This is a genomic window from Novosphingobium chloroacetimidivorans, from assembly GCF_014204535.1.
In the GTDB taxonomy this organism is placed as follows: Bacteria; Pseudomonadota; Alphaproteobacteria; order Sphingomonadales; family Sphingomonadaceae; genus Novosphingobium; species Novosphingobium chloroacetimidivorans.
Genome location: NZ_JACHLR010000004.1, coordinates 166,373 through 279,143, shown reverse-complemented (window position 1 = coordinate 279,143; position 112,771 = coordinate 166,373). Strand labels below are relative to the sequence as shown.

General features: G+C 67.3%; 111 protein-coding genes, 2 tRNA genes and 1 pseudogene (2 of these 114 cut by a window edge). 64 read left to right on the top strand and 50 right to left on the bottom strand.

The annotated features are described in order from the left end of the window. The 12 genes from HNO88_RS06905 to HNO88_RS06850 all read left to right on the top strand — a co-directional run. Positions 1-189 carry the final stretch of a flagellar basal body-associated FliL family protein gene (locus HNO88_RS06905; protein WP_184243425.1) on the top strand. It extends 393 nt beyond the left edge of the window, so only the last 189 of its 582 coding nucleotides appear in the window; its start codon lies off the left edge, out of view; the stop codon is at positions 187-189. Between the two features lie 8 nt (positions 190-197). Then, positions 198-1,091, top strand: a complete 894-nt coding sequence (locus HNO88_RS06900; RefSeq protein WP_312857009.1) for a FliM/FliN family flagellar motor switch protein — start codon at positions 198-200, stop codon at positions 1,089-1,091. A gap of 58 nt (positions 1,092-1,149) precedes the next feature. Next, on the top strand, positions 1,150-1,485 hold the full coding sequence (fliN, locus tag HNO88_RS06895; protein WP_184243423.1) for a flagellar motor switch protein FliN: 336 nt from the start codon (positions 1,150-1,152) through the stop codon (positions 1,483-1,485). Then, entirely contained in the window at positions 1,485-1,772 is a 288-nt protein-coding gene (locus tag HNO88_RS06890) for a flagellar biosynthetic protein FliO (protein ID WP_184243421.1), read from the top strand. Before fliN ends, HNO88_RS06890 begins: the two co-directional genes overlap by 1 nt. A 146-nt stretch (positions 1,773-1,918) precedes the next feature. Next, a complete protein-coding gene (gene fliP, locus HNO88_RS06885; protein ID WP_221419878.1) occupies positions 1,919-2,683 on the top strand; it encodes a flagellar type III secretion system pore protein FliP in 765 nt (254 codons plus the stop codon). Between the two features lie 22 nt (positions 2,684-2,705). Next, entirely contained in the window at positions 2,706-2,978 is a 273-nt protein-coding gene (locus HNO88_RS06880) for a flagellar biosynthetic protein FliQ (protein ID WP_159873446.1), read from the top strand. A gap of 14 nt (positions 2,979-2,992) precedes the next feature. Beyond that, positions 2,993-3,775 carry a flagellar biosynthetic protein FliR gene (gene fliR, locus HNO88_RS06875; RefSeq protein ID WP_184243419.1) on the top strand — a complete coding sequence of 261 codons (783 nt, stop codon included), beginning with the start codon at positions 2,993-2,995 and terminating at the stop codon, positions 3,773-3,775. A 157-nt stretch (positions 3,776-3,932) separates the two neighbouring features. Next, complete coding sequence (locus HNO88_RS06870; protein WP_184243417.1) at positions 3,933-5,075, top strand: EscU/YscU/HrcU family type III secretion system export apparatus switch protein; 1,143 nt, start codon at positions 3,933-3,935, stop codon at positions 5,073-5,075. Between the two features lie 30 nt (positions 5,076-5,105). Then, positions 5,106-6,563, top strand: coding sequence for a flagellar filament capping protein FliD (fliD, locus tag HNO88_RS06865; RefSeq protein ID WP_184243415.1), 1,458 nt, complete (start codon positions 5,106-5,108; stop codon positions 6,561-6,563). A gap of 1 nt (position 6,564) precedes the next feature. Beyond that, the gene (locus HNO88_RS06860; protein ID WP_184243413.1) at positions 6,565-6,936 is read left to right on the top strand and encodes a flagellar protein FliS; all 372 of its coding nucleotides are present in this window, start codon (positions 6,565-6,567) and stop codon (positions 6,934-6,936) included. Positions 6,937-7,094: 158 nt separating this feature from the next. After that, positions 7,095-7,697, top strand: a complete 603-nt coding sequence (locus HNO88_RS06855; protein WP_184243411.1) for a response regulator transcription factor — start codon at positions 7,095-7,097, stop codon at positions 7,695-7,697. Positions 7,698-8,142: 445 nt separating this feature from the next. After that, entirely contained in the window at positions 8,143-8,433 is a 291-nt protein-coding gene (locus HNO88_RS06850; protein ID WP_184243409.1) for a hypothetical protein, read from the top strand. Positions 8,434-8,955: 522 nt separating this feature from the next. Here the strand turns inward: HNO88_RS06850 and HNO88_RS06845 are convergent. The 5 genes from HNO88_RS06845 to HNO88_RS06825 all read right to left on the bottom strand — a co-directional run bounded on the left by HNO88_RS06845 (position 8,956) and on the right by HNO88_RS06825 (position 14,584). Then, positions 8,956-9,031: transfer RNA gene (locus tag HNO88_RS06845), tRNA-Val, on the bottom strand. Between the two features lie 123 nt (positions 9,032-9,154). Beyond that, positions 9,155-10,141: a helix-turn-helix domain-containing protein gene (locus HNO88_RS06840; protein ID WP_184243407.1), complete on the bottom strand. Its 987-nt coding sequence runs from the start codon at positions 10,139-10,141 to the stop codon at positions 9,155-9,157. A gap of 161 nt (positions 10,142-10,302) precedes the next feature. Next, positions 10,303-11,268 (bottom strand): ferrochelatase, encoded by a 966-nt coding sequence (gene hemH, locus HNO88_RS06835; RefSeq protein WP_312857008.1) that lies wholly within the window; start codon positions 11,266-11,268, stop codon positions 10,303-10,305. A gap of 44 nt (positions 11,269-11,312) precedes the next feature. Continuing rightward, complete coding sequence (locus tag HNO88_RS06830) at positions 11,313-13,505, bottom strand: molybdopterin cofactor-binding domain-containing protein (RefSeq protein WP_184243567.1); 2,193 nt, start codon at positions 13,503-13,505, stop codon at positions 11,313-11,315. Between the two features lie 95 nt (positions 13,506-13,600). Beyond that, positions 13,601-14,584, bottom strand: coding sequence for an Mrp/NBP35 family ATP-binding protein (locus HNO88_RS06825; RefSeq protein WP_184243403.1), 984 nt, complete (start codon positions 14,582-14,584; stop codon positions 13,601-13,603). Between the two features lie 92 nt (positions 14,585-14,676). On the opposite strand from HNO88_RS06825, the gene hflK reads away from it, so the two are divergent. The 3 genes from hflK to HNO88_RS06810 all read left to right on the top strand — a co-directional run bounded on the left by hflK (position 14,677) and on the right by HNO88_RS06810 (position 18,475). Continuing rightward, a complete protein-coding gene (gene hflK, locus HNO88_RS06820; protein ID WP_376768757.1) occupies positions 14,677-15,921 on the top strand; it encodes a protease modulator HflK in 1,245 nt (414 codons plus the stop codon). Further along, positions 15,918-16,757: a protease modulator HflC gene (gene hflC, locus HNO88_RS06815; RefSeq protein ID WP_184243401.1), complete on the top strand. Its 840-nt coding sequence runs from the start codon at positions 15,918-15,920 to the stop codon at positions 16,755-16,757. The genes hflK and hflC overlap by 4 nt, the downstream gene beginning before the upstream one ends. A gap of 182 nt (positions 16,758-16,939) precedes the next feature. Next, positions 16,940-18,475, top strand: a complete 1,536-nt coding sequence (locus tag HNO88_RS06810; RefSeq protein WP_184243563.1) for a Do family serine endopeptidase — start codon at positions 16,940-16,942, stop codon at positions 18,473-18,475. Positions 18,476-18,528: 53 nt separating this feature from the next. Here HNO88_RS06810 and HNO88_RS06805 read toward each other — a convergent pair whose 3' ends face one another. From HNO88_RS06805 to msrB, 3 genes are all read right to left on the bottom strand, one after another. Continuing rightward, the gene (locus HNO88_RS06805; protein WP_312857007.1) at positions 18,529-19,662 is read right to left on the bottom strand and encodes a sensor histidine kinase; all 1,134 of its coding nucleotides are present in this window, start codon (positions 19,660-19,662) and stop codon (positions 18,529-18,531) included. Between the two features lie 211 nt (positions 19,663-19,873). Then, positions 19,874-22,105: a transglycosylase domain-containing protein gene (locus tag HNO88_RS06800; RefSeq protein WP_184243397.1), complete on the bottom strand. Its 2,232-nt coding sequence runs from the start codon at positions 22,103-22,105 to the stop codon at positions 19,874-19,876. A gap of 96 nt (positions 22,106-22,201) precedes the next feature. Further along, positions 22,202-22,621, bottom strand: a complete 420-nt coding sequence (gene msrB, locus HNO88_RS06795; protein WP_184243395.1) for a peptide-methionine (R)-S-oxide reductase MsrB — start codon at positions 22,619-22,621, stop codon at positions 22,202-22,204. Positions 22,622-22,937: 316 nt separating this feature from the next. On the opposite strand from msrB, the gene HNO88_RS06790 reads away from it, so the two are divergent. Beyond that, entirely contained in the window at positions 22,938-23,615 is a 678-nt protein-coding gene (locus HNO88_RS06790; protein ID WP_246381244.1) for a Crp/Fnr family transcriptional regulator, read from the top strand. A 61-nt stretch (positions 23,616-23,676) separates the two neighbouring features. On the opposite strand, the gene ligD is transcribed toward HNO88_RS06790, so the two are convergent. The 5 genes from ligD to lptB form a co-directional block, all read right to left on the bottom strand. Further along, positions 23,677-26,235 (bottom strand): DNA ligase D, encoded by a 2,559-nt coding sequence (gene ligD, locus HNO88_RS06785; RefSeq protein WP_184243391.1) that lies wholly within the window; start codon positions 26,233-26,235, stop codon positions 23,677-23,679. A 209-nt stretch (positions 26,236-26,444) separates the two neighbouring features. Further along, entirely contained in the window at positions 26,445-27,398 is a 954-nt protein-coding gene (ku, locus tag HNO88_RS06780) for a non-homologous end joining protein Ku (protein WP_184243389.1), read from the bottom strand. A 225-nt stretch (positions 27,399-27,623) separates the two neighbouring features. Continuing rightward, complete coding sequence (locus HNO88_RS06775; RefSeq protein ID WP_184243387.1) at positions 27,624-28,283, bottom strand: energy transducer TonB; 660 nt, start codon at positions 28,281-28,283, stop codon at positions 27,624-27,626. Positions 28,284-28,459: 176 nt separating this feature from the next. Next, a complete protein-coding gene (gene rpoN, locus HNO88_RS06770; RefSeq protein ID WP_184243385.1) occupies positions 28,460-29,956 on the bottom strand; it encodes an RNA polymerase factor sigma-54 in 1,497 nt (498 codons plus the stop codon). A 25-nt stretch (positions 29,957-29,981) separates the two neighbouring features. Next, entirely contained in the window at positions 29,982-30,773 is a 792-nt protein-coding gene (gene lptB, locus HNO88_RS06765; RefSeq protein WP_184243383.1) for an LPS export ABC transporter ATP-binding protein, read from the bottom strand. Positions 30,774-30,968: 195 nt separating this feature from the next. On the opposite strand from lptB, the gene HNO88_RS06760 reads away from it, so the two are divergent. The 3 genes from HNO88_RS06760 to HNO88_RS06750 all read left to right on the top strand — a co-directional run bounded on the left by HNO88_RS06760 (position 30,969) and on the right by HNO88_RS06750 (position 34,234). Continuing rightward, a complete protein-coding gene (locus tag HNO88_RS06760; protein WP_184243381.1) occupies positions 30,969-31,355 on the top strand; it encodes a hypothetical protein in 387 nt (128 codons plus the stop codon). A gap of 97 nt (positions 31,356-31,452) precedes the next feature. Next, positions 31,453-32,799 carry a TldD/PmbA family protein gene (locus HNO88_RS06755; protein WP_184243380.1) on the top strand — a complete coding sequence of 449 codons (1,347 nt, stop codon included), beginning with the start codon at positions 31,453-31,455 and terminating at the stop codon, positions 32,797-32,799. A 40-nt stretch (positions 32,800-32,839) separates the two neighbouring features. Then, a complete protein-coding gene (locus HNO88_RS06750) occupies positions 32,840-34,234 on the top strand; it encodes an oligosaccharide flippase family protein (RefSeq protein WP_184243378.1) in 1,395 nt (464 codons plus the stop codon). A gap of 2 nt (positions 34,235-34,236) precedes the next feature. Here HNO88_RS06750 and HNO88_RS22830 read toward each other — a convergent pair whose 3' ends face one another. Next, positions 34,237-35,445, bottom strand: a complete 1,209-nt coding sequence (locus HNO88_RS22830) for a glycosyltransferase (RefSeq protein ID WP_184243376.1) — start codon at positions 35,443-35,445, stop codon at positions 34,237-34,239. 272 nt (positions 35,446-35,717) lie between these two features. Here HNO88_RS22830 and HNO88_RS06740 point away from each other — a divergent pair, with 272 nt between their 5' ends. Both HNO88_RS06740 and HNO88_RS06735 read left to right on the top strand, forming a co-directional pair. Next, on the top strand, positions 35,718-36,077 hold the full coding sequence (locus tag HNO88_RS06740; protein WP_184243374.1) for a hypothetical protein: 360 nt from the start codon (positions 35,718-35,720) through the stop codon (positions 36,075-36,077). A 290-nt stretch (positions 36,078-36,367) separates the two neighbouring features. Next, on the top strand, positions 36,368-36,799 hold the full coding sequence (locus tag HNO88_RS06735; RefSeq protein ID WP_184243372.1) for an MAPEG family protein: 432 nt from the start codon (positions 36,368-36,370) through the stop codon (positions 36,797-36,799). 48 nt (positions 36,800-36,847) lie between these two features. Here the strand turns inward: HNO88_RS06735 and spt are convergent, their stop codons facing one another. The 3 genes from spt to HNO88_RS06720 form a co-directional block, all read right to left on the bottom strand. Then, positions 36,848-38,098: a serine palmitoyltransferase gene (spt, locus tag HNO88_RS06730; RefSeq protein ID WP_184243370.1), complete on the bottom strand. Its 1,251-nt coding sequence runs from the start codon at positions 38,096-38,098 to the stop codon at positions 36,848-36,850. A 7-nt stretch (positions 38,099-38,105) separates the two neighbouring features. Next, on the bottom strand, positions 38,106-38,345 hold the full coding sequence (locus HNO88_RS06725) for an acyl carrier protein (RefSeq protein ID WP_184243368.1): 240 nt from the start codon (positions 38,343-38,345) through the stop codon (positions 38,106-38,108). A 281-nt stretch (positions 38,346-38,626) separates the two neighbouring features. Further along, positions 38,627-38,989: a response regulator gene (locus tag HNO88_RS06720; protein ID WP_184243366.1), complete on the bottom strand. Its 363-nt coding sequence runs from the start codon at positions 38,987-38,989 to the stop codon at positions 38,627-38,629. On the opposite strand from HNO88_RS06720, the gene HNO88_RS22655 reads away from it, so the two are divergent. From HNO88_RS22655 to HNO88_RS06695, 5 genes are read left to right on the top strand one after another with little or no spacing between them, the layout of a single operon-like run. After that, positions 38,976-39,323 carry a DUF3572 domain-containing protein gene (locus HNO88_RS22655; RefSeq protein WP_184243364.1) on the top strand — a complete coding sequence of 116 codons (348 nt, stop codon included), beginning with the start codon at positions 38,976-38,978 and terminating at the stop codon, positions 39,321-39,323. The genes HNO88_RS06720 and HNO88_RS22655 overlap by 14 nt on opposite strands. After that, complete coding sequence (locus tag HNO88_RS06710) at positions 39,320-39,973, top strand: HAD family hydrolase (RefSeq protein ID WP_184243362.1); 654 nt, start codon at positions 39,320-39,322, stop codon at positions 39,971-39,973. The genes HNO88_RS22655 and HNO88_RS06710 overlap by 4 nt, the downstream gene beginning before the upstream one ends. Continuing rightward, positions 39,970-40,434: a RidA family protein gene (locus tag HNO88_RS06705; RefSeq protein WP_184243360.1), complete on the top strand. Its 465-nt coding sequence runs from the start codon at positions 39,970-39,972 to the stop codon at positions 40,432-40,434. Before HNO88_RS06710 ends, HNO88_RS06705 begins: the two co-directional genes overlap by 4 nt. Then, positions 40,412-41,200 (top strand): glycerophosphodiester phosphodiesterase family protein, encoded by a 789-nt coding sequence (locus HNO88_RS06700; protein WP_246381242.1) that lies wholly within the window; start codon positions 40,412-40,414, stop codon positions 41,198-41,200. The genes HNO88_RS06705 and HNO88_RS06700 overlap by 23 nt, the downstream gene beginning before the upstream one ends. After that, positions 41,197-42,333: a GNAT family N-acetyltransferase gene (locus HNO88_RS06695; protein ID WP_184243356.1), complete on the top strand. Its 1,137-nt coding sequence runs from the start codon at positions 41,197-41,199 to the stop codon at positions 42,331-42,333. Before HNO88_RS06700 ends, HNO88_RS06695 begins: the two co-directional genes overlap by 4 nt. 176 nt (positions 42,334-42,509) lie before the next feature. Here HNO88_RS06695 and HNO88_RS06690 read toward each other — a convergent pair whose 3' ends face one another. Beyond that, complete coding sequence (locus HNO88_RS06690) at positions 42,510-42,851, bottom strand: SEL1-like repeat protein (protein WP_184243354.1); 342 nt, start codon at positions 42,849-42,851, stop codon at positions 42,510-42,512. Between the two features lie 308 nt (positions 42,852-43,159). Between HNO88_RS06690 and dksA the strand changes: the two genes are divergently transcribed. The 11 genes and pseudogenes from dksA (at position 43,160) to HNO88_RS06640 (ending at position 50,748) form a co-directional block, all read left to right on the top strand. Then, entirely contained in the window at positions 43,160-43,618 is a 459-nt protein-coding gene (dksA, locus tag HNO88_RS06685) for an RNA polymerase-binding protein DksA (protein ID WP_184243352.1), read from the top strand. Between the two features lie 128 nt (positions 43,619-43,746). Continuing rightward, positions 43,747-44,103: a PilZ domain-containing protein gene (locus HNO88_RS06680; RefSeq protein WP_184243350.1), complete on the top strand. Its 357-nt coding sequence runs from the start codon at positions 43,747-43,749 to the stop codon at positions 44,101-44,103. A 60-nt stretch (positions 44,104-44,163) separates the two neighbouring features. Beyond that, positions 44,164-45,684, top strand: coding sequence for an ABC transporter substrate-binding protein (locus HNO88_RS06675; RefSeq protein ID WP_184243348.1), 1,521 nt, complete (start codon positions 44,164-44,166; stop codon positions 45,682-45,684). Between the two features lie 60 nt (positions 45,685-45,744). Then, positions 45,745-46,128 (top strand): DUF4112 domain-containing protein, encoded by a 384-nt coding sequence (locus tag HNO88_RS06670; protein ID WP_184243561.1) that lies wholly within the window; start codon positions 45,745-45,747, stop codon positions 46,126-46,128. 41 nt (positions 46,129-46,169) lie between these two features. Then, positions 46,170-46,376, top strand: coding sequence for a hypothetical protein (locus tag HNO88_RS06665; RefSeq protein ID WP_184243346.1), 207 nt, complete (start codon positions 46,170-46,172; stop codon positions 46,374-46,376). Between the two features lie 37 nt (positions 46,377-46,413). Continuing rightward, on the top strand, positions 46,414-47,433 hold the full coding sequence (locus tag HNO88_RS06660; RefSeq protein WP_184243345.1) for an adenosine deaminase: 1,020 nt from the start codon (positions 46,414-46,416) through the stop codon (positions 47,431-47,433). 20 nt (positions 47,434-47,453) lie between these two features. Continuing rightward, positions 47,454-47,615 (top strand): annotated as a pseudogene (locus tag HNO88_RS22960) (hypothetical protein); the annotation flags it as partial. Positions 47,616-47,671: 56 nt separating this feature from the next. Then, entirely contained in the window at positions 47,672-47,848 is a 177-nt protein-coding gene (locus HNO88_RS22955) for a VOC family protein (protein WP_221419871.1), read from the top strand. A 133-nt stretch (positions 47,849-47,981) separates the two neighbouring features. Beyond that, entirely contained in the window at positions 47,982-48,731 is a 750-nt protein-coding gene (locus HNO88_RS06650; protein WP_184243344.1) for an electron transfer flavoprotein subunit beta/FixA family protein, read from the top strand. 106 nt (positions 48,732-48,837) lie between these two features. Further along, positions 48,838-49,767: an electron transfer flavoprotein subunit alpha/FixB family protein gene (locus tag HNO88_RS06645; RefSeq protein WP_184243343.1), complete on the top strand. Its 930-nt coding sequence runs from the start codon at positions 48,838-48,840 to the stop codon at positions 49,765-49,767. A 39-nt stretch (positions 49,768-49,806) separates the two neighbouring features. Then, positions 49,807-50,748, top strand: a complete 942-nt coding sequence (locus HNO88_RS06640; protein WP_184243342.1) for an energy transducer TonB — start codon at positions 49,807-49,809, stop codon at positions 50,746-50,748. A 10-nt stretch (positions 50,749-50,758) separates the two neighbouring features. On the opposite strand, the gene HNO88_RS06635 is transcribed toward HNO88_RS06640, so the two are convergent. Next, the gene (locus HNO88_RS06635; RefSeq protein WP_184243341.1) at positions 50,759-52,480 is read right to left on the bottom strand and encodes a M28 family metallopeptidase; all 1,722 of its coding nucleotides are present in this window, start codon (positions 52,478-52,480) and stop codon (positions 50,759-50,761) included. 161 nt (positions 52,481-52,641) lie between these two features. On the opposite strand from HNO88_RS06635, the gene glnE reads away from it, so the two are divergent. The 4 genes from glnE to HNO88_RS06615 all read left to right on the top strand — a co-directional run bounded on the left by glnE (position 52,642) and on the right by HNO88_RS06615 (position 57,668). Beyond that, complete coding sequence (glnE, locus tag HNO88_RS06630) at positions 52,642-55,383, top strand: bifunctional [glutamate--ammonia ligase]-adenylyl-L-tyrosine phosphorylase/[glutamate--ammonia-ligase] adenylyltransferase (protein ID WP_184243340.1); 2,742 nt, start codon at positions 52,642-52,644, stop codon at positions 55,381-55,383. Next, positions 55,380-55,850, top strand: a complete 471-nt coding sequence (locus tag HNO88_RS06625) for a peroxiredoxin (protein WP_184243339.1) — start codon at positions 55,380-55,382, stop codon at positions 55,848-55,850. Before glnE ends, HNO88_RS06625 begins: the two co-directional genes overlap by 4 nt. 139 nt (positions 55,851-55,989) lie before the next feature. Beyond that, positions 55,990-56,862, top strand: coding sequence for a ferritin-like domain-containing protein (locus HNO88_RS06620; protein ID WP_184243337.1), 873 nt, complete (start codon positions 55,990-55,992; stop codon positions 56,860-56,862). Between the two features lie 74 nt (positions 56,863-56,936). Beyond that, positions 56,937-57,668, top strand: coding sequence for a M23 family metallopeptidase (locus HNO88_RS06615; RefSeq protein ID WP_184243335.1), 732 nt, complete (start codon positions 56,937-56,939; stop codon positions 57,666-57,668). Between the two features lie 293 nt (positions 57,669-57,961). Here the strand turns inward: HNO88_RS06615 and HNO88_RS06610 are convergent, their stop codons facing one another. The 11 genes from HNO88_RS06610 to HNO88_RS06560 all read right to left on the bottom strand — a co-directional run bounded on the left by HNO88_RS06610 (position 57,962) and on the right by HNO88_RS06560 (position 74,032). Further along, a complete protein-coding gene (locus HNO88_RS06610; RefSeq protein ID WP_184243333.1) occupies positions 57,962-58,963 on the bottom strand; it encodes a family 8 glycosyl hydrolase in 1,002 nt (333 codons plus the stop codon). After that, the gene (gene bcsD / locus HNO88_RS06605) at positions 58,953-59,423 is read right to left on the bottom strand and encodes a cellulose biosynthesis protein BcsD (RefSeq protein ID WP_184243331.1); all 471 of its coding nucleotides are present in this window, start codon (positions 59,421-59,423) and stop codon (positions 58,953-58,955) included. The genes HNO88_RS06610 and bcsD overlap by 11 nt, the downstream gene beginning before the upstream one ends. Next, the gene (locus HNO88_RS06600) at positions 59,420-63,091 is read right to left on the bottom strand and encodes a cellulose biosynthesis protein BcsC (protein WP_184243329.1); all 3,672 of its coding nucleotides are present in this window, start codon (positions 63,089-63,091) and stop codon (positions 59,420-59,422) included. Before HNO88_RS06600 ends, bcsD begins: the two co-directional genes overlap by 4 nt. Continuing rightward, the gene (gene bcsA / locus HNO88_RS06595) at positions 63,091-67,479 is read right to left on the bottom strand and encodes a UDP-forming cellulose synthase catalytic subunit (protein ID WP_184243327.1); all 4,389 of its coding nucleotides are present in this window, start codon (positions 67,477-67,479) and stop codon (positions 63,091-63,093) included. The genes HNO88_RS06600 and bcsA overlap by 1 nt, the downstream gene beginning before the upstream one ends. Further along, positions 67,476-68,291, bottom strand: coding sequence for a cellulose synthase operon protein YhjQ/BcsQ (locus HNO88_RS06590; protein ID WP_184243325.1), 816 nt, complete (start codon positions 68,289-68,291; stop codon positions 67,476-67,478). The genes bcsA and HNO88_RS06590 overlap by 4 nt, the downstream gene beginning before the upstream one ends. Further along, on the bottom strand, positions 68,291-68,674 hold the full coding sequence (locus HNO88_RS06585; RefSeq protein WP_184243323.1) for a hypothetical protein: 384 nt from the start codon (positions 68,672-68,674) through the stop codon (positions 68,291-68,293). The genes HNO88_RS06590 and HNO88_RS06585 overlap by 1 nt, the downstream gene beginning before the upstream one ends. A 283-nt stretch (positions 68,675-68,957) precedes the next feature. After that, on the bottom strand, positions 68,958-70,736 hold the full coding sequence (locus HNO88_RS06580; RefSeq protein ID WP_184243321.1) for a sensor domain-containing diguanylate cyclase: 1,779 nt from the start codon (positions 70,734-70,736) through the stop codon (positions 68,958-68,960). A gap of 151 nt (positions 70,737-70,887) precedes the next feature. Beyond that, the gene (gene rpsI, locus HNO88_RS06575; protein WP_184243319.1) at positions 70,888-71,415 is read right to left on the bottom strand and encodes a 30S ribosomal protein S9; all 528 of its coding nucleotides are present in this window, start codon (positions 71,413-71,415) and stop codon (positions 70,888-70,890) included. Continuing rightward, positions 71,415-71,894 (bottom strand): 50S ribosomal protein L13, encoded by a 480-nt coding sequence (gene rplM / locus HNO88_RS06570; RefSeq protein ID WP_184243317.1) that lies wholly within the window; start codon positions 71,892-71,894, stop codon positions 71,415-71,417. Before rplM ends, rpsI begins: the two co-directional genes overlap by 1 nt. 151 nt (positions 71,895-72,045) lie before the next feature. Then, complete coding sequence (locus tag HNO88_RS06565) at positions 72,046-72,834, bottom strand: aspartyl/asparaginyl beta-hydroxylase domain-containing protein (protein WP_184243315.1); 789 nt, start codon at positions 72,832-72,834, stop codon at positions 72,046-72,048. 133 nt (positions 72,835-72,967) lie between these two features. Continuing rightward, positions 72,968-74,032: a COX15/CtaA family protein gene (locus tag HNO88_RS06560; protein WP_184243313.1), complete on the bottom strand. Its 1,065-nt coding sequence runs from the start codon at positions 74,030-74,032 to the stop codon at positions 72,968-72,970. 154 nt (positions 74,033-74,186) lie between these two features. Between HNO88_RS06560 and HNO88_RS06555 the strand changes: the two genes are divergently transcribed. Continuing rightward, entirely contained in the window at positions 74,187-74,558 is a 372-nt protein-coding gene (locus tag HNO88_RS06555; protein ID WP_184243311.1) for a MerC domain-containing protein, read from the top strand. A gap of 16 nt (positions 74,559-74,574) precedes the next feature. Continuing rightward, the gene (thiS, locus tag HNO88_RS06550) at positions 74,575-75,585 is read left to right on the top strand and encodes a sulfur carrier protein ThiS (protein ID WP_184243309.1); all 1,011 of its coding nucleotides are present in this window, start codon (positions 74,575-74,577) and stop codon (positions 75,583-75,585) included. Between the two features lie 28 nt (positions 75,586-75,613). Here thiS and HNO88_RS06545 read toward each other — a convergent pair whose 3' ends face one another. Next, positions 75,614-75,793, bottom strand: coding sequence for a hypothetical protein (locus HNO88_RS06545; RefSeq protein WP_184243307.1), 180 nt, complete (start codon positions 75,791-75,793; stop codon positions 75,614-75,616). A 191-nt stretch (positions 75,794-75,984) separates the two neighbouring features. Here HNO88_RS06545 and HNO88_RS06540 point away from each other — a divergent pair, with 191 nt between their 5' ends. Next, positions 75,985-76,512, top strand: coding sequence for a hypothetical protein (locus HNO88_RS06540; protein WP_184243305.1), 528 nt, complete (start codon positions 75,985-75,987; stop codon positions 76,510-76,512). A 39-nt stretch (positions 76,513-76,551) separates the two neighbouring features. Here the strand turns inward: HNO88_RS06540 and HNO88_RS06535 are convergent, their stop codons facing one another. The 3 genes from HNO88_RS06535 to HNO88_RS06525 are packed head-to-tail and all read right to left on the bottom strand — an operon-like array spanning position 76,552 to position 81,206. Continuing rightward, positions 76,552-78,345 carry an AMP-dependent synthetase/ligase gene (locus HNO88_RS06535; RefSeq protein ID WP_184243559.1) on the bottom strand — a complete coding sequence of 598 codons (1,794 nt, stop codon included), beginning with the start codon at positions 78,343-78,345 and terminating at the stop codon, positions 76,552-76,554. A 30-nt stretch (positions 78,346-78,375) separates the two neighbouring features. Further along, positions 78,376-80,157, bottom strand: coding sequence for a gamma-glutamyltransferase (gene ggt / locus HNO88_RS06530; RefSeq protein WP_184243303.1), 1,782 nt, complete (start codon positions 80,155-80,157; stop codon positions 78,376-78,378). 11 nt (positions 80,158-80,168) lie between these two features. Further along, the gene (locus HNO88_RS06525; RefSeq protein WP_184243301.1) at positions 80,169-81,206 is read right to left on the bottom strand and encodes a quinone-dependent dihydroorotate dehydrogenase; all 1,038 of its coding nucleotides are present in this window, start codon (positions 81,204-81,206) and stop codon (positions 80,169-80,171) included. Between the two features lie 388 nt (positions 81,207-81,594). On the opposite strand from HNO88_RS06525, the gene HNO88_RS06520 reads away from it, so the two are divergent. From HNO88_RS06520 to HNO88_RS06475, 10 genes are all read left to right on the top strand, one after another. Then, positions 81,595-82,038, top strand: a complete 444-nt coding sequence (locus HNO88_RS06520; protein ID WP_184243299.1) for an SUF system Fe-S cluster assembly regulator — start codon at positions 81,595-81,597, stop codon at positions 82,036-82,038. Then, positions 82,035-83,546 (top strand): Fe-S cluster assembly protein SufB, encoded by a 1,512-nt coding sequence (gene sufB, locus HNO88_RS06515; RefSeq protein ID WP_221419858.1) that lies wholly within the window; start codon positions 82,035-82,037, stop codon positions 83,544-83,546. Before HNO88_RS06520 ends, sufB begins: the two co-directional genes overlap by 4 nt. A 214-nt stretch (positions 83,547-83,760) precedes the next feature. After that, positions 83,761-84,246 (top strand): endonuclease domain-containing protein, encoded by a 486-nt coding sequence (locus HNO88_RS06510; RefSeq protein ID WP_184243297.1) that lies wholly within the window; start codon positions 83,761-83,763, stop codon positions 84,244-84,246. Continuing rightward, complete coding sequence (locus HNO88_RS06505; RefSeq protein ID WP_184243295.1) at positions 84,243-84,692, top strand: hypothetical protein; 450 nt, start codon at positions 84,243-84,245, stop codon at positions 84,690-84,692. Before HNO88_RS06510 ends, HNO88_RS06505 begins: the two co-directional genes overlap by 4 nt. Before the next feature lie 5 nt (positions 84,693-84,697). Then, complete coding sequence (gene sufC / locus HNO88_RS06500) at positions 84,698-85,441, top strand: Fe-S cluster assembly ATPase SufC (protein WP_184243293.1); 744 nt, start codon at positions 84,698-84,700, stop codon at positions 85,439-85,441. A gap of 151 nt (positions 85,442-85,592) precedes the next feature. After that, positions 85,593-86,324, top strand: a complete 732-nt coding sequence (locus HNO88_RS06495) for a SufD family Fe-S cluster assembly protein (protein WP_184243292.1) — start codon at positions 85,593-85,595, stop codon at positions 86,322-86,324. 95 nt (positions 86,325-86,419) lie between these two features. Further along, positions 86,420-87,589, top strand: coding sequence for an aminotransferase class V-fold PLP-dependent enzyme (locus HNO88_RS06490; RefSeq protein WP_246381275.1), 1,170 nt, complete (start codon positions 86,420-86,422; stop codon positions 87,587-87,589). Then, positions 87,586-88,089, top strand: a complete 504-nt coding sequence (locus tag HNO88_RS06485; RefSeq protein ID WP_184243290.1) for an SUF system Fe-S cluster assembly protein — start codon at positions 87,586-87,588, stop codon at positions 88,087-88,089. The genes HNO88_RS06490 and HNO88_RS06485 overlap by 4 nt, the downstream gene beginning before the upstream one ends. Beyond that, positions 88,086-88,595, top strand: coding sequence for a GNAT family N-acetyltransferase (locus HNO88_RS06480; RefSeq protein WP_312857006.1), 510 nt, complete (start codon positions 88,086-88,088; stop codon positions 88,593-88,595). The genes HNO88_RS06485 and HNO88_RS06480 overlap by 4 nt, the downstream gene beginning before the upstream one ends. Continuing rightward, positions 88,592-88,960, top strand: a complete 369-nt coding sequence (locus HNO88_RS06475) for a HesB/IscA family protein (protein ID WP_184243286.1) — start codon at positions 88,592-88,594, stop codon at positions 88,958-88,960. The genes HNO88_RS06480 and HNO88_RS06475 overlap by 4 nt, the downstream gene beginning before the upstream one ends. A gap of 25 nt (positions 88,961-88,985) precedes the next feature. Here the strand turns inward: HNO88_RS06475 and HNO88_RS06470 are convergent, their stop codons facing one another. Beyond that, the gene (locus HNO88_RS06470; RefSeq protein ID WP_184243285.1) at positions 88,986-89,435 is read right to left on the bottom strand and encodes a hypothetical protein; all 450 of its coding nucleotides are present in this window, start codon (positions 89,433-89,435) and stop codon (positions 88,986-88,988) included. A gap of 122 nt (positions 89,436-89,557) precedes the next feature. On the opposite strand from HNO88_RS06470, the gene HNO88_RS06465 reads away from it, so the two are divergent. After that, on the top strand, positions 89,558-90,565 hold the full coding sequence (locus HNO88_RS06465; RefSeq protein WP_184243284.1) for an adenosine kinase: 1,008 nt from the start codon (positions 89,558-89,560) through the stop codon (positions 90,563-90,565). Between the two features lie 27 nt (positions 90,566-90,592). Then, the gene (locus HNO88_RS06460) at positions 90,593-91,099 is read left to right on the top strand and encodes a 3'-5' exonuclease (protein ID WP_184243283.1); all 507 of its coding nucleotides are present in this window, start codon (positions 90,593-90,595) and stop codon (positions 91,097-91,099) included. A 145-nt stretch (positions 91,100-91,244) separates the two neighbouring features. Here HNO88_RS06460 and HNO88_RS06455 read toward each other — a convergent pair whose 3' ends face one another. Together HNO88_RS06455 and purD are read right to left on the bottom strand one after the other, a co-directional pair. After that, complete coding sequence (locus HNO88_RS06455; RefSeq protein ID WP_184243282.1) at positions 91,245-91,760, bottom strand: hypothetical protein; 516 nt, start codon at positions 91,758-91,760, stop codon at positions 91,245-91,247. A gap of 4 nt (positions 91,761-91,764) precedes the next feature. Next, positions 91,765-93,045: a phosphoribosylamine--glycine ligase gene (gene purD, locus HNO88_RS06450; RefSeq protein WP_184243281.1), complete on the bottom strand. Its 1,281-nt coding sequence runs from the start codon at positions 93,043-93,045 to the stop codon at positions 91,765-91,767. Here purD and xseA point away from each other — a divergent pair. The 4 genes from xseA (at position 93,044) to HNO88_RS06430 (ending at position 96,789) form a co-directional block, all read left to right on the top strand. Next, a complete protein-coding gene (xseA, locus tag HNO88_RS06445) occupies positions 93,044-94,504 on the top strand; it encodes an exodeoxyribonuclease VII large subunit (RefSeq protein WP_376768756.1) in 1,461 nt (486 codons plus the stop codon). The two genes, purD and xseA, sit on opposite strands and share 2 nt — an antisense overlap. 27 nt (positions 94,505-94,531) lie before the next feature. Beyond that, a complete protein-coding gene (locus HNO88_RS06440) occupies positions 94,532-94,735 on the top strand; it encodes a DUF2093 domain-containing protein (protein WP_184243278.1) in 204 nt (67 codons plus the stop codon). Positions 94,736-94,767: 32 nt separating this feature from the next. Beyond that, positions 94,768-95,673, top strand: a complete 906-nt coding sequence (locus HNO88_RS06435; protein ID WP_184243276.1) for a M23 family metallopeptidase — start codon at positions 94,768-94,770, stop codon at positions 95,671-95,673. A 144-nt stretch (positions 95,674-95,817) separates the two neighbouring features. Continuing rightward, complete coding sequence (locus HNO88_RS06430) at positions 95,818-96,789, top strand: esterase-like activity of phytase family protein (protein WP_246381236.1); 972 nt, start codon at positions 95,818-95,820, stop codon at positions 96,787-96,789. Positions 96,790-96,971: 182 nt separating this feature from the next. On the opposite strand, the gene rpmB is transcribed toward HNO88_RS06430, so the two are convergent. Beyond that, on the bottom strand, positions 96,972-97,256 hold the full coding sequence (gene rpmB / locus HNO88_RS06425) for a 50S ribosomal protein L28 (RefSeq protein ID WP_184243272.1): 285 nt from the start codon (positions 97,254-97,256) through the stop codon (positions 96,972-96,974). 113 nt (positions 97,257-97,369) lie between these two features. On the opposite strand from rpmB, the gene HNO88_RS06420 reads away from it, so the two are divergent. Then, positions 97,370-97,825 carry a nucleoside deaminase gene (locus HNO88_RS06420; protein ID WP_184243270.1) on the top strand — a complete coding sequence of 152 codons (456 nt, stop codon included), beginning with the start codon at positions 97,370-97,372 and terminating at the stop codon, positions 97,823-97,825. Between the two features lie 160 nt (positions 97,826-97,985). Here the strand turns inward: HNO88_RS06420 and HNO88_RS06415 are convergent, their stop codons facing one another. Further along, positions 97,986-98,696 (bottom strand): ribonuclease T2 family protein, encoded by a 711-nt coding sequence (locus HNO88_RS06415; RefSeq protein ID WP_312857005.1) that lies wholly within the window; start codon positions 98,694-98,696, stop codon positions 97,986-97,988. Further along, positions 98,693-99,550, bottom strand: coding sequence for a carboxylating nicotinate-nucleotide diphosphorylase (nadC, locus tag HNO88_RS06410; protein ID WP_184243268.1), 858 nt, complete (start codon positions 99,548-99,550; stop codon positions 98,693-98,695). The genes HNO88_RS06415 and nadC overlap by 4 nt, the downstream gene beginning before the upstream one ends. A 63-nt stretch (positions 99,551-99,613) precedes the next feature. Between nadC and dctA the strand changes: the two genes are divergently transcribed. Next, positions 99,614-100,909, top strand: coding sequence for a C4-dicarboxylate transporter DctA (gene dctA / locus HNO88_RS06405; RefSeq protein WP_184243266.1), 1,296 nt, complete (start codon positions 99,614-99,616; stop codon positions 100,907-100,909). A gap of 87 nt (positions 100,910-100,996) precedes the next feature. Here dctA and HNO88_RS06400 read toward each other — a convergent pair whose 3' ends face one another. From HNO88_RS06400 to HNO88_RS06355, 10 genes are all read right to left on the bottom strand, one after another. Beyond that, positions 100,997-101,794: a LytR/AlgR family response regulator transcription factor gene (locus tag HNO88_RS06400; protein ID WP_184243264.1), complete on the bottom strand. Its 798-nt coding sequence runs from the start codon at positions 101,792-101,794 to the stop codon at positions 100,997-100,999. A 96-nt stretch (positions 101,795-101,890) separates the two neighbouring features. Further along, positions 101,891-103,054, bottom strand: coding sequence for a sensor histidine kinase (locus HNO88_RS06395; protein ID WP_184243262.1), 1,164 nt, complete (start codon positions 103,052-103,054; stop codon positions 101,891-101,893). A 143-nt stretch (positions 103,055-103,197) separates the two neighbouring features. Then, positions 103,198-103,944, bottom strand: coding sequence for a DsbA family protein (locus HNO88_RS06390; protein WP_184243260.1), 747 nt, complete (start codon positions 103,942-103,944; stop codon positions 103,198-103,200). 9 nt (positions 103,945-103,953) lie between these two features. Continuing rightward, on the bottom strand, positions 103,954-105,270 hold the full coding sequence (locus HNO88_RS06385) for a M48 family metalloprotease (protein WP_376768755.1): 1,317 nt from the start codon (positions 105,268-105,270) through the stop codon (positions 103,954-103,956). Positions 105,271-105,407: 137 nt separating this feature from the next. Beyond that, on the bottom strand, positions 105,408-106,337 hold the full coding sequence (locus tag HNO88_RS06380) for a PAS domain-containing protein (RefSeq protein ID WP_184243255.1): 930 nt from the start codon (positions 106,335-106,337) through the stop codon (positions 105,408-105,410). Positions 106,338-106,417: 80 nt separating this feature from the next. After that, positions 106,418-107,674, bottom strand: coding sequence for an MFS transporter (locus HNO88_RS06375; RefSeq protein ID WP_221419869.1), 1,257 nt, complete (start codon positions 107,672-107,674; stop codon positions 106,418-106,420). Between the two features lie 73 nt (positions 107,675-107,747). Then, a complete protein-coding gene (locus tag HNO88_RS06370) occupies positions 107,748-108,194 on the bottom strand; it encodes a DUF2141 domain-containing protein (protein ID WP_246381235.1) in 447 nt (148 codons plus the stop codon). Further along, positions 108,161-108,883 (bottom strand): sterol desaturase family protein, encoded by a 723-nt coding sequence (locus tag HNO88_RS06365; protein WP_184243251.1) that lies wholly within the window; start codon positions 108,881-108,883, stop codon positions 108,161-108,163. The genes HNO88_RS06370 and HNO88_RS06365 overlap by 34 nt, the downstream gene beginning before the upstream one ends. A 222-nt stretch (positions 108,884-109,105) precedes the next feature. Next, entirely contained in the window at positions 109,106-110,551 is a 1,446-nt protein-coding gene (locus tag HNO88_RS06360) for a DEAD/DEAH box helicase (RefSeq protein WP_184243250.1), read from the bottom strand. Positions 110,552-110,967: 416 nt separating this feature from the next. After that, entirely contained in the window at positions 110,968-112,326 is a 1,359-nt protein-coding gene (locus HNO88_RS06355) for a malonyl-CoA decarboxylase (protein WP_184243249.1), read from the bottom strand. Between the two features lie 268 nt (positions 112,327-112,594). Between HNO88_RS06355 and HNO88_RS06350 the strand changes: the two genes are divergently transcribed. Both HNO88_RS06350 and HNO88_RS22950 read left to right on the top strand, forming a co-directional pair. Further along, positions 112,595-112,668, top strand: a tRNA-Gly gene (locus tag HNO88_RS06350). An 81-nt stretch (positions 112,669-112,749) separates the two neighbouring features. Then, on the top strand, positions 112,750-112,771 hold the 5' portion of the coding sequence (locus tag HNO88_RS22950) for a rhodanese-like domain-containing protein (protein WP_376768754.1). It continues 281 nt past the right edge of the window; 22 of the gene's 303 nt are visible here — the first part of the coding sequence; its start codon is at positions 112,750-112,752; the stop codon falls past the right edge of the window.

The window sequence follows — 112,771 nt, the reverse complement described above, 5'->3', positions numbered from 1 at the left end:
CATGAGCTGGCGATCCGCTCGGCCATCCTCAACGTGCTCGCCGATACCTCGGAAGAGCAGGTCACTTCGATCGAGGGCAAGGAACTGCTGCAAAAGCGGCTAACGGCTGCGATCAACCACGTCCTCACCGAGGAAGAGGGGTTCGGCGGCATCGACGACGTCTTCTTCCGCAGCTTCATCATCCAGTAAGGCAACCCGTGCGGCCCGAACGCTCCTTCATCGCCGACCGCATGGCGGCGCAGCATTGCCCCGAGCTGCTCGGGCCGACGGCGCCCGCCGATGCCGACCTGCTGCCCTCGCTGGCGCTGCTGGCCGGCCGCCTGGCGCTGACGCTGGCGAACGGGCTCGCGCGGCTGTCCGGCAGCGAGGCTCCCACCGTCCGCCTCGATGCTCCACGCGCACTGTCCGCCGGCCAGCTCGGCGAAGAGGCGACCAGCCTTGCCAGCTACGCCGTGCTCGGCATCGGGCCGGAGCGTCACCAGGTTCTGCTGACGTGCGCCGCCGACCCGGTGTTCCGCCTGGTCGACCGCGCGTTCGGTGGCCGCGGCACCGTGCCCAACCCTCTTCCGACCGCCTTCCCGCTTTCGGCAGAGTTGCTGATCGGCCGGCTGGAGCAGACGCTCGCCGCCGCGCTGCAGGAAGCCCTGGGCGGCGCATTGCCGGCCGTGCCGCTGCAACGCGACACACGCCTGTCGCAGATCGCGCCGTTCACGCCCGATCAGACCGTGTTCGAACTGGCGATGGCGATCGAGGAGCCGGGCTGCGAGCCGTGGATGCTGTCGCTGACGTTCCCGCAGGCGACGCTCGCCGCGCTGTTCGCCGGCCGCGAGCGCAAGCTGCCCAAGCCCTCGACGCCGCACGCGCCCGATCCGATGAGCGAGCCTTTCGCCTCGCTGCCGATCACGCTGACGGCGGTGCTGGTCGACATGATGGTGCCGTTCACCCGCCTCGCCGCGCTGCGCCCGGGCGACGTGATCCCGGTCGCGGTCGCGCGCAACGTGCCCCTCAAGGCTGGCGAGCGGACCGTCGCAACCGGGATGATCGGTGAGTTCGAGGATCGCGTCGCGGTACAGATCACCACCGCGTTCTGATTCACCAATTCTTTACCGTCCCGATTTACCAGACGTTCATCGAACTGGGGAGTTCACTATGTCCATCCATCCGCGCGGCTTCGACTTCCTCAAGGATGTCGACGTCCGCCTCTCGGTCGAACTCGGCCGCACCGACATGAAGCTCAAGGACGTGCTCTCGCTGGGCCAGGAAAGCGTCGTCATCCTCGACCGCCTGACCGATGAGCTGCTCGACGTCATGGTCAACGGCAAGCCGATCGCCAAGGGCGAGATCGTGGCGCAGAACGGCCGCTTCGGCCTGCGCATCGTCGAACTCGCCGGCGAGCAGCAAAGCGCCCCCGTGCCCGAGATCGCCCCTGTCGACTTCGCAGCATTGGGTGCCGGGAGCTCCTATCCTGGCGGGGCCGGGGGCTGATGCTTTGGTACATTCTCAAGCTGCTGATCATGCTGCCGCTGATCGGCCTGGCGATCTGGGGCTGCCTGAAGCTGGCCCAGAAGGTCCAGGCCAAGGCCGGCATCGGCGGCGGTGCCGGCAAGTCGGTGCGGGTGATCGAGACCACCATGCTCTCGCCCACGCTGAAGCTGGCGGTAATCGAATTTCATGGGCGTGAGATCCTGGTCTCTGCCGGCCGCAATGGCCTGACGCGCCTGGCCGAGGCGCCGGCGCGTGCGCGGCCGGTGACGACGGAGATCGTGGAGTGAAGCCCCCGTTCTCGCATCTGACTGCAACCCGCCACACCGACGACCGTCGTCCCCGCGCAGGCGGGGACCCCGCTTCTTCTTTCGACATCGGTGCGATTGCGCAAGGCAGCGGGGCCCCCGCCTTCGCGGGGGCGACGAAGAAAGGGTTGCTAGCGGGGCTCGCAGTCACCACCCTCCTCCTGCTCCCCACCCAAGCCTTCGCCCAGGCGCAAGCCGCAGCCCCCTCCGCCATCCCCGGCGCGCTCGACCGCGCATTCGGGTCGATGGGCGGCACCGGTGGCCAAGGCATGACCCTGTCGCTGCAGCTCCTCATGATCATGGGGCTGCTGACGATCCTGCCCAGCCTGATCCTGATGATGACCAGCTTCACGCGCGTGCTGATCGTGCTGTCGATCCTGCGCCAGGCGCTCGGCCTGCAACAGTCTCCGCCCAACCAGGTGCTGATCGGGCTTTCGCTGTTCCTCTCGCTGTTCGTCATGGCCCCGACGCTGGAGCAAGTGAGCAACCGCGCGATCCAGCCCTACTCGGCCGGCACCATCAACGCCGAGCAGGCGATCCAGAACGCGGGGCAGGAGTTCCACCACTTCATGATCCGCCAGACTCGCCAGCGCGACCTGGCGATGTTCGCGGAGATGGCCAAGGCGCCCAAGTTCCAGACGTCCAACGACGTGCCGTTCTCGATCCTGCTGCCCGCCTTCGTCACCAGCGAGCTCAAGACCGCGTTCCAGATCGGCTTCATGCTGTTCCTGCCGTTCCTGGTGATCGACCTCGTCGTCTCCTCGGTGCTCATGAGTCTCGGCATGATGATGATGAGCCCGATGGTGGTTTCACTACCCTTCAAGCTGCTGCTGTTCGTCCTTGTGGACGGGTGGGCGCTGCTGATGGGATCGCTCGCCTCAAGCTTCGGTTAACCATTTTCGGCGAGAGAGCCTTATGGACGATATCACCGCTCCGCTCGCATTGGCGGACCAGATGCTCTGGACCACTGCGCTCGTCGCCGCGCCGATCCTGCTCGCCTCGCTGGCGGTCGGCCTGGTGGTCGGCGTGATCCAGGCGGCGACCTCGGTGAACGAGCAGACGCTCACCTTCGTGCCCAAGCTTGCCGTCACCGCGCTGGTGCTGGTGATCATGGGCGGATCGATGATGGCGCTGGTGGGCGACTTCACCCAGGACGTGTTCACCCAGATCGCGACCATCTCGAAGTAGAGGCGAGGCCCCGCGTGCTCCAGCTCGACTTCGGCTTCGGCCCGCTGGAAGCGGAGTTCTGGCGCCTGGTCTTCGTGATGACGCGCGTCGGCGCCGCCCTCGTCGCCGCGCCGCTGTTCGGCATGGCCGGAGTGCCCGCACAGGCGCGCGTAATGATGGCCGGAGCGGTCGCGGTGCTGATCTGCGCCTGGTCGCCGGCCGCGGCACCGGCGAACCTGCTGTCGGTCGCCGGCATGGTCAGCGTGGCCGGCGAGGTCCTGGTGGGAGTGGCGCTGGGCTTCGTGCTGCAGTTCGCCTTTGCCGCGCCGGTGATCGCGGCCGAGATGATCGGCGGCGCCATGGGCATGAGCATGGCGACGGCAGTGGACCCGAATTCGGGAAGCCAGTCGCCCGCGCTCGGTCAATACTTCACCGTCGTCGTCACCCTGATCTTCCTGGCGCTGGGCGGACACCTGCAGTGGATCGCGCTGGTGATCGACAGCTACCGAGTGTTCCCGCCTGGCGAGACCTGGCTAGGTGCAGAGCGCTTCGCCGAGATCGCCGGGTTTGCCGGCACGATGTTCATCACTGCGGTTGCGATCGCCCTGCCCGTCTCTCTGATCATGCTGGTTGTGCAAGTGGTGACCGGCATGCTCAGCCGCTCTGCCCCTGCGCTGAACCTGTTCTCGCTGGGCCTGCCTGCCGGTGTTCTCGCGGGCATCGCCGGACTGATCGTCGCGGCGCCGGTGCTGACCGACCAGGCCAGCCTGCTCACCCAGGAAGCGCTTGCGGCCACGGCCGAGGTGCTGAGCAAGTGAGCACCGCGTGCGCCCACCCCCTCCCTGTCGCCCCCGCGCAGGCGGGGGCCCCGCTTCTAGCACTCCAACGCGGCGATAGAAGAACAAGCGGGGTCCCCGCCTGCGCGGGGACGACGGATGAGGTTGCACTCCTCGCAGTGTCGCGGGCTACAACCCCATGAGCGAGGACAGCGGCGAAAAGACCTTCGCGCCATCCGCCAAGCGCCTGCGCGATGCCGCCAAGAAGGGCGACGTCCTGCGCTCGCGCGAGCTGGCGACCGCCGGCGCGACTCTGGTCGCCGCCGCCTGGCTGCTGATAGCCGGGCCCTGGGTCCTGGGCCTGCTGGCCGAAACCTTGCGCACCAGCTTCACCTGGGACCGCACCTCTCTGGAGAACTTCGCGCCGGGCGCGATGCTGCTCCAGACGACATTGGCAGTACTACCCCCGATCGCGGTGCTGGGCGTGGCCGTGATCATCGTCAGCCTGGCCTCGCAACTGGGTTTCGGCGGCGAGGGGCGCTGGCTCGGCAGCAATCTGGCGCCCAAGGGCTCGCGGCTGAACCCGATGTCGGGCCTGAAGCGCATGTTTGGCGCGAACGGCTGGATCGAGATGGTCAAGGGTCTCGCCAAGGTCGCATTGCTGGGCACCATGGCCTGGACCTGGGGCCGCAACAACGTGCCCCAGCTCAGCCGTCTGGGACGCGGCGACGTGTTCGAGCAGCTCGCCTATGGCTGGCACCAGATCGTCATGCTGCTCTTCGTGCTCGCCGGCGGGTTGGTGCTGATCGCCTTCATCGACTTTCCGGTACAGTGGTTCCGGCGCCACCAGCGGCTCAAGATGTCGATGCAGGAGATGCGCGACGAGCACAAGGAAGCCGAAGGCGCGCCCGAGAAGAAGCAGGCGCAGCGCGAACGCCAGCGCAAGATCGCCATGGGCGGCCTGATCCCGGCGGTGAAGGATGCGCAGTTCATCCTCACCAACCCGACGCACTTCTCCGTGGCGCTCGCCTACGATCCGGAGAAGGCCGGCGCGCCGATCGTGCTGGCCAAGGGCCGCGGCGACAAGGCGCTGGCGATGCGGGAGCTCGCCGCCGAATACCAGGTGCCGGTACTGGAGTACCCCGCCCTCGCCCGCTCGGTCTACTACACCACGCGCGAGCGGCAGGTGATCCGCGAGGAGCTGTACGTCGCCATCGCCGCGATCCTCGCCTTCGTTTTCGCGTTGAAGCGCGGCGAGCATCCGCCCCGCCCCGACGTGAACGTGCCGCTGACGCTGCGCTTCGATACCGAAGGCCGCCTCGATCCCTCGATCGTAGCTTAACGCCCGTGCCCCGCGGCCGTTCTTAACGTCATGACGACGACCACCTCGACGACATCGACGAGCGCCACGCAATCGCTCGTCAGCCAGCTCGGCGCCGGCAGCGGCATCGACATGGCGGCACTGGCGACCAACCTCGCCAACGCGCAGTTCGCCAGCAAGGTCGATCGGCTCACCGCCAAGTCGGAGACGCTGACCGCGCAGATCTCGGCCGCATCGAACATGAAGGCGATGCTGCTCAACTTCTCGACCTCGGTCGGCGATCTGGTCCGCACCGGCGGCCTGTCGCCCCAGCCGCAGTTCAGCGGCGCGAGTGTCGCCAGCGGCGCCCTCTCGGGCACGCGCACGCCGTCCGGCTCCTACTCGCTCGAAGTGACCACGCTGGCCAAGAGCCAGACGCTCGCAAGCGCAGCCTACACCAGCCCGACCGCGACGACCGACGTCGTCGGCCCCGGAACCCTGAAGCTCAGCTTTGGAACGATCAGCGGGACGAACTTCGCCCCCGATGCCGATCCCAAGCGCGTCGGTATCGCGATCCCGATTGCCGCGAACGCCACGCTCAACGATGTCGCCAACGCCGTCAACGCGCAGAAGACCGGCGTCACTGCCTATGTCGCGCAGACCAGCGCCGGCGCGCAGCTGGTGTTCAAGGGCGCGGAAGGAGCTGCCAACGGCTTCAAGATCGAAGCCGACACCAGTGGCTTGGGCAAATTGGCCTGGGACCCGGCGACCTCGCCAACCACTGACCGACTGATCGCCAACGCCGGCGACGCGAGCTTCAAGGTCGATGGGCTTGTCCGCACGTCCACCTCCAACACCGTGTCCGAAGCCATCCCCGGCGTCACGCTGAAGCTGACGGCGGTGAGCACCGGCACACCGCCTGTGCCGACCACCGTGACCTTCACCGACACCTCTGCCGCGCTCAGCACGACCATGAACGACCTCACCGGCGCGCTGAACGAGATCGCATCCGCCCTCAATGCCGCCACCGACCCGACCTCCGGCGATCTGCGCGCGGACAGCGGCGCACGCGCGCTGAAGAAGGCGTTCGGCCAGCTGGCGGGCTCGACCGTGATGCCCAACGCCACGGGTGCGGCGAAGACCCTGGCCGATCTCGGCCTTTCGACCCAGCGCGACGGTACGTTCGTGCTCGACACCAATCGCCTCAAGGCAACGCTGGCGAAGGACCCGGACGGGGTCGCGTCGATGTTCACGACCGGGCTCTATGGCGTCTACGCGACGGTCGACAAGCTCTACCGCAATGCCACGGCCGCCAGCGATCCCGGCTCGCTCGGCGGCTCGATCACGCGCTTCACCAAGCAGCTGAGCCAGGTGAAGGAAGACCAGACCACGGTCGCCGAAAAGCAGGAAACGCTGCGCGCGAACCTGACTGCGCGCTTCGCCGTATCCGACAGCCGCATCTCCGCTTCCCAGTCGACGCTCTCGTTCATCCAGAACCAGATCGCGGCGTGGAACAAGTCGGATAGCTGACATGCTGGCGATGCGTTCCCCCCAAGAGGCCTATCGCCGCGTCGACTTCGACGCCCGCGTCGCCGCGTCGCGGCCCGCCGACCTCGTGCACTTGTGCATCGAGCATCTGATCGGCGCGCTCGGCACCGCGATCCACGCGGCCGAGGCCGGCGACAACCACCTCAAGAGCCGTTCGCTGACGCGCGCGCTCACCGCGGTCACGGCCTTGCAGCTGGGCGTTAGCGGCGAGGACGGCGTCGCCGCGGCCCTGCGCCACATGTATGAAGCGGCACGGCGCACGATCCTGGATTGCGCGACCGACTTCGACTCGGCTCGGATCGCCACATTGCGGGCCGATTTCGTCGATATCGGGCGTGCGCTGCGGGGCGGCTGAGCCGTTAATCTCCCGTTTCGGTTTCTACGCAGCCCCCCGATTTCAACGGCGTTCGCCGCGCCGTGCCCAGCCTACCTCGGAAACGGATCGGATCATCCACCCACTGCCGGCAAAAGTCCGGAATAATCCCCTAGGACAATCCTTTAGGGGCACTGCTGGTGGAACACGTTTCCAATCTCATCCTGATCGACCGCGACACGCGCCGCCGCGCCTCGATCAGTCACGCATTGGCGGCCAGCAGTATCCACGTCGAGCCTTTCGAGAACATCGACGAATTGGCCATGGCCTGGCCCCGCTCGGGCGTGATCATGATCCATGACGAAGCCGGCACCATCCCCGACCTGATCGAGAAGATGGCCATCGATGGCGAATGGTATCCGATCATCGCCTTCTGCGAAGAGCCCTCGCCGCGCCAGATCGTCCAGGCCGTGCTGGACGGAGCGGTGGACTATGTGGCCTGGCCGATCGGCGCCGAGGACCTGAACGACGCGCTCGCCCGGGCGATCGAAAAATCGGAGGGCGCCGGCAACACCAAGGTGCGCGAGGTCATGGCCCGCTCGCGCCTCGACCGTCTCACCAAGCGCGAGCGCGAGGTGCTGGACGGCGTCGCCAGCGGCCTCTCCAACCGCCTGATCGGAGAAAAGCTCTCCATCAGCCCGCGCACGGTGGAGATTCACCGGGCCAACATGCTCAACAAGCTGGGCGCCAACCACACCTCCGAGGCAATCCGCATCGCGATCGAAGCCGCGCTGGTGAATTGAGCCGACCCGGCATGCTTCGGCGCGCGATAGGGCGGGGTGCGGTCGCCGCTTGGTCGGGAGCAGAGATGCCGGCGCCGGATTGAACGCTCGCTCCCAGTTCGGCCGATCCGGGCCAGTCTGTTCCAAGCGGTGCTCGCCTCCTTGAGGTGGTGGCCGCATTCGAAATCCGGTCTGCGAGCCGCTGAGGTCTGGATGCAGCTCGCCACGTCGAATGCCTCACCGCAAGGCAGATGGCCTCAAGATACCGCCCCCGGCTTTGGCTACCGGCGATGGACAACGGGCTCAATTATCCTTCGGTCTGCAGGCCGAGCGGTGAGCCGGTGGATGGCTCGATCCTCCTGGCTCGATCCCCCGGCTCGAAGGCCTCCCGCAAGCATCCTTCTCGACAGCGCGCTTGCTGCGGCTCATGCCGGCAGTCGCACATCGACATGCGAAAGGATCTCGGATGACACCACTCGAACGGGCAGCGCGGGCACTCTGGGACATTTCAGACCAAGCGATGAGAACCAAAGATATCATGTCGAGCAGCGACGCTTCGCGGGAGGAAGCGGATTGGGAGCGATTTCTCCCCCATGTGCGTGCCGTTCTTCAGGCGGTTCGCGAGCCGAGTAGCGAGATGAAGGAGGCCGGCGCCGAAATCGTCAGGAACGTGCACGTCGAAGAGTCGGAAGCCGCATTCGCCAGTGACGCGGCAGATACATGGCGCTTCATGATCGACACCGCCTTGTCGGGCTAATCGACGGTCTCCAGCGCTGCTCCAGCTGAACCAAGGTCTTTGCCGAAGCCACGAACGGTGTTGCAGCCTGCCAAGGCGAGACTTCCCGCGACAAGTGCGAGGGCGAAAAGATGACGGGCCATGATGCTTGTTCCAGTAAGAATGCGGCGCCAACCGTAATGCAGTGCACGGCACTGGCCAAGCTGATCGCCATATCAGCCGCCAGACCGCGCCGGAATTGCCTGGCAGCGTCTCCGGATCACGCGAGATAAAGCCAGATCCCGAACCGAGTGACGATCAGGAACAAGAGGTGCGATCGGGCGTGGCTATGCCGCCTCTCAATCCATGGACGCGAACCGAACTTTCAACGAACAGATATGCATCATGTCTCGCCTGGGCGTCTTCGACCGGCGTATGTCGATGTTTCGTCCGACCCGCCTTGACGCGGGTTGACTGCACCAGATGTCAACCAACGGCCATGGCTATACATGCGCGGATTGCCAAGATGCACCTCGGCCAAGCCAGTTGCCAGCAAAGGTAGAATGGTGGGCGGTGAGGGGCTCGAACCCCCGACCCTCTCGGTGTAAACGAGATGCTCTACCAACTGAGCTAACCGCCCGCGCCGCCACCGCAGTGTTGCGCCTGTGAAAGGCGCTATGGCGATGGAGCAACTTGGGGTCAACCGTCCGCTCGCGCCGGCATCAAGCTTGTCGACCGGATCGGTCGAGACCGATGGACTGGATCAGACCAAGGCCGTGGTGGTGCCGATCTCCGCGAAATAGCGGGCCATGGCGTCGGCACAGCGGTCGCTCAGCTCGATGAAGGCACGGCGGCGGTCCGTCTGATCGCCGACACGGGCGAACAGACCCTGCTCCACCATCTGACCGATCCAGCGCAGCGCCGTCGTCGGCGGCACGCCCGAAGCGATACACAGCGACGTGACCGACACGCGGCGGTGCTCGGCCCGGGCGGCGGTGAGATCGAGCAGCATGTCCCAGGCCGGATCGGCGAACAGCTGCGCATCGAAGTGCCGCGCGCGCAGCTGGCGGTGGCGGATGATCCGGCGCACAAGCCGCGGATCGGGTAGCGGCGGGCGCAGCGCGCGCGTGGCGCGGCCCTCCTCCGCCTCGACCGAGCGGGCCGCCGATCCGGGCACGGCCGCAAGCGCCTGGGCGGCAGCCTGGTCGGTGGGCGCCAGGCGCTCGATCCGGCCGGCGATCTGGCCGACCTGCTCGGTCAGGCGCATCAGGAGGTGGCGCTCGTCCTCGGACAGTTCGCGCAGGCGCGAAGAGGGGAACTGCGCCAGGACATGGCCCAGCGCGATCACCCGATCGGCACGGTCGGGATCGACCAGAATCTGCGCCCCGCTCTGATCCAGGCAGCCGAAAACATCTTCCAGCGCGTCGACCACGGTGGAGACGATCAGCCGGGTGCCGGTCCGGCCGGCGCGCACGTCCAGCCGGCTGAGCGCAGCAAGGGTCTGGCCATCGGCCACAGGGCAATCGACCATCACCACATCGCCGAGCGGTCGGGCCTCGCCCGTGATCAGCGCCGCCAGATCGCCCACGACGCTGACCCGCAGGCCGGCCGCGGCGGCGTCTTCGCTCAGCATGCCGCGAATGCGAGAGCGATCGGCATAGATCGACAGTGTCGGAGCCAGCCCGCTGACTTCGTCCTCAGTGGCTCCGTAGGTCCAATCCTGGGCTAGCGAACAATCGGCTCTGGTCATCGCGTGTTCTCATCCTAGTGGGATTACGTAAGAACAATTACGGAACGAACAGAGTATATGTCAAGAATGGATGTGAACCAAAGCGAGACATACGTCCGCATGGATCAAGTGCTTGCACGCAAAGCCAATGTTCTATCGCTTGGCGGCCACGCACCGTGCCGTCACGCCCAGCCGGAAAGCTCCCGGCGAATCAGCTGCTCGATCATCGCCATGCCGTGCTCGCCGTCGTTGAGGCAGGTGAGCGTCGCATACTCGCTGCCACCGGCGCCCAGAAAGCTGTCCCGCCCACGGATCGCCAGTTCCTCCAGCGTCTCGAGGCAATCGGCCGAGAACCCGGGCGCGGCCACGACGAGGCGGCGGGTTCCGCCCCGCGCCTCGCTCTCCAAGACCGTGTCGGTCGCCGGCTCCAGCCACTTGGCACGGCCGAAGCGCGACTGGAAGGTGGTGACGATGCGCAAATCTGGAAACCGGCCGCCAAGCGACGCGGCCAGCAACCGAGCCGTCTTCTGGCAATGGCAGTAGTACGGGTCGCCCAAATGCAGAGTACGCTCGGGCATGCCGTGGAAGGACAGCAGCAGCGTCTCGGGCTGGAAGGCCAGCGCCTCGATCTGGGCGCCGAGATCGTCCGACAGTGCCGCGATGTAGCCCGGATCGTCGTAGTAGGGCGGCAGCGTCCGCAACGCGGGTTGCCAGCGCATCTTGCCCAGCGCCTTGCACAAGGCATCCATCACCGACGCATTGGTGGCGGCCGAATACTGCGGGTAGAGCGGCGCCACCAGGATGCGGTCGCAACCTTGCGCCTGAAGCGCGGCGAAGCGATCGCCGAAAGCCGGCTTGCCGTAGCGCATGGCCCAGTCGACGATCACCCCATCGCCGATGCGCTCGCGCAGGGCACGCGCCTGGCGCGCGGTGATCGCGGCCAGTGGCGATCCGTCCTCGCCCCAGACCTGGGAGTAGGCATGGGCGGACTTGCGCGGACGGGTGCGCAGAATCACGCCATGCAGGATCGGTCGCCACAAGGCTCGCGGGATCTCGACGACGCGCGGGTCGCTGAGGAACTCGGCGAGGTAGCGGCGAACGGCAGCAGGGCTCGCATCGTCAGGCGTGCCCAAGTTCACGAGCAGCACGCCGACGCGTCCATAAGCGACGCGAGGGTGATCAGGGGGCCTTGTCACACATCCTCCGAAAGAAGGGGTAACTGCCTCAGCCGCAACCCGGTTGCCGAGAACAGCGCATTGGCCACCGCCGGCGCGACTGCGGCCACTCCAAGCTCGCCAGGATCGGCCGGTTCGGCAGCACTCTTGACGAAGGCGACCTCGATAGTGGGACAGTCCGCCAGCACCGGCAGGCTCATGGATGCCAGCCGTCCGGTCACCGGCAAGCCGTCTTCATAGGCCGTGCTGCAGCCCAGCGCGAGGCCGAGGCCGAACACCAGCCCGCCCTCGATCTGCTGGCGCGCGATGTCGACATTGACGATGCGGCCGATGTCGGCGACCGCGCTCAGCTTGTCGACGCGCACGCCATCGGCATCGCGCCGGGCGCTTGCGACGACGGCGATGCGGCCAGCGCCGATCACATGGCAGGCGATGCCCTGGCCGCTGTTGTCTCCCCCGCCGCCCCAACCTGAGAGCGCAGCCACGCGCTGGAGGCATTCGGCAAGGCGTGGATCGTTGCCCAGCATGGCCATGCGGTATCCGAGCGGCTCTCGCCCGGCACGATGCGCCAGTTCGTCCACGAACGATTCGGTGAAGAAGGCGGTGTAGCCATCGGCATTGCCACGCATGCGTCCGCTGGGGAGCGGCACTTGCGCGGGCACGTGATCGATCGCGACGTGCTCGATCGCATAAGGCGGCACGGCGCCGGCGAGGACCATGGCGTCGGTTTCCCCCGCCACTGCCGCGATGGCGGCAAACGGCGCATCGCCGTGGAGCAGACGGCGGCCGAACTCCCTGGCTGCAGGTGGCGCGGCGATCCGGGCGCGCAAGCCCCCTATGCGCCCGGCGGGATCCACGTTGGCGCCGAGCACCGCCACCACCGGCGGGCGCGGGCGTGCGGCCATATGCTCCTGCTTGCGCGACCACATCAGCTGGACCGGGCGCCCGCAGGCCCTGGCGATCAGCGCTGCCTCGACCGCGTGGTCGTTCTCGAGACGCCGGTCGAAGCTGCCGCCGAGCGGCATGGGGTAGAGCGTCACCGCCAGCGGATCGATGCCCAACGCGCGCGCCGCGGCCTCGCGCGCGGCTTGCGGCGCCTGGGTGCCGACCCAAAGCTCGAGCCGTCCGTCGTGGAAGTGGGCCGTGGCGCTTGCGGTCTCGACCGTCGCGTGGAGCGCAGGCGCGACTTCGTAGCGCAGTTGCAGCGGCAGGCGGCCGGACAAGTAGCTGTCGGGATCGCCAAGGCTGTGGATGCGGGTGGCCGTACCGCTCTGCATGGCCTTGTCCATCGCCGCGTCGATCGCGCTGCTGTCGGCGCGGTTCGTGGCAGCGAAGCGCGCGTCCATGCGGGTCAATGCGGTGTCGGCGGCCCACCAGTTGGTGGCGACGGCAGCAATCCAGCCGGGGTTGCGCACCAAGGTGACGAGGCCGCGCACGCTGTTCGCGGCGTCCTTGTCGTAGCCGGCCAGGGTGGACGCGCCGATCGGACCGTGGCGGATCGAGGCATAGACCATGCCGGGCAGGCGCACGTCGCCGGCGAAGACGAAGCTGCCGTCGACTTTGGCGGGCAGGTCCAGGCGGGGGAAGTTCAGCGGCGAGCCGGCAGGCAAGTCGTCCGGGTTCTCACCCGGCGGTTCGGCACGCAACGGCGGCGTGCCCGGCGGGTCGAACCGAGCGGCCAGGCTGGCGAGCGGACCGAAGGGCAGGCGCTTGGCTTCATGCACCACGAAGCCCTTGGCAGTGCCGCATTCCTGCCAGGCGACGCCCCACCGGCTCGCGGCGGCCATGCACAGCAGCGCCCGCAACGAGGCCGCGGCGTTGCGCACCTGCGCCTCGTACGCGGCGAGTGCGGTGCCATCGGCGGTGATCGTGAAAGCATGATCCTGCGCCCAGCGACGGACCCACGCTCCATCCTCGCCGATGAGCCAGTCGGGGGTGGCGGGCATGGTCAGCTCCGCCCACTGCGCGGCAAGCGGGACGTTGGCGTAAAGCGGGCTGATCGGCGCCGGCTCCACCGCGACCTGGCGCCAGTCGGCACCCAACTCCTGCGCCGCGACTTGCGGGATCAGAGTGGTGACGCCCTGCCCCATCTCGACCTGTGGCACCGCGACGGTGACCACGCCATCGGCCGCAAGCTTGATCCAGGCATCAAAGGCGACTTCGTCCTTGCCCGGCGTCAGCGGCAGCGCGTAGCGACGAGGGCGCAGCATGTAGCCGACCGCGAGCGCACCGCCCGCAAGTCCGCCGATCAGGACGCCGCGGCGCGACGCCACGGCTCAGCAGCGCTCCACGAAGCCGTGCATCGTCACCGCTTCTCAAGCCATGCAGCAACGCGTTGCGCGATCCGCACAAACGCCTCCGCCTGCGGGCCATCGCCGGCTGCGGGAGGCGTGCCCGCGTCGCTCTCTTGCCGGATCACGATGTCGAGTGGAATGCGGCCGAGGAACGGGTGATCGCCGCTCAGTGCCGTTGCCTCGGCGCCGCCGTGGCCAAATGGATCGCTCACCTCGCCGCAGTGCGGACAGGCATAGCCGGCCATGTTCTCGATCAGACCGATCACCGGCACGCCGCCCTTGTCGAACAGGCCGATCGCGCGGGTTGCGTCGATCAGCGCCAGGTCCTGCGGCGTGGAGACGATCACTGCACCATCGGGCTTGAAGCGTTGCAGCATGGTCAGCTGGATGTCGCCGGTGCCGGGTGGCAAGTCGACGATCAACACGTCGACATCGGTCCAGTCGCCCTCCAGCATCTGCACCAGCGCATTGCCTGCCATCGGCCCGCGCCAGGCGATCGCCTGCCCGGGTTCGGCGAGGTGCGCCATGGAGAGCACCGGCACGCCCCAGCGGCTCTGCACCGGGATCAACTGCTTGTCGCGCGCGATCGGGCGCTGCCCCTCGGTGCCGAGCAGGCGCGATTGCGAGGGGCCGTAGATGTCCGCATCGACCACGCCGACCCGGTGCCCGGCCCGCTGCAGCGCGACCGCCAGGTTGGTCGAGACGGTGGACTTGCCCACGCCGCCCTTGCCCGACCCCACCGCGATGATGCGCGGCTTGCGGGGCGCGTCGCTCCCACGCTCCGCCGTCATGGCCACGTGCAGCTCGGTCACGCCGGGCGTGTCCTGGAGGGCAGCGCGCGCCTGCTCTTCCAACTTAGAGCGAGCGGCTGCATCCAGTCCGGAGGCATCCAGAACCAGGATCGCGCGCGCCTCGTTCAGCCGCAGCGAGGCAACCCGCTCAAGCACTTGCGCAGGCAAGCGCGCCTTCAGCGCTTCGACGGGATCGCTCGACATGTCCTCTCCGGATGGTTCGCGCGATCCCTAGCAAGGAAAAAGCGCGAGAAGGACACTGTTTTTAGCGGCCAGCCGTTCCTATAACGACAGCCATGAAAAGGATCGGTGGTGCACTGGCACGCGGGGCGCTCGCCATGTCGGGACGTCGCAGCCCCTGGGGCGGTGGCGACGGCAAGGACGGAGAGCCGGGGGATGAGCCTGGCAAGGGCGTGGACGGCGAGAAGGGCGATGGCCCTTCCGAGCCGGCGTCTCCCCCTGAGCGTGGCGGGCCTGAGCGTGGCCCGCGCAATCCCTGGCTGCCGCCCAGCAGCGGGGCACCGACCGAGCGTCCACGCCGCTCAGCCAGCATCGAGGATATCTTCAAGTCGCCGCGCAAGCCCGGTGGCGGGGGCGGCGGGGGCGGCGGTCGCCCCGGCGGCATGCCGCGCATGCCGGTGCGCCCCGACGGCAAGAGCTGGCTGCCGCTGATCGTGGCCGGTGTCGCGTTGGTCTGGCTCGGCGTCACCAGCGTGCACATGGTCGGGCCGAAGGAAGAAGGCATCGTCATGACCTTCGGCAAGTACGCGCGCACGATCGGTCCCGGCGTCTCGGTGACGCTGCCCTGGCCGATCCAGCAGGTCGAAGTGGCGGACGTCACCTCGATCCAGCGCTACACCATTCCGGAGGGCGAGGGTGAGAAGCTGATGCTCACCAGCGACCAGAACCTGGTCGATATCTCCTACCTGGTCCGCTGGAACATCAAGAACCTGATGGACTACCGCTTCCGCCTCTCCGATCCGGAGGACACCGTGCGCGAAGTGGCCGAGGCCGCCATGCGCTCGGCCATCGCGGAAGTGACGCTGGATGGCGCGCTTTCGGGTGCCGGCCGCGCGCAAGTGGAGCAGGCCGTGCGCGAACGCATGCAGCGCGTACTGGACTTCTATCGCGCCGGCGTGATCGTGCAGGGCGTCGAGGTGAAGAAGGCCGATCCGCCGGCCAAGGTCATCGGCGCGTTCCAGCAAGTCACCGCCGCGCAGCAGGACGCTGAGCGCGATCGCTCGAATGCGCGTGCCTGGGCGCAACAGCTGCTCGCCCGCGCACAGGGCGATGCCGCCGCCTTCGACAAGGTGTACGAGCAGTACAGGCTCTCGCCCGAGGTCACCAAGCGGCGCATGTACTACGAGACGATGGAGCGCGTGCTGAGCAACAACGACAAGGTGATCGTCGAGGCCAATGGCGTGACGCCTTACCTGCCGCTGCCTGAAGTCCGCCGGCGTGCCCAGGCGGCCAGCCCCTCGCCATCGGCGACGCCCGCGGCGCCTTCGCCTGGCGCGACCACGGGGGGTGCCGCACAGTGAACACCCTCTGGCAGAACTACAAGGCGCCCATCGTCGCCGCCGTCGCGCTGCTGATCGTGCTGCTCTCCAGCGTGATCATGGTCCCCGAGGAAGAGCAGGCCGTGGTGCTGCGCTTCGGCGAGCCGGTGCGCGTCATCAACCGCTATCGGCCCAACGTCGCCTATGGCAGCACCGGCGCGGGCCTGTCCTTGCGCATTCCGTTCGCCGAGCGGGTGATGCGCATCGACAAGCGGCTGCTCTCGCTCGACATGCAGCCCCAGCAGGTCCTCTCCACCGACCAGTTGCGGCTGAACGTCGATGCCTATGCGCGCTTCCGGGTGATCGATCCGGTCAAGATGGTTCGCACCGCCGGCTCGCCCGAGCGCGTGCAGGAACAGCTGGAACCGATCCTCACCTCGGTGCTGCGACAGGAACTGGGCAAGCGCACCTTCCGCTCGCTGCTCACCGCCGAGCGCGGGCAGGCCATGGAGAACATCCGCCGCGGGCTCGACAACGAAGCGCGTGAATACGGCGCGCAGATCGTCGACGTGCGGATCAAGCGTGCCGACTTGCCCGAAGGTGCGTTGGAAAGCGCGTTCTCGCGCATGCAGGCCGCGCGTGAGCAGGAATCGACCACGATCCGCGCGCAAGGACAAAAGCAGGCGCAGATCACGCGCGCCGACGCCGAGGCGCAGGCCGCGAAGACCTATGCCGACAGCTTCGGCAAGGACCCGCAATTCTACGACTTCTACCGCGCGATGCAGAGCTACGACTATGCGTTCGCGGAGGGTGAAGCGGGCACGACGATCGTGCTCTCCCCCGACAACTCCTACCTGAAGGAGTTCAAGGGCCCCTGAGGCTAGCCTTGCGACGCGTTTATTCCCGTACTTGCCGGAAGGCGCGGGAACGCTGGCCATTCAATACCGGTTAAGCCGCCAACGCCTGAATCTCGACAGGCAACTCGGCGGCGAGCCGGATACGACGGAGGCCCTTGGATGTGGGGGCCACCGCATTGGAGGAAACAAAGGACGTGAAGCCCGTGCGCTATGCTTATGGATTGACCACCGCCCTGCTGGTCGGCGGCGCGACCGCCACGCTCGTCACCGGCCTGCCTGCCGGCGCGCAAGTCGCGCAGAACGAAGCCAGCCAGATGACCAACGTCGTGCCCCGGGCCGGCGCCCCGGGCAGCTTCGCCGACCTTACCGCGCAACTGGCGCCTGCCGTCGTCAACATCTCCACTCGCCAGCGCGTGCAGGTGCAGACGCAGAACCCGTTCGCCGGCACCCCGTTCGAGGGCCTGTTCGGTGGCCAGGGCGGCGGCGGTGGCCAGACGCGCGAGGCGCAGTCTCTGGGCTCGGGCTTCATCATCTCGGCCGATGGCTACATCGTCACCAACAACCACGTGATTTCGCCCGATGCCCGAGGCGCGCAGGTCGAATCGATCACCGTCACCATGCCCGACGGGACCGATTACCCCGCCAAGCTGGTCGGCAAGGACCCGGATTCGGATCTTGCGGTCCTAAAGATCAGCGCGTCCAAGTCGCTGCCCTTCGTCAAGTTCGGCGATTCCAGCAAGGCGCGCGTAGGCGATTGGGTTGTCGCGATCGGCAACCCCTTCGCGCTGGGCGGCACGGTCACCGCCGGCATCATCTCGGCCGTGTATCGCAACACCGGCGGCGGCGCTTACGATCGCTACATCCAGACCGACGCCTCGATCAACCGGGGCAACTCGGGCGGTCCGCTGTTCGACATGAACGGGCAGGTCGTGGGCATCAACAACGCGATCTTCTCGCCCACCGGCGGCAGCGTCGGCATCGGCTTTGCCATCCCCGCCGAAACCGCCGCGCCGATCGTGCAGAAGCTGATCAAGGGCGTCGCGATCGAGCGCGGCTACCTCGGCATCCAGATCCAGCCGGTTACCGAGGATCTCGCCGCCTCGCTGGGCATCGCGCGCAACCGTGGCGAGTTCGTCCAGGCCGTCACCCCGGGCGGCGCCGCGGCGGCGGCCGGGCTGCAGGCGGGCGACGTGGTGGTGCGGATCGACGGCAAGGAAGTCACCCGCGAGCAGACGCTCAGCTTCATCGTCGCCAACGAGCGGCCGGGCACGCGCATTCCGATCGAAGTGATCCGCAACGGCAAGCGCGTGACGCTCAACGCTACCGTCGGCAAGCGACCCACGCAGGAGCAGCTGGCGCAAGAGGACTTCGGCGCGCCTCCGGGACAGGGCCAGGACGATGACCTGACCCAGCCGCAGCAGGATCCCAACCCGGCGCTGAGCAACCAGTCGCTCGGCTTCGCGTCCATCCCGCTGACCGCCACGATCGCGCGCCAGCTCGGCGCTGCCGATGGCACCCGCGGCGCGGTCGTCACCGCTGTCGATCCCAGCTCCGATGCCGGCCAGAAGGGCCTGCGCCGCGGCGACATCATCCTCTCGGTCAACTACCAGGATGTGACCGGCCCGCAGGACCTGGATGCGGCGGCACGCACGGCCAAGAGCACCAACCGCGATGCCGTGCTCTTGCGCGTCCAGCGCCGCGGCCAGCCTGCCGCCTACCTGCCGATCCGCATCCGCTGATCACGCCCGAGCCGCCGGTTCCCCAAGCGACCGGCGGCTCGAGCAAACCGAGGCTATGCGCCAGGCAGGCGCGTCGGCATCGTGAACGTAAAGCAGGTTTCCTGGGGACTTGAGTTGACCGTCAGCGCCCCGTGGTGCGCCTTGGCGATGGTCGAGGCAATGAAAAGACCCAAGCCCAATCCCTGACGGGCGTCGCTCCGCCCACCTTGCTCGAATGGCTGGAAGAGCCGCGCCTGTTCCTCAGCCGGGATCTCGTCGCCTGCGTTGGTGACGCAGATTTCCAGCACGCCCTCGTCCGCGCGACAGCGCACGATGACCGGTTCGTCCGAAGAGCCATGCGTCAGCGCGTTGCCGACCAGATTGGACACCAGCTGGGCAACACGCTTCGGATCGCAGCTCACGGTAGCTTGAGCATCGCCGTCCATGACCAGCTTGCGATCCGGGTGATGCGCTGCCAGCTCATCCACGACTTGCTCGACCAACGCGACAATGTCGCAATCGGCGAAATCCAGTGCGATCCCGTCGCCCAGCCTGCCGCGTGCGAAGTCGAGAATGTCGTCGATCAGCAAGGCCATGCGATCGACACTTGCCTGCATCCGATCGAGGATCAGCGCCTCGCGCTGCTCGTCCGGCTTCCTGCGCAGCATGCCGACACCCGCCTGCACGGCCGCCAGCGGATTGCGCAAGTCGTGGCCGAGCATCGCCATGAATTGCTCACGCTGGATTCCGGACGTACGCTCGGCATCGAGATCGGCTTCCGACAGATCGAGCCGATCGGCCATGTTCAAGTGGAAACCGATCAGCTCGGCGAACATCTGGAAGATGTTGCGGACCTCGGGACGCTCCAGATCCCGCGGCTGTGGGTCGATGGCGCACAGCGTTCCCCACATGCTTCCGTCCCCAACGACGATGGGCACGGAGATGTAGCTCCGGAAGCCGTACATGCGAGGCGTGCCGTGATCGTGGTAGACCGGATCCCCCCGGGTATCGCTGATGATCACCGACTGGCGCGAATGACGTATCTCGTTGCAGATCGTCGTATCGAGCTTCAGGTTGCCGCCCGGCTTCAAGCCGAAGTCGATGTCGTCGCGAACGGCGCAGGCGACCCACTCCGTCTCCGTGACGCGCGCCACGGCCGCGAAGCCCATGCCCGTCACCCTGCACACGGTGTCGAGAATGGTTGGCACGGCTTCTATCCGGCCAATGACCTTGACAGCATGAGGCTGCGCTTTCCGGTCCTGACCTTCGCTGTCCATCAAGGATCAATAATGGGTCGGGCCGGTGCCGATCAAGGTCCATCTGCGGTAGACGCGCCGCCAACCGCGCATCGTCCTGCCTTGGGCGCACCTCGCCCGTCCCATGCAGGCGTTTGCACTAAGCGGAATCAGCGAGGCGGCGCTACTGCCCGTAGGGAGGAGGCGGCGTTGGCCGCAGCTGTGGCACGATCCTGACAGGCTGCTGCGAGTTCGGGTTGGGACGATAAGTCCCCGGCATCGGCGGCGCCCGGCGCAGCGCCGGATCGTCCTGACGCTGGCGGCCGGTGGCCTGCTCCAGGAAATCGTCACCTGCAGCCGCCGGCGCGCCGCCCTGGTCGTCACCGCCCGGTGGCGTGCCGGGGCCGACCGTGCCATCCTCGTAGCGCGGCTGGCCATCGTTCGGGCCGCGTCGACCAGCACCGCCCGGCTGGATCAGGTTTCCGTTCTCATCGGTGTAGTAGTAGTCGTCCGGACTGCCGCTCATCTGCTCGTCGTCGGGTTCCAGCTGCCACTCGGGAAGCTTGAGTTCGGTGTCGAACGGCTTGACCGGACGCCCCTTGACCGCCGTGCGCATGAACGCCGCGAAGGCCGAAGCAGGCGCATGGCCGCCCTGCAGACCGGGAACGGGGCGCGCATCGTCGCGGCCCATCCACACGCCGGTGGTGATCCCGCTGGAGAAGCCGAGGAACCAGCCGTCCTTGTTGGAGCTGGTAGTGCCGGTCTTGCCGGCCACCGGACGGCCGATCTGCGCAGCGCGGCCGGTGCCGGTGGCGACGGCGGATTGCAGCAGGTCGGTGATGCCGGCGGCGACGTGCGGCGGCACCAGCACTTGTCCGGCCTCGACCTTGTGCTGGTAGAGCAGCTCGCCCTTGGTGGTCGTGACCTTGACGATGCCATAGGGCTCGATCGACGTGCCTCCGGCCGAGATCGCCGCGAATGCGCGGGTCATGTCGATCACCCGCACTTCCGAAGTGCCCAGCACCATCGACGGATTGGTGGCGACCGGCGTGGTGATGCCGAAACGCCGCGCCATCGAGGCGACCGTGCCGAACCCGACTTCGTTGCCGAGCGAGGCGGCCACGGTGTTCTTGGAGTATGCGAACGCGGTACGAACGTTGATCTCGCCCGCGAACGTGCGGCCCGAATTCTGGGGGCTCCAGCCGCCGATGGTCACCGGCTCGTCGACGACACGATCGTCCGGCGTATAGCCGGCTTCTAGTGCGGCGAGGTAGACGAACAGCTTCCACGCCGAGCCCGGCTGGCGCATGGCCTGGGTGGCGCGGTTGTAGTTCGAGTTCACATAGTCGGTCCCGCCGACCATCGCGCGCACCGCGCCGTCGCCGTCCAAGCTGACGAGAGCGCCCTGTGCGCCCTTGGGCACGTTGCTGTCGATCGCCTGCGTGGCCGCGCGCTGCATGCCGGGATCGAGTGTGGTCCAGACCTCGATCGGCTCATCGGTGTCGGGGAGCAGAAGGTCCAGCTGCGGCAGCGCCCAGTCGGTGAAGTAGCGGACCGAGTTCTGGCCCTTCTCCTTGGCGATACGCACCGCGTCGAGATCGATCGTGTCGGCGTCGGTGTAGGAAATCACGCCGGCCTTCGCCATCTGGCTCAGCACCACCTTGCCGCGATTCTTCGCGGCCTCGACATCGGCGGTGGGCGAATAGTTGGACGGCGCCTTGACCAGGCCGGCGATGATCGCCGCCTCGGCCGTCGACAGCTCGGTCGCCGGATGGCCGAAGAACTTGCGGCTGGCGGCATCGATCCCATAGGCGCCGCCGCCGAAATAGACTTTGTTGAGGTACAGCTCGAGCACCTCGTTCTTGTCGAACTTGCGCTCCAGCGCCAAGGCGAGGACGCCTTCGCGGATCTTGCGGCCGAAGGTGCGGCTGTTGTTGAGGAAGATCGTGCGTGCCAGCTGCTGGGTGATCGTCGATCCGCCCTGCCGCCAGCGTCCCTTCTCCACCCGGACCATGACCGAGCGCGCGACGCCGATCGGGTCGACGCCGGGGTGCTCGCGGAAACGCCGGTCCTCGACCGAAACGATCGCGTCCTTCATGACTTGGGGAATGCGCTCGTAAGGCAGCCACTGCCCATAGCTCGGCCCGATCGAGACGAGCTCCGTGCCGTCACGCGCGCGCACCACGATCATCTGGCCGTTCTGGCTGCTCTGGAGCGAGGAGAACGAGGGCAGCTCCCGCGCCGTCATGAAGACCGCGGTGCCCAGGAAGATCGCGCCGAGCAACGCCAGCGCCGATCCCCAGATCAGAATGCCACGCACGATCCGCCGCCACAGCGGCCTGGGCGCAGGTCCAGGCGCTGCTTCGACGGAGCGGCGGCCCGGGCCCTCACGGCGCCGGCCGGTATCTTTCGGCATTCCCGGTTACGAACCCCCGTGACGATCGATCATGAGCCTGGATCGCCTACACCCTGCGACACCCTTTTGTAACCCGGGCTTAACACGCGGGCGAGATCAGGCCTGGCTGCCTTGCTCATCGCTCTTGGGCTCGAAATCGAGCGCGGCGGAGTTGATGCAATAGCGCAGGCCCGTCGGCCCGGGACCATCGGGGAAGACGTGGCCAAGATGACCTTCGCACGCGGCGCAACGCACTTCGGTGCGGATCATGCCATGGCTGGCGTCGCGATGCTCGTCCACCGCCCCCCCTTCGATCGGCGCGGTATAGCTCGGCCAACCCGAGCCCGAATTGTATTTCGTGTCGGACGAGAACAGCGGCGCCCCGCAACCGGCGCACGTGTAGAGTCCGGCCTGCTTGTTCTTCTCGTACTTGCCGGTGAAGGCACGCTCGGTTCCGGCCTGGCGCAGCACCTGGTATTGCTCCGGGCTCAGCTTCTCGCGCCATTGGGCATCGGTCAGTTCGACTTTGTCGGTCATGGATGTGATCTCCTTGGCGGCAAGATGGCGATGGTCTCCGGTCATTTCCAGCGCAAGGAGGTGAGGCCGACATCGGCAAATCGTGGGGGCCGACTTGCCGGGACGATCGATCGCACCCGCAAAGCTTGGTCCATCGTGAACCAATTATCCAATGTTGCGTTTGACTCGCAGAAGCGAGCTTGCCTTGGGGCGCCACACGTCCCTATTGAATTAACAAATGTTGAAATTGGAGTGCCTGGTGAACAATCCTTTGGGTAAAGCACGCCTTTTCCTCAAGGGACGCCTTCGTCACGCCCTCAGTGATCATGAAGCGGCTTTGCTGGACTCCGTCGTCGACGAAGGCGTGCGTGTGCCCGATGGGCATGTCGTGCAGGCACGCTCGGTCAGGGCGACGCACAGCACGCTGCTGCTGGACGGGTTCATTGCCCGCGTGATCGACGATGCAGGCACGCGCAACATCGTCGGCCTGCAAGTGCCCGGCGACTTCGTCGATCTCCACGCCTTCGCTCTCAAGCGGCTCGACCATGACGTGGTCACCATGGGACCGGCCCTGCTGGGCAGCGTCTCGCACGAGAGGCTGGCGCAGATCGTCCGCGACGAGCCGCACCTGACGCGGGTGCTGTGGTTCTCCACGCTGCTCGATGCCGCCATCCATCGCGAGTGGATCCTCAAGCTGGAGCAGCTCAAGGCCGAGGAACGGCTCGGTCACATCATGTGCGAGCTGTGGCACCGGCTGAACTTCGTTGGTCTCGCCGATGCGCATGGCTTCAACATGCCCCTGCTGCAAACCCACCTGGCCAATGCCTGCGGCACGACCGCGGTGCACATCAACCGCGTGATCAAGGCCGTGCGCCAGCGTGGCCTGCTGGAGATCAACCGCGGCCGGGTGACCATGCCCGACCGGCCCGCCCTGGAGGCATTCTCGCGGTTCAAGCCGGACTATCTGTACGGCGAAGGATCGCTGTTCATGAGCGAGGACTTGCGCGAGCCTTGAACCCTCCGAGGCTCTCCCCTGCAAAGCTGTCCTGAGCCCGGCCTGAGCAGTGCCAACCTTCCTACAATCCCGGCAGGACCTGTTCGGCGAAGCCCCAGCCCTTCAGCGGCTTGCCCTGCGCGCGCTTCAGTAGCTTGGCGCCATCGGCGATGGTGAAGCCGTTGGCGCGATCGAAGCCGTCCAGCTCATCCCAGGCGATCGGCACGGCGACGGGCGCATCGGCCCGCGCACGTGCCGAGTAAGGCACCACCGCCGTCGCGCCGCGCTGGTTGCGCAGCCAGTCGATGAAGATCTTGCCCTTGCGCTTGGCCTTGCTCATCGTCGCGACGAAGCGGTCGGGCTCGGCCAATGCCAGCGCCTCGGCGAAGCGCCGGGCGAAGTCCTTGTGCACCTCCCAGGCGTGGCCGCCATGATCCTTCGAGGGCGTGAGCGGGGCGATGACGTGGACCCCCTTGCCGCCCGATAGCATCGCGAACGTGGCGAGGCCGAGATCCGCCAGACGGTCGCGGATGTCCTTGGCCGCGCTTTTCACGTCGCCGAAGTCGAGCCCTTCATCCGGGTCGAGATCGATGATCATCCGGTCGGGCAGTTCCACCGCGTTGGCGCGCGCACCCCAGCCGTGGAACTCGATCGTGCCCATCTGCACGCACTGCAGCAGCCCGTCGGCGGTCTCGACGAAGAGATAGTCCTCGCTGCCCCCGTCCTTTTCGTGGATCGGGACCTGGTGAACGTGCTCGCCGAACGTGCCGCTGTCGTGCTTCTGGAAAAAGCACTTCTTGGCGCGCCCTTGCGGACAGCGCACCAGGCTGATCGGGCGATTGCCGGCGAACGGCAGCATGATCGGCGCGACCTGCTGGTAATAAGCGGCCAGTTCGCCCTTGGTCTGGCCGCTTTCGGGGAAGATCACCCGGTCGGGGTTGCTAATGACTACGACCGGCGGCGGCGGCGGGGCCTTGACCGCCTTCTCCGGCTTGACCTCGGCCGCCGGTTTGTCGCCCCGCAGACCCAGGAAGCTTGCGTGCCGTACCCGGCCTTCCCCGGTGAACTCGGCAAAGGCGATCTCGGCGACGAGTTCGGGCTTTACCCACGTGGCCCCGCGCGCCTCCACCCGCGGCACGTTCACCGGCGCCTTGTCGACGCCAAGCGGCTCCAGCTTGCTCCGCAAGTCCGCCAGCGTGTCTGCGTTGAAGCCGGTGCCGACCTTGCCCTTGTAGACCAGCTGAGCACCTTCATGCTGGGCCAGCAGCAGCGAGGCGAAGGGCCGCAGCTTGGTGCTGGACTTGGTCCAGCCGACGACCACGAATTCCTGTCGGCTGATGCACTTGACCTTGACCCAGCTCTGCGTACGCTTGCCGAGATAGGGCGCGTCGATCTTCTTGGCGATGATCCCTTCCTGCCCGGCCGCGCACATCGCCCCGAACAGCTTCTCGCCCGCCCCGATCACATGGTCGGCGACGTGGATCGGCGGCTGCGCCTTGGCCAGCAGCGCCTCGAGCCTTTCCTTGCGCTCGATGTTGGGCAGGCTCGTCAAGTCCTCGCCATTCAGTTCGAGCAGATCGAAGGTGAACAGCTGCAACAGATCCTTGTCGGTCTGCGAGCCGTGACCGCGTTTGAGCACGGCCTGGAGCGACGAGAAATCGGGATTGCCGTCCTTGCCATAGGCGATGATCTCTCCGTCGATAAGGCAAGGCGGCAAGTCGAGCCTGGCGATCGCGCGCACCAGGGGCGTGAACTTCTCGCTCCAGTCATGGCCGTTGCGAGTGTAGACCGAAACCTGCTCGCCCGCCGCCGCGATCAGCGCGCGGTAGCCGTCGAACTTGATCTCGTGCATCCACTGGTTGCCCGCTGGCACCGCATCGACCAGCGTCGCCAGCTGCGGAGCGCGAAAGGCCGGTGGCTTGCTCGCGGTACGGCGCTTGCGCGCGGGCTTCGCCTTCGCCTTGGCCTTGGCGGCATTGTGCTCGGCCGCCGCGTCCATCTGTGCGCTAAAGGCCTTGCCCTTCTTGCCGGCCAACGCGAACTCGCCGCCTTTGTCCGCCTCGATCTCGGCCATCGAGCGGCCGGTCAGCACGCTGGTAAGGGCATGTTCGACGAGCTGGTCGCCGTCTTGCGCGTACTGGTCCTTGACCTTGCGCAGCAGCCAGTTCTCGCGCTTTTCGCCCGGGCGCGGCTTGAGGCGGATGAGCATCCACTCACCCTTCATCCGCTCGCCGTGAAGGGTGAAGTGCAAGTGGCCGTCTTCCAGATCCTTGGCGCTCTTGCCGGCGATCGGCGCCCAGGTGCCCCGGTCCCAGAGCATGACGGTACCGCCGCCGTACTCGCCCTTGGGGATCATGCCCTCGAACTCGGCATAGCTGAGCGGGTGATCCTCGGTTCGCACGGCGAGGCGCTTGTCATCGGGATCCGGGCTCGGGCCCTTGGTGACGGCCCAGGACTTCATCACGCCGTCCACTTCGATGCGGAAGTCCCAGTGCAGCCGCGTCGCCGCATGCTTCTGGACGATGAAGAGGTTGCCGCCCTGGCTGCTGGCTGCGTTGCCGGCGGGCTCGGCGGTCTTCTTGAAGTCACGCTTGGCGTTGTATGCGGCGAGAGGGTCGGGTTTCTTGGTCCGTGTCGCCATCGGTCAGCCTCTTGCCTGCGCCCGCTGCCGACGAACCTGGGGCTCGTCACCCTGAACTCGTTTCAGGGTCCATCGTGCCGCATGCCCTGTGCTTTGGGGCAGCAAACCGCACCGGCGGTCGGCAATCAAGGCCATCGGCCTGCATCGCCAGATGGACCCTGAAACGAGTTCAGGGTGACGACGTGAATGGGGCTGGCGAGGTGCGCGGCTCATGCCCGTTTACGCGAACGAGCCGGGGGCGCTTCTGCGGTCTTCTTGGCAGCGGGCTTCTTGGCCGGAGCCTTCTTGGCAGGCTCCTTCGCGGGCGCGTCCTTCTTGGCCGCGGCTTTCTTCGCCGGCGCCTTCTTTGCCGCCGGGTTCTCGCTGGCAGCGCCGCCGCCACTGCCGACCGAGCGCTTGAGCGCGGCCATCAGATCGATCACGTTCGAGCCCCGGCTGGTCGGCTCCTCCACATCCTCCAGGATCTTCTTGCCCTTGGCCCTGGTCTTCTTCTCGATCAGGCCCTTGAGAGCATCGATATAGCGATCGTGGAACTCGGCGGGTTCGAACGGTGCGCTCTTCTTGTCGATCAGCGTGGTCGCAAGATCGAGCAGGTCCTCGCTGGGCTTCTCGTCCGGGATTTCGTCGAAGTAGCTCTGCGCCTTCTTCACCTCGTCGGCGTAGCGCAGCGTCTCCAAGACGATGCCCTTGCCGCAGGGCCGCAGGCTGACCAATTGCTCGCGCCCACGGACCGAAAGCTGGCCGAGCGCGATCTTCCTGGTCTTGCGCAGCGCTTCGCGCAGGACGACGAAGGCCTCGTCGGCCAAGTCGTCTGCCGGCACCACGTAATAGGGCTTCTCGAAATAGAACACGTCGATCTCGTGCTGGTCGACGAACTGGACGAGTTCCAGCGTCTTGCGGCTCTCGATCTTCACCGCTTCGATCTCGTCGTCCTCCAGCAGCACGAAGTTGCCCTTGGACACCTCGTAGCCCTTGACGATGTCGTCGTGGTCGACCGGGCCGATGCCCTGCACCACCTTCTCATAGTTGATCGGCTTGCCGGAGGGCTCGTGGATCTGGCGAAAGCTGATCGCCGCGCCGGACTTCGTCGCGGGATAGATCTCGACCGGAATCGAGACCAGCGCCAGCCGGATCTGCCCCTGCCAATACGCCCGTGCCGCCATGTGCCGCTCCTCTTCGCGGAGTCCATAGCTCGCGAGGGTCGGGAGGGTTCCCGTGGATCGGCGGGGAGTGACGCGCCGCGCTCTTGAGAGATCGATCTTGCGTAATGGTATCCGGGACGACGCCTCGCGAGGCGCGGAAAAAGGCGCCGCCCCGGAAAAGGTGCGTCCGACTTTCTCAGTCCGGATCGCCCTTATCTCGCCAATCGTGTGCTCGCGACTTCAGTCCTAGGGGATGACCCAGTGGATCGAGCCGGAATAGCTGCCGCTCACGCGGGCGCCGCTGCCATCGGTGGCGGGATCGAAGCGCGCACGCCTGGCGACATACTTGCAGGTCGCCGCATCGAGTTCGGCCGCGCCGCTGGTGCTCGTTACGCGGCAGTCGGTGACCTTGCCGTCGCTGCCGACGGCAACCTCGAAGCGCGCGACGCCCTGCTCACCCCGGCGCAGCGATGCGGCCGGGTAGTCGCTGGTGGTGACCCAAAGTCCGGGATCGTTGCGCGGCCGCACGGACTTGGGCGTGAACGCCGGCTTCTCGAAAGACGGAGTCGGGCTTGGCCCCGGTGGATCGAAGGTGATCGGTTCGACCGGCCTGATCGGCACGTCGATGACGAACTCGTTTGCGGAATAGGGATTGCGCCGGGCGTCCATCGGCGGCGGCGGTGCGGCCCGAGGCGTCAGCGGCGTGGTCGTCGCCTGTTCGACCGGCGTCACTTCCGGCGGGGGCGGCGGCGGCGGCGCCTGTTCCATCGGGATGTTCTCGGCCCGCAGCACGGTCGCGATCCTGTCGATGTATTCGACGCCCAAGCCCGTCACCAGACCGTAAAGCGCCATGCCGTGCAGGCCCGCGACGGCAATCACCGCCAGCGTCTTGTTCCTGTCCGGCATCCTTCCAGCATAAGCCATAGGACACCCTCTCCATGTCGGGGCTTCTCGACTTGCGGTTCGTCGCAGCGGAGCCTCGATCTATGGAGAAGCTATCACGATTACGGAAAAGGCAAACAGCTTTTTACTAAGCAATACAACCATGTACTTGGCGCGCTTACCTTCACCTAGCTGAGTACTTACCGCGCTGCAGCAATGGCCTTCTGCCTCCGGCGCTGGACAGAGCTGCCGAGGCCGATCGCTTCGCGGTACTTGGCGACCGTGCGGCGCGCCAGATCGTAGCCCTGCGCCTTGAGCAGATCGACGAGCGCATCGTCCGAGAGGATGGCCTTGGGCTCCTCGGCATCGATCAGCTTGCGGATCGCCGATTTCACCGCTTCGGCAGAAGCGCCCTCGCCGCCGGGCGTCGAAATGCCGGAGGTGAAGAAGTATTTCAGTTCGAAGGTGCCGCGCGCGCAGTGCAGGTACTTGGCCGAGGTGACGCGGCTGACGGTGGATTCGTGCATGCCGATCGCCTCGGCCACCGCGCGCAGGGTCAGCGGCTTCAGATGCGAAACGCCGTGGCGGAAGAAGCCTTCCTGTTGCTTGACCAGCTCGCTGGCGACCTTGAGAATGGTCTTCTGCCGCTGGTCGAGCGCCTTGATCAGCCAGTTCGCATCCGCCAGCTTCTCCGACAGCCATCCGCGCGAGGTCTTGTCGCCGCAACTGCCTTTCAGCTCGACGTAGTAGCTGCGGTTGACGATCAGCTTGGGCAGCGTCGCCTCGTTGAGCGCGATCTTCCACCCGCCATCGCGCGCCGGCTCGATCAGGATGTCCGGCGTCACCGCCCCGCCGCTCTCGCCCCCGTAGCGCAAGCCCGGCTTGGGATCGTAGCCGCGCAGCTCGGCGAGCATGTCGGCGAAGTCCTCCTCGTCGACCCCGCACATCTTGCGCAGGCGCGCGAATTCGCCGCGTGCGACGAGGTCCAGGTTGTCGATCAGCCGCGCCATGCACGGATCGTAGCGGTCCGCCTCACGGGCCTGCAGCGCGACACACTCGGACAGGCTGCGCGCGCCCACTCCGGTGGGGTCGAGCGCCTGAACCACGGCAAGCGCCTCCTCGCCCTCCACGAGCGGCACACCCAGATCTTCGCAGACCTCGCGCAGCGGCACGGGCAGGTAGCCCGCATCGTCGAGCAAGCCGATCAGGTAGCGGGCGATCGCCGCCGTGCGCGCATCGGGCGCGACCAGGCCGATCTGCGCCTCAAGGTGCTCGACCAGAGTCGCGCCCAATGCGCCGCGCTCGTCGATCCCGGGACCGTCCTCGCCGCTTCCGAGCCGCAGTTCGCTGCTCCAGGAGGCATCCAGACCGTCACCGGTGTCGCGTTCGGGTGCCGTCGCGACCGGATCGAGGTCGAGCGGCCGGTCGTCCGATGCGCGCCCTTCGCCGATCAACTGGTCGACGCGCGAGCTTTCCAGGCTGGTGCTGCGCGTATCCGGCACATCGAGAGCCTCCCCGATGGCCGGATCGGCAGCCGCCGCGCCCACGTCCAGCAACGGGTTCGCCGCCAGCGCATCGCCAATGAAGGTTTCGATCTCCAGGTTGGACAGCGCCAGCAGCTTGATCGCCTGCTGCAGCTGCGGCGTCATCACCAGTGACTGGCTCTGCCTCAGATCGAGGCGTGGCCCCAGCCCCATCGTTCAGCTCACCGGGTCTGGCACTTCACAGCGTGAAGCCCTCGCCCAGGTAGAGCCGGCGCACGTTCTCGTCGGCCACCAGGGCCTCCGGGCTGCCGGCGAAGAGCACCTGGCCGCCGTAGATGATGCAGGCACGATCGACGATATCGAGCGTCTCGCGCACGTTGTGATCGGTGATCAGCACACCGATGCCGCGGGTCTTGAGGTCCTTCACAAGATCGCGGATGTCGGAGATCGAGAGCGGGTCGATGCCCGCGAACGGCTCGTCCAGCAGCATGATCGAGGGCTTGGCCGCCAGCGCGCGGGCGATCTCGCAGCGGCGGCGCTCACCGCCCGACAACGCCATCGCCGGGCTGGAGCGCAGGCGCGTCAGGCCGAACTCGTTCAGCAGCCGCTCCAGCTCGGAGGCGCGCACCGCCTTGTCGGGCTCGACGAGTTCGAGCACCGCGTTGATGTTCTGCTCCACCGTCATGCCTCGGAAGATCGAGGTTTCCTGCGGCAGGTATCCCAGGCCCAGGATCGCCCGGCGATACATAGGCAACCGAGTGACATCGACGCCATCCATCAGGATGCGGCCCGAATCGGGCTTCACCAGGCCCATGATCGAGTAGAAGCAGGTCGTCTTGCCCGCGCCGTTGGGCCCCAGCAGGCCGAGCACTTCGCCCTTCGCCACCGACAGCGAGATGTCGGTGAGCACCGCCCGCTTGTCATAGCTCTTGGCGATCGAGATCACCTCCAAGCCGCCGTGCAGGGCCAGCGCCTCGGTGTCGATCGCGTCGGGCGTCACGTCACGCGTGGGAGAAGCGGTATCGGTCATCGGCCTGCGGTTTACGGAACGCGCGAAACGCAGGCAAGGCAGCTTTTACCCGAACCGGTCTAAGTGGCAGATTTCGTGCATGGCTGCAGGCGGGCGCTTAAACCCCAGTTGCATGAAGCGCCAAGATGCTTGCTCAAACTGCAAGACAATGTTCTAGTAGGCGATGAAGACTGCCGAGCGAGAAGAGGACGCCGGATGAACAAAGCCACGCAGCGTAGCGCCGCCTTGCCGCAAGAGCAGGCCGACACCCAGGTCGACTGGCGTCGGCGGATGAGCGATCACATCGCCTATGCGCTGCTGGTCTACACCGCGCTGCAAATCTTCGTCACGATCGGCGCGCTCAAGTCGCACGGTGGCTCGCTGCTGCCGTATCTTGCGCTCATCATCCTGGTCGTGGCGATCATCCCTGCCTGCCGCCGCTTCGAGGCGCGCTGGAACCGCCTGTCGGACGAGCAGGCCCACGATCCCGCGCTCGCCCCGCATTACCGGCGCGACCGCTTCGCACTCTGGCTGCTGTCGATCGGCTTGCCGTTCGCGCTCACCGCCGTGATCAAGGGCCTGGCGATCGCTTTCGCCCGCTAAGCATATCGTCCACACTGCGACGATTGCCCTGACCGGCCCGCATCCCTAGTTCGGCGTCCAGGCCGGCGCATGCTCCGGCCCAGGAGACCCGCCGACGATGCTAAGCCCGCAAGAAGCCACCGATCGCGCCGCCGACCTGATTGCGCGCGCGCGAAACGCCGGCGCCGATGCAGCCGACGCGGTCTACTCGGCCAGCGCCTCGGAAGGCATTCAGGTCCGCCTTGGCAAGCTCGAGGATGTCGAGCGCTCCGAAGGCGAGCACATGGGCCTGCGCGTCTTCATCGGTCAGCGCTCGGCCAGCATCGGCTCCTCCGACCTCACCCCCGCCGCGCTCGACGAGCTGGCCGAGCGCGCCGTCGCCATGGCGCGGGCCGCGCCCGAGGATCCCTTCGCGGGCCTGGCGCCTGCCGAACTGCTGACGCATGCCCCGTTCGCCGACTTCGACCTCTACGACCCCGTCGATCCGGGCGCCGAAGCCCTGCGCGCCGCCGCGGCGGAAGCGGAGGACGCCGCACTGGCCATACCCGGCGTCACCAACTCCGAGGGCGCCAGTGCCAGCGCGGGCGTCAGTGTCTTCGCGCTTGCCACCAGCCATGGCTTTGCCGGCGGCTATCGCGGATCGAGCCACTCGATCAACGCCAGCGTCCTCGCCGGCGAAGGCGCGGACAAGCAGCGCGATTCCAACTGGCGCCACACCCGCCACCGCGCCGACCTGCCCTCCCCCGCCGAGATCGGAGCTCTCGCCGGTACGCGCGCGGTGGCCAGGTTGCGGCCCGGCAAGCTGCGCAGCGGGCCGATGCCGGTGGTGTTCGACCCGCGCGTTTCGGGCGGCATCATGGGCCACCTGATCTCCGCCATGTCGGGCAGCGCCATCGCCCGGCGCAGCAGCTTCCTGCTCGACAAGCGGGACACCCAGCTGTTCGATCCGTCGATCCGCCTGGTCGAGAACCCCCACAACCCACGCGGCACCCGCTCACGCCCGTTCGATGGCGAGGGCCTTGCGACCAGCCCCCGCAACCTCGTCGAAGACGGCCGTGTGACCGGCTGGCTGATGGACAGCGCCTCTGCGCGCCAGCTGGGCCAGGCGCCCTCGGGTCACGCCGCGCGTGGCGGCGGCGGTGCGCCAGGCGTGTCGGTCGGCAACGTCCACCTCGAACCCGGAGACGTGTCTGTCGCGGACCTGATCGCCGACATCGCCGAAGGCGTCCTGGTCACCGACCTGATCGGCCAGGGCGTCAACGGCGTCACCGGCGACTACAGCCGCGGCGCGGCCGGCCTGCGCATCGTCGAGGGACAGATCGCCGGCCCGGTCGCCGAGTTCACGGTGGCCGGCAACCTCCTCGCCATGTTCGCCCGGATGCGGCCGGCGAACGACCTCGAGTGGCACAGGGCGATCAACGTGCCGACCTTGCGCATCGACGGGATGACCGTGGCGGGAGACTGAGCGGGCCTGTGCATGTATGAGCCGGCAGGGCACAGTGGCCATGCTGCATGGGAACGCCGACCAGTCGATGACCGTCAAGGACCCTGACACCGCCAGCGCGCCCTCGCCGAGCGCGTCGATCGGCAGCAAGTCGCTGTGGACGATCGGCACGTATGTCGGCTCTGCCGGGATCCGGTTCGGCAGCAACGTCGTCCTGTCGCGGCTGCTGGGGCCGGAGATCCTGGGCGTCGTGGTGATCGCGCAGGCGGTGCGGATGGGTTGCGACCTGCTCACCGATCTCGGACCCGAGCAGAACGTGGTGCACAGTCCCCATGGCGAGGACGAGCGCTTCCTCAACACCGTCTGGACGCTGCAGATCCTGCGCGGCCTGCTGGTCTCGCTGGCGTGCCTGGCGCTCTCGCCGGTGCTGGCGCACTTCTATCGCATCGATGTCGGCGTGCTGATGGTGGTGAGCGCGGCGCCGCTGGTGAACTCGTTCATGTCGACCTCGATCTTCAGCGCCGCCAAGCGCATGGACGTCAAGGCGCGCAACATGCTCGAACTGGGCGCAGAAGCCGTCGGGCTGGTGATCAACGTCGCGCTGGCGGTCAGCTTGCGTTCGGTCTGGGCACCGATCCTGGGCATCGTCCTGTCGGTCGCGGCCCGCTCGGCGCTGACGTACCGGCTGCCCCATCCGCGCCATCGCTTTCTGATCGACCGTGCGCATGCGGCGCAGATCCTGGGCTTCAGCAAGTGGATCATGCTTTCGTCCGTATCGTTCTACGCCGCGATCTTCGCCGACCGGCTCTACCTCGGTCGCGTGGTGTCACTGGCGACGCTGGGCGTGTTCGGCCTGGCGAAGGTGGTGTCCGAACTGCCGGCGACTGTGGCGGGACGGCTGGCCTTCCAGATCGTCTTCCCCTTCGTGGCGCAGCACGGGGACGCCTTCGGCACCGCCACGCCGGCGCGCAAGGAGCTGGGGCGGATGCGCGGGCTGTTCCTGCTGCTGGTGCTCGCCGGGATCGGCACGGTCATGGCCTGGTCCGACTGGGCGGTGCGGCTGCTGTACGGGCATCGCTACGCCGAGGCGGGCTGGATGGTGACCTTGCTGCTGGTCGGCGGCTGGATCTCGGTGCTCTGCTCGCTCAACGAGGCGACGGTGTTCGGCCGCGGAGCGCCGCGCAACGTCGGCTTCGCCAATCTGTTGCGCTTCGGCACGATGGCAGCGGTGCTCCCTGTCGGGTTCCACGCGCTCGGGCTGCCGGGCGCCCTCCTGGCGCTGCCGGCGAGCGAGCTGATGCGCTACGCCATCCTGCTCAAGGCACAGCGCCGGCTGCGCACCACCTTCGTAGCGCAAGACGTGGCGCTCAGCCTGGCCTTGCTGGTCGTGTTCGGCGGCTGGGTGCTGTTGCGCCTGACGCTGGGCCTCGGCGAACCATGGCAGTTGATGGGCTGACCTCAGGCACGCTTCATCAGCTGCGCACGATGGGCGTAGACGATGTCCTCGTTGTAGAGCGTCCCGCTTGCCGCCGCCTGGCCGATCAGCTCGGCAAGCGCCGCGCGATCGTGGTGCAGGCGCGCGACCAGACCGGACAAGGCCGAAACGTCATTCTGCGCCGCGAAGAGGCCGCCGCCCTGCCGTGCGATAAGATCGCGGGGGTAGGCGCTGTCGTAGCCGACGATCGGGCAGCCGCAGACCAGCGCCTCGATCAGGCAACGCGCCGATTCCGGCGTCTTGTGGCAGAACAGCAGGAGATCGGCATCGCGCAGCCGGCCCAGCAGCACGTCTCGGCGGTTCTCGAAGCCGGGCAGGTCGATCAGTGCGCCAAGGCCCAGTGCGTCGACGCGCTGTCGGATCGCCGGAAGGTCGGGCCCATCGCCGATCCAGGTCGCGCGGAATGGCACGCCCTGCCCGTGCAGGCGTGCCAGCGTGTCCACCCAGTCGAACGGTCCCTTCATCGCCGCGGCCCGGCCGAGATAGACGATCTCCAGCGGCGCTCCGCTGCGGGCGCGCGCCTGCTTGGCCTCCACCTTGGCGGGAGCGATCTGCTCATGAGCCTGGGTGTGAATGTCGTACGTGCAGTGCGGCTCGGGCGCGAAGCGGGCGTAGGCTGCGAAGGTGTCGCCGCCCTGCAGCAGCGCGACAGTGCTATGGCGCAGCGCATGGCGGACACCCAGCTGCCCGATCGGCACGATCGCCTCCACCATCGCCCGCCGGCGCCAGCCATGCGCCAGTTGGCGCAGGATCGGCGCCTCGACGCGGTCGATCCAGGCCGAGTAGCGGCGCTTCTGCCGGATCGCCTCGAGCGCGGCGACGAAGGGCCAGTCGCCGATGACCAGCCCCAGCGTGAAGCACAAGTGCCGATGCGCGGCGATCGCGTCGCACAGTTCGCGACGCACCCCCGCGTAGGCTCGCGCCATGGCAGCGGCACCATAGCCGTTGGGCAAGGCGCGGATCGTCGCGCGACGGCCCATCAGACCGCCGTCCGTATCGACCCAGGCGGACGAGCTCGAACCCTGGGTGAGAATGCCGTAGAAGGTGACGTGATCGAAGTGGCGGCACCATTGCTCGATGCCGGCAGCGGTCTGGTCATCGATCTGCAGGCCTCTGGGCCCCTGCCGCACGTGCACGTGCGTGACCAGCAGCAGCGATGCCTGTTCCTGCACCTGTAACCCAGCCCTTTCCCGCCAAACCTCGAAAAGGGCGTGTCGCAGCTTCGATCCTGGCGCGCCAGCGCGAATCGGCGCGGCGCCGGAGCTTGCTTGGCTGGCGTTCAGGTTGGCACGCTAGGATAAGACCCTACATAGACGTTCGTCGCCGTGAAGCTTCGGCTCGTCGAGTCCTTGTGGGACTCACCTGCGAACCTGCAACCGGCAGGCCGCACGCGGCATTCACCGGACGACACGCCGAGCAAGGAAGAACCCGAATGATCAGGATCATGGTTTTAGGCGCTGCCCTCGCCCTCTCCGCTCCTGTCCTGGCGCAGAGCGCGGACGACCCGGCCGACGATGCCGCCTTCAACAACCCCAACGTCATGACCGTGCGCAACGTGACCCGCACCGAACTGGCGCATGGCCTGCAGATCTTCGACGCCGGTGGCAAGCCGGTCGGCACGGTGGAGCGCCTGTCGGGCAACGACGTGATCGTCGCCAGCGGCACGCGCGAGATCACCGTGCCGATCACCGACTTCTTCGCCTACAACCAGCACGGCAAGGACTACTTCGCGACCCGCACGCCCAAGGCGGTGCTGGAAGCGCAATCCTCGACTTCGGGCACCAAGCCGCTCGCGTTGCGGTGATGGCAGGGGGCGGATCGTGCCATCTACGGTCATCCGCCGCTTGGACTACGATACCGATAGCCGCGCGGCTGAAGTGACCTTCGTGACGAGCCGCCGCTATCGCTAGCTGAACGTTCCGCCCGATGGCCCAGGCGTTCGAAACGGCCCAGTCCAAGGGCACGTTTTTAACGCACGTATCCGCGAGCGCATCGCCTGCGAGGAACTGACTCGCGCTCGCGCTGGACCGCCACGCGCTTGCTCGCAGGCTAGATGGCAGGCATGCTCCTCGCAAATCGTTGAGGGGGATAAAGATGCCGGATACCAATCAGACGCTGATCTTCCTGCCCGTGCTGGTCCTTGTCGCGTTGACGCTGGTGGCGTTCGTGCGCATGGCCGTCGGACGGACCGCAGCGGTCAAGGCGGGACACGATCCCGATTTCTATCGTGCCCACATCGGCGCGCCCGAGCCCGAGCATGCCGCTGCCGGGGTCAGGCATTGGGACAACCTGTTCGAACTGCCGACGCTGTTCTACGCCGGGTGCCTCGCCGCTTTCGTGCTGGGCGGCGTGACCGGCTGGACGCTCGCCTTCGCCTGGGGTTTCGCGATCGCGCGCGTGCTGCAGAGCGCCGTGCACATCACCTACAACAATCCGGGCCATCGTGGACTGGCGTTCGTGATCGGCGTGCTGTTCGTGTTCGCGCTGTGGATCAACGTGGCGATCAACGTGTTCGACGCGATCTGAGCCCGCGTCTGGCGCCGTCCGGGGTCGAGCCCGGAACGACGCCGGACTTCAGACGATGCCCGCCTTGGCGCCGGCGCGCTTGAACATGCCGATGATCTGCTGGACCTGTTCCGCGCTGTGCTCCGCGCAGAGCGAACAGCGCAGCAGGGTCATGTTGGCAGGTGTCGCCGGCGGACGCGCCAGGTTCACGTAGAGGCCTTCGTGCAGCAGCGCCTCCCACATCGCGGCGCCGCGCTCCAGGTCCGGCATGATCACCGCGATGATCGCGCTTTGCGGACTGTCGGTGCCGAGCTGGAAGCCGGCGTCCTTCAGCCCCGCATGCAGCGTGCGCGAGTTCTCCCACAAGTGCGCGCGCTTGTCCCCCGCATGCATCAGCTTGCGGATCGAGGTGCAGGCCGTGGCGACCACGCTGGGCGGCAGGCTGGCGGTGAACACGTAGGGGCGGCAGACCAGGCGCATGATCTCGAACTTGGGGTGGTTCGAGACGCAGAAGCCGCCCACGGTGCCGACCGACTTGGAGAAGGTGCCGATCACGAAGTCGACATCGTCCAGGCAGTCCTGATCCTCGGCCACGCCGCGGCCGTTGGGACCGATGAATCCCATCGAATGCGCCTCGTCGACCAGCACCATCGCGCCATGCTTTTTGGCGACGGCGATCATCTCCTTGAGCGGAGCGATGTCGCCCATCATCGAGTAGACGCCCTCCAGGATCACCAGCTTGCCGGCGCCTTCGGGAATGCGCTTGAGGCGCTTTTCCATGGCCTCGATGTCGTTGTGCTTGAAGGGCACCACTTCGGCGTCGCCCATCTTGCAGCCGTCCCAGATGGAGGCGTGGCTGTCGATGTCGAGGACGATGTAGTCGCCCTTGCCGGCAATGGTCGAGATAATGCCCAGGTTCGCCTGGTACCCGGTAGAGAACACCATGGCATGGTCCATGGCGTAGAAGTCGCAGAGCGCCTGCTCGACCGCGCGATGCCCGGCATAAGTGCCATTGAGCACGCGGCTGCCGGTTGTGCCCGAACCGAAGTCCGTTAGCGCCTGCTTGCCGGCCTCGATCACGTCGGGATCGAAGGTCATGCCCATGTAGTTGTAGGTGCCGAGCAAGATCGTCTCGCGCCCGTTGCAGATCGCCGTCGTGGGCGAGAGCACGCGCTCCATGACGAGGCCGAACGGATCCTCCACGCCCGAGGCGAGCAGGTTCTCGCGCATCTGGATAAGCGGATCGAACTTGCTGAACAGATCGCTTTGGCCGCCCTGGAAGGTCTCGGGCTGATCGGGCTGGCTCACGGCATCGGTCATGTCTTGCTCAGCCCTTCAGCTTCACCACGGCGTCGACGAGTTGGCCGTAGGTCTCGATCTCGGCCTGCGCGTTCATCGAGATGATGATGTCGAACTCGTCCTCGATCGCGGCGACGAAGTCCATCACCGTCAGGCTGTCGAACTCCAGGTCGTCGGTGAAGCGGGTGGCGTCGTCGATGGCCACGCCTTTCTTGTTGAAGGGTTCGATCAGGGTGTCGATGCGGGCCTTGGTGGCTTCGCGGTCCATGTGGGTACTCCAAAGGTCTGGGCGGCGGTGTGGCCGGGGAATGGGGCGCAAAAGCGGCGGAGGGGGCGGGAAGTCAAGTGGCGCAGTCTACCTGAACCCTCTCTTTCGTCATTCCCGCGAATGCGGGAATCCATCTCCTGACCTGTCCGGCGGCGCAATGGTACTGACGTGCACAACCGTGAGGTCCGCGCGCTCAGCAGTGCTCGAGTCATACGAGGATGCCGGAGATGGATTCCCGCTTTCGCGGGAATGACGAGAAGGAGTGCGCCGGAAGGGGCCGATCACACCAGAGCCCGGACCGCCTGCATGAAGGGCCCGATCGACACCGGCTTGGCCAGGTACCCCTCGGCGCCTGCATCGCGGATGCGTTCCTCGTCGCCCTTGCCGGCATAGGCGGTCACCGCCAGCACCGGGATCGCGCGCAGCACCGGGTCCTTCTTGGCCGCTTCGATCAGGTCCAGACCCGAGACGTTGGGCAGCTGGATGTCCATGATGATCAGGTTGGGCACGAACTGGCGCGCGCGTTCCAGCGCGTCGCGGCCGTCGGCCACCGGCTCCACCGCGAAGCCCTGGCTCTTGAGCACGTCGCAGAACAGCCTCCGGTTGAGGTCGTTGTCCTCGACAACGAGAATGCGCTTTGCCATTCGCTCTTGCGACCACCATCTAGTTGTTGCCGTCCTCTATGGCACCCAAGCGAGGCTGACAATTCTCAAGCAACCTGCACCGCAGTCCGACCCGCAGACCCTGGCGCTCAATGCGCTGGGCTGGATCATCGTCGACGAGGAGCGCGCCGAGCGATTCCTCTCGCTCACCGGGCTGACTCCCGACGAACTGCGCGCGTCGCTGGGCTATCCCTCGACGCTTACCGCGGTGCTCGACTATCTGTGCGGCCACGAACCGGACCTGCTCGCCGCCGCGGATGCGCTCGGCTGCCGGCCGCAGGACATGGTCGCCGCGCGTGAAAGGCTTGCCGCATGACTGGCGTGACACAGGGTCGCCCGCTGGTGATCACCGACTGCGACGAAGTGCTGCTCTACATGGTCTCGCACTTCCGCGACTGGCTGGCCGATGAAGAGGGCATCACCTTCGACATGGCCCGGCACGATTTCATCTCCGCCATGCGCCATACCGAGTCGGGCGAGCCGGTGCCGCAGGACCAGATCTGGGCGCTGCTCAACCGCTTCTTCGACGACCAGATGCACCGCCAGACACCGGTCACCGGCGCGATCGAGGCCATGCACGCGCTGCGCGAGGAAGCCGAAGTGGTGGTGCTGACCAACCTCATGGACTTCCGCCAGGAAGCGCGCACCAAGCAGCTGCTCGAGCACGGGCTGGATGTGCGGGTGTTCACCAATCAGGGACCGAAAGGCCCGGCGCTGCGCAGGATCCTCGACGAGTACCGGCCCAGCCGCGCGGTGTTCATCGACGACTTGCCGCAGCACCACGACTCGGTGGCGGAATGCGCACCGGACGTCGCGCGCCTGCACTTGTGCGCGGAGCCGCTGATCGCCCCCAACATCAGCTGCGCCTTCGTGGCGGGCCATGCGCATGCGCGGATCGACAACTGGGAGGACGCACTCCCCTGGATCTGCGCGCAACTCCACGACGAACAGAAGGAAGACGCATGAGCGAGATCGAAGCCCGCCTGGAAGCCTTGGGCCTGAGCCTGCCCGAGCCTGCGGCGCCGGTCGCGGCCTATGTGCCCGTGGTGATCGCCGGTGGCCTGGCGCATGTCTCCGGGCAGCTGCCGTTCGTGGACGGCAAGCTGGTGACCGGCCGCCTGGGCGAGGACGTGAGCCTGGAACAGGGCGTGCTCGCCGCGCAGGCTTGCGGCGTGATGATCCTGGCGCAGCTGAAGAAGGCGCTGGGCTCCCTCGACCGGGTCGAGCAGGTCGTCAAGCTCGGCGGGTTCGTCAACTCGACCGGCAGCTTTACCGACCAGCCCAAGGTGATCAACGGCGCATCCGAACTGATGGCAGCGGTGTTCGGCGACTCGGGCCAGCATGCCCGCAGCGCCGTCAGCGTACCGTCGCTGCCGCTTGGCGCAGCCGTGGAAGTCGACGCGATTGTTTCCGTTAAGCCTGCTTGATCGCTGGCGCGCGCCGCCGCCCGATCCGCGCAAGGTCGAGTGGGTCGGCGCGCAGGACTACGCGCATCGCGGGCTGCATGGACCCGGCGTGCCCGAGAACTCGCTCGCGGCGTTCGAGGCTGCCGTGAAGGCGGGCCTCGGCATCGAGCTCGACGTGCAGCGTTCGAGCGATGGCCAGGCGGTGGTGTTCCATGACGGGGAGCTCTCCCGGCTGACCGGCCAGGCCGGAGAGCTCGCGCGCTTCAGTGCCGAGCAGCTCGGCCGCGTGGCCCTTGCCGGCACGGACCAGACCATCCCCACCTTGCGCCAGGTGTTGGCGCAAGTCGCGGGGCGCGTGCCCGTGCTGATCGAGATCAAGACCCGCCGCAGCGATCGCGTCGCCGCCTTGTGCCTGGCGGTACGGCGCGTGCTCGAAGGCTATACCGGGCCGCATGCGGTGATCAGCTTCGACCCTCGGGTGTCGCGCTGGTACTTTCGCCACTCGCGCCACACCGTGCGTGCCCTCACCATCAGCGAGGGCGAGGATCGCGCCCTGCCCGGCATGATCCGTCGGCACCTGGCGCTGTGGCATGCAAGGCCAGACTTCCTCACTTACGACATCCGCGACCTGCCCAGCCGCTTCGCCGCCCGCCAGCGTGCGCGCGGGCTGCCGATCGTCACCTGGACGGTCGCGACCCGCACACATCGCGAACGCGCCGCGCACCATGCGGATGCGGACGTCGTCGAGGGCGCTGGCGTCGTACCCTACGAGGAGCCTGACGAGTGAGCGAAGGCGAAGTCATCGCCAAAGTGGCATCCGGGGTATCCAGCCTGCCCGCCGACGAGTGGGATGCGCTGACCGACGGCGCCAATCCCTTCGTCAGCCATGCGTTCCTGTCCGCGCTGGAGGATTCGCGCAGCGTCGGGGGACGCAGCGGCTGGTCGGCCTCGCCGATCGTGATCGAGGATGCCGAGGGGCGCATTGCCGGCGCCCTGCCCGCCTATCTCAAGGAGCACAGCCAGGGCGAGTACGTCTTTGACCATGCCTGGGCCGATGCCTGGCACCGCGCGGGCGGGCACTACTATCCCAAGCTGCAGATCGCCGCGCCGTTCACCCCGGCGACCGGCCCGCGCATCCTGACGCAGGACGCTCGCCTCACGCTCCCACTGCTGCGTGCCGCGGAGGCGCTGTGCGCGCAGAGCGGGCTCTCCTCGGCCCACGCCACGTTCATCGCTCCCGAACAGGTGCCGCTATTCGAGCAAGCCGGCTGGCTGCTGCGCGAGGACACCCAGTTCCATTGGGAGAATCGCGGCTACAGCACCTTCGAGGATTTCCTGGAGGCGCTGTCCTCGCGCAAGCGCAAGGACTTGCGCAAGGAGCGGGCCAAGGCGCAGGAGGGCGTCAGCATACGTGCGCTCACCGGCCCCGACCTCAAGGAGGAGCACTGGGACGCGTTCTGGGAGTTCTACCAGGACACCGGACAGCGCAAGTGGGGCAGTCCCTATCTCACCCGCAAGGCGTTCAGCTTGCTGGGTGAGCGCATGGCCGACAAGATCCTGCTGGTGCTGGCTTACGACGAAGACGAGCCGGTTGCCGGCGCGCTGAACTTCATCGGCGGGGACGCGCTATACGGGCGCTACTGGGGCGCTCTGGTCGACAAGCCGTTCCTGCACTTCGAGCTGTGCTACTACCAGGCGATCGACGCCGCGATCGCGCTCGGCCTGTCGCGGGTCGAGGCAGGTGCGCAGGGCGGGCACAAGCTGGCGCGCGGCTACGAGCCGGTGGCGACGGTCTCGGCCCACTATATCGTCCACCCAGGCTTCCGCGAGGCGGTTGCCGACTTCCTGAAACGCGAGCGCGAAGGCGCGGCGCAGGAGCGGCTGTGGCTGGGCGAGCGGACGCCGTTCAAGAAGGAATGATACCACTCCCTCTCCTCGGCCGGGGAGAGGATACGCAGGCTTGGCTGCTTGCAGCCTAGCCGGAGTTGGAGAGGGGTTTGTGCCCACTCGCCGGTCGAAGTCCCCTCTCCAAGCTGCGCTGGTCCCAGCAGGGACACGCTTCACTATCCTCTCCCCTCAAGGAGAGAGAGGGCGTGTCAAGCCGCCTTGCGCGTGGTGCTTGCCAGCCATTCGCGCGCGCGGCGCTGGGCTTCGGCGATCTCGCGGGCGGTCATCTCGTCGGCGATGTCGGCGCGGCACATGGCGGCTTCCTCGTGGCCGGCGACGGCGGCGAGGTTGAACCACTTGTGCGCCTCGATTAGATCGCAATTTACGCCGTGGCTGCCGGTCGAGAACGCGACGCCAAGGTCGTAGTAGGCGCTGACGTCGCCTTGCGCGGCCGAGGCCAGGCAAGTCGCGACGAGAGCGTCCTCGATGTCGTGGGCATTGGCGGGAGTGGCCCCCGCGATCAGGTCTTGGTTAATCCAGGCGATGCTCATGGAACGATACCCCGATCCGCGGGCGCGACCAGTCGGCCCTTCGGTCCTAGGCAGACTCTGCCTTCGCATGCTCAACAAACGGTTAACGCAACAAATTAATCTGTGGGGCAAATCGCACGCGTCCTCGCCGCCTCTAGCGGCCGCTGCCGACACGGCGCATTTTCGTACACGCCGCGCATCAGCGCTTGTGCGCGTTAACCCCCGCAATTATAGGCGCGCACAACCTGGGATGCGGGGGACCACCGGGCAAAATCCGGGGTTGCAGGGCGTCGCCGTTCCGGGATGAAAACCTTGCGGAGTTCATCGACATGGCGACGGCCCTAGCAGACGAAATCGACGTACTGGCCAAGGCGAAACGCGAGATCGGCGGCGCCTACGTGCCCTCCGACGACGAAGCCTATATGTCCGAGGCGCAGCAGGATTATTTCCGCAAGCTGCTGATGGCGTGGAAGCGGCTGATCCTCCACGCATCGGCCGGCACCTTGCAGCAGCTTCAGGACGGCCCCATCCGCGAGCCCGACCTCAACGACCGTGCCTCCAGCGAAACCGACTGGGGTATCGAGCTGCGCACGCGCGATCGTCAGCGCAAGCTGATCGCCAAGATTGATTCCGCCCTGCGCCGGATCGAGGAAGGCGAATACGGCTTCTGCGAAGTGACCGGCGAGCCGATCGGCCTGGGTCGCCTGATCGCGCGGCCCATCGCGACGATGACGGTCGAGGCGCAGGAAGCGCACGAGCGTCGCGAGAAGGTCTCTCGCGACGACTGAGCCGCCTCGCCGGTGGTGCACGGTTAAGCGTTTTTTTGCGCTTATGCGCTAGGATCAAGGCGACGGCGCTCCGATGTGGATGCGTCGCGTCGAACTCGAGACGCCCGATACGTATCGGGATGGAGCCCATGGACGGAAGCGAAAATAGGCAGATCGCGCGCGACAGCCTGTTTCTCATGGCCGAGTTGCGCGTCGAGGGCGCGGCGAGCGAGCATCGCATCAAGGTGCGCAACTTGTCCGAAGGCGGCATGATGGGCGAAGGCGACGCGCGCGTGCTGCGCGGCGACCTGGTCGAAGTGAACCTGCGGAGCATCGGCTGGGTCAAGGGCTCGGTCGCCTGGGTGCAGGAGAGCCGCTTCGGCGTGGCCTTCCTGGAGCCGATCGACCCGCGCCTGGCGCGCATCAAGCCGAGCGGCGAAGATCCCGCGCCGCGCTTCACGCGCAATCACCAGCCGACAACGCCGGGCGAGGTCCGCAAGATCTAACCGCGACGATCCGGTCGAGCCCGCCTTTGCCGGGCGGACAAAATCGACTAGGCCCAGGGCATGCTCGCCACGCGATACGTGCCTGCTCCCTTCAAGGCCCGCCGGCATCTTGCGGCATTGACGCTTCTGGGCGCCGCGCTGGCGATGCTGCCTGGCTGCGGCTCGAACGATCGCTCGCGATTCGCGCTCGCGGTCATCGCCAGTGCCGACGACACCCTGCAGGACGGCATCGATCGCCCGCTCGCCCGCCAACTCACGCGGTCGGCCGTGGCCGAGGGGCTGGTCGCGTTCGACGAGCAGGGCCGCGTCGTGCCAGCGCTGGCCGATCGCTGGATCGTCACCGATGACGGACAAAGCTACATCTTCCGGCTACGCGATGGCGAGTGGCGCGATGGCGATCCCCTGATCGCCAAGTCGGCCAAGGACGCGCTCGATGCCGCCATCCGGGCACAGCGGGGGCGACCGCTCGAACTCGATCTCGCCACCATCGACGAGATCCGCGTGATGGCCGGGCGCGTGATCGAAGTCCGGCTGTTCCGGCCGATGCCCTACTTCCTGCAGCTCATGGCCCAGCCCGAGCTCGGCCTCTTGCGCGGCAAGCAGGGCGATGGGCCCATGACGGTGGAGCGGCAAGGGGACGTGGCTCGGTTCACGCCCATCGAGCCGTCGCGCCTGGGCTTGCCCGAAGTGCCCGACTGGGACCTGCGCGTGCGCCAGCTTGAAATGACCGAGCTTCCCGCCGCACGCGCGGTGGAGCGCTTCAACGAAGGCGAGGTCGACATGGTGCTGGGCGGACGCATCCAGGATTTTCCGCTGACCAGCTCGGTCGGCATCCTGCGCGGCACGATCCAGCTCGATCCGGTGATCGGCCTGTTCGGACTCCAGGTCGCGCGTGGCTCGGGATTCCTCGGCGATCCGCGCAACCGCGAAGCGCTGGCGCTGGCGATCGACCGGCCCGGCCTTATCGCGCCATTCGGCGTCAGCGGGTGGACGCCCTCGACGCGGCTCGTCTCGCCGGGCCTCGAGGGAGACCTCCAGACCAACGGCGAGCGCTGGACCGATGAGCCGATCGAGCAGCGCCGGGCCACGGCGGCCGCACGCGTACGCGAATGGATGGACGGCGCTGATGATGGTGAGGCCCGCGCGGCCAAGGTATCCATCTGGCTGCCGGCCGGTCCAGGATCGGACGTCCTGTTCCAACGAATCGCCAGCGACTTTCGCACCATCGGCGTGTCGAGCGAACGGGCGAAGTCCTTTGCGGAAGCCGACCTCAGGCTGGTAGACGATGTCGCGCGCTTCCCCCGCGCCCGCTGGTTCCTCAATCGCCTGTCCTGCGCGGCGCGGCGCGGCCTGTGCGATCCCGAAGTCGACGCCATCGTGGCCCAGGCGGCACGGGTGGTGGATGCCTCGCAGCGCTCGGCCGTGCTGGGCGAGGCCGAGGCGCGGCTGACCCAGGCCAACCTGTTCATCCCCTTCGGCACGCCGATCCGATGGTCTCTGGTGCGCGGCAACGTCGCCGGCTTCGCGCCCAATGCCTACGCCTGGCACCCCTTGATGCCGCTCGCCTGGTTGCCCAAATAAGCAGGGCGACAGCAACGAAGGAGCAGCCGCGACTTGGTCGAGACCGGAACAGCACGGCGCATGGGCATGGACCTGCCGCTCGGCAGCGATCCCGCATCGGTGCGCCAGCGCGTCGAAGCGCTGGAGCGGGTGCTGGAACGCAGCTTCACGGTTGCAGGCAAGCCCGTCGGCCTCGATGCGATCGTCGGTCTGGTGCCGGTCGCAGGCGATGTGGTCTCGGCCGCTCTGGGCCTTTACCTCGTGTGGGAGGCGCGGAATCTGGGCATTTCGAAGTTCAAGCTGGCACGCATGCTGGCCAATGTCGGGTTCGACACGGCCGTGGGCGCAATCCCGGTGGCGGGTGACCTGTTCGACTTCATGTTCCGCTCCAACAGCCGCAACCTGAAGATGATCCGCCGTCACCTCGACAAGCATCACCCCGAAACCCGCATCATCGAACAATAGCTTTCGCGTCTCGGACGCGGCGCTATGGTGCAGGCGTGAGAATGCTGCTCGTCATCGCCGCGCTGGCGCTAAGCGGATGCCAAAAGGCGGACAACGCGCCTGGACCCGGCGGTGTGACCGTCGGGGAAGCGCGCGCGCTGGACGAGGCTGCCGAGATGATCGAGGCTCGGCGCCCTCCGCCCGACCTCGTCGCGCCTTCGTCCACGCAGTGGCCCTCTGGCCAAGCCAGCGCCACCAGCACGCCCTGATGCGGATCGACACGCTGTCAGGCCATCCGGAGCCGAAATGACCGCCGACCTTGGATCGTTCATCACCGCCCTGCCTAAGGCGGAGCTCCACCTGCATATCGAAGGCAGCCTTGAGCCCGAACTGATGTTCGCGCTGGCCGAGCGCAACGGCATCACCATCCCGTACCGCTCGGTCGAGGAGGTGCGTGCCGCCTATGCCTTTTCGAACCTGCAGGATTTCCTCGACATTTACTACGCCGGCGCGGCGGTGCTGCAGACCAGGGCCGACTTCCACGACCTCGCCACCGCCTACTTCGACCGCGCCGCTGCGGATGGCGTGATCCATGCCGAGATCATGTTCGATCCGCAGACCCACACGGAGCGTGGGGTCGCATTCGCCATCGTGATCGAGGGCCTGCTCTCCGCCATGGCCCAGGCGGAGGCGCGCCACGGGATGACCACCCGCCTGATCCTGTGCTTCCTGCGCCACCTCAGCGAAGAGGCCGCGTTCGCCACTCTGGCCGAGGCCGAGCCGTGGCTGGAGCACATCACGGCGGTGGGGCTCGATTCGTCCGAGCTGGGCCACCCGCCCGCCAAGTTCGCGCGCGTCTTCGCCGCCGCCCGTGCCAAGGGGCTGAAGATCACCGCCCATGCAGGCGAGGAAGGCCCCCCGGCCTACGTCTGGGAGGTGCTCGATATCATCGGCACCGATCGCATCGACCACGGCAACCGCGCGCTGGAGGATGCAGCGCTTGTCGAGCGACTGCGCACGGCGGACATGACGCTGACCGTGTGCCCGCTCTCCAACCTCAAGCTCTGCGTCGTCGACGACCTGGCGAACCACCCGATCGATCGCATGCTGGCGGCCGGCCTCAAGGCGACGCTGAACTCCGACGATCCCGCCTACTTTGGCGGCACCATCGCCGACAACTACCGCGCCGTCGCGCAGGCCCGCGGCCTCGATCGCGCGGCTCTCGCTACCCTCGCGCGCAACAGCTTCACGGGCTCGTTCCTCCCGCACGAGACGATCGCGTCGCACCTGGCGACACTCGACCGCTTCCTGGCGCAAGAAGCCTGAGCGTCGAGCCGACGCGTGCGATGACGACCGCACCCATTCTCCGCGTGGCCCGGCCGACCGACGACATAGAGGCCCTGCTGCCCTTCTATCGGGACGGCCTGGGGCTGGAACTCCTATATCGCTTCGCCGATCATGACGGCTTCGATGGCGTGATGCTCGGGAGCGAAGGCGCCCCCTATCATTTCGAACTCACCAGAGCGCACGGGCATGTCGCCGGGCGCGCCCCACGCACGACAACCTGCTGGTCTTCTACCTGCCGTCCGCGGAAGAATGGCAGGCAGCCGTCGATCGGATGGAAGCAGCCGGGTTTTCACCCGTCCCGGCCTTCAATGTCTATTGGGATCGGCAGGGTCGCACTTTCGAGGATCCCGATGGTTATCGGATCGTCATCCAGAACGCGGCGTGGCCGGCCTGATCGCGGTCGGGCTGGCGCACTGCCTCAAGGCAAGGGTTGACGCGAGCGGCGCGTCACGCAATGGCGTCCGCGCGTACCTGTTTAATCGCGCGACTAAACTGCAGTCGCGTCGCCGCAGAGAGGACCGAACCGCATGAAGATCCTCGTGCCCGTCAAGCGGGTGATCGACTACAACGTCAAGCCGCGGGTCAAGGCCGACGGCACCGGCGTGGACTTGTCCAACGTCAAGATGAGCATGAACCCCTTCGACGAGATCGCCGTCGAGGAGGCCATCCGCCTGAAGGAAAAGGGCGCCGCGGAAGAGATCATCGCGATCTCGGTCGGGCCGGCCAAGGCGCAGGAAACGCTGCGCACCGCGCTCGCCATGGGTGCCGACCGGGCGATCCTGGTCGAAACCGATGCCGAGGTCGAGCCGCTCGCCGTCGCCAAGATCCTCAAGGCCGTGGTCGCCGAGGAGAACCCCGGCCTGGTCATCCTGGGCAAGCAGGCGATCGACGACGATTCGAACCAGACCGGCCAGATGCTCGCCGCGCTGCTCGGCCGCCCTCAGGGCACCTTCGCCAGCAAGGTCGAGATCGAGGGCGACTCGGTGTCGGTCACGCGCGAGGTCGACGGCGGCCTGGAGACGGTGAAGCTCACCCTCCCCGCCATCGTCACCACCGACTTGCGCCTGAACGAGCCGCGCTACGCTTCGCTGCCCAACATCATGAAGGCGAAGAAGAAGCCACTCGATACGAAGAGCGCCGCCGACTACGGCGTCGACATCGCCCCGCGCCTCAAGACGCTGACGGTCAAGGAACCGCCCGTCCGCAGCGCCGGCATCAAGGTGCCCGACGTCGACACGCTGGTGAACAAGCTCAAGGACATGGGCGTCGCCAACTAAGGCGGTTCACCTAATCAGTGATCCAACCCCCGTTCGTGTCGAGCCCTCTCGCAATTTCCGGGTCGAGACACGCAGGCCGAACGGCAGGGGCTGAAAGGACAAGACAATGAAGACGCTAGTCTGGGTCGAACACGACAACGCTTCCGTCAAGGACGCCACTCTCGCGGCCGTTACCGCCGCTGCCAAGCTGGGCGACGTCGACCTTTTGGTCGCCGGCCAGGGCGCGCAAGGCGCCGCCGATGCCGCCGCGCAGATCGTGGGCGTCGGCAAGGTGCTGCTCGCGGACGATGCCGCTTACGGGCATGCGCTGGCCGAGAACGTCGCGCCGCTGATCGTCGGCCTGGCAGAGGGCTATGACGCGGTGCTGTTCCCCGCCACCACCACCGGCAAGAACGTCGCCCCGCGCGTCGCCGCGCTGCTGGATGTCGCGCAGATTTCGGACATCCTCTCGGTCGAGGGTCCCAAGACCTTCACCCGCCCGATCTATGCCGGCAATGCCATCGCCACGGTCGAGAGCTCGGACGCCAAGCTCGTCATCACCGTGCGCGGCACCGCGTTCGAGAAGGCGGCGACCAGCGGCGGCTCGGGCAGCGTCGAGGCCGTCTCCGCCACCGGTGACGCCGGCCTGTCCAGCTTCGTGGGCGCGGAGCTCGCGAAGAACGAGCGCCCGGAACTGACCAGCGCCAAGATCATCGTCTCGGGCGGCCGCGCCCTCAAGGATGCGGACACCTTCCAGAAGACGATCTTCCCGCTGGCCGACAAGCTCCACGCCGCCGTCGGTGCCAGCCGCGCCGCGGTCGATGCTGGTTTCGTGCCCAACGATTACCAGGTCGGCCAGACGGGCAAGATCGTCGCTCCGGAAATCTACATCGCGGTCGGCATCTCGGGCGCGATCCAGCACCTTGCCGGCATGAAGGATTCCAAGACCATCATCGCCATCAACAAGGACGAGGACGCCCCGATCTTCCAGGTCGCCGACATCGGCCTGGTCGGCGACCTGTTCACGCTGGTGCCGGAGCTGACGAGCAAGCTCTGAGCTTAGCGGCTAACACGAAAACGAAGAACCCGCTCAGCGATGGCCGGGTTTTTTCGTGGCACGTTCTGCGATACGCTGCCGACGCATAGGCTTGCGGGGGCAGCTACGATGGTAAAGTCAGGAACGTGTCGGCGGCTCATTGTCATCGCCGCGATGGGATCGAGTCTGTGGTCGACCATCGTGCTTGCCAAGGTCGTGAACCTCACCCCTTTCACGCCCTGGAACGTGGACTACGGGGAAAAGATCTGCACGTTGCGCCGAGGGTTTGGCTTCAAGGAAAAGCCGAGCGTGCTGATCATGGATCGCTTCGGTCCGACCGACAATTTTCAGCTCACCGTGGTCAGCGACGAGTTCAAGTCGTTCGAACAGGGCGAGGCTCTCTTCTTGCAATTCGGAGAGCAGAAGCCTCGCCGGATCGAAACGGTGGTGCCCGGCAAGGCCGGCACGAAGACGGCAACCTTGTTCTTCGCGAACAAGTCCCTGGCCGAAAAAATCGGTGATGGAGAGGATGAGTGGCGCCCAACCGTCACGCCCGCCACCGAAGCGGCGGTGAAGAGCATAACGATCTCCTACTATGGCAAACAGCGCGTCTTCGCGACCGGACCGCTCGACAAACCTTTCGCCGCTCTTCGCGCCTGCACCGACAATCTCGTGACCACCTGGGGTCTCGATGCCAAGCAGCAGGCTTCGCTATCCCGCTACGCGAGACCGCTCTCCAGCCCTGGTCGCTGGCTCAACCCGTCCGATTACCCGGCGGCGATGCTCAACCAAGGCAAGCAGGCACTCGTGAATTTCCGCCTGTCGGTTGATGCGCAGGGCATGCCCTCGGCCTGCGAAGTGCAAAGCTCGTACAACGACAAGAAATTCGACGAGGTCACCTGCGCGGTGCTGATGAAGCGCGCGCGCTTCTCACCCGCATTGGACGCCAAAGGTGCTGCGGTCGCCTCGTTTTACCTCAATACCGTCCGCTGGATCATGTAGCGGGTGCGCTTCAACACCCACTCTCGCCCTTGCAGCTCTTGTCCCGCACGGCCCGGAACTCGTCCCCTTCGCGCCAGTTCGGCCAGCTCGTACCATCCGCCAGCTGGCGGCCCAGGCTGTAGAACAGTTCCACGTCCTGGCTAATGCCGGACCAGTCCCAGCTCTCCGAGTACTCGTCGCTGGGCTGGTGGTAGCGGTTGGCGGTGTAGTCGTCGTTGGCGGCCTTGCCGGCTGCCTTGCCGCCGTTCACCAGGTCGATCCCGCGATCGATGGCGAACATCGGCACGCCGCGCTTGGCCATGCTGAAGTGGTCGGAGCGGTAGTAGCCGCCCTTCTCGGGGTCGTTCTCCGGCGCCTCGACCAGCCCGCGCGTCTTGAGCGCACTGCGGAACATGTCGGTGAGGTCGGACTTGTCGCCGCCGGTCATCGCATAGTCGCGCACCCGTCCGCCGGGCGCGAGCGCGTCCATGTTCACGCCGCCGACGGTCTGGCTGAGCGGAAAGATCGGGTTCTGCGCATAGTACTCGGAGCCGAGCAGACCCGACTCCTCCAGCGTGACGGCAAGGAACACCTGACTGCGTGCGGCAGCGCCAGCCTCGACGTTGGCCTTGGCAATCGCGGTCAGCGCGGCGACGCCATCGGCATTGTCGACCGCGCCGTTGCAGATATCGTCGCCGGTCTTGTCCGGCGTGCAGCGGCCAAGGTGGTCCCAATGAGCCGAGTACAGCACGTACTCCTCGGGCCTGGTCTTGCCCGGCAGCACGCCGACCACGTTGTGCGAGGTCGACTTGCGGATCGCGTTGTCGAACGAGACGCTGGCGTTCAGGCCGAGCGGCACCGGCCTGAAGCCCTTGGTCTGCGCAGCCTTGGTCAGCGTCGCCAGGTTCTTGCCGGCGGCGGCCAGGATCTGCTCCGCCACGTCCTTCTGCACCCAGCCGTTCATCTTCGTCTGGTCCATCGCGTCGTTCGGAGTCTGGACGTAGTACTGCGCACCGGTCCAGCTGGAGTTGACGACGTTCCAGCCATAGGCGGCCGGGAAGGTGTCGTGGACGATGATCGCGCCGGTCGCGCCCTGGCGGGCGGCTTCCTCGAACTTGTAGGTCCAGCGACCGTAGTAGGTCATCCGCCGGCCCTTGAAGAGGCCCTGCTCGCCGGTGGCGGCGTAGTCCGGATCGTTGACCAGGATGACGGCGGTCTTGCCCTTCATGTCGATGCCGGCGTAGTCGTTCCAGCCCAGTTCCGGCGCGACGATGCCGTACCCGACGAAGACCAGCGGGCTATCCTTCACCGCGGTCCTGGGCGTCACGCGATAGCTGGCGCCGACCCACTGATCGCCGAAGCTGAAACTGAGCGGCGTCTTGCCGCCGGTCACCGTCAGCGGGCTCTGGTTCTTGCCCTCGATTTCGACGGTGGGCACTTCCTGCAGCCATTGGCCCTTGTTGCCCGGCTGGAGGCCTGCTGCCTTGAACTGGCTGACGATGTAGTCGAGCACCCTGGGCTCGGTCGCGGCGCTGGGGGCGCGGCCTTCGAAGTCGTCTGCCGAGAGGCGCCGGGTGATCTGCTTCATGAGGTCGACCGAGATCGCCGGCGCTTGCGAACCCGTGAGGCCCTCTGCCGGCGGTGCCAGCGCGGTGCCGGGCTTGAAGACCGGCTTGGCAGAAACCGGCGCGGCGAGCGCCAGCACGGCCAGGAGGGAAGGCAGCGGCTTCTTCGCGGGATAGAAGGTGATCATGAGGCGGGTGGTGCCAGAGGCGGTGCCTGCGCACAAGCGGGGGTGCCGGGGAAGAAGACGGGAAAGATGGTTCGCGCGGAGGAGACAAGGAAGTGCTGGCGGCAGGATCCTCAGCCTACCCGCCCTTGCTACGGCCTGGCCAAACCCCCAAAGCAAACACCATGACCGAGGCCTGCCAACCGGACTGGACCGGCGCGATCGCGCGCGCCCATGCCCATGCACCTTACTTGTCCCGCGGGCTCGACCGGCTGCCCGAACTCGCCGACCTTCTCGCGCAAGGGCGCGGCGACGAAGCGATGGCCTGGGCGCGCCGCGCGGGCGATGGTTTGGCGGACACCGGTGTGGCGCTCAGGCGCGAAAAGCAGGCGCTCGCACTGGCGCTGGCGATCGGCGACCTTGCCGGCGCCTTCCCGCTGCTGCAGGTCACGGGAGAGCTGTCGGACTTCGCCGACCGCGCGCTCGATGCCGCGATCGTCGCGGGCATCCGCCGCCGTGCGCCGGACTTCGATCCCGCCACGCAAAGCCCCGGCTTCCTGGCGCTGACGCTGGGCAAGCACGGCGCGCGCGAGCTGAACTACAGCTCGGACATCGACCCGATTCTGCTCTACGACCCCGCACTGCTGCCCCGGCGCGAGCGCGACGAGCCCGGCGAGGCGGCGCAGCGCGTGGCCCGCAGCGTGGTCGAGATCCTGTCCAACGTCACCGGCGAGGGCTACGTCTTCCGCGTCGACTTGCGCCTGCGCCCCGCCTCCGAAGTCAGCCCTCTGGCGATCTCGGTCGACGCGGCGCTGACCCACTACGAAACTTCGGCGCTCGCCTGGGAGCGCGCGGCGTTCATCCGGGCTCGCGCCTGCGCCGGCGACCTGGAGGCAGGACGCCAGTTCCTCACCGCCATTCGCCCTTTCGTGTGGCGCCGCAGCCTCGATTTCGGCGCCATCGAAGAGATCGGCCGCCTCACCGCGCAGATCCGCGCGAGCACGCTCGGCAGGACGACGGGGGGCAACGCCGAGGCAGGCCCCGGCTTCGACCTCAAGAAGGGCCGGGGCGGCATTCGCGAGATCGAGTTCTACGCGCAGGTCCACCAGCTGATCCACGGCGGCCGCAATCCCGCTTTACGCCTGCGCGGCACCCGCGAAACGCTCGACGCCCTTGCCGCGGCAGGGCTGATCGGCACGGACGAAGCGCGCCTGCTGGGCGAAAGCTACGATCGCCTGCGCGTGATCGAGCACCGCCTGCAGATGGTGCAGGACCAGCAGACCCACGCCCTCCCGGCAACGCCCGAAGCGCTGGACAACGTTGCCCGGCTGGATGGCCTGCCAGGCGGCGAGGCGCTGGTCGAAGAAGTGGCGGCGATCACCGCCCGGGTGGGCGATCTCTACGACAGCCTGATCCAGGCGCATCCCTCCGGCTCGCGCACGCAGGCAGCGCCGACCGAGGCGCTGCCCGACATGCTCGAGCGCCTGGGCTATGCCGATCCCGTCGCGACAGCCGAGCGCATCGAGAGCTGGACCGGCGGCCGCATGCGCGCCCTGCGCTCCGATGCCGCCCGCGCGGCGTTCGATGCGATCCGCGCCGACTTGCTCGCCGCGCTCGCCACCTCGCCCGAGCCCGAAAGCGCGCTTGCCCGGTGGGAGCGTTTGCTGGAGAATCTGCCGAGCGCGATCAACCTGTTCCGATTGCTGGAAGCACGCCCCGGCCTCACCGTCCGGTTGGCGCGGATCCTCGGCCTTGCCCCGCCGCTCGCCGATGCGCTGGCCCGCCGCGCGGACTTGCTCGACCCGCTGATCGACGCCAGCGCGCTGGATCTGCCCGGCGACGTCGCGGCGCTGATCGAGGCGTTCTCCCGCTTCGAGGCGGGCGACGATTACCAGCGCATCCTCGCTTCGGTGCGGCGGCGCGTGGGCGAGTGGCGTTTCGCGCTGGGCGTGCAGCTGATCGAGGGGACGCGCGATCCGATCGCCATCGGCGCCGCCCTCTCGCGCATCGCCGAGGCCGCGTGCCACGTGCTGACCGAGGCTGCCGTCGCCGATTTTCGCCGTACCCATGGCGTGGTCCCCGAAAGCGAGTTCCTGATCCTGGCGCTCGGCCGCTTCGGCGGTGGCGTGCTGACCCATGCCTCGGACCTCGACGTCGTGTTCCTGTTCACTGGCGACTTCGCGCGCGAATCGGACGGGCGGCGGCCGATCGGGGCGACGCTTTACTACAATCGCCTCTGCCAGCGGGTGATCGCCGCGCTCTCCGCGCCGACCGCCGAGGGAGCGCTGTTCGAGGTCGACACCCGGCTCCGGCCCTCGGGCGCGCAGGGTCCGCCGGCGGCCAGCATCGACAGCTTCGAGCGTTACCAGCGCGAGCAGGCCTGGACCTGGGAGCACATGGCTCTGGTGCGGGCGCGGTCCGTCTATGGCTCTCCGGCCGCGCGCGAGGAGCTGGACGCTGCGGTGCACGCGGTGCTGACGATCCCGCGGGAGGCCGAGCAGCTGCGCCGCGACGTGCTGAAGATGCGCGCGACGATGGCTAACCACAAGCCGCCGCGCGGGCCGCTCGACATCAAGCTGGCGCGCGGCGGCCTCGTCGACCTGGAGTTCACCGTCCACTTCCTGCAGCTGCGCGACGGCATCGGACTGGACCCCGACATGGGCCGCGCCGTGGCCGCACTGGTCGAGGCCGGCCTCGTGCCGGTGGATCTGGCGACGGCGCAAGCGACGCTCACCGGGTTCCTGGTCGCCGCGCGGCTGCTCGCGCCCGATTCGCAGGTTCCGCCAGAAGCGGCGCGTGAAGCTCTTGCGCGCAGCTGCGGTTGCGACGATTGGGAGCAGGTCATGGCCGGGCTGACGCAGGCCCGTGCCACCGTCGGCACGGCCTGGCGCGGCGCGTTCGGCGAGGAACTGGAGATCGCATCATGAGCAAGCCTGCCGTCGGTGACGCCTTCCCCGACATCGCTCTGGAGACGCCGGACGGCGCCACCATCAAGCCGTCGGACTTTGCCGGCAAGCCGCTGGTGGTGTTCTTCTACCCCAAGGACGACACCCCCGGCTGCACCACCGAGGCGATCGACTTCACGACGCTGAAGCCGGAATTCGACGCTGCGGGCGTCGCGCTGCTGGGCGTCAGCAAGGACCCGCCGGCCAAGCACGCCAAGTTCATCGCCAAGCACTCGCTCACGGTACCGCTCGCCAGCGACGCGGCCGAGGACGGGCTTTCGGACGCGCTCGGCGTCTGGGCCGAGAAGCAGAACTATGGCCGCACCTACATGGGCATGGTCCGCACGACCTACCTCGTCGATGCCGCGGGCAGGATCGCCAAGGTGTGGGACAAAGTGAAGGTGAAGGGTCATGCGCAAGCGGTGCTGGAAGCAGCACGCGCGCTTTGACTCTCCTTAATGTAGCTTTCCCGATAGATACCGTCGTCCCCGCGCAGGCGGGGACCTCGCTTGTTCTTCGCCTTCGCGCGATGATGCAAGAAGCGGGTCCCCCGCCTGCGCGGGGGCGACGACAAAGGGGCGGTGAGTGATGGAAGGCCAGCAGCCTGACACATCCGTCGCATCGGCCATCCGCCACGCGCTGCTGACCGCCGAGCCTCGCGCCAAGGTCATGGCCGCCCGGCGCGTCGCGCGTGACTGGCGGCACGGTCGGCTTGCCTGGGGGTTCGAGATCGCCATGCCCGACGAGCCGGCTCGACCCGCCGCGCCCGAGCTGTTGCCGCCGAACCGCATGCCCAAGCGCGGCAAGGCAGGATCCGAACGCGGCCGTGTGGCGCTGTGGCATGCGGTGGCGCACATCGAGTTTGTCGCCATTGACCTCGCACTCGACATGGCGGGGCGGTTCGGCGCCCAGATGGGTCCTGAGTTCGTGTCCGACTTCCTCGACATCGCCGCCGAAGAGGCGATGCACTTCGCGCTCATCGACCGTCACTTGCGCAAGATGGGCAGCTTTTACGGGGCCTTGCCCGCGCACTCCGGCCTGTGGGACGCCGCGCACGAGACGCGGCACGATGTCGCCGCACGGCTTGCCGTCGTGCCCATGGTGCTGGAAGCCCGCGGCCTCGACGTCACTCCCGCCATGCTCGACAGGGTTAAGGCCGGAGGCGACCAAATCGGCGCAAGATTGTTGAGCCGGATCCTTGACGACGAGATCAGGCATGTCCGAACGGGTGTAAAGCACTTCGTCGCATGCGCCCAAAATGCTGATCAGCCAGCCGATTCCCTTTGGAAATCCTTGGTTCAGCTGCACTTCCGTGGGCAAATCAAAAAACCGTTCAACGACTCGGCGCGGCGATCAGCCGGTCTACCGCTCGATTGGTACTCCGGTCTTGTTCCATTAAGAACTTCGGTCATAACCCATCCTCGTGAGGCGGCGGGGGGTATCCGACCATCTCAGACATGAGCCCATCAGCATTCGTGCTGATCGGCCAAGTGAAACACGCCTGGCCGTAATAACGGCAAGGCGGAAATAAGGTAATGCGAGTGGTCGTGACGCATACTTTCGCCGGGTTCCGCATCGTTACTGGTGTCTTGGCTGCAGCTTCTCTTTTCGTTTCCGGGCAGTCGGCTCTCGCCAATGCCGCCAACACCGATATTGCTGCTCCGCTGCGCGCTGCCCAAGGCGCCGAGAAGAGCGTGAGCGGCGGTGAGGACGAGCAGTTCCGCAAGCTGTTCAGCTCCTGGCAGAACTTCGAGAGCACCGGCAACGCCGGGCTCGCCGCTTCGGTCGGCAAATCGCCGCTCTCGGCTTCGGCCCGCGCCGCCGCCGGCATCAGCGGCCCGATCTCGATCCCCTCGCGCACGCCGCTCAATGGCCTGACGATGACCAGCAGCTACGGCATGCGCACCCACCCGGTGCTGGGCGGCATGCGCGCTCACAAGGGCGTGGACCTTTCGGCTCCGGTCGGCACTCCGATCTATGCCACTGCCGATGGCGTCGTCGGCAAAGCGTCCTGGTTCGGCGGCTACGGCCTCTACGTCCAGCTCGAGCACGGCAACAACCTCGAGACCCGCTACGGCCACATGTCGCGTCTGAACGTCGCCGAGGGCCAGCACGTGCGCAAGGGCGACGTGGTCGGCTACGTCGGGTCGACCGGCCGCTCGACCGGCCCGCACCTGCACTACGAAGTCCGCGTCGCCGGCGTGGCCGTGAACCCCATTCCCTACATGCAGTCCGATCGCGTTTCGCTCGCCACCGCGGGCAAGTAAGCGCGAGGACTGCCGGCCGGCACGATCCGGCGCACACGGTTGGAGAGGAGGAGAAGGCGGCTTTCGGGCCGCCTTTTCTGATTCTTGGCGTGAGCAGCTGAACTTGCCCTCTCCCCTTGAGGGGAGAGGATAGCGAAGGTTGCCACATGAGTGGCTACCGCAGCGTGGAGAGGGGTTTCCGACCCCCGATAGGGCACAAACCCCTCTCCACGCTGCGGGTAGGGCGCAAGCTTCCAGGCCTGCGTACCCTCTCCCCAACCGGGAAGAGGGCAGATCATCCCGACCGCGAGCCGCTACAACCGCGCGCCGGCCAGCATCTGCAGCGAAGCGGAGAAGTAGTCGGAGTCCAGCTGCACCGGCGCTGGCGATCCGATCAGGCGCGACACGATCGCCGCGCCGCCGCTGGAGAGCGCGTAAGGCGCTTCCTCGCCGGTGACGACATCGATCCAGGCCGGCACCGGGCGACGCTGAGCCAGGACCGCGCGCCACCATGCCGCGACGTCGTTCACCAGCGCCTTGCGCCCGCCCATGATGGCATAGAGCGGTACCCGGATAGCGTCGTAACCAAAGCGCGAGGGCTTGTCCCGGGCAGGCGTCACTGCGGTCGGCCCGCTCACCGCTACCCAGTCGCACGGCAGGTGCAGCGGACCGAAGCGCGCCTGGCGCAGCAGCGCCTCGCCGCTGGAGATTACCCCACCCCACGTGGCCGCGCCATCGAGCCGCGCGAAAGTGTCGAGCGCCGGCCAGACGTAGTACGAAGGATTCACCGTCACCTCCGCCGCGCTGGCGAACCCGGCCCGGCCGGGCAGCAGCAGCTGGCGGCCGAATCGCTCCACCACGCAATCCCGCCGGATCGCGGCGCGCACGGCAGCGGAGCGATCGAGATAGGAGCCGACCTTCCACCGCTGGCCGGCAAGCGCCAGAGCCCAGGCGATCAGGATGTCGCCGTCGGTCGCGTTGTTGGGATCGCCTACGGGCTTGGCCTGCCTCGGATCGTAGCGCCAGGCGTAGAGGTCGTCGCCGCCCAGTGTCGCCTCGGTCCAGCGGAACATGGCGGCAAAGGCCTCGCGGTCCTCGGACAACGCGGCCAGGATCATGCCATAGCCCTGGCCCTCGGAATGGCTGATGCCGCCGTTGCCGGTATCGACGATCCGGCCGGAGCGATCGAGAAAGCGCTGGCGATAGATGCGCCACCACCCACCGGCGGGCTCGGCGTAGCTCTGGACTCCGGTGCTGCAGGCGGCGGTCAGCGCAACCGCCAGGCCAAGCGCGAACTTGCGGCGATCAACGGCCATGGCGCAGCTCTACCAGATCGCCCTTCCACTCGGCGCGGGTGTGCAGCGACGGTCCGCTGCCGAGCCGGCGAAACCAGGTATCGTAGGCGCCTTCCAGCACGGCGAGCAGCATGCCCAGCCAGGGTCCGCTCGGCACGTGTTCGGGCGCGGGCGGCGCGTCGCGGTGCTGGACGACGATGGCGTCGCGCTCGATCCCGACTTCGGCCTCGCCCCAACCCATAGCGTTCCAGAACGCATTAACCCGCCACGCGAGTTGCGAGGCATCCTCAACCCCGTCCAGCGTCTCGGCGGCGGCGATGCGCCGGCCCAGCGCGAGGTAGAAACCGCGGCGCTGCGGGGCGGGCACCGTTTCCGCAAGCTCCGCCGCCAGGGCAGCAACGAGCGGCGCGAACGATGGAGGCGAAGTCGCCGGCGCGCCTGAGGAGGAGCCGAACATCTGGTGCAACGGATCGAACTTCATGGCGTCGTCCCAAAGGTCTGGCGCACGCCGAGCGTCGAGCGGAACTCGTCGTAGCTGCCGAAGGTGTTGTAGCTGGCCTCGCCGCCGACCCGGGTGTTGGGCCCGACGCGGTAGTAGAGCGATGCTTCGGCGGCGACGGCGAAGCCGGTCTTGCTGAGGCTGTCGTAAGTGGCGCGCACGTCGCGGTTGAGCACCTTCAGCCGATCGAGCTCGGCCTGCGCCGCCGGATCGGTCGGATAGAGCGGCACTTCGTCCTGGCTGTAGCTCTGGTAACCGGGAGTGACCGACGCCTTCAGCTCCAGCGACTGGGTGTTCATCGCATAGTTGATCGGGAAGCTGACGCTCAGGAAATCTTGCGGGCTGAAGTAGCCGCCGTGGCCGTAGGTGAAGTAGTTCTGGCTGTTGTCGTACTTCTGGTAATTGACGTTGATGCCGGCGGTGAGGCGCGACTGCGCGGTCTGCAGCAGGCGCAGGTAACCGCCCGCGTTCGCCTCTATGCCATCGTTCTTGCGCACGTTCTCGCCGCGATAGCGGTTGTAGCGACCTTCCGCATAGAAGCCGTTGCCGTTGCTGTCGTACGAGAACCCGACGCCGCCGCCGGTGCGCATGACCTGGCCCCAGCGCTCGCCGGTCACCGGATCGCGGGTACCGGCGTAGGAAATCACGCTGTCGGTCACCGGCTTGCGCTCCACCCAGGCCCGCACGCGCGAGTTCTCGCCGAGCTTGGGCGAGACTTCGGCACGCCCGGTGAGCTTGGTTTTGCCCATGCCGATCGGGGTGGTCCCGATCTCCGCCTTCACCGCGTTGCTTTCGTAGCCGATCGCCGGTGCAAGGCCGGAGCGGTGCTGCGAATCGGCGGCGACCAGTTCGGAGGGAAGCTCGTCGACGATGCCCTGCGCCTCGGGCGTGCCATTGCGACCGAAGCGCGCGAGGCCGGACCCGGCGGGTCGTCCCGCATCGATCACCACCGCTTCGCCGCTGACGTAGGCGCGACCGTCGAGCACGTTGGTCGACAGCTTCACGTTACCCTTGATCTCGCTCAGCTTGCTCAAGCCCTTCTCGCCCGAGCGCGAGCGGAACGAGGTGCTGACATCGGCGCGCGGGCCCGCGCCTTCTGAGAGCTGCGAGATTTCGGACTGGATCCGTGCGAGCACCGGGTCGGCGGGGTAGCCCCCCGAAGCGGGCACGCCCGAGCCGGCCTGCGCGCCATAGCCTGGCGCGGGATAGCCTTGCGGCGCAGGGGCGGGATAGGCCTGCTGCGGATAGCCCTGCGGATACTGGGGTTGCGGATAGCTCGGCGCCGGATAGGCCTGCTGCGGGTAGCTCTGGGCCGGGTAGCTCTGGGCCGGGTAGCTCTGGGCCTGCGCTTGGTAGCTGGGTGCCTGGTATGGCTGCGCCACGTAAGTGTCGGCCGGGTAAGCGGCTGGCATGATTGAACCTCCATCGGGCGCGTAGGATGCGGGCGTGAATTGCGCCGGCGTATACTGGTCCGGCATGTACTGGGCCGGCATGAACTGGGCAGGCGCGCTTGCCGCCCCGCTGCCATAGCTTTGCGGTTGATAGCTCGGCTGCGGGTACGCAGGCTGCTGCGGCAGTCGCGCGCCGCCACCCAATGCGAACGGATTGATCGGCGCGGGCGCCATCGGCCCCGCCTGGTTGCGGAAGGGGTTGGCACCGGCTGCTCCGGCGGGCGCTCCGCCCATGCCGGCGAAGGGATTGCCGCCGGCCGCCAGCCCCGCGCCCGAATAGAGCGAGCGCGCGTCCTTCAACAGTCGCACCGCGCCGCGTTCGTCCCCTCGTGCGCGTTCGACTTGCGCCAGCGAGAGGCGCACCTGGTAGTCCTGCGGGTAGAGCTTCAGCACATCGTTCTGCGCCCGCTCCGACAGCGCGTTGTCGCCTGCCGTCTGCGCCGATGCGGCAAGGCCGAGCAGCGCATCCTTGTCGCGCGGGTTGCGGCCGAGCACGAGTTGGTAGGTCTGCGCCGCCCGCGCAGCCATGCCGCCGGACTGGTAGAGCCGGCCCAGCGCCGAAAGGATCTGCGGGTTGTCCGGCGCGGCGTTGTAGGCCGACTGGAGCATGTCGAAGGCCGTTGCGTATTGCCCGGCGAGCCGCGCCCGGTCGGCCTGCGCGACCGAGAGCGTCGCCCCCATCCGCGCGTAGGCACGCTGGCCTTCCGGACCGCTGCCCACGACCTGGCTGGCGCGCTGCAAGGCCATCTGCGCCAGATCCTCGCGCCCGGTGCGTGTCAGCACGCCGATCACGCCGGCATAGCCGTCCATGTCGAGCCGGCCCGAATCGATGGCGGTTTGCGCCAGCGAGACGGCGGCGCCCTGGTCGCCAAGGTCGATCAGCGCGTCGGCGATGGCGGGCAGCTTGGCCGAGGGCACGGCCTCCATCTGGCCGAGTTGGCGCAGTACGTTCACCGCCTGCCCCTGCTGGCCTGCGCTGGCGAGCTGTTTGGTGCGGGCGATCGCCGCATCCACCTTCACGCCGATCGCGAAGCTGCGCATCGGCGCGGTGCGTTGTGTTTCGGGGATCATCCCCATCAACCGGTCGGCTTCGGCGGTGCGGCCGAGGTCGTTGTTGAGCAGCGCCGCAGCGTACGTCGTGTCCGAGCTGCCAGCGTTGGTGAGCGAGCGCAGCAGCCCTTCGGCGTCGGACATGCGCCCGCGCTTCACCATGTAGCGCGCGAACTCGTAGCGGATCCACGGATCGTTGCGGTCGAGCAGCAAGCCGTTCTGGAACTCGCGCTCGGCGTTGAAGTCGTCACCGCGCTCGGCGGCTGCCAGCGCCCGGCCCCGCGCGGCGCGCGATTGCAGGCGCGCATCGTCCTGCGCGCCGCCTTGCAGCGCCTGGCGATACAAGTCGGCCGAGTCGGCGTAGCGACCCTGCTTGTCGTAGATGTCGCCCAAGAGCTCGAGCGCGGGCGCCGGTTCGGGGTAGCCGCTGCGCACGAGTTGCTCGGCCTGCGACTGCGCCTCATCCAGGCGACCCTGCGCCAGTGCCTCGCGGGCCTGACCGATGCCGGCGAAGAAGCGCGCGGCGGCAAGCCCGCTCGCCCACTGCGCCGGCTTGCCCAGACCCGAGGCTTGCTGGAGCAGGTCCGCCGCCTCGGCGAAGCGTTGCTGGCGCAGGCGCACGAGGCCGAGGCCGCCCAGCGCCTCCGGATCGCGGCGGTTGGCCGCCAGAGCCTTGTTGAACTGCGCGGCGGCCGTGTCCAGGCTGCCGCTGTTCAGCGCACCGTAGCCGGCGACGCGCGCCTGCCCTGCCCGCACCGAGGCTGGCGGCGCCGCTGGAGCAGCCTTGGCCGGAGCCGGCTTGGCCGGAGCCGGCTTGGCCGCGGCGGTCTTCACCGGCGGCGTGGCGGCAGGCTTGGCCTCCACGCGGGCCGGAGCGGGCGCGGGCTTTGCCGCAGGTGTCGCGCGGGGCTTCGCTGCGGCCTGGGGCTTTGCAGGCACCGCCGCTGCGGCCTTGGCGCCCGGATCGAGCGCGCGGGCGCGGCGCATCGCCTGCTCGGCCAGGTCCTCACGCCCCTTCGAGCGCCAGTACTGCGCCTGCTTGACCAGGGCGTCGACGGCCGGGCTTGCCGCCAGAGCAGAACCAGCGCCAGCCGTGGAGACGAGCAGCGCGGCGACTGCAAGGCGCAGGCTGGAGGCGTGCCGTGTCATCAGTGCAGGTCCTTTTCGCCCAGGCGTCGCGCGGCCTGCTTGCGGAAGTAGAAGTAGGCCGGGCTGGCGAGGATGGCAGCGAGCAGCACGGTGAACAGACCCATCAGGAACGGGCGCTGGCTGAACCAGTAGGCTGTCCTCATCCACAGCGGCAGCGTGCCGACCCAGTAGTTCTGGCCAACCGCGAAGCTGGTCATGCCCTCACCGGATGTGACGGCGAGGTCGCCCTGGATCGCGGCGTTGATCTTCTCGTCGGCCATGCCATCCACCAGCATAGGCAGGTTGGCGCCATTGTCCGCCAGCAGCGCCACCACCGTGCGCTTGGAGGCGAATGGCGAGCGGAAGCTGACGATGCCCGAGAAATCGCGCGAGCCGTAGACCACCGGCTCGGCATCCGCCGGGCTGTCGGACTTCATGCCGCCGAACAGCGCACCGATGTACTGAAGTGGCGAGCGCTCCGCGACGTGGAGGACCCCATCGTCGTACGTCAGCGGCGCGTTCTCGAACAGCGTCGAGGCGCCGGCCATGGCGCTGCTGCCGATCACCAGCACGTCGCGGTCGGCCAGTTCGGCCGGAACGATCTGCAACGACACGGTGACGCCGGTGGCCGGAACGCCGGTCGCATCACCGAAGCGGCCCATCAGCATCAGGAACGCGCTGACCGACGCGGGCGACGGATCCTTGGCCATCAGCACCGTCGTTTCCGACAGGTCCGGCCGTACGGTGAAGGGGAAGCCGGCGCCGGCGAAGGTGGCAAGGTCTGGCATCATGATGCCGTGATAGGCGCTGGACAAGTCGATGGTGCTGTTGGGATCGAGCGAGACGCGCACGTTGTCCGGCAGGGTGCCGGTGCACTTCTTCTTGTCGGCGATGATCAGGTTGTAATCGAAGGTCAGCTCGTTCGAGCCGAAGAGGTTGTAGCGCGGCAGCACCACGCCCGCATCGGAGTCCGAGCTGCGCGCGGCGGAGCCCGAGAACCAGTCGCGCCACCACGATCCCGCGAGCGGCAGGGTCTTGAGGTACTGGCCGTTCAGCGAAACGTCGAGCCGCGAGGCGCGCTTGTCGAGCCACTGCGCCACCGGATAGCGGTAACCCAGGTTCAGCTTGCCACCCTGGCGGGGCCAGAAGAACAAGTCGGGCGCCACGCGGAAACGGGCGGTCAGCGGACCAGGCGGCAGGCCCATGCCCTGCAGTTCGTAGGGTTGCATGATGTCGCCCAGCTTCACCGCGCGATCGGTCGGGATCCAGCGGGGGGCGCCGTAAGCCGGATAAGTCGGGATGCGCACGCCGTCGAAGTTCATGCGCGCGCCGCCGAACACGCCGCGCCCCGTGGAGACGGCGGCGGCGGCCAGGCTCAGCTCGCGCGGGTCGCGGCCCATGATGACGAGCAGCATGCCCAGCGGATCGCGCGGGTTCTGCACGACGGCGGCCGAAGGGCCATCGGGGTTGAGGTCGAGGCCGGCGATCTGCGTGCCCTGGGTCAGGAAGACGACGGCGTTACCGGTCGGCAGCGAGCCGTTGTAGCGCGGCGGGAAGGCGAAACCGCGATAGCTCGACAGGCTGCCCATCCACGAGGCGATGCTCGCCGCGGCCTCCAGCTCGCGCCCATGGGGCTGGCCCGCGAAGACGAACGGCAGGTTCAGGGGCTTGTTGTCGCCCTTCTCGAAGAACGGCCCGGGCAGGCGCGCCAGGTCCGGCTTGAACGGCAGGCGCTGGAGCCGCAGGTCCATCCAGGTGCGGGTGTTGCTGACATTCGCCCACAGCGAGGAGTGGAACGGATCCTCGCAGTCGCGGGCATAGTGGCCGATCAGGCGCAGGTTCAGCTGGTTGTCGCCCGGCAGGAACAGCGCCGGGTTGATCGGCACGGTGAAGGTCATGCCGCCCGAGTTGGCGCGTGTCAGCGGGATCGTGTGCACCACCTCGCCGTTGAGGATGACGACCAGCTGGCTCAGTTCGTCGATCATCGCGGGCGACCAGGCGGCCTGGATGGTGATCGAGGCGCTGGTGACCACGCGATCCTGGCGCAGTCCGAAGGGGATGCCGATCTCGCCATGCGTGCCCTGCAGGCGCACTGGCTGCTTGATCCGCAAATCCTTGAGGCTCAGGCGCCGCACCACATCGGCACCCGCCGCGGGCGGTGCGTCGAGGACGGTCGCCGCGCGCAGCTGCGGCGCGGAGCCGAGGCCAACGAGCCCGACCAGCAGCGCAGCCGCGATTGCCGCCGCCTTGGACATTGCCCCCGTCCCCCCATCACTCTTGCCCGGCTTGGGCCCTTCGTACTTGCGGATTTTCTTGAGCTCGGCGCGGTTGAGCCGAAGCATGCGCTTCACGGTGACAAGGTCGACCACGATGATGTCCTTGATGGAGCTTATGCCGCTGACGGTCGCGTGCTGGCCGACCGGCTGCCACGCGTCGGCCCGGCCCATGACGGCGCGCACCAGATGGCGCCCGGCCATGACGTCGAGCTTGAGGAAGCGCACGAACGAATCCTCGCCCGAGGTGCGGACGGTCTCGACCGGGATCGCCAGGGTCTCGTCGCCCATGGCCATGGTGATGTGGACCACGTCGCGCTCTCGGACCGGCAACTCCTTGGGCAGTTCCAGCGCCGCGCCGCCCATCGAGATGTCGATGGTGTGTGCCGGCACGACATGTCCGGAGGCCAGGTGCGCGGTGACCGGCAGGCGCACGGGGATGCGGATGTCCTGACGAGTCTGACGGGTCTCGCGCGCCACCGACACGGCGGCGATGAGAATTATGAGGCTGAAGCTGGCCCAGGCCATGTTCAGCACCAGGGTATCGGTCTGGATGTTGAACAAGTGCGGAAAGAACACGCGCTTGACGATCGCCAGGCCAATGCCGAACGCCATCAGCGCGATGCAGATCAGGTGCGGGCGCACGATCGCCCAGTCGAAGTAGGTCCGGTCGAGCAGGTCGCCCTTGTCGGTGACGTTGAACTTGCCCTTGCGCGGCTGGAACCAGGTGGCGACGGTCGGCTTGACCAGGTGGAACGCCAGGATCGTCTCGTAGACCTCGCCCCAGAACGGCCGGCGGTCACCGCCCTGCGTGCGCTCGTTGGCCACCGACGAGCAGAACAGGTGCGGCGCGGCATAGGCGAAGATCAGCCCGGCGCTGGCCTGGATGATGTTCTGGCCGAAGATCAGGTAGGCCAGCGGGCTGGTCAGGAAGACGATGCGCGGCAGCGGATACTGGAAGTGCAGCATCGCGTTCAGGTAACAAAGCCGCTGCTGCCAGGTCAGGCCCTTGCCCTTCAGCGGATTGTCGATGCGCATGATCTGCGTCATGCCGCGCGCCCAGCGGATGCGCTGGCCGACGTGGAGCACCAGGCGCTCGGTGGCGAGCCCGGCGGAGAGGCGCGCGCTGATGTAGGCGGTGTTCCAGCCCATGCGCTGCAGTTTCAAGGCGGTGTGCGCGTCCTCGGTCACCGTCTCGCCGGCGAAACCGTTGGTCATGGCCAGCGCCTCGCGGCGGATGATCGCGCACGATCCGCAGAAGAAGGTGGCGTTCCACAGGTCGTTGCCGCCCTGGACGGCGCCGTAGAACAAGTCGCCCTCGCCCGGCATCTCGCCCATCGTGCTGGCGAGGTTGCGCTGCACCGGATCAGGCGAATACATGTGGTGCGGCGTCTGCACGAGAGCGAGCATGCGGTCGCGCTGGAACCAGCCGACGCTCAGCTGCAGGAAGGCGCGGGTTGGCACGTGGTCGCAATCGAAGATGGCGATCAGTTCGCCTTCGGTCTTCTTCATCGCCGCGTTCAGGTTGCCCGCCTTGGCGTGCAGGTTGTTGTCGCGGGTGATGTAGCCGCAGCCCGCTTCCTTGGCGAAGGCACGGAATTCCGGCCGCTTGCCGTCGTCAAGAATGAAAACCTGGTACTTGTCTGCCGGGTAGTCGAGATCCATCGCCGCGAAGACCGTGTTGCGCACGATTTCCAGGCTCTCGTTGTAGGTCGGGATGTAGATGTCGACGGTGGGCCAGGTGTCGGGCTCACCCATGGGCTCGACGACCGGGCGGTCGAGCGGATAGCTGGTCTGCAGGAAGCCCAGGATCAGGATCACCCAGGCATAGAGCTCGGCCAGGTACAGGCCGGTGCCGAACGCGAATTCGGGCAAGGTGCCGAACGAGAGCGTCTGCGTGGTCCGCCAGAACATGTAGCGGGTCGAAACGATCACCGCGAGCACGCCCAGCGCCATCGATCCCTTGCGGCCCTTCCAGCGCTTGAGCGCCGTGGCCCCGGCCATGACCATCAGCGCGAACATCCACTGCTCGAAATTGCCGAGCGGAACGCTGATGACCATCACCGCGATCAGGGCGATCGGCGCGATCGTCAGCGAGCGGGCGGTAAGCCAGGAGGGGCGCCGGAGCAGCGTCATGCCGCGCGGCTCGCGCCGGGCCGAGCCGCCGGGCCGGAAGAGATGGGCGCTGCGGCCTGCTCCTCGCTTGCCAGCGCCGCCTGTCGTTCTTCGGCCAGGATCATGCCCACGGTGTCCGCGATCAGGCGCGCGTCGGCCAGGGCCGCGCTGGCAGGAGCGTAGCGCGACAGCAGCTGGAGCATGGCGAGCGCCTCGGGCACGGCCTGATCGTTGCGAATCTTGCCGATCAGTCGATCGCCCAGCACCTCGCGGGCAAAGGCCGCGACATGGCGTGCAAGCTTGCGGGTCTCGTCGAGCTTGCCGATAACGTAGGCGGTGCGCGCCGCGCCCCAGTCACCCGCCTCGTCCAGCAACTGTGGCAACAAGGCCAGGCAGTCCGGGGACGCCATCAGCGGACAGACGTGAACGGTGGCATGCGCCATCAGCCGCCGTGCCAGCATGCGCTCGCCCGCCGGGACGTCGATCACCAGCGTGCGATTGCTTGCAGCGCTGAGGTAACCGGCATCCTCCAGTCGCGGCAGGAAGTCGGCATCCGCCAGTGCGTTGGGCTCGCAATAGAGATTGATCCCGTTCACCAGCACCGAAGCCTCTGCGAGCGAGCCCATCGAAGGCAGGCGCTGAGCCGGCGGCAGACCCAGGTGCAGCGGGGTCAGGTCGCTGGTCGATGTCGTCATCAGCGCGACATCGCCGCTGCCGCGCGGGCTGGCGACACCATCGCTGCCCTCCAGCTGAGACAGGCCCATCGCCAGATGCGCGGCGAGGAAGGTCGCTCCGACGCCGCCCTTGAGCGAATGACACAGCACCAGGGCCATCAGAGCTCTCCGCGTTCGTCGAGGTCGGACAGGCGGCGCAGCATTGCCCGCACATCCTGACCCTGGCGCACTTGCTGCGGGGCGGACACGCCTGCCTCGTAGCGGTTGAACAGGTCTGCCAGCGATTCGCCGGCCAGCGGCGCAGCGGAGCGGTCGCTCGATCCTGCGGGGCGGGCCGCGGCGATACCGGGCGCACTGACGGGTTCAGCAGGGCTCGATTCCATGGCCTCTGCCACGGCTTCCTGCTGGAACACGCGCGGGTCCTTCAGCAGGGCCTCGAACAAGGGCCACAGCTCCAGATCGCTGAAGCGGTCGGCGAATTCCCTGTAGGCGAAGTCGCTTCGACCCAGTCGATCAAGCAAATTGCGGGCATCGGCTCGCATGGTAGAACCTCCGTAATTGCCCGTATGTCTTGCAGGTAATGGTTAAGATCCGGTTGCCGCCCGAACCTAACGCCTTGGCCTTGCGAGCTTCGCAGTCGCTTGATGCGAGCTTTTGCGTTCACTCGAGACAGGCCGTCGCCGCGCCTCACGCTCGAAGGTGAGATTGGATCGCAGGCGAGTGGTGGTTAACAGGAGAGGATCGGTCCGAGTTACGCGACCGAGGGACAAGCGCAGCGAGTATCCCCCGCGCTTCAGCCCATGGCGCTGGCTCCGCAGATCAGGGTCAGGCTGCCACGCGCACGCCGTCGCGACCGGCGCGCTTGACCTCGTACAGGGCTGTGTCGGCCGCGTCGAACAAGTGGCTGCGCGTCATGCCCGGTTGCCGCTGGGCCACGCCGCAGCTGATCGAAGCGACGACCCGACTGCCGTTGGCATCGACTTCCAGTGCCACTCGCAAGTGCTCGGCGATGCGCTCACACGCCGCTTGCGCGGTGGCGACATCGCAGCCGAACAGGATGGCGAACTCGTCACCGCCGAGCCGGCCTACGTAGTCGGTGTTGCGAGTTCCTGCCTGGAGGCGTTGCGCCACGGCTTCCAGCACGCGGTCGCCAACGGCATGGCCGAACGTGTCGTTGATCGACTTGAACCGGTCGACGTCGATCAGCGCCAATGTGAGCGGGCCGTCAGAATTGTCGAGCGCTTCGCTCAGGCGCGTGCGGAAACCCTTGCGGTTGAGAACCCGGGTCAGATCGTCGGTTTCCGCCATGCGCGTAATCGCCGCCTCGCGCGATTTGCGTGCCGAGATGTCGCGCATGGTGATGACCATGCCGGTGCGCCGCTCGCCCTGGCTGACGATACCGACGGATGCTTCCAGCGTGCGCTCCGGCGTGCAGTCGGGGCTGAAATCGCAAGTGATCGCCCGGCCGGCGTCATGCACGGCTTCATCGGCGAACTGCAGCAACGCCCGGCTCGTCAAGGATGCGACTTCCTTGAGCGTGCAGCCGACAAAGGCGTATGGTTCGACGCCGGTGAGTTCCTTCAAGCGGCCGTCAGCCCAGCGGCAGGTGCCGGTCTCGTCGAAACTGAGGATGCCTTCGGGTGCATTCGCCAGGATCTGCTGCAACGCCTTGCGATGCTCCGCCAGTTCGACCAGCGCATCCGCGCGAGAAGATACCGTGGCCGCGACCGGCAAGGCCGTGCACAAGATCACGCCGATGTAGATCTGGAAATACAGGGACTGGAACACCGGTCCTTCGGTGATCAGCGCTACCGGGCCGATACCCAGGTAGGTCGCTGTGGCTCCGGCGCAGGCCACGATCGCGACTCCTGCGAACGTGCCGAGGCGCCCCAGGCGAAAGGCGACCAGCAGCAGCGAGGACAACGGCAGGAAGAGCAGCGGGTAGCTGGTCTGGCTGAACACGGCGGCCGTCAGCAGTCCATGCGCCGTTATGAGCGCCAGTGTCTCGGATCTTTGAAGGGCTGTCTTCGCCCCGAAGCAACGACCATAGCTGCCGTCCAGGATCGCCAGCATGATCGGCGTGCCGATCAGCAGCCCGATCGCGTTGCTGGCGAACCAGCGCAGGAAGGACTCGCCGAACGGCACATCGTACGCCACCAGCGAGACGAGCGAGCCTGCACCCGCGCCCAGGCCCGGCGCCAGCAATCCTGCGAAGAGCAGGAACTGGCCGCTTGCCTTGGTGTCGCCGAGGAAGTCGCGCCGGTTAGAGAGCGAGCGCACGATCAGGCAAGCGGCAACCAGCGCCTGTGCCATGTTGATCGCGCCATAGAGCACGACGCCTGCGGATGGGCCGCGCCCGATCACGTTCGCCAGCAGGTTGCCCATCCAACCACACAGCAGGATCGTCGGCCAAGCCGAACGCGGCGACTTGAGCAGCAAAGCGAGAATGAGAGCATCGGCGGGCCAGACAGTAGCATGCTCGTGCCCGCTGCTGCTTACCTCGATCGTGACCGTCGCCAGAAGGCAGTAGCCCAGTGCGGCGATCAGGCCCAAGCGAATGCCGGTTTCGCTCTTGCTTCGACCTTGGTCTGCTTTCCCCTTCATCGGGAAGAGGATGGCAGCGAGTGGTTAACAATCCGCTTTCCCTGTTGAGGTTGCACGGTTGTTCCTGGGGGCAACCACCTGCCTGGCGCATGGAAAAAGGGCCCGCGGTTTCCCGCGAGCCCTTTTCGAAAGGGGCAGTCTCTGGCGAAGCTTAGCGCTTCGAGAACTGGAAGCTGCGGCGAGCCTTGGCGCGGCCGTACTTCTTACGCTCGACGACGCGCGGGTCGCGAGTGAGGAAGCCGGCCGACTTGACCGTGCTGCGCAGCAGCGGCTCGAACTTGCTGAGTGCCTGGGCGATGCCGTGCTTCACGGCGCCGGCCTGGCCCGACAAACCACCGCCCTTAACGGTGGCGACAACGTCGTACTGGTCGACGCGGTCGGTGATCTGGAAGGTCTGAGCGATGACCAGACGCAGGGTCGGACGCGCGAAGTAGACTTCCTGGTCACGGCCGTTGACGGTGATCTTGCCGCTGCCGGGCTTCAGCCACACGCGGGCCACGGCGTCCTTGCGGCGGCCGGTGGCGTAGGCGCGGCCCTGGGCGTCGATCTCCTGCGCGCGGATCGGCGCGGCCGGGCCGGTGCGGATCTTGGGCGCTTCGGCTTCCGTGCCTTCAGGCACGGCGCCGCCGGTGAGGTCCGCGAGGTCGGACAGGCTCTGGACGGTATCGGTGTCGGACATTACGCGCCCACCTTGTTCTTGCGGTTCATGGAAGCGACGTCGAGCGGCTGCGGCTGGGTGCCGGCATGCGGGTGCTCGCCACCGCCATAGACGTGCAGTGCACGCATCTGATCGCGGCCAAGGGGGCCACGCGGGATCATGCGCTCAACCGCCTTCTCCAGCACGCGCTCGGGGAAGCGGCCGGCGAGGACCTTGTCCGCGGTCACTTCCTTGATGCCGCCGGCATAGCCGGTGTGCTTGTAGTAGGTCTGCTGCTTCAGCTTGTTGCCGGTGAAACGCACCTTCTCGGCGTTGATCACGACGACGTGGTCGCCGCAATCGACGTGCGGGGTGAAGCTCGGCTTGTGCTTGCCGCGCAGCAGGTCGGCGACGATGACGGCCAGACGGCCGACCACCAAGCCTTCGGCATCGATCAGATGCCATTTCTTCTCCACCTCGGCCGGCTTGATCGACCGGGTGACCTTCGTGAGCGCCTTCATGGCTGGTCTTTCCCTATGAACTGTGTCCGCACGAATCCGGGAGCCGGGCCGCGCGGGAAGGCGGCCCTTTCGTTCGGATCGGCGTCGAAGTCAAGCTGGAGGCGGGTTTGGCGGGAGGTAAAATGATACCTTACCCTTCTATGCTCTGCGGTCAGCCCGTGGCGACGGGTTGAGGTCCGGTGTTGTTGCTGGCCCGTTCGATCGCCTTGGTGATGTCCTTGACGAACCGGGTGTGGCGCACTCCGGCAAGAAACGCATTCTGGATCAGGCTGCCCCGCCAGCGGCACGGGCGCTTGATCTGGATGAGCAGGACGTAGCGGTCTTCCCCGGTGTCGTTCCACACCTCGTGATTGTACATGTCGTCGAACAGGAACGACTGCCCGGCCGTCCAGGTCAGCACTTCCAGCCGCTCGGGTCCTTCGAGGTGCATGCGGCACTTGTCGCGCTCGGCCGGAGCCTTCAACGCCAGGTGGTAGGTCAGCATGCCCTTGGTCATGCCCCAGTGCCGAGCGATGTGCCCACCGGCCTCGAGAACCGAGAAGTTGGCCGTGACCAGGCCCGGCACCCGCTCGATCGCAGCGGCGGTGAAGGGCGCGCGCGCGGCATTGGCCTTGATCCGATAGCCATAGCCCTTGAGGAAGAAGGCGCGCCAGCGACGGTCGGCAGCGATGCGGCCATGATCGAACGAGATGTCGCCGAGCGAGGGGATATCCTCGGCACGAATCCGGACAGCCTCGTCGCGGATCGCTTCCCAGTTGCTCTCCAGCTCCGCGATCCAGGGATAGAACGATTTATCATGCACTGCCGCGTCGGGAACGCGCGAGTTGCGCATGATCACGCGGTCGATCTTGGGTCGCAGGTCCTTGCCGATCTGAAACAGCGACTTGTTGACGAACGGAACCTTCCAGCCGCGCGAGTTCAACGTCTGCTGCCAGTTCATGCCGCCTCCAGGACCCCTGCGCCGACCGCCGCGCCCGCACGCTGCTTGCTACAAGCAACCTTGCCCCTCGCCAAGAGTCCAGAGAACCGGCCGAACCCGGCGGGCCGCGCTCGCTGCCACGCCAAGCCGGATTTCAACGACGACCGCTCGCTGCCCGGCGACCGAGGGCATGTGCCCCCCAAACAGTGGCGCACAACACCAGCGCGCCGACGAACTGGTGCGCGACGGCAATCCACAAGGTGACTCCCGACCAGACGGTGAAAATGCCCAGCAGGATCTGCGTTCCGAAGGAGGCATGGATCGCGACCGAAACCGGGCGGTGCCTGGCCTTGATCCGCCGCGCGAGGACGATCAGCACCGCAACCACCGCCCAGGCCCACCAGCGATGGAACCAGTGGATGAAGTAGGGGTCGCTGAACGGAACCAGGTGCGGCTCCACTCCGTCCGGGAAGACCTGACCCTGCATCAGCGGCCAGGCATCCCAGTTGAACCAGCCCGCGCCGGCGACCACTCCGGCCCGCAATCCAGCGAGCAGCGCGCCGAAGAACAGTTGCACCATGACCATCGCCAACGCGGCAATAGCCAGTCCACTGAGCCGGGCGCGAGGCTCCCCACGTTTCAGGGCCATCAGGTCGAGCGCGGTCCAGACCAGCCCGGCGAGCGTCGTCAGCGCCACCAGCAGGTGCGCGGCGAGGCGGAAATGGCTTACCTTGACGTCGTTGACGATGCCCGACGAGACCATCCACCAGCCCACCGCGCCCTGCAGGCCGCCCAGCGCCAGCAGCGCCAGCAGCCGCGGTTTGTAGCCGCCCGGGATCGTGCCGCGCAGCCAGAACCACGCGAGCGGCGCCGCAAAGGCCAGGCCGATCACGCGCGCGATCAGGCGGTGCACCCACTCCCAGAAATAGATGAACTTGTATGTCGCCAGCGTCATGCCCGCCGGGCCGTTGACCTGCGTATACTGCGGCGTCTGCTGATAGGCGGCGAACTCGGCCTGCCATTGCGCCTGCGTGAGCGGCGGCAAGGCGCCGGTCACCGGCTTCCACTCGACGATGGACACGCCCGATTCGGTCAGGCGGGTGATGCCGCCCACGACCACGATCGCCAGCACCAGCGCGGCCACGAACAGCAGCCAGCGTACCATGGGGACGATATCGTCGCTCGTGCCGATGATCGGCTTGGCAGGGGGTATCCTCATCGCCTGCGTCCCTGCGCCCGAGGGCAGCCGAGCGCAAGAGGACGAAATGACCTACGATTTCCGCACCCGAGTGTCCGCACCCGCGCGCGACATCGGGAACAGTATTTCACTCAGCGGGTTGAAGGATGATACAACATCACATATCTGGAGCCGCATGCAACGCGCCCTGACCTCGATTCGCGATCGCATGGACCGTCTCGGCGTCCTGCTCTCCGGCCTTTGCGCGGTGCACTGCATCCTGGGTGTCGTGCTCGTCGGCGTTCTGGGCCTGGGCGGACAAGTGCTGCTTGCGCCGGAGATCCACAGGATCGGCCTGGGCATGGCCGTAGTGATCGGCTTCATCTCGCTGGGTTTCGGTGTTCGCCGGCATGGTCGCATCGAGCCGCTGGTGCTTGGCGCTTCCGGCTTGTCGCTGATGACTGCAGGACTGTTCGTCGGGCATGGCCTGCCCGAGGCGGTTCTGACGATCGGCGGCGTCGCGCTGGTCGCGGCCGCGCATATCCGCAACTTGCACAAGTCGGCATGAGCGTTATCTGGCGGTGATGACCGCTCAACTGCAGCTTCCCCCGCTCAACCTCACCGTCAACGGCGAACCCCGCCGCATCGCGCCCGGCGCCTCGATCGCCGATCTGGTCGCCAGCCTCGAGTTGGACCCCAAGAAGGTCGCGGTCGAACGCAATGCCGTGATCGTCCCGCGCTCGACCCTGGCCGAAGTGACGCTGTCCGACGGCGACACGCTGGAGATCGTCCACTTCGTGGGCGGCGGCGATGCCGTGATCGCGCCTGAAGACACCTGGACCGTCGCCGGCCGCACCTTCCGTTCGCGCCTGATCGTGGGCACCGGCAAGTACAAGGACTTCGCCCAGAACGCCGCCGCGCTGGAAGCGAGCGGGGCCGAGATCGTCACCGTCGCGGTGCGCCGGGTCAACGTGTCGGACCCCAAAGCGCCGATGCTGACCGACTTCATCGATCCGAAGAAGGTCACCTACCTGCCCAACACCGCCGGCTGCTTCAACGCCGAGGATGCCATCCGCACGCTTCGCCTGGCGCGCGAGGCGGGCGGCTGGGATCTCGTCAAGCTGGAGGTGCTGGGCGAGGCGCGCACGCTCTATCCCAACATGCGCGAGACCCTGCAGGCGACCGAAGTTCTGGCCAAGGACGGCTTCCTGCCGATGGTCTATTGCGTCGACGATCCGATCGCCGCCAAGCAGCTGGAAGACGCCGGCGCGGTGGCGGTGATGCCGCTGGGCGCGCCGATCGGCTCTGGGCTCGGCATCCAGAACCGGGTGACGATCCGCCTCATTGTCGAGGGCGCGAAAGTGCCGGTGCTGGTCGACGCCGGGGTGGGCACGGCATCCGATGCCGCGGTCGCCATGGAGCTGGGCTGCGATGGCGTGCTGATGAACACCGCGATCGCCGAGGCCAAGGACCCGATCCGCATGGCACGTGCGATGCGTCTGGCGGTCGAGGCCGGGCGCGAGGCCTATCGCGCGGGCCGCATGGCAACGCGCAAGTACGCCGATCCATCGAGCCCGCTGGCCGGCCTCATCTGAGATCCCCCCGCAAGGGGGGATCGAAACCTTACCTGAGGACCTGGCGCTCTTCCTCGCGGCGAATGTCCTCGCGAACGCGGCGCGCGCTGTCCTGCGAAACCTGGTCGAGGTCCCGGCCGCGCTTGCGATACTGGATGGTGGCGTAGAGGATCGCAAGACCCAGGATGATCGGACCGCCGATCACCACGAATGCCCAGAGTAGTTCCATGTTCTCTCTCCACTTCCGCGGTAGCGGGTCAGAGAGAAGAACGCCCGCGCGGACAGAAGCGTTCCGCTGCCCGATAGACCACGGGTGTGTGGTTAACGCCTTAGAAAGGCCGATGTGGTGATCTGTTGGCGGCGGCAGAGGACAGGCAGGTCCGCTTCGCCAGCAACGCCCGAGAACAGGGGGCCAATGCCATGAGCCGTACCGGAACCGCGAGCTTGACCATCAGCGAATTGCGCGAATTCGCGGAGTTCACCCCGTGCGAGCAGCGCTACATCAAGCGCAGCCTCGACGTCGGCCTTGGCCGCCGCGACGCCTTCAAGCTCTGGGCCCGCAGCGATGACGAGGCCACGTCCATCCGCCGCCAGTACATCGCCTACCAGGACCTGCGGCCGATGCGGTCTATGCTGCACGAGGAAGACGGGCTGGACGGCCTGGGCGAATTCTTCGCCAAGCTGGTGCGGGTCACCACCTTCGACCTGGCGCAAGGGCGGCTCGCCAGCTTCTGCGCCTACCGTTTCCTGTACGAGCGGCTGCTGGGCGCCTGGTCGCGACCGTGGTTGCCCGGTGCCTTTTGCGGCGCCGCCGCGCTGCCGCAGATCCGGCCCGAACGGCGCAAGCTGCTGCTGCACTCGATCAGCGAGGCGGCGGCGACGGCACCGGGTTGGTCGGATCGCGAGCCGAGCTTCTATCCCGAGTGGGTGGAGAAGGAAGCGGCCTGAAGCCGATTGAGGGCAGGCCAGACTGGAGGCCAGCCTGGCTCAGCCGTACAGCGCGTCCAACCGCTCGCCGTAGCGCGCCTTGATCTTGTGCCGGCGGATCTTGAGGCTCGGCGTCATTTCCTCGTTCTCGATCGCGAAAGGCTCGTCGGCGAAGGCGAAGCGGCGCACCTTCTCGATCACGGACAAGTCCGCGTTCACCCGGTCGATCGCGGCGCGCACGTGCGCGGTGAAGGCCGGATCGTCCTGCACCTTGCCCGGGTCGACGCCGTTGGCCGTTGCCCAGCTTTCGGCCCATTCGCGATCGGGCACGATCAGGCCGACCACGTAGGGCCGACGATCGCCGATGACCATCGCCTGCGCAATCTCGGGCTGGAGCGTCAGCATCGATTCGACCTTCTGGGGCGAGACGTTGTCGCCCTTGTCGTTGACGATCATGTCCTTCTTGCGATCGGTGATGCGGATGCGGCCCTTGGCGTCGAACTCGCCGATGTCGCCGGTGTGAAGCCAGCCGTCGTGCAGCACCGCTTCGCTCGCGCCGGGGTTATCCCAATAGCCGTGCATGACGAGTTCGCCGCCCACCAGGATCTCGCCATCCTCGGCGATCCGCACCTGGACGCCGGGGAGCGGTGGGCCGACGGTGTCCATGGCGATCCCGGCAGCCGGACGATTGCAGCTGATCACTGGACCCGATTCGGTCTGGCCATAGCCTTGCAGCAGCATGACGCCGATGGTCTCGAAGAACTTGCCGATCTCGGGGTTGAGCGGCGCCCCGCCCGAGACCAGCGCCTTTAGCCGCCCCCCGAACTTGGCGCGGATCTTGGGCCGCAGCGTCGGCGCCAGCAGCAGGTCCATCGCACGATCGCCCAGCGAAGCCTTGCTGCCGGCACTACGGCTCGCAATGCCCACTGCCTTGCCCATCAGCCAGGCCGCGGCGCCGCCTTGCTTTTCCGCCTGCTTGATGATGCGCATGCGCAGCACCTCGAACAGGCGCGGGACGACCACCATCAGCGTCGGCCGGGTCTCCTCGATGTTGGCGGCCAGCTTCTCCAGGCTCTCGGCATAGAAGATCTGGCCGCCCAGCCCAATCGGCACGAACTGGCCGGCAGTGTGCTCGTAGGCATGGCTGAGCGGCAGGAACGAGAGCATCGCCTCGTCCTCGCTCCAGCCGAAGTCCTCCTGGATCACCTGGGCGACGCCGCACAAGTTGGTGAGGATCATGCCGTGATGCTGGCGCACACCGCGCGGCGCTCCGCCGGTTCCGCTGGTGTAGATGATGCAGGCAAGGTCTTCGCGGCGGATGGCGGCAATGCGCGCCTCTACTGCCGTCCGGGCCGCCGCGGCATCGCCCTGGACCAGCGCCGACCAGTCATGGACGGCGAAGCGGCCCTGCCCGGCACGCAGCGGCTCCAGCCCGATCACATGATCGCAGCAGTCGCTCTTGATCACGGCGGGTAGCAGCGGCTCAGCCAGCTTGGTGCTGGATACGATCACCGCCCGCGCGCCGGAGTTCTGCAGCACGTGCAGGTGATCGCGCGTGGTGTTGGTGGTGTAGGCCGGCACGGTGACGCAGCCCGCCGCCATTATGCCCAGGTCGGCGATGCACCACTCCGGCCGGTTTTCCGACACGATCGCCACCCGGTCGCCCGGCTTGAGCCCCAGCGCGAGCAGATGCTCGGCGACCAGGCAGACCCGCCGCGCCGTTTCCTCCCAGCTGATCGCCGCCCATTGCCCGTCCTGCTTGGTGCGCAGGAACGGCTTGGTGCCGAGCGCATCGGCCCGGCGCAGGAAAAGGGCGACGAGGTTGGGCGCCTCGGGAAAGTCGCTCAGCTGCATGCCGGCGGGCATCTGGCACTCCTCTCAGTCTTATTCGTGGGCGCCGTTCAGTTCGTTGACGCGCCGCTTGATTACCGTGACGTGGCCGCCCGTGTCCATCGCCACGCCTTCGCTGCGCGGATCGGCGGCGCCGACCCAGCGGCCGTCGACGTATTCGATGGCATTGGCCTTGAGGCCGAGCGGAGCGACCTTGAGCGTCTCGCCCAGCGCCTGGAGCTGCGGCAGCATGGCGACGAGCTCGGTTCCCTCCTCGATCACGCCGCCCTTGCTGCCGGGTGCGAAGACCAGGCCCATGGCGATCGCATCCTGCGCGCTCATGTTCCAGTCGAGCACGCCGATCAGCGCCTTGGCGATCTGGCAGATGATCGTCGAGCCACCCGCGGCGCCGATCGCCAGGCGCACCTTGCCGTCCGGTCCGTAGACGATCGTCGGCGCCATGGAGCTGCGCGGCCGCTTGCCGCCCTCGACCCGGTTGGCGACGAGATAGCCGTCCTTGGCCGGCGTGGCGTCGAAGTCCGGCAGCTCGTTGTTGAGCATGTAGCCGTCGACGGCGATGCCGGAGCCGAAGTAGCCGTTTATCGTCGTCGTCACGGTCACGACCTCGCCCGCGGCGTCCGCGGCGCTGAGGTGGGTGGTGCCCGGATCGTCCTTGAAGGCCACCCGCTTGCGCTCGGGCGCGCCCTTGGGCTTGCCGGGCTCGATCGACGCCAGGCTCTGCCCTTCGCCGATCAGTGCGGACCGGCTCGCCAGGTATGCCGGATCGAGCAGGCCGGGCACCGGGACCTGCACGAAGTCGGGATCGCCCAGGTACATGTCGCGATCGGCATAAGCGAGACGCTCCGACTCGGCGAGCAGATGCCAGGCGACCGGCGAGTTGCGGCCGAGCCCGGCCATGTCGAAGCGCTCGAGCTGCTTGAGGATCATCAGCACGGTGATCCCTCCCGACGAGGGCGGCCCCATGCCGCAGATCCTGTAGACGCGATACGTGGCGCAGATCGGTTGGCGATCCCTGGCGCGGTAGCTGCCGATATCCTGCGCCGTCATCGGCGAGGGTCGCTGCTCGGCTCCGGACAGGGCGCCCGCGATCCGGGCCGCCGAACCGCCGCGATAGAACGGCGCCGCGCCTTCGCGGGCAATGCGTTGCAGGGTCTGCGCGAACAGTGGCACGCGGATCGTGCTGCCTGTCGCGACCGGTTGCGCGCCATCGGGGAAGTAGGTCTGCCTAGCCCAGCCGGTCACATGCCGGCCGTAGAGCTTGAGCCCGTTGTGCATCCGCGCAGAGACGGTGAACCCGTCGTTGGCGAGGCGGATGGCGGGCGCGAACAGGTCGGCCCAGGGCAGCTTGCCGAAGCGCTTGTGCGCGCTCGCCATAGCCGCCAGGGCACCGGGCACGCCGGCACTGCGTGCCCCCGTCTGCAACTCGCGCGAGGGCAGTGGTTTGCCGTCGGGCGCGAGGAACCACTCGGGCGTCGCGGCCGCCGGCGCGGTTTCGCGCCCATCCACGGTGGTAAGTGCGCCCGACCTGTCGGTCCGCACGAAGAACAGCCCGCCACCGATGCCCGAATTCTGCGGCTCGACCACGTTGAGCACCAGCATCGTCGCGATCGCGGCATCGGTGGCGCTGCCGCCCTTGCGCAGGATCTCGACACCGGCCGCAGCCGCGCGCGGGTCTGCGGCGCTGACAATACCCTCACCTGCTTGCGGCGAACGCGCGACGGCCGCGCCGGGTGGCGTACCGGTGGTGGTGCAGGCGGGGAGCAGGAGGGCGGCGGCCAGGACCAGCCAGCGCTTGGATACGGGTGCGAGAGACATCGCCGGCGACGCTATTCGCATCCCACGGCTTCGGCAATGGAGCCGAAGCCGTCGCGCCGCATGAGCCGCTCCAATCCCTTACAGATATGGCGCGCAATGCCCGGCCCCTCATAGACCATGGCGGAGTAGAGCTGGACCAGGCTGGCCCCTGCCAGGATGCGCTGCCAGGCATCCTCGGCTGTGGCGATGCCGCCCACGCCGATCAGCGGAATGCCGCCGCCCGTCGCCTTGCGGAAGTCGCGCAGCCGCTGCAACGCCGGGCCCTTGAGGGGAGCGCCCGAAAGGCCGCCCGCCTCTCCCGCATGCACCGACCGCAGCGGGGGCCTCGCCACTGTCGTGTTCGAGACGATCAGCGCGTCGAGCCGCCGATCCAGCGCCACGCCGGCGATGTCGTCGATGTCGGCCATCTCGAGGTCGGGCGCCACCTTGAGGAAGATCGGCACCTGGCAACCGGGCGCCGACCGCTCGGCGAGGACGGCATCCAGCAGCCCCTCGAGCGCGCCCTTGTCCTGCAGCGCGCGCAGTCCCGGCGTATTCGGGGAGGAAATGTTGATCGTCACGTAGTCGGCAAGCGGCGCGACCCGGCGGAACGCGTCACGGTAATCCGCGATGCGGTCGACCGAATCCTTGTTCGCGCCGATGTTGATGCCGACCACGCCCGCCGAACGATCGCGGCGGGCCAGACGATTTGCCGCGGCGTCGACTCCCCCGTTGTTGAACCCCATGCGGTTGATGACGGCGCGATCCTCGACCAGACGGAAGAGGCGCGGTCGCGGATTGCCGGGCTGCGCCCGCGGCGTGAGCGTGCCGACTTCGACCGAGCCGAAGCCGAGCCGCAGCAGCCCCTTGGCAGCGACGGCATCCTTGTCGAAGCCCGCGGCCATTCCCACCGGATTGGAGAAGTGCACGCCGGCCACACTGGTCGCCAGCGGGCCGCCCTTCGAGCTTATGGCGCGCTGCGGCATGGCGGAGAGCGCACGCAGCGCAAGGCCATGGGCACGTTCGGCATCGAGCCTGAACAAGAGCGGACGGAGAGTGGAATAGGCCATGTCCGGCGCTTACCCGCAAAGCGCGTCCCGGCTCAATGGTGTGGCTTGGGCAACACTGTTACACCCATATATTCAATGGATTGATCCAAAAAGGACCGCATGTCCCCATTTCGTGTCCAAATGTCGCGTTTTTACAATCAAACGTAAAAACCGCCGCATAGAGAGGGCCCGCGACCCGAAGGGCTCGTAGCGCCTGGCGTTCGAGTTCTTTTACACTTAGCGGTTTCCCGCCTCGCGCGGGAAACCGCTTTTTTGTGCGCCTGCAGAAAAGCTTCGCCTCCGGAGACGCTTCACGCTTCGAGGGCCATTGAAAGCTGCGCATCCTTGCACTACGTGAAACCGGAGAAGATCGCTCCGATTTAGCGGAGCGCAACCGGGTAGCCCTCGCATGCGATTGTCCAGCATGGCAGATTATGCCGTCGTGGTGATGGCGGCAGCCGCGCGCCACTGCGGCGGCACGCGAGTGTCCGCCGTCCAGCTGGCGCAGGAAACCGGGCTGCCCACGCCCACCGTCCAGAAGCTGGTGAGCTGCCTTGCCAATGCGGGTCTGCTGCGCTCCTCCCGCGGAGTCGGTGGCGGGCTTAAGCTGGCGCGACCGGCGGCGGCCATCACGGTTGCTGACATCGTGGAGGCGGTCGAGGGGCCGATCGCACTCACTGCCTGTGTCGAAAAGGGCAAGCACGAGTGCACGCTCGAAGGCGCTTGCACCGTGCGCCCGCACTGGCCGCTCGTGAACGAGGCGCTGCGCGGCGCGCTGGCCGGCGTGGCGCTCACCCAGCTGACGCAGGCGCTTCCGACGCCCCAACCCCTGCCTTCCGAGTACGCTGCATGAACGAACAAGTCGCTCTCAAGGATACCGGCCTGAAAGACACGGGTCTGCGGGACCAGGCCGCACACGATGCCGCCGCGCGCGTTGCCGACTACGAGCATGGCTGGTCGGCCGACATCGAGCAGGAGTTTGCGCCCAAGGGCCTGTCGGAAGACACCGTACGCTTCATCTCCGCCAAGAAGAACGAGCCGGAGTGGATGCTCGACTGGCGGCTGAAAGCCTATGCCAAGTGGCTGGAGATGACCCCGCCGGACTGGGCCAAGCTGAACGTGCCGCCGATCGACTACCAGGACGCGTACTACTACGCCGCGCCCAAGAAGAAGGAACTGCTGGGCTCCCTCGACGAGGTCGATCCCGAGATCCTGCGCGTCTACGAGAAGCTGGGCATCCCCATCGAGGAGCAGAAGATGCTCGCCGGTGTCGAGGGCGCGCGCAAGGTCGCCGTCGACGCGGTGTTCGATTCGGTTTCGGTCGCCACGACCTTCCGCGCCGAGCTGGAAGCGGCAGGCGTAATCTTCCGCTCGATCTCCGAGGCGATCCGCGAGTACCCGGAGCTGGTGAAGAAGTGGCTCGGCCGCGTCGTGCCGGTGCACGACAACTACTTCGCGACGCTGAATTGCGCGGTCTTCTCCGACGGCACCTTCGTCTACATCCCCGAGGGCGTGCGCTGCCCGATGGAATTGTCGACCTATTTCCGCATCAATGCCGAGAACACCGGCCAGTTCGAGCGCACGCTGATCATTGCCGAGAAGGGCTCCTACGTCTCGTACCTGGAAGGCTGCACCGCGCCGATGCGGGATGAGAACCAGCTGCACGCCGCCGTGGTCGAGCTGGTCGCGATGGACGATGCCGAGATCAAGTATTCCACGGTGCAGAACTGGTACCCCGGCAATGCCGAGGGTCTGGGCGGCATCTACAACTTCGTGACCAAGCGCGGGCTGTGCCAGGGCGCGCGCTCGAAGATCAGCTGGACCCAGGTCGAAACCGGCAGCGCGGTAACCTGGAAATATCCCTCTTGCGTGCTGAACGGCGAGGATTCGGTGGGCGAGTTCTACTCGGTCGCGGTGACCAACAACCATCAGCAAGCCGACACCGGCACCAAGATGATCCACAACGGCAAGGGCAGCCGCTCGACGATCATCTCCAAGGGTATCTCGGCGGGTAAGTCGAACAACACCTATCGCGGCCTCGTGCGCGTCGGCGCCAATGCCGACAACGTGCGCAACTTCACCCAGTGCGATTCGCTGCTGCTGGGCAAGCAGTGCGGCGCCCACACCGTGCCCTACATCGAGGTGCGCAATCCCACCGCGCAGATCGAGCACGAGGCGACCACCAGCAAGATCAGCGACGACCAGCTGTTCTACGCCCAGCAGCGCGGGCTCGACACCGAATCGGCAGTGGCGCTGATCGTCAACGGCTTCGCGAAGGAAGTGCTGCAGCAACTGCCGATGGAGTTCGCGGTCGAGGCGCAAAAGCTGTTGGGGATCAGCCTCGAAGGGAGCGTGGGGTGAACGTGCTTCCAAGTCTTACGCCCTCTCCCCGAACGGGGAGAGGATACGCAGGCTTGCCGGCGGAGCCGGCTAGCCGGAGTTGGAGAGGAGCTTGCGTCCTCTCGACGCCGAAAGCCCCTCTCCAAGCTACGCTAGTTCCTGGCGGAACAAGCTGCGCGATCCTCTCCCCGACCCGGGGAGAGGGCAACTGCTCAGAGTATCAAGGACTTACCTCGTGACTGCCGAACGCAAGACCCTGGGCGTCAGCACCGCCGGCGCGAGCAAGCGCGCGGCCGGCAGCTTCGCCCTGACCGGCGCCCGGCTCGACAAGCTGAAGGAACGTGCCCGCGAGGCGCGCCGCGCACCGACACCGGCGCAGGAAGCGCTCTGGACGGAGCTCAGCGGCTCGCGCGTGGGGGGAGTCAAGTTCCTGCGCCAGTCGATCGTCGGCTCGGTGATCGTCGACTTCGCGGCCCCCTCGCGCTGGATCGCGGTCCTGCTTTCGCCCGAAGGCGCCAACCCCGAAGTCGACGCCCTGCAGGACAAGAAGCTGACCGACGTCGGCGTGCGGGTGCTGCGCTTTGCCGAGGCCGATGTGCTCGAAGACATCGCGCGAGTGGTGAAGGCCATCAGCACCGAGGCGAACAAGCCCTTCGACAAGCGCGCGGCCCGTCGTGGCGCGGCGCAGATGTTCGCCAATGACGAAGGCGCCGACGGGTGATCGTCGCGCTGGCCCTCGCCTTGTCCACGCCGGCCGAGATCGCGGCGTGGGACGGCGTGCCGGTGCCCGACGAAGCGGCGACGCCCTATGTGGACTACATGGGCTGCGTCAGCGATCCCGTGCTCGATGTCATGGAAGCCGGCCGGGAGCAGACGCCGGCCGAGCGCGACGCGATGATGACCGCGACTCTGGCAGGATGTCGTCCGCTCCGAGCCACGACGGCCGCGGCCATGGACGCCAAGCTCGCGCACAAGCCCGACTGGACGGACCCGGTGGTCCGCCGCGCCAGGATCGAGCGGATCCTGGACGCCATGGAACAGCGCGTCGGCTTCACCGCGCGCGATCCGCAAGGTTTCCAGGCCATGGTCCAGACCATGCGCCAATGCATCGATGCCGGCCGCAAGGATTGCGAGCCCGTGCCCCCCACTCCATCCAGGCCGAATTGAGACCCATGCTCACCATCGACAATCTCCACGCCACCGTCGCCGACAAGCCGATCCTCAAGGGGCTGTCGCTCCAGATCAACGCGGGCGAAGTGCACGCGATCATGGGGCCGAATGGCGCGGGCAAGTCGACCACCGGCTACGTCCTGGGCGGTCGTCCCGGCTATGAGGTGACCGGCGGCTCGGTCGAGTTCCTGGGCAGCGACCTGCTCGAGCTCGAGCCGCATGAGCGTGCGGCCGCCGGGCTGTTCCTGGGATTCCAGTACCCGGTCGAGATCCCCGGCGTCTCCTTCGTGCAGTTCCTGCGCGAGGCGGCCAATGCCCAGCGCAAGGGCCGGGGCGAGGAGCCGTTGTCGGGCGGCGAGTTCCTGAAGCTCGCGCGCGAAAAGGCCGGCCTGCTGCGCATGGACATGGACATGCTCAAGCGCCCGGTGAACGTCGGCTTCTCGGGCGGCGAGAAGAAGCGCGCCGAGATGGTGCAGATGGGCATCCTCGATCCCAAGCTGGCGATCCTGGACGAAACCGATTCGGGCCTCGACATCGATGCGCTGCGCATCTGCGGCGAAGGCATCAACGCGATCATGCGCAAGCCCGACAAGGCGGTGCTGCTGATCACGCACTACCAGCGGCTGCTGGACTACGTGAAGCCGGATTTCGTGCACGTCCTCGCGGGAGGGCGCATCGTGCGCTCGGGCGGGCCGGAACTGGCGCACCAGCTGGAGAGCGAAGGCTACGAGGCGGTGACGGCGTGATGGTCAAGGCACTTGGCCTCCCCGAGGCGGGGAGGTGGCAGCGCCCAGCGCTGACGGAGGGGACTCGCGTCCTCTCGCTGGGTGGCGTCGTGGCGAGAGTCCCCTCCACCGCCTGCGGCGGTCCCCCTCCCCGTGCCGGGGAGGACAGGCCATGACACTCACTCTTCCCACGCGGCGCCATGAGGCGTTCCGCTATTCCGATATCGAAGCGCTCGGCACCGTCTGGCCAGTCGCGCGCGAGGAGATCGTGGTCGCGGCGGGCGAGACCGGTACACTGGACGTCATCGAGACCGGCAGCAGCACGGTGGCACGGCATCTGGTGATCACGCTGGAAACCGGCGCGAAGTTCGACTTGCGCGTGCTGCTCGCCGGACCCAACTTCGGCCGCATCGCGGTCGATGTCCGGCTGGGCGAGAAGGCGGACTTCACTCTTGGCGCAGCGCAGCTCGCGACTGCAGCCGAGACCGTCGAGATCGTCACCGAAGTCACCCATGCCGCACCCGATTCCACTTCGACGCAGATCGTCCGCACCGTCCTCGCCGGCCAGGCGACCGGCACCTATCTCGGCCGGATCGCAGTGGAGCGCGGCGCCGATGGCACCGATGCCGAACAGTCGGTCCGCGCCATGCTGCTGGATCGCACTGCCACGGCCAACGCCCGGCCCGAGCTGGAGATCTACGCCGACGACGTGAAGGCCGCGCACGGCTGCGCCGTCGGCGAGCTCGACGCGCAGGGGCTGTTCTATCTCATGTCGCGTGGGCTCACCCCCCCGCAGGCCAAGCGGTTGATGCTGCAGGCGTTCATCGCCGAAGCCTTCGCGGGCGCACCGAACGAAGAGGCGCTGAGCGAAGCCGCGCTGGCGCGACTGGAGGCGATCCTGTGAGTGACGTGCAAGACGCGATCGTCGGTGACAAGATGCTGGACGAGGCGATCGCACCGGCACGCCCGGGCGAGGATCTGCGCGCGCAGTTCCCCGGCATGTGGAACCTCGACGGCTCGCCGTGGCGCTACCTCGACACCGCGGCGACGGCACAGAAGCCACAAGCCGTGATCGACGCCACCGTGCGCGCGATGGGCATGGATTACGCGACCGTCCACCGCGGCGTCTACGCGCGTTCGGCCGAGATGACTCTCGGCTTCGAAGCGGCACGCCGGCGGGTTGCGGCCTTCATCGGCGGGCGCGAAGAAGAAATCGTGTTCACCCGCGGCGCGACCGAGGCGATCAACCTTGTCGCCAGCACCTGGGGCGAGACGAACCTCAAGGCCGGCGACCGCATCCTGCTCTCCACCCTGGAGCACCATTCCAACATCGTGCCCTGGCAGCTCCTGCGCGAGCGCACCGGCGTGGCGATCGACGTTTGCCCGCTCACCGATGACGGCCGCATCGACCTGGATGCCGCGGCCGCCATGCTGACATCGGCACACAAGCTGGTCGCCCTCGCCCATGTCTCCAACGTGCTCGGCTCAGTGCTCGACGTGCGCCGCGCCGCCGATCTGGCGCATGGCGTAGGCGCGAAGCTGCTGGTGGACGGCTGCCAGGCCGCGCCGCGCATCAGGCTCGACATGGCCGCGCTCGATTGCGATTTCTACGTCTTCTCCGCGCACAAGCTCTATGGCCCCACCGGCATCGGCGCGCTCTGGGCACGGGCCGAAATTGTCGACGCCATGCCGCCCTGGCATGGCGGCGGCGCGATGATCGACACGGTCACGTTCGAGAAGACCACCTTCGCCAGTGCCCCACAGCGCTTCGAGGCAGGCACGCCGATGATCATCGAGGCGATCGGGCTGGCGGCGGCGATCGACTGGCTCGAGGCCATCGGGCTCGATGTCGCGCAGGAGCATGAGCGCGCGCTGGCAGCCAAGCTGCGCGACGCGCTGGGCCAGCGCAACGACGTGACGCTGTTCGGCCCAGCCGACGCGATCGGCATCACCAGTTTCGCGCTCGATGGGGTGCATCCGCACGACCTCGGCACTATCTTGGACGAGGAAGGCGTGGCGATCCGCGCCGGTCATCACTGCGCCCAGCCGCTGATGGGTCACCTGGGCGTTCCGGCAACGGCACGCGCCAGCTTCGGGCTCTACAACGACGAGACGGACATCGAGGCGCTCCTGAAAGGGATCGAGCGCACCAGGAGGATTTTCGGATGAGCGATGAAGCTCGCAAGTTCGCAGTTGAAGAAGTCGAGGCCGGCACCCCGCCGCCCCGCGCCCGCGTCGATGATGCGGTGGAAGACGCGCCCACGGTCTACGAGACGCCGACGCAGAAGTTCGCCCGCAAGCGCGACTACCTTGAAGGCTTCCTGGCGCAGCAGCCCGAGGCGGACGAGGATCCGACCGGGCCGGGCGGCACGATCTACGAAGGCGTGATCACCGCGCTCAAGGAGATCTACGATCCCGAGATCCCGGTGAACATCTACGACCTGGGCCTGATCTACGGTGTCGACGTGTCGCCCGAACACAGCGTGGCCGTCACGATGACGCTGACGACGCCGCACTGCCCTGTCGCCGAATCGATGCCGGGCGAAGTCGAGCTGCGCGTGGCGTCGGTGCCGGGCGTGCGCGACTGCGAGGTGAGCCTCGTCTGGGACCCGCCATGGGACATGGCCAAGATGAGCGACGAGGCCAAGCTCGAGCTGGGGATGCTGTGAGCCAGGCCGCCACCCGTGATCTGCCGCTGACGATCGATCCGGTCGGCTTCCGCAATCCGGACGATGCGGCGGCCCTGGTGCACGTGCTCGATGGTTATGCCCGCGATCCGATGGGTGGCGGAGAGCCGCTGGCCGACGACGTGCGCCAGCGACTGCCGGCAGGCCTTGCCGGTGTGCCCGGCGCCTTTGCCTTCCTGGCGCGGCTTGGCGGTCGCCCGGTCGGCGTGGCGGTTTGCTTCATGAGCTACTCGACCTTCGCGGCCGCGCCGCTGGTCAACATTCACGACGTCTGCGTGCTGGCGCCCCACCGCGGCCGCGGCGTCGCCACCGCTTTGTTCAAGCGGATCGAGACGGAGGCGCGCTCGCGCGGGGCCTGCAAGATCACGCTCGAAGTGCTGAGCGGGAACATCAATGCCAAGCGGCTCTACAAGTCGCTCGGCTATGGCGACTACACGCTCGATCCAGAGGCCGGACACGCGCTGTTCTGGCAGAAGAGGCTGACATGACGATCGAAATGACTGGCACCAAAGTGCGCGCCCGCCCCGCCGCCGTGACGCTGACCGAAAGGGCCGAAGCCCGCATCGCCGAGCTGATGAGCAAGGCGCCCGAAGATGCGATCGGCGTCAAACTCTCCACCCCCCGCCGCGGATGTTCGGGCCTGGCCTACTCGGTCGACTACGTGAGCGAGGCAAGCGCCTTCGACGAACGGATCGAGACCCCGGGCGGCCTGTTCTTCATCGACGGCGGATCGGTGCTCTACCTGGTGGGCAGCACCATGGACTGGGTGGAAGACGATTTCTCCGCCGGTTTCGTGTTCGAAAACCCGAACGCCAAGGGCGCATGCGGCTGCGGCGAGAGCTTCACGGTTTGATCCGCCAAGCTGGCTTCTACCGGGCTCAACGCCCCTTCAGCGCCGCAACGCAGGCGGCGCGGTCTACGTCCTGCCCGTCCGAGGACCGCCGCGCGTCGACATAGGACGCCAGCGGCTCCTTCGACTGCGCCGTGGGATAGAGGAAAACGTCGAGCACGCAGGCCTTGCCGGTAAACTGCAGCTTGCGCGCATCGCCTTCCCACACGTTCAGCCGTGCCGCCCCGAACTGGCGCAGGAGCTGGCTCTCGCTGGCGCCGATGACGCCTTCCAGCCCCGGGATCGTCTGGAACGTGGGATCGCGCGGCGCGGCGCGTACCGGTTCGCGGATCGCGGCGCCCTTGCCCGGTCGCGGCGTGGTGGTCGTTCCGGTCGAGGCACAGGCCGCAAGCAAGGGCGCGAGCACGGCAAGGCCGAGCAAGACGCGAAGCCGCGACAGGCCGGCGGGCGAGCTGGAGAGGGATCGCGCTGAGTTCATGGTCGCAGCTCGCATTGCCCGCGCGCTCACCGGTGTCAACGCCGCGCGAGGTTGCCGCGAGCCGACCCGCAGGCTACTCGCGGCATGAAGCCGATCAGCGGCGCCAAGGATTGCCCCCGTCTATGAACGATACCCAGCCCGAACCGCGCTACGACGTGATCGCGATCGGCAATGCCCTGGTCGACGTGCTCGCGCACAGTTCGGACCAGGTCATCGAGGACCTCGGCCTGACCCGCGGCGGCATGACCCTGATCGACACGCCGCGCGCCGAGGAGCTCTACGCCCACATGGGGCCGACGGCGCAGATCTCGGGCGGCTCGGCTGCGAACACGCTGGCCGGCATGGCTGCGCTCGGCGCCCGCTGTGCCTTCATAGGCCAGGTTGCCGACGATCATCTGGGCGAGGTCTTCGCCCATGATATCCGCGCGGCCGACATCGCGTTCGCTACGCCTGTGCGTGCCGGCGATCCGCCGACCGGGCGCTGCCTGATCTTCGTGACCTCCGACGCGCAGCGCACGATGAACACGTTCCTGGGCGCCTCGCAGTTCCTGCCGGCTGAAGCGCTGGACCTTGACGCCATCGCCGCATCCGCCGTGCTTTACCTTGAGGGTTACCTGTGGGATCCAGAGGAACCGCGGGCCGCCATGCGCAAGGCCATCGACACCGCGAAGGCCGCCGGGCGCAAGGTCGCCTTCACGATGTCGGACGCCTTCGTGATCGACCGCCACGGCGACGACTTCCGGGACCTGATCGCGCAAGGAAAGATCGACATCCTGTTCGCCAACGCGACCGAACTGGCCGCGCTGACCGGCATCGGAGATTTCGACGAGGGCCTGGCCTCGCTGGTCGACCATGTGCAGGTGATCGTCGTCACGCGTGGCGAGCATGGCGCGGTGGCGATCAGCCGGGGCGAGCGCGCCGAAGTGCCGGCCGAGCCGATCGCGCGGGTGATCGACACCACCGGCGCGGGAGACCTGTTCGCCGCCGGGTTCCTCTTCGGGCATGTCCGCGGGCGACCGGTAGCGGAGTGCCTCCGCCTCGGCGCCGTCTGCGCCAGCGAGGTCATCTCGCACTTCGGTGCCCGGCCCGAAGTCGATCTGGCCGAACTCGTCGCCGAACGGGTGGGCTGAGACGATGCGCAGCCGGGAAGGAGCACGATGACCTGCCCGGCGCTGATCGATTTCGAAGCGAGCTGCCTGCCCGAGTACGGGCAATCCTATCCGATCGAAGTGGCGATCGCCAAAGTCGACGGGTCGAGCCGCACTTGGCTGATCCACCCGGCCGAGGCGTGGCGCTTCTGGGATTGGTCCCCCGAGGCGGAGGCGCTGCATGGGATCAGCCGCGCGCTGATCGAGCGCGAGGGGCTGCCCTGCGCCCAAGTCCTCGGCGAAATGGCTGCGTTCGCCGGCGACTGCCCGGTCTATGCCGATGCCGACCTCGACGCATACTGGCTCGAAGTGTTGGCGCATGCCGCCGGAGCTGAGCCGCCCTTCCCGGTGCGCTTCCTTGGGGAGTATCTGGTCGAGCGCGGCTACACCCGGCCGCAAGTGCTGGAAGCGCTCGCCGCCGCCCGCCAGCGCCTCCCAACCGAGCACATCGCGCGCGACGATGCCAGCCGGCTGGCTCTCACCGTCAAGCTGCTGCTCGATGGCGAGACGGCTTGAAGACAGCGTCGTCCCGGGCGCGACCCGGGACCGGTTGCGCCATGGTGCGCCTTCTCGTGAGCCAGCTTAGATCGCACGAGCGGAGGACGGCCTGGTCGTGCTCTGGCGAAACCGGTCCCGGATCAGGTCCGGGACGAACTCAGGTTCACCCCGCAGGCGTCTCCCAGGCATCAGGCGCCAAGCCGCCTTGCATCTCGCCCAGGCACTGCGAGCGCGCGGCGTCGCGGTCGGAGACCAGGCGATTGCTGATCGCCAGGGGCAGTGCGCAGCCATGCTCGGGCTCTACCGGGAACTTGCGCGCGCAGCCCTCGCGCGTGCTGAACAGGTCGTCCGCGCAGTCCTCATAGGCCGCTTCCTGACGCTGGTGTTGCGCCCGGCACGCTGCCGTCCAGCGCGCGCTGTAGCTGGTCTGCGCCGCGCCGACGCACGCCTGGTAGCGTGAGCGGGCGGCCTCGCGCGCCTGCTGCTCGGCGCGGCGCGCACGTTCGAGTTGGGCGGTGCGGTCGACGGCCGAGGTCTGTTCACGCGTCCCGCTCTCGACCGATTCGTGGATCGCCTGCGCCGGCAGGAACACGCCGAAATAGTAGCCGACGCCCGCGCCGGCCAGCAGCGCGCCTGCCGCCAGGCTGAGCTTAAGGACGGTGTCGGCCGAGGCTGCCACGCGCTCAGGCCTGCTCGCGCGCGACTTCGCGCCAGCCGATGTCGCGGCGGCAGAAGCCGGTCAGAAACGCGATCGCATCGACTGCGGCATAGGCCTTGGCCTGCGCCTCGCCGACGCTGGCACCCGTGGCGGTGACGTTGAGCACGCGCCCGCCAGTCGCGGTCAGGACGCCATCGATGCCGAGAGCGGTGCCGGCGTGGAAGACCTTGGCGCCATCCGCCTGCGCGGCGGGAATGCCATCGATGCGGCCGCCCTTCTCCGGCGTTCCGGGATAGCCGTTCGCCGCCATGACCACCGTCAGCGCAACCTCTGGCGAGAAGCGCGGCGGCTGGATCGATCCCAGCCGATTCTGCGCGCACGCCACCAACAGCTCGACCAGGTCGCTCTCCAACCGCATCATCAGCACCTGGCATTCGGGGTCGCCGAAGCGGCAGTTGTACTCGATCAGCTTGGGACCCTCGCGCGTCAGCATCAAGCCGGCGTAGAGCACGCCCGAGTAGGATGAACCTTCGTTCGCCATCGCGCGCACGGTGGGCGTCAGGATGCGCGCCATCGCCTCGCCCTCCAGCGCCGCGGTCAGCACGGGCGCCGGACTGTAGGCACCCATGCCGCCGGTGTTGGGTCCGGTGTCGCCCTCGCCCACGCGCTTGTGGTCCTGCGCCGAGCCGAAGGGGACGATGGTGCTGCCGTCGGTGAGCGCGAAGAAGCTCGCCTCCTCGCCGGTCAGGAACTCCTCGATGACCGCTTCGGCGCCGGCTTCGCCGAAGCGGCCGGAGAAGATCTCGCGCACCGCCTCCTGGGCCTCGGCCATCGACATGGCGACGGTGACCCCCTTGCCCGCGGCGAGGCCGTCCGCCTTGATGACCACCGGAGCGCCGAAGCCCTCGAGCGCCGACAGGCCGTCCGCCTCGTTGCAGACGCGCACATAGGCCGCCGTCGGGATGCCGGCCCGCTCGCACAAGTCCTTGGTGAAGCCCTTGGAGCCTTCGAGCCGAGCCGCGCCACGACTGGGACCGAACACGGACACGCCGGCGCCGCGCAGCGAATCGGCCAAGCCGTCGACCAGGGGCGCTTCCGGGCCGATCACCACCAGCCCGATCGCCTGCGCCTCGCAGAAGGCGATCACGGCGGCGTGGTCCGTCGCGTCGAGGGCAACGCATGTCGCGTGCTCGCCGATGCCCGGATTGCCGGGCGCGGCATAGAGCGTGCCGCAAAGCGGGGATTGCGCCAGCTTCCAGGCGAGCGCATGCTCACGGCCCCCCGATCCCAGCAACAGGATGTTCATGGCTCTGCCTTTCGATGACGACGACTATGGAGACGACCGGAAAGCGCCGCTCCTAGCGAAGGCGGTTCCGGGCGACAACGCCGAGCCGCTGTCGGTCAGCGAACTTTCCGCACGGCTCAAGCGAACGGTGGAGGATCGCTTCGGCTTCGTGCGCCTGCGCGGAGAGCTTTCGGGCGTGAAGCGTGCGGCATCGGGCCACCTGTATTGCTGCCTCAAGGACGACAAGGCGGTGATCGACGGGGTCATGTGGAAGGGCGGCGCGCAGCGGCTCGCGTTCCGGCCCGAGGATGGGGTGGAGGTGATCGCCACCGGCAAGCTGACGACTTATCCCGGCCGCTCCAAGTACCAGATCGTCGTAGAGACGATGGAAATCGCCGGCGAAGGCGCGCTGCTCGCCCTGCTGGAGAAGCTGCGCGCACGGCTGGCGGCGGAAGGCCTGTTCTCCGAGAGCAGCAAGAAGCCGCTGCCGTTCCTGCCCGCCACGATCGGCGTGGTGACATCGCCGACCGGCGCGGTGATTCGCGACATCCTGCACCGCTTGGCAGATCGCTTCCCCAGCCGCGTGCTGGTCTGGCCGGTGCTGGTGCAGGGCGAAGGCGCGGCCGGCCAGGTCGCGGCGGCGGTGCGTGGGTTCTCCGCCATGCCGAGCAACGGCCCCGTGCCGCGCCCCGATCTCGTCATCGTCGCGCGCGGTGGCGGGTCGATCGAGGACTTGTGGTCCTTCAACGAGGAAGTCGTGGTGCGCGCGGTGGCCGAGTGCACGATCCCGATCATCTCCGCCGTCGGGCATGAGACCGACACCACCTTGTGCGACTATGCCGCCGACCGCCGGGCGCCCACGCCGACCGCAGCCGCCGAGATGGCCGTGCCGGTCCGCGCCGAGCTCGGTTCGCAACTGGCCGAACTGGCCTTGCGCAAGCGCCGCTGCGCCCTGCGTCCGGTGGCGCTGGGCCGCGAGCGGCTGGACGCGCGCGTTCGCCACCTCCCCAAGCCCGAAGCCTTGCTGGCGGCCAGGGCGCAGCGGCTCGACGAGGCGAGCGAGCGCCTGCGCCGCGCCTTGCGTGAACGCGCCGCGGGCGCGGGCGCGCGCCTCGATGCGCAAGGCGCGCGCCTCTCGCTGCCCCTGCTGCGTCATCGCGTGGAGCGGGCGGCGGAGCGCCTGGTCCGTGCCGGGCTGACGCCGGCGCTGCTGCAGCGGCAGTTCGATGTCGCCCGCAAGCACTTCGCGCCGGTCGCCCGCGTCCTGCCGCAGCTCGATCCCGACAAGCCGCTGGCGCGCGGGTTCGCGCGGGTGACCACTGCCACGGGCCATACCCTGACCGACAGGGCGCAGGCCGAACGCGAGCCGACACTGACGCTCAAGTTCCGCGACGGCGACCTCACCGTCGTCCCCAATGCCCTGCCCCGCCGCGCCGTGCGGTCGAAGGAGCCCGGTGCGCAGCAGGGCGATTTGTTCTGACCAAGAGCATCTGCTAGATCGAAGCTCATGTTGATGTCCTCTGCCGATCGCCCCGCCACCTTGCGCTATGGCCCCAATGGCTTTCGCGTCCTGAGCCCGGGCAACCATGTGCTCTGCGCCGTCTCGGGCGAGAAGATCCCGCTCGAAGTGCTGCGCTACTGGAGCGGCGAGCGGCAGGAGCCCTACGCGAGCGCCGAGATCGCCACGCGCCGGCTGCTCGGAGCGGCATGAGGAACAGACAAGTGCGGGGAAGACGGCGCGCGATGTCGGACCGTTCACGGGCTCTTGGATCCGTGGCGAGCGGCGTGGCGATCCTGCTCGCCGGCTGCACGGCCTCGCCCCCGTCCGACGTTCCGGCCCCCGCCGGCCCGGCCGAGCCTCCCTCTGCGGTGACCTTCGTGCCGGCGCGCCCATCGACCTTCGCGTTTGCCGGCGAGCTGACGCAAGGCGGCTGGATCAAGGGCACCGTGCCCGCCGGCACGCGCACGCTCGCCTTGGGCGGGCAGCCCATCGCCTTCGCACCGGACGGAAGCTTCTTTGCCGCCTTCGACCGGGACGCGCCGGCCACCTCCACTCTGGTGGCGACGCTGCGCTCTGGCGAGCAGGTGGCGCGCACCTTGTCCATCGCCCCGCGCGCCTGGCGGATCGAGCGCGTCAACATCGCCCGGCGAGAGAACGGACCGACCGAGGCGTTTCTGGCGCTGCGCCGGCCCGAACTCGCCCGGATCGAGGCCGCCCGCACCCGCGTGACCGATGCAGCCGGGTGGCGACAGGACTTCATCTTTCCCGTTAAGGCGCGCATCTCCGGGCGGTTCGGCTCGCAGCGGGTCTATCGCGGCGAGCCTGGCGCCTACCACTCTGGTCTCGACCTGGCGGGCGGCGCGGGCACGACATTCGTGGCGCCCGCCGACGGCGTGGTCATCCTGGCGGCGCAGTCTCCCTTCACGCTGGAAGGAAACCTGCTGATGATCGATCACGGCATGGGCCTCAACAGCGCGTTCCTGCATTGCTCGCAGATCCTGGTGCGCGAGGGCGAGCATGTGCGCCAGGGACAGCCGATCGGACGGATCGGCGCGACCGGCCGCGCCACGGGTCCGCACCTGCACTGGTCGATGAAGTGGAACGATGCGCGGATCGACCCGATCCTGCTCACCGGCCCGATGCAATAGGCGACCGGCGTTCGATCCACGCACGTGGATGCAGCGCCGCCCCGGGCCCACTTCGCCAGATCAGGCCCCAGGGTGCGCCTCCCGGGTTGCACCCTGCGGCCACGGGCCTATCAGGCGATGGTGCGGCGCAACATAGCTCTTGTCTTGCTGATCATCGGCGTCGCGCTGACCACCTGGCTGCGTTCCGAACGCTGGCTGGTGGTGCCCAACGACACCTTGCGCTTCACCGCAATCAAGCTGTCACCCCGTGACGTCGTGAAGGCGCACCTTGGGCCCTTCGAACTGGAGAGCGCCTGGCACATGACGCTGGGCAGCTACAAATTCGGCGGCTACTCGGCCTTGCTCTCGCTTCCCGACGGGCGGCTGCTCGCGATCTCGGACTTCGGCCGCTTCCTGGCCTTCACGCCGCCGGGACAGGGCCAGCACAAGGCTCGGCACGGCAATCTGATACGTGACCCGCGCAACGACAAGCGCAAGGTCGATAGCGAATCGGCCACGCGCGATCCACGCACCGGCACGATCTGGCTCGGCATGGAGTTCCTGAACGGCTTCGTGCGCCTGGGACCAAACTGGGTCGAAAATGGCCGCTCGCAGCCCGAGAGCATGGCCGGCTGGGGCGAGAACTCCGGGGCCGAGGCGATGATCCGCCTTGCCGATGGACGCTTCGTGGCGCTGTCGGAAGGGGCGCGTGAATGGCTCTGGCCGCGCCATCACGACGGCGTGATCTTCTCCGGCGACCCGGTCGCAAAGCCCGCCTCGGGACAGGGCTTCACCTTCGATGGCCCGTCTGCCTTCGATCCGGTGGACATGGCGCAATTGCCCGACGGGCGCGTGCTCGTGCTGATGCGGACGCTGATCTGGCCCCTGCCCGAGCGATTTGCCGGTCGCATCGCCATCGGCGATCCCGCCCGGATCAAATCCGGGGAAACCTGGCACGTCACCGAAGTCGCGCGTCTCGCCTCCACGCTGCCGGTCGACAACTTCGAAGGCATGGCGGTGACACCGCGCGGCGACGGCAAGGTGATCGTGTGGCTGATCTCGGACGACAACCAGACCCGAATCCAGCGCACACTGCTGTGGAAGCTGGTCGTCGATCCCGCGAAGCTGCCGCGCTGAAGCTGCGGCCGCCGCTTCGGAAACTCAGCCCGTCTCGCGTTGTAGGGCCAAGTGGAAGCGGACTATCGCTGACGATATTCAGCCCAGCCGCAAGCCTTCGTCTCGCACGCAAAAAGGCGCGCGGATCGCTCCGCACGCCTCATGTTCGATCTGGAGCGCCCCGCCTTAGCGAAGCGACTCGTTCAGGCCGCTGCCTTCTTCTTCAGCTCGCGCTTCACCTTGAGAGCGCGGGTGCTGAGCTTCTCGTCCGAAGCCTTGAGCAGCCAGTTGTCCAGGCCGCCGTTGTGCTCGACCGAGCGCAGGCCGTGGGTCGAGACGCGGAACTTGAAGCTGCGCTCCAGCCCGTCCGACAGCAGAGTCACGTTCTGCAGGTTGGGCAGGTAGACGCGCTTGGTCTTGTTGTTGGCGTGGCTGACGTTGTGGCCGACTTGACGGCTCTTGCCGGTCAGTTCGCAGATACGGGACATGGGACTTCTCTCGCTCGAATGTCTGTGCCGTGTAAACGGGAAGGCGCGCCCTTAGCGAGTCACCCCGCCGAGGTCAAGTTGTGCACAGGCCGATCGCACGGTAGCGAGAGCCCATGACCCGCTGGCCGCTCCCCCAACCCATGGCGCTCGCACTGGAGCAGGCACGGCTGGCGGCGACCGAGGGCGAGGTGCCCATCGGCGCCGTGGTGGTCAAGGGCGGCGTGGTGATCGCCACCGGACGCAATGCCCCCCGCGCCCGGCACGATCCCACCTCGCATGCCGAGATCGAGGCGATTCGCGCCGCCGCGCAGGTCCTGGCCAACGAGCGGCTGGACGGGTGCGAGCTGTGGGTGACGCTGGAACCTTGCGCGATGTGCGCCGGCGCCATCGTCCATGCACGGATCGCCAAGGTGTATTACGGCGCATCGGATCCGAAGGGCGGGGCGGTGGAGCATGGCGCGCGGGTGTTCGAGCAGCCCCAGTGCCTGCACCGGCCCGAGGTCTACGCCGGAATCGGCGAATCGCAGGCTGCGGATTTGCTGCGAGGGTTCTTTCGCGAGCGCAGATGAAGGATCGTCAAGATCCTCCCCTGCAAGGGGAGGGAGACCGCCAGCAGCGCTGGTGGTGGAGGGGTGTAGCCGTCGCAGTCATGTACTCCGGTGGCGGTGACACCCCTCCGTCACGCACTACGTGCGCGCCACCTCCCCTTGCAGGGGAGTATCTACAGGGTCACAGCCCCCGCCAGATCTTCAGCGGGGTCGTGTCACTGGCGCCCAAGTGCCGCCTGTCGCACTTAACGGGCAGGAAGCGCCTGGAGTAGCAGAGCTGCACCTCGCGCAGCCATCCGGTCCGGCTGAGCTGAACCCCCACCTGCTCGACCTTCCAGGAGGGATTGAGCCGCACGAACGCACGCCGCAAATCGCCTGCGGTCAGATCATCCTGGCGCGACAGGCGGTCGGCATCGGGCCAGCGGATCGAGCGCCACAGGACCGCCGCGACCCGGAAATACTGCGCCGGGCTCTTCGCCATGCAGCTGCCGTGCTTGGCCCACTCGTGCGCCAGCAGCCGCGCCGAAGGCGTCATGCACAGATGCGCCCGCAGATCCTGCATCGAAGGTTGCGGCATAGCGCTGCACCATTGGGGCGAAGGCCCGCGCCGCGCCTCGGGCCAGAGCCCATGCAGCACGAAGCCGAAGCGGCCGTTACGGCCGGAGCATTGCATGGACGCAGTGTCGCCGCTGGTCTTGCAATAGTCGGGCGACCAGCTCGCCGCGAGGGTATAGCCGGCCACCGCCACGCGGCGCGGCGCTCCGTTCGGTGAAGGTACGGCAAATGGCTCGATGCGGCCGGGCGGCGTGCACTGGTAGGCCTGGGCCAAGGTCGGCGACGGCCAGAGCGCGAGCATTGGCACCAGCGCGAGCACCGGCCCCAGCCACCTCACAGCGGCGTGAAGTCCAGGCCGATGTCGGCGGCAGGCGCGCTCTGGGTCAGGCGCCCGACCGAGACGTACGTCACACCGGTGGCCGCGATCGCGCCGATGGTCGAGAGGTTCACGCCGCCCGATGCCTCGGTCGGCACGCGCCCGGCGACCAGGGCCACGGCTTCGCGCAGAGTGTCAGGCCCCATGTTGTCAAGCAGGAGGTGGTCGGCGCCGGCGGCCAGCGCCGGCTCGATCTGCTCGAGGCTGTCGACTTCGCAGATTACTTGCGTGACACCCGTGGCCTTGGCGCGCGAGACCGCAGGCCCGACGCCGCCGGCGACGAGGACATGGTTGTCCTTGATCATCGCCGCATCCCACAGGCCCATGCGGTGATTCCGGGCCCCGCCCATGCGGGTGGCGTATTTCTCCAGGTGACGCAGGCCGGGGATCGTCTTGCGCGTATCCAGCAAGGTCGCATGGCCCGCCATCGCCTGCACGTACTGCGCCGTCATCGTCGCGATCCCGGACAGGTGCTGCACGGTGTTGAGCGCCGACCGCTCCGCCGTCAGCATCGCGCGCGCCTTGCCGGCGAAGCGCATCAGCTGCGAGCCGGCCGCGACCTGCGCGCCCTCCTCGACCAGGATCTCGATCTGCATATCGGGGTCGAGCCGGTGAAAGAACGCGGCAGCGATCGGCAGGCCCGCGACGGTGATCGCATCGCGCGAATCCATCACCCCGGAGAAGCGGGCATCGGCGTCGATCACGCTTTCGGAGGTGACATCGTGCCCGCCGCCCGGCAGCCCGACGCCCAGGTCCTCGTCGAGAGTTGCGGTGACGAACGCGTCGAGGTCGAAGCCGGTCAGGGAAAAGCTCATGGCCGCGTCTTTCGCGCGTGCGGAAGGTTCGCGCAAGCGCCGGCATGCTGCTAGCACGATGCGATGATCCCTTCGCCGCACGCCCCTGCCGCCCCGACATCGCCGCATGGCAAGGGACGCTGGTACACGCTGACTTACGTCCAGGTCCTGATCGCCATCGCGGCTGGAGCGGCCCTGGGCTATTTCGCGCCGCAGACCGGCGAGGCGATGAAGCCCCTGGGCGACGCCTTCATCGCGCTGGTGAAGATGATCATCTCGCCCGTCATCTTCCTGACCATCGTTACCGGCATCGCCGGCATGCGCGATCTGGCGTCGGTCGGGCGCGTGGCGGCCAAGGCGTTCGCCTATTTCCTGTTCTTCTCGACGCTGGCGCTGTTCGTCGGGCTGATCGTCGCCAACGTGCTGCAGCCGGGCGCCGGGCTGAACATCGACCCGGCGACGCTCGATGCCGGCAAGGTCGCGAAATACGGAACTGCGGCGCATGACACCAGCCTGGTCGGTTTTCTCCTCGGCATGATCCCGACCAGCCTGGTCTCGCCGCTGGTGGGCGAGAATATCCTCCAGACGCTGGTGGTGGCGATCCTGTTCGGCGTGGCTCTGCCGATGGTCGGTCCACGCGGGGATCGCATCCTCTCGGTGCTGGAGGACGTGGCGGTGGTCGTCTTCAAGATCGTCGCCATCCTGATGAAGGCAGCGCCGATCGGTGCCTTCGGCGCGATGGCCTTCACCATCGGCAGCTACGGCATCGGTGCGCTGGCCGATCTCATCAAGCTGGTCGCAACGTTCTACCTGACCTCGTTGCTGTTCGTCCTGGGCGTGCTGGGCGCGGTGGGGCTGTGGGCCGGCTTCTCGATCCTGCGGCTGATCGCGTACCTCAAGGCCGAGCTGCTGCTGGTGCTGGGCACCTCCTCGTCCGAAAGCGCCCTGCCGCTGCTGATCGAGAAGATGGAGCACGCCGGCTGCCCGCGCGAGGTCGTCGGGCTGGTGGTGCCGACAGGCTACTCGTTCAATCTCGACGGCACGAACATCTACATGACGCTGGCGGCGCTCTTCATCGCCCAGGCCTGCAACGTGCACCTGCCCTTGTCCGAACAGCTGCTGCTACTGGGCGTGGCGATGATCTCGTCCAAGGGCGCGGCGGGGGTCACCGGGGCCGGCTTCGTGACCCTGGCGGCGACGCTGCAGGTCGTGCCGACGGTGCCGCTGGCCGGCATGACGCTGATCCTGGGCGTCGACCGGTTCATGTCGGAATGCCGCAGCCTGACCAATTTCATCGGCAACGCGGTGGCGGCCGTGGTGGTGTCGAAATGGGAGGGCGGGCTGGACCACGCCAAGCTGGATGCGGCGTTGAAGGGGTAGGGCGACCTCCCGCCTGCCCCGACAAACCCTCGTCATTCCCGCCTTCGCGGGAATGACGAGGGTTTGTCGGGTGAGGTCTTCCTCAGCTCAATGCACGAAGCGGGCGATCACGTCCCTGTACGAGCGACTGACCTTCACCTGCGCCCCCGAATCGAGCACCAGGAAGCACTCGCCATTGGTGTGCGGCTTGACCTGGCGGACCTGGTTCAGGTTGACGATCGTCGAGCGGTGCACGCGCTGGAACACGCGCGGGTCGAGGCGGCGCTCCAGATCCTTCATCGTCTCGCGCAGGATCAGCGAGTTGTCGGCGGTGCGGATGCACATGTAGTCGCCCGCGGCCTCGATATGCTCGATCGAATCGACGTCGATGCGGAAGATCTGGCCGCGATCCTTGATGTTGATCAGCTTCTCGAAGCGGTCTGCACTATGCTCCGCGTCCTCAGGCATGGCATCGATCGCATCGGGCGCCACTTCGGCCAGCACGGTCTTGAGCTTTTCCGCCTCCTCGGCCGAGCGCTTCTCGGCCAGGCGGGTGCGGACCCGGGCAAGCGTGTCGGCCAGCTTGTCGTCCTCCACCGGCTTCATCAGGTAGTTGACGGCGTTCGCCTCGAAGGCGCGGACCGCGTGTTCCTGGTAGGCGGTGACGAAGACGAACAGCGGCGGCTCGATCTCCATCACGCCCTTCACCACCGAGAAGCCGTCGAACCCGGGCATCTGGATGTCGAGGAAGACGAGATCGGGCTTTTCCGTCTTGATCTTGCGGATCGCCTCGCGTCCGTTGGAGCAGGTGTCGATGATCTCGACGTCGGTGTATTTCTCCAAGCGCAGCTGGAGGCCCTGGATGGCGAGCTTCTCGTCATCGACGAGGATGGTACGGATAGTCATGCAGTGAAATCTCCGGCGCTCGAACGCGCGGTCTCCATCAAGGTTTCAGCTTGAACGGCAGATGACGCAGGTCCGGCGAATGCATGCGGCAGTGTATCAGCGCGAACCCGTCGCGGCGAGTCGAGGAACAGGTATGGCCTCCTCGCCAGCTTCGGTACGCTCGAACGGAAGTTCTATGACGACGGCGAACCCGCCTTCGGGGGGCTCGATCGTTTCGAAGCGATGGTCTTCCCCATAGGCCTGGGACAGGCGATCGCGAATGTTGGACAATCCCACTCCGGTCGAAACCGGCTCCCCTCCATCGTACGTCATGCCCGAGAGCCTGTTGTCCGTGGTGGAGGTTTGCAAGCCCGGGCCGGTGTCCGAGACGACGATGCGAAGCGTCGAACCGATGAGTTGCGTGGTGATGGTGATCTCCGCGCCCGACTCCTGCTGGCTGACCGCATACTTGATCGCGTTCTCGACCAGCGGCTGGAGCAGGAGCGAGGGCAACAGGCCCGGCTCTGTCTCCGGCGCGATGTCGAACGTGGTGCGCAGCCGCTCCTCGAACCGCATGCGCTCGATATCGAGGTAGAGCTTGAGCGTTTCCACTTCCTGCACCACCGTCACGCGTGCCGATGGCTTGTTGACCAGCGTGTAGCGCAGGAACGAGGACAGGCGGCTGAGCATCGCGTTGGCCGGTTCGGTCTGCTTGAGCAGCACCAGCGTGGAGATCGAGTTCAGGGTGTTGAACAGGAAATGCGGGTTCAGCTGGTAGCGCAGCATGGCCAGCTGCGCTTGCGTGGCCTGGTTCTCCAGCCGCAGCAGCTGGTCGTTCTGTTCTTCCACCGTCAGGTAGAAGTTGATCGCGTAGTATAGCGCGGACCAAGCGCCCAGCAGCGTCGCGTCGTAGTAGAAATAGCCGATGAACAGCTGCGCGAAGCTCGCGTCCGATTCGGCGCGATAGAGCCAGATCACCCAGGCATCAACGAAGGCGTACAAGCCCACCGCAACCGGGATCGCCAGCACCGTCACGCCCCAGGTCAGCAGCGGCTGGCGCCCGATTAGCTGGCGGAAGATGACCGCGAGCACCAGCGAGATCGAGAAGCCGGTGACGGTGCCGATCAGGACGATGACCAGGAACGTCAGCGCCTGGTCGTTGGCGATCGCCGACATCGCGCGCAGCAGCATGGCGCCCGCCCAGCCGACCGCCTGCAGGCGCCAGAACGCCTGGTTCTTGTTCGCGAAGAACGGGATAGGCTTGATCGGAAGCACGGCCATTGCAGCGGTTCGTAGCGCAGATGGAGAGCGGTGGGAATCCTTTGGGTCATCGTCGTTCAGGCAGTCGCGACCGTCGGTACAGTCACACCCTCGTCATTCCCGCCTTCGCGGGAATGACGAAAAAAGAGGAAGACAATCCAGCTTCAGCTCTTGCGCGCCGCCTTGATCGCCTCGGCCAGCCTGTCGGTTCCGACGGCACCCGAGATCAGCTCGTCGCCCGCAACCCAGCTGGGCGTGCCGCCGAAGCCGAGCTTTTGCGCCAGCGCCAGGTTGCGCTGGATCTCTTCCGCGACCGGCGCACTCGCCGCGACCTTGCGCGCGCGCTCCAGATCCAGACCCGCGGCGCTCGCCGCCGTTTCGATCGCGGCAGGGTCGAGCTGTCCGGCCGAGAACATCGCATCGTGGAACTGCGGGTACTTGCCCTGCTCCGCCGCGGCGAGCGCCATCTTCGCCGCCGCCGCACTGTGCGGGCTGATGATCGGCAGTTCGCGAATGACGATCTTGAGGTCGGGATTGGCCTTCGCCAGCGCGGCGATGTCTCCCACCGACTTGCGGCAATAGCCACAGGCGAAGTCGGTGAACTCGACCAGCGTCACCGAACCGCGCGGGTTGCCCAGCACCGCGCCGGGGAACGGTGCCTCGACCGGGGTGCGCACTTGCGCCAGCTGGGTGCGCCCCTGGTTGCGCTGCAGGTTGTCCATCGCCTCAGGCAGGATCTCGGGATGCTCGAGAATGTAGGAGCGCACGATCTGCTCCACCGCGGCGCGATCGGCCACGGGGGCGAACTGGCGATGCGCGAACCAGCCGCCCAGCGCGGCGAGCACGATCGCGCCCGCGACGAGCACCGTGCGCCGGCGACCAGCGGCTGTCTTGTCCTGCGTCGATGTCATGGGCGGGGCCTACTTGCGTTTGCGGGTGCGTTCAACTTCGGCGCGGGCCTGGAACTCGATGTCCTGCGCCCGCAGCCAGTCGGGCGAGCCTTCCGGCAGGCCCAGCTGTGCCGCCCGCGCGCTTGCCAGCGCTTCCTCCATCCGGCCGCTGAGCACCTGCTGTTCGGCGCTGGCGAGCCGCGCGCGGGGCATGTCGCCCTGGTTGGCGTAGATGACGCCCAGCTGGTACCAGGCGAACGGATTCTCCCGATCCCGCGATACGGCCGCGCGCAGCACGGTCTGGGCTTCGGCGAAGTTCTTGCGATCCTCGGTGGCGATCAGGGCATGGCCGAAGAGCGTCGCGATCAGCGGCTGGTTGCCGGTCAGTTCCGTCGCGCGGCGCAGCGGCGCCAGGGCCTCGGGCGGCTTGCCCGCCTCAAGCAGGATCTGGCCCTTGAGTTCCAGAAAATACGGGTCGTCCGGCGCGGTCAGAAGCAGCGCATCGGCTTCCGCGGTCGCGCGGTCGAGCTGCGAATCCTTGTGGTAGGCGTAGGCCCGCGCATAGTGCGCCGGCACCGAGTTGTCGGTCGGCGGATAAGTCCGCAAGGTGTCGCGCGGCTCTGCCAGGAAGCCGAACAGCTTGGCCTTCACCCGGGTGAAGCGCGCTTCGATGGCCGGGTCGCTCGGCTTGTTCCACGCGGGATCGGCCTCGTAAGTATCCGTCAGCGTCGTGATGCGGTCGGCCGTCATCGGGTGAGTCGAGTAGAACTCGTCGCCGTCCGCCGGACGATAGCCGTGGCGGAACTCCAGGTTCTGCAGCTTCTTGAAGAACTCCAGCGAGCCCTTGCCGGTGATCCCCGCCTTGGAAAGGTAGGATGCGCCGGCGGCATCGGCGCTGGCCTCCTGCGAGCGGTTGTAGGCGAGGAACTTGCCCATCGCCGCCTGCTGCCCCGCCATCAGCACGCCCATGGCGGCCTCGCCTCCGCCGGCCGCCGCGGCCGCCGCGCCGAGCAGGAGCGAGAGCAGGCTGATGTTCGTCGCGCCCGCCGCACCCTGGTTCAGCACCGCATGGCCACCGACCACGTGGCCCAGCTCGTGCGCGACCACGCCCTGTACCTCGTTGGCATTGTCCGCCTCGTTGATCAGGCCCGAGTTGACGTAGACCGCCTGCCCGCCCGCCACGAAGGCGTTCACGCTCGGATCGTTGATGAGGACGATGTCTACGTTCTTGGGATCGAGCCCGGTCTGGGCGATGATCGGGCGCGACATGTCGCGGAACAGCGCCTCGGTTTCCGCGTCGCGCAGGATCGATTGCGCCATCGCCGGCACGGAGGCTAGCAGCGCCATGGGGGCAAGCAAATAGGCGGAAAGCCGAGGCAAACGCATCGAGCAAAGCCTAGGGCGCGCAGGCGTGAACCGATGCTGAAGGGTTGAGGTCGTCACGGCGACGGTCATGCCTTGGCACAGGCTGCGCGTCGACCCGCTTATGCGTCGCCGAAACTCCGCGCCGCGCGCTCGAGCAGGCGTATGTCGTGCGGCACTTCGCCCAGCACGATGATCTGGCCGTCGGGCGCGCGCCGGGCGATCAGGAGCGTGAACTCCTCGCCATGCGCCGGCAGACTGGCGAGTGGACGCTCGGGCAACGCGCGTAGCGCCTCGTGCCAGCCTGGCGCATACGGCGGCAGTTCCGCTTCATCCTTTGCATGAGGGGTCGACCGAAAGAAGTCCGTCCGCTCCCCGACCGATTTGCCGGCCCAGTCGGCGCCTCCCTCCGGATCGAGGCGCAAACGCCGCAGCGGCTCGTAGGATTCGGCGATCTCCCGCTGGAGCGCGGTGGCGACGCGGGCGTCGAGCACTTCCTTCCAGTTGATCACGCACAGCACCTGATCGATCTCGGCATCGTCGCGCGAGAACGGCAAGAGGATGCCGCGATACAGGATCGTCGCTCCGCGCCAGTTGACGAACTCGGCCTCGAACCCAACCGGGGCGTTGCTGGCGAAGACCGGCCGGTAGTGGTTCGCGATACGCGACAAGAGCGAGTGGGACGGCGCCTGACTGAGGCAACCGGGGGCACCGGAGAGCCCGCATTCCGCGACCATGGCATGGCCGACATGGCGCAGCTTGGGATCCTCGCGGTCTTCCCCGACATCCAGCAGCACGCAGTGCCCGGCAAAATCCGGCAGGGTCTGCAGATCGAGCGCTTCGCTGGCGGGGAACTGCCGCTCACCCAGCAGCGCTGCCCAGAAGTTGTAGGCGCGGACCTGAAGCCGGCGCTCCGCCTGGCCGACGGCAAAGGGGAGCGGTTCGCGTCCGGTGTGCTCGTCCTCGATCGCATGGTCACTGCCAAGACGATCGGCAAGACGATCGGCAAGGCTGTCGCCAAGGTCCGCTAATTGGCCGCGCAAGCTGTCCATGACATATTCCTAGGTCCGATGCGGACAACGCCTTCTCAATCCTCGTGGTGAACAAGTGGTAAACGCGCACCCAGGTGGGGTCAGTCGCGGATCACACCCTCGCCCGGCCGGGGCAGCGGCGCCACGAACCTCAACAGCAAGAACGACACGATCAGGAACACCGATCCGGCATGCAGCGTGAAGGGCAGCCCGCGTAGATCGGCAAGCGCCCCCCATGCCCAGGAGCCCAGCGCCATGCCCCCGAACGTCACCGCCTGGTAGATCGACAGGCACCGCCCGAGGATCGCATCGGGCGAGCGCAGCTGCACCGCCGTGTTGATGCTCGTCAGGATCATGACCCATCCCGCCCCGCCGACAAAGGCCGCGGGCAGCGCGAACCAGACGACCTGCACTTCGGCCAGCAGCGACAGCACGAACACGAACATGATCGAGCCAAGCAGTAGGATGCCCTCCAGCTTCAGCTTGCGCCGCAGCGGCCCGACGAACGGTGCGGTGACGATCGATCCGATGCCGAACAGGCCGAGCATGAGGCCGAACTGGAACTCGTCGCCATGCAGCTGATCGCTGACGATGGTCGGCAGCAGCGCCTGGTAGGCCGCCAGGCTGAAGCCGAGGCTCAGCCCGCGGACCAGGATGCGGCGCAGCGGCTGCGAGCCGGCGCAGAAGCGAATCCCCACACCGACAGCGGGCAGAATAGGCCGGCGATCGATCGCCCGCGCCTCCGGCTTCCACCAGAGCAGCACGCCGATAAGGCCGATGTAGCTCACGGCATTGATCAGGAAGGCGAAGGGCGGGCCCCAGATGGACAGCAGGACGCCGCCCAGCGCCGGACCGACGCTGCGGGCGATGTTGAAAGAGATCGAATTCAGCGCGATCGCCTGCGGCAGTTGCCTGGTGTCCACCTGCTGGCGCACCGAGGCTTGCCAGGCGGGCGAATTCAGCGCCGTGCCGATGCCCATCGTCAGCGTGAAGGCGAGCAGCAGGACCGGGTTGATCCAGCCGGCATAGGTCATCGCCGCCAGGGCGCTCGACACGATCAGCATGCCGATCTGCGCCGCGAGCATGACCTGGCGCCGGTCGTAGTTGTCCGCGATCGCTCCGGCGAAGACGCCGAACAGCATGATCGGGACCGTTGCCGAGGATTGCACCAGCGCCACCAGTTGATGCGAGGTGGTGAGCTCGGTCATCATCCAGGCTGCCGCGATCGACTGGATCGTGCCGCCGATGTTGGAGAACAGGTTGGCGATCCAGATCGCGCGGAAGACGGGATAGCGGAACGGAGAGAATGTCCCGGTGCCCGGCGCCGGACCGCCTGGATCGAGAGCCCCGCTGGTCAGGGACGATTTCGCGAGAGGAGATTTCGCGTCGGGCACCCGATTCGGGTACGGCGCAACGGTCCGTCCCGCAAGCTCAGAACAAGTAGCGCATCTTGATCGTGAGATGCTCGCCAAAGCCGTTCACCGGGAACGCCGCGCTGTCGAAACGGGGCGGCCCCATGACCACCGGCGCGTCTTGCGAGAAGCCGAAACCCTCGCGCGGGATCATCAGCCGCTTGTCGAGCTTGCCATTGGCGTTCTCGTCATGGATCAAGGCGATGGCATATCGCCCTGCCGTGACCTTGCCGAAATCGAGCGCGGGGGCCGTGGCGGGCACGATCAGGCGCTTGGCGGCAGGATCGTTCTGGCAGTTGGGGAACGTATCGGGGCGCATCGTCAGGCAGGCGAGGATGTGGCCCTTGGCAGAGCGCAGGCCGGTCACCGAGGCACTGACGTCGGTGCTGGGCTGGACCGCGCCGACGAGCGCCGGCAGCGCCGCAGCGGCAATCAGGGCCGCGACAGTCCGCGATCGGTCGCGCAAAGGTGATCCCAGAAGCGAAAATAGAGGCCGTAGTTGCATTTGTACTGCTCGTGATGGCGCTGATGGTGACTGGCGGTTATCAGCCAGTGTCCCAACGACGAATGAATCAGCCAACGCGGGAACATTTCCCACCCCATGTGGTTGGTTATGCCCATTATCGTCATCACGAGCAAGACAATGCCGAGCATGGCGACGTGAATCGGCACCAGGGACACCAGCGCAGGCACGACCACGGCGCCGGTGACCGCCTCCAGGGGGTGGAAGCTCATCGCCGCCCAGGCCGTCGGCGGACGGCTGGCGTGGTGCACCGAATGCGCCGCGGCGAAGACCCTGGGCCGGTGCATCCAGCGGTGCGTCCAGTAGAACCAGGTGTCGTGCAGGAACAGGTACACGAGCAGCGAGAGCGGCAGGTACCATAGCGGATAGGCATGAACGTCGGTGTAGATTCGTGTCCAGCCATGGGCGTGCCAGCCCCAGGCGACCACGCCGGCAGGCACGCCGTAGATCGCGGCGGAGAGCAACGACCACCTGAGTTCGCTGCCGATCTGCTGGTTCATGCCACGATAGAGGCCCGGCCGAACGCGCGAGGTGATCCAGGCGAACAGCCCGCTGGTCAGCAGGTAGCGCACACCGACGATCGCCGTCATCGCGAGGGCGGAGAGCAGGACTGCGGAGAGGCCTTCGGACATGGGTGGCCTTATGCCTGTGGCAACGCGGAAGGACCAGAGGCCCGTGTCGAGCACCGCGCTTGGTGTCGTAGCGCTTGATCGTCGGGACAGCGTCGTCCCGGGCTCGACCCGGGACCGGTTACGCCATTCCGCCCGTCATCAGTAAGACACCGTCGTCGCCGGCCTCGCAGCAAGGTTCATCGCTGCCGAAACCGGTCCCGGGTCGAGCCCGGGAAGACGATCTCAGCCGGCGCGGCGGACGCTGGTCTTGTGCGCACCCACGGTCTTGGGGCCACGCGGGCGGAAGGTGCGCTTCTGGCCATCGCCTTGCGGACGCTCGCCTTGCGGACGCTCGCCTTGCGGACGGTCCGAGCGCGGACGATCGTCGCGACGCTTCTCGCCGTCCGGACGCTGACCTTGCGGACGCCCGCCACGCTGGCCGCCACCCTGGCCGCCACGCGCATGCGGGTTGCGCTGCTCGGTTTCCGTCGTCTTGCGCGAAGGCGCGGGCAGGCGCGCGGCCTGGCGCTGGAAGTCCTCTGGCAGCGGCAAGGGCATCAGCTTGACGCGCGTCAGCTTCTCGATGTCGCGCAAGTAGGCCTTTTCGTCCGGCGCGACGTAGCTGACGGCAATGCCATCAGCGCCATTGCGCGCGGTGCGGCCGATGCGGTGGACGTACTGCTCGGCCACGTTAGGCAGCTCGAAGTTGTAGACGTGGCTGACGCCCGAGACGTCGATGCCGCGCGCCGCGATGTCGGTCGCGACCAGCACGCGCACGGTGCCCTGGCGGAAGCCGCCAAGCGCGGCGGTGCGCTGCGCCTGGCTCTTGTTGCCGTGGATCGCGGCGGCGGGGATGCCGGCCGTCATCAGGTGACGCACGATGCGGTCGGCGCCGTGCTTGGTGCGGCTGAACACCAGCGCGCGATCGATCTTGCTCTGGCCGTCCTCGTCCTTGGCGAGGCCATCGCGCAAGTTGATGGTGAGCAGCGCCTGCTTCTCGGCCTGGTTGATGTAGACCCCGAACTGCTCGACGCGCTCGGCCGTGGTCGACTGCGGAGCGACTTCGACCTTGACCGGGTTGTTGATGAACTGGCGGCCGAGGTCCGCGATCGCCTGCGGCATGGTGGCCGAGAAGAACAGGCTCTGGCGCTCCTTGGGCAGCATCGCGGCGACGCGCTTCAGGGCGTGGATGAAGCCCAGGTCCATCATCTGGTCGGCTTCGTCGAGCACGAAGATCTCGACATGGCGCAGCGTCAGCGCGCGCTGGTCGATCAGATCGAGCAGGCGGCCGGGGGTGGCGACCAGCACGTCGGTGCCACGCTCCAGCGCGCGAGCCTGCTTGCCCACGGGCACGCCGCCGAACACGCACTGCACGTTGAGCGCCAGGTACTTGGCATAGCCGCGCATGTTCTCGGCGATCTGCGCCGCCAGCTCACGCGTGGGGCTGAGGATCAGCATGCGGCAGCCGGCATTCTGGCGCGGGCGGGCGTCGGCGGCGAGGCGGTGAAGCGAAGGCAGCGAGAAGGCGGCGGTCTTGCCGGTGCCGGTCTGCGCGATGCCGAGCAGGTCGCGGCCTTCCATCAGCGCAGGGATAGCCTGGCGCTGGATCGGAGTGGGATCGGCATAGCCCTTGGTCTCGAGCGCGCGGAGAATGGGCTCGGCGAGGCCAAGGTCGGAGAAATAGGACATGAGTGTCTCTCAAGATATCAGCATGACGCGCGCGCAAAACGGCGCACATCGCACGGGTTCGTACAATGCGACCCTGCGTGAAAAGGAAGCTGGTTGATCGACAATCGCTCATCCGAAGCGGATCATCGGCCTTGCTGCCGAGATCTCACGCTGCTCGCGGATTGCGAGCGGGACTTGCAGCCCCACGCGCCGATTGCTGGAGAGCCCTATAGACGCAATTGCTGCACTGCGCAAGAAAATTACGCAGTGCAGTTCCGCCCACTCGTTCGCAGCTTAAACCGCCGGCAAGATCGTCAGCCTGAGTGGCGTATCCGCAATCCGGTCGACCATCGCATGGTGGCATGGACCAGCACGGTGATGCCAGCCCACGATCACCCGGTGACTAGGCTGAAAGCTGGCGCGCCGCCGTCACCCGATCAGGCCGCGACCGGCTCCGCCTTGTCCTTGTCCTTCTTCTTGCCCTTCTTCTCCTTGCCTTCCTTGGGCTCGGTGTCTTCCACCAGGGCCTGCACCGCCTTCGAGGTCACCACCGTTCCCAGTTCGGTCAGCGCAAAGTGATTCGCCTCGATGTCGGCCAGATCGTAGACATAGTTCACCATGATCCCGTGGGCCTGGCGCTGCCCGTTCTCGGACAAGTCCGCGTTGGCGTGGATCGCCTCGAGCCGCGCGCCGTTGCCCAGGTGGAAGCGCGCCACCGGATCGAGCGGCTGGCCGCCCTTGCCCTTGGCATCGACGAGGTACTTGGCGCCGAGCACGCGCAGCTCCTTGGCACCTGGGACCTTGCCTGCGTTGCTATCCTGCTTGGCCAGCCACTTCGCAAAGCCGGGCACCGGAGAAAGCGTCGCGAAGGTCTTCAGCTGCGGCAGTTCCTGCTGCAGCAGTCCGACCACGCGCTTGATCAGGTAGTTGCCGAAGGGGATGCCCTTCAACCCGGTCCGACAATTGTTGATCGAGTAGAAGATGGCACAGCTCGCCTCGCCGGGGTCCACCGTCTCGCGCTTCTCGGCGATGATCTGGTGGATGGCGCTTGGAAGCTCCTGGGTGAGCGCGACTTCGACGAAGATCAGCGGATCGTCCATCATCTGCGGATGGAAGAAGCCGTAGCAGCGCCGGTCGATCGGCTCGACCCGGCGGCGCAAGTCGTCCCAGCCCTGGATCTGGTGCACGGCCTCGTAGCGGATGATGCGCTCGAGCAGACACGCAGGCGAATCCCACGAGATGCGACGCAGTTCCAGGAAGCCTGCATTGAACCAGTTGGTGAAGGCGCCTTCCAGGTCCCGATCGAAGGCGGAAAGACTGGGGCTCTTTGGCGCGGCGAGCAGGTCCTCGCGCATGCCGATCAGGCGCTCGGTGCCTTGCGGCGCCAGGTTGAGCACGCGGATCAGCTTCTGGCTGGGCGATTCGGTGGCCTCGTGCAGCGCGCGGGCGGCGCCCTCGTCGTGCGTTTCCGCCCATTTGGCGATCGCCTTCTCGATCGCCGCGCCCTCGACCGGGTGAGCGCCGTGGATCTTGCCCAGGAACTCCTGGCGCGCAGCGATATCGCTGGCTTCGTAGAGGTCGAAGAACGCCTTGGCGACCGCCGGCCCCGACGCCCGCCCGCGCAGCGACAGCAGCGCATCGGCGAGGTCGAGCAGGCTCTCGCCCTCGTTCTCCTGGCGAGGAACGACGCCAAGACCGCGCAGCATCTTGCCCAGCCCCGAGTTCATCAGCAGGTCCAGCGCGCTGCGCCGCCGCACCGGAGCATCCGCCTGCGTGCGAGTCCGAGCTGTGTTCATGGTGCGGTCACCCCTTTTGGCCTGGCGGGACGAAGCTGGCGCCCCCGTGAGTCGACGATCATCGTATCATGACGGTTCAGGCGGGTTTGTGACAACCCCCGCCTCCATCACCTTCGCCGAGGCGAAGGCCGGACCACCGCCGGAACAAGACCGTCGGAACAAGAGAGCCCGGCCATAGCGCCAGACCGATCGCCACGAGACTTGACGTCGCACCGGGCGGCGTGGCAATCGCGCGGTGATCGTTGCGGTCCGACCAGGGCCACGGCACGCGGGTATAGCTTAGTGGTAAAGCTCCAGCCTTCCAAGCTGGCTATGCGGGTTCGATTCCCGCTACCCGCTCCAACACGATATCGCAGTACATCCGAAGTCGCATCGTAACCGGGCTCTTTGCGAGATCACGGTCGGTAGCAGGCTGCCCCCCGCTTGCCGCGCAAGCCTGGACCGC

Coding starts and splice junctions, on each gene's coding strand:
- ggt (WP_184243303.1), bottom strand. CDS start 80,157: ATGTCTCTCGCACCCGTATCCAAGCGCTGGCTGGTCCTGGCCGCCGCC.
- purD (WP_184243281.1), bottom strand. CDS start 93,045: ATGAACATCCTGTTGCTGGGATCGGGGGGCCGTGAGCATGCGCTCGCC.
- HNO88_RS06760 (WP_184243381.1), top strand. CDS start 30,969: ATGAACAAAGCCACGCAGCGTAGCGCCGCCTTGCCGCAAGAGCAGGCC.
- HNO88_RS06465 (WP_184243284.1), top strand. CDS start 89,558: ATGAACGATACCCAGCCCGAACCGCGCTACGACGTGATCGCGATCGGC.
- HNO88_RS06385 (WP_376768755.1), bottom strand. CDS start 105,270: ATGGCGCTGCTAGCCTCCGTGCCGGCGATGGCGCAATCGATCCTGCGC.
- HNO88_RS06635 (WP_184243341.1), bottom strand. CDS start 52,480: ATGATCACCTTCTATCCCGCGAAGAAGCCGCTGCCTTCCCTCCTGGCC.
- hflK (WP_376768757.1), top strand. CDS start 14,677: ATGAAAAGGATCGGTGGTGCACTGGCACGCGGGGCGCTCGCCATGTCG.
- HNO88_RS06735 (WP_184243372.1), top strand. CDS start 36,368: ATGCCGGATACCAATCAGACGCTGATCTTCCTGCCCGTGCTGGTCCTT.
- HNO88_RS06580 (WP_184243321.1), bottom strand. CDS start 70,736: ATGAAGGGGAAAGCAGACCAAGGTCGAAGCAAGAGCGAAACCGGCATT.
- HNO88_RS06540 (WP_184243305.1), top strand. CDS start 75,985: ATGAGCCGTACCGGAACCGCGAGCTTGACCATCAGCGAATTGCGCGAA.
- HNO88_RS06395 (WP_184243262.1), bottom strand. CDS start 103,054: ATGGCCGTGCTTCCGATCAAGCCTATCCCGTTCTTCGCGAACAAGAAC.
- HNO88_RS06670 (WP_184243561.1), top strand. CDS start 45,745: ATGGGCATGGACCTGCCGCTCGGCAGCGATCCCGCATCGGTGCGCCAG.
- HNO88_RS06390 (WP_184243260.1), bottom strand. CDS start 103,944: ATGACATCGACGCAGGACAAGACAGCCGCTGGTCGCCGGCGCACGGTG.
- ligD (WP_184243391.1), bottom strand. CDS start 26,235: ATGGCGACACGGACCAAGAAACCCGACCCTCTCGCCGCATACAACGCC.
- HNO88_RS06470 (WP_184243285.1), bottom strand. CDS start 89,435: ATGAACTCAGCGCGATCCCTCTCCAGCTCGCCCGCCGGCCTGTCGCGG.
- HNO88_RS06585 (WP_184243323.1), bottom strand. CDS start 68,674: ATGCGAGCCGATGCCCGCAATTTGCTTGATCGACTGGGTCGAAGCGAC.
- HNO88_RS06565 (WP_184243315.1), bottom strand. CDS start 72,834: ATGAACTGGCAGCAGACGTTGAACTCGCGCGGCTGGAAGGTTCCGTTC.
- HNO88_RS06740 (WP_184243374.1), top strand. CDS start 35,718: ATGGTTTTAGGCGCTGCCCTCGCCCTCTCCGCTCCTGTCCTGGCGCAG.
- HNO88_RS06880 (WP_159873446.1), top strand. CDS start 2,706: ATGGACGATATCACCGCTCCGCTCGCATTGGCGGACCAGATGCTCTGG.
- HNO88_RS06490 (WP_246381275.1), top strand. CDS start 86,420: ATGTGGAACCTCGACGGCTCGCCGTGGCGCTACCTCGACACCGCGGCG.
- HNO88_RS06520 (WP_184243299.1), top strand. CDS start 81,595: ATGCGATTGTCCAGCATGGCAGATTATGCCGTCGTGGTGATGGCGGCA.
- HNO88_RS06650 (WP_184243344.1), top strand. CDS start 47,982: ATGAAGATCCTCGTGCCCGTCAAGCGGGTGATCGACTACAACGTCAAG.
- HNO88_RS06495 (WP_184243292.1), top strand. CDS start 85,593: ATGACACTCACTCTTCCCACGCGGCGCCATGAGGCGTTCCGCTATTCC.
- HNO88_RS06860 (WP_184243413.1), top strand. CDS start 6,565: ATGCTGGCGATGCGTTCCCCCCAAGAGGCCTATCGCCGCGTCGACTTC.
- HNO88_RS06400 (WP_184243264.1), bottom strand. CDS start 101,794: ATGACTATCCGTACCATCCTCGTCGATGACGAGAAGCTCGCCATCCAG.
- HNO88_RS06840 (WP_184243407.1), bottom strand. CDS start 10,141: ATGACCAGAGCCGATTGTTCGCTAGCCCAGGATTGGACCTACGGAGCC.
- bcsD (WP_184243331.1), bottom strand. CDS start 59,423: ATGAAGTTCGATCCGTTGCACCAGATGTTCGGCTCCTCCTCAGGCGCG.
- HNO88_RS06690 (WP_184243354.1), bottom strand. CDS start 42,851: ATGAGCATCGCCTGGATTAACCAAGACCTGATCGCGGGGGCCACTCCC.
- bcsA (WP_184243327.1), bottom strand. CDS start 67,479: ATGACGCTGCTCCGGCGCCCCTCCTGGCTTACCGCCCGCTCGCTGACG.
- HNO88_RS06555 (WP_184243311.1), top strand. CDS start 74,187: ATGCAACGCGCCCTGACCTCGATTCGCGATCGCATGGACCGTCTCGGC.
- ku (WP_184243389.1), bottom strand. CDS start 27,398: ATGGCGGCACGGGCGTATTGGCAGGGGCAGATCCGGCTGGCGCTGGTC.
- rpoN (WP_184243385.1), bottom strand. CDS start 29,956: ATGGGGCTGGGGCCACGCCTCGATCTGAGGCAGAGCCAGTCACTGGTG.
- HNO88_RS06610 (WP_184243333.1), bottom strand. CDS start 58,963: ATGGCCGTTGATCGCCGCAAGTTCGCGCTTGGCCTGGCGGTTGCGCTG.
- glnE (WP_184243340.1), top strand. CDS start 52,642: ATGACCGAGGCCTGCCAACCGGACTGGACCGGCGCGATCGCGCGCGCC.
- HNO88_RS06660 (WP_184243345.1), top strand. CDS start 46,414: ATGACCGCCGACCTTGGATCGTTCATCACCGCCCTGCCTAAGGCGGAG.
- HNO88_RS06890 (WP_184243421.1), top strand. CDS start 1,485: ATGCTTTGGTACATTCTCAAGCTGCTGATCATGCTGCCGCTGATCGGC.
- rpsI (WP_184243319.1), bottom strand. CDS start 71,415: ATGTCCGACACCGATACCGTCCAGAGCCTGTCCGACCTCGCGGACCTC.
- HNO88_RS06665 (WP_184243346.1), top strand. CDS start 46,170: ATGCTGCTCGTCATCGCCGCGCTGGCGCTAAGCGGATGCCAAAAGGCG.
- HNO88_RS06615 (WP_184243335.1), top strand. CDS start 56,937: ATGCGAGTGGTCGTGACGCATACTTTCGCCGGGTTCCGCATCGTTACT.
- HNO88_RS06675 (WP_184243348.1), top strand. CDS start 44,164: ATGCTCGCCACGCGATACGTGCCTGCTCCCTTCAAGGCCCGCCGGCAT.
- HNO88_RS06870 (WP_184243417.1), top strand. CDS start 3,933: ATGAGCGAGGACAGCGGCGAAAAGACCTTCGCGCCATCCGCCAAGCGC.
- HNO88_RS06365 (WP_184243251.1), bottom strand. CDS start 108,883: ATGTCCGAAGGCCTCTCCGCAGTCCTGCTCTCCGCCCTCGCGATGACG.
- nadC (WP_184243268.1), bottom strand. CDS start 99,550: ATGAGCTTTTCCCTGACCGGCTTCGACCTCGACGCGTTCGTCACCGCA.
- HNO88_RS06775 (WP_184243387.1), bottom strand. CDS start 28,283: ATGCCGGACAGGAACAAGACGCTGGCGGTGATTGCCGTCGCGGGCCTG.
- HNO88_RS06750 (WP_184243378.1), top strand. CDS start 32,840: ATGCTGCATGGGAACGCCGACCAGTCGATGACCGTCAAGGACCCTGAC.
- HNO88_RS06830 (WP_184243567.1), bottom strand. CDS start 13,505: ATGCTGCGCCCTCGTCGCTACGCGCTGCCGCTGACGCCGGGCAAGGAC.
- rplM (WP_184243317.1), bottom strand. CDS start 71,894: ATGAAGGCGCTCACGAAGGTCACCCGGTCGATCAAGCCGGCCGAGGTG.
- thiS (WP_184243309.1), top strand. CDS start 74,575: ATGACCGCTCAACTGCAGCTTCCCCCGCTCAACCTCACCGTCAACGGC.
- HNO88_RS06475 (WP_184243286.1), top strand. CDS start 88,592: ATGACGATCGAAATGACTGGCACCAAAGTGCGCGCCCGCCCCGCCGCC.
- HNO88_RS06725 (WP_184243368.1), bottom strand. CDS start 38,345: ATGGACCGCGAAGCCACCAAGGCCCGCATCGACACCCTGATCGAACCC.
- HNO88_RS06710 (WP_184243362.1), top strand. CDS start 39,320: ATGACTGGCGTGACACAGGGTCGCCCGCTGGTGATCACCGACTGCGAC.
- HNO88_RS06440 (WP_184243278.1), top strand. CDS start 94,532: ATGTTGATGTCCTCTGCCGATCGCCCCGCCACCTTGCGCTATGGCCCC.
- HNO88_RS22655 (WP_184243364.1), top strand. CDS start 38,976: ATGCGCTTTGCCATTCGCTCTTGCGACCACCATCTAGTTGTTGCCGTC.
- HNO88_RS06360 (WP_184243250.1), bottom strand. CDS start 110,551: ATGTCCTATTTCTCCGACCTTGGCCTCGCCGAGCCCATTCTCCGCGCG.
- HNO88_RS06705 (WP_184243360.1), top strand. CDS start 39,970: ATGAGCGAGATCGAAGCCCGCCTGGAAGCCTTGGGCCTGAGCCTGCCC.
- dctA (WP_184243266.1), top strand. CDS start 99,614: ATGATCCCTTCGCCGCACGCCCCTGCCGCCCCGACATCGCCGCATGGC.
- HNO88_RS06640 (WP_184243342.1), top strand. CDS start 49,807: ATGGCCGGGTTTTTTCGTGGCACGTTCTGCGATACGCTGCCGACGCAT.
- sufC (WP_184243293.1), top strand. CDS start 84,698: ATGCTCACCATCGACAATCTCCACGCCACCGTCGCCGACAAGCCGATC.
- HNO88_RS06460 (WP_184243283.1), top strand. CDS start 90,593: ATGACCTGCCCGGCGCTGATCGATTTCGAAGCGAGCTGCCTGCCCGAG.
- lptB (WP_184243383.1), bottom strand. CDS start 30,773: ATGACCGATACCGCTTCTCCCACGCGTGACGTGACGCCCGACGCGATC.
- rpmB (WP_184243272.1), bottom strand. CDS start 97,256: ATGTCCCGTATCTGCGAACTGACCGGCAAGAGCCGTCAAGTCGGCCAC.
- sufB (WP_221419858.1), top strand. CDS start 82,035: ATGAACGAACAAGTCGCTCTCAAGGATACCGGCCTGAAAGACACGGGT.
- xseA (WP_376768756.1), top strand. CDS start 93,044: ATGGCTCTGCCTTTCGATGACGACGACTATGGAGACGACCGGAAAGCG.
- HNO88_RS06525 (WP_184243301.1), bottom strand. CDS start 81,206: ATGGCCTATTCCACTCTCCGTCCGCTCTTGTTCAGGCTCGATGCCGAA.
- HNO88_RS06380 (WP_184243255.1), bottom strand. CDS start 106,337: ATGGACAGCTTGCGCGGCCAATTAGCGGACCTTGGCGACAGCCTTGCC.
- HNO88_RS06620 (WP_184243337.1), top strand. CDS start 55,990: ATGGAAGGCCAGCAGCCTGACACATCCGTCGCATCGGCCATCCGCCAC.
- HNO88_RS06825 (WP_184243403.1), bottom strand. CDS start 14,584: ATGTCGAGCGATCCCGTCGAAGCGCTGAAGGCGCGCTTGCCTGCGCAA.
- HNO88_RS06645 (WP_184243343.1), top strand. CDS start 48,838: ATGAAGACGCTAGTCTGGGTCGAACACGACAACGCTTCCGTCAAGGAC.
- fliD (WP_184243415.1), top strand. CDS start 5,106: ATGACGACGACCACCTCGACGACATCGACGAGCGCCACGCAATCGCTC.
- HNO88_RS06535 (WP_184243559.1), bottom strand. CDS start 78,345: ATGCAGCTGAGCGACTTTCCCGAGGCGCCCAACCTCGTCGCCCTTTTC.
- HNO88_RS06600 (WP_184243329.1), bottom strand. CDS start 63,091: ATGACACGGCACGCCTCCAGCCTGCGCCTTGCAGTCGCCGCGCTGCTC.
- HNO88_RS06590 (WP_184243325.1), bottom strand. CDS start 68,291: ATGGCCCTGGTGCTGTGTCATTCGCTCAAGGGCGGCGTCGGAGCGACC.
- HNO88_RS06545 (WP_184243307.1), bottom strand. CDS start 75,793: ATGGAACTACTCTGGGCATTCGTGGTGATCGGCGGTCCGATCATCCTG.
- spt (WP_184243370.1), bottom strand. CDS start 38,098: ATGACCGATGCCGTGAGCCAGCCCGATCAGCCCGAGACCTTCCAGGGC.
- fliN (WP_184243423.1), top strand. CDS start 1,150: ATGTCCATCCATCCGCGCGGCTTCGACTTCCTCAAGGATGTCGACGTC.
- HNO88_RS06560 (WP_184243313.1), bottom strand. CDS start 74,032: ATGAGGATACCCCCTGCCAAGCCGATCATCGGCACGAGCGACGATATC.
- dksA (WP_184243352.1), top strand. CDS start 43,160: ATGGCGACGGCCCTAGCAGACGAAATCGACGTACTGGCCAAGGCGAAA.
- HNO88_RS06435 (WP_184243276.1), top strand. CDS start 94,768: ATGTCGGACCGTTCACGGGCTCTTGGATCCGTGGCGAGCGGCGTGGCG.
- HNO88_RS06680 (WP_184243350.1), top strand. CDS start 43,747: ATGGACGGAAGCGAAAATAGGCAGATCGCGCGCGACAGCCTGTTTCTC.
- HNO88_RS06420 (WP_184243270.1), top strand. CDS start 97,370: ATGACCCGCTGGCCGCTCCCCCAACCCATGGCGCTCGCACTGGAGCAG.
- msrB (WP_184243395.1), bottom strand. CDS start 22,621: ATGACCGACAAAGTCGAACTGACCGATGCCCAATGGCGCGAGAAGCTG.
- HNO88_RS06485 (WP_184243290.1), top strand. CDS start 87,586: ATGAGCGATGAAGCTCGCAAGTTCGCAGTTGAAGAAGTCGAGGCCGGC.
- HNO88_RS06800 (WP_184243397.1), bottom strand. CDS start 22,105: ATGCCGAAAGATACCGGCCGGCGCCGTGAGGGCCCGGGCCGCCGCTCC.
- HNO88_RS06355 (WP_184243249.1), bottom strand. CDS start 112,326: ATGAACACAGCTCGGACTCGCACGCAGGCGGATGCTCCGGTGCGGCGG.
- HNO88_RS06720 (WP_184243366.1), bottom strand. CDS start 38,989: ATGGCAAAGCGCATTCTCGTTGTCGAGGACAACGACCTCAACCGGAGG.
- HNO88_RS06850 (WP_184243409.1), top strand. CDS start 8,143: ATGACACCACTCGAACGGGCAGCGCGGGCACTCTGGGACATTTCAGAC.
- HNO88_RS06755 (WP_184243380.1), top strand. CDS start 31,453: ATGCTAAGCCCGCAAGAAGCCACCGATCGCGCCGCCGACCTGATTGCG.
- HNO88_RS06625 (WP_184243339.1), top strand. CDS start 55,380: ATGAGCAAGCCTGCCGTCGGTGACGCCTTCCCCGACATCGCTCTGGAG.